Below are 94,664 nucleotides of genomic sequence, written 5' to 3' on the forward strand. Positions count from 1 at the left end.
GGGAATTATTATATTGACCATCATTATGGGATTTGCCAGTGATGGTGTGAGCATGATAGGTATATTTATGAGAATCGGTGGATTTTTTGTATTTGCCATAATTAGTGGTTTAGTCTTTAACAGAGTCTTTGCCTATATGACGGAAAAATATGGTCGTAAGCGGCGCGTACCCATATACAGCCTTATACTCTGTTTAATGTTTGCCTATATTGCAGAAGAATTCTTTGGTATTGCAGACATTACAGGCGCTTATTTGGCCGGTATCATCATCGCCAATCTGGGCAGTCATGATTACGTTAATGAAAAAGTTGAGATCACTTCTTATATGTTGTTTTCTCCAATTTTCTTTGCAAGTATCGGTATTAAGACGGCCATTGAGACTTTGAACTTTAGTATACTCATTTTTGCGCTGGTGTTACTAGCGATTGCTATATTGACGAAAGTGGTCGGTTGTGGTATCGGTGCCAGAATCATGGGTTATTCCAAAGAGGACGCTCTGAGGATTGGTGTTGGTATGGTTTCTAGGGGAGAAGTGGCTCTGATTGTGGCCAGTAAAGGTATGTCTGTGGGATTAATTACTGATCAGGCTTTTGCGCCTCTGATTATGGTAGTCCTAGTAACAACCTTGATTACGCCTATCATGTTAAAAATCGTGTACAAAGCGAAAGTGATTGTATAATTCATAATAGTGAAAAAACAGTGTTATCAACATAAGAACCCATAAAGGACAGATTAATATGTTCCTGTATGGGTTCTTATATTATTCTGAAAATATTGTCACACACGGCAGGATGTGAGATAATAGTACAAAGGTGGTGGAGTTATGAGAACAGCAATTCTTTCAGATATTCATGGTAATGATGTTGCTTTTGAAGCGGTTGTACAAGATATGAATCATCAAAATATCAACAACATAATCTTTTTAGGTGATTTAGTGGCAAAAGGCCCCCAGCCTAAAGAGGTTTTTGAGAGAATGATGGCACTGAAACCTCTAGTCTGGCTAAAAGGCAACACAGATGCGTGGTTGGATGATGCTATGATTGATATATTACCAACAACTAAAAAAGAAATTCTACTTTTAGCTTATTATGACTATATGGCACATCGGCTAGAAGGAAGTGAAATGGATGCGCTCATTGCTCAAAAGAAGATGAGCCACCTTCATATTGAGCACTATGATATTTTGTGTGTTCACGGCTCACCCCTTGGTATGGACGACGGAATGGACCCATTAGAAAAACCGGAAAAACTAGAACGCCAGCTTAAATACTCAGAAGAAGGCGTTGTTTTATTTGGACATACCCATAAGCAAATAAGTCATAGATATCATGTTCATCGATTGATTAATCCGGGCGCCGTGGGGGTTTGCAACCATAAAAATGATACACGGGCGGCTTATGCTATCATGGATACCAATACGGGTTTTAACGTTGAGCTTAGGCAAGTGGCTTATGATCTGGATTTGGTTTATAAAATTGCATCAGAACGTTCTTTTCCTAATATGGAAGACTATAGGAATCTATTAACGGTGAACGAGGGATAAACGGGTGTTGGTATGAATCGTAGTGATTGCTTAAAAAGGATTTTGAACATCCTACTGGTACTGTTTTTAGGTGTAATGATGAAACAAGAGATAAGTGGTGCTGAAATGACGTTCATAGAATTGGAAAAAGGTAGTGCATATACTTATGATCAACTTCATGAGATTGCTATAGAACTAAGTGAAGCATACCCACAGATTCTACAGTACGAATATCTTGTAGAATCTTTTGATCAGCGTTCTATTTTTGCTTTAATAATGACAGAAAATGAAACATACTTAGAACCCAATCTTATCTATGGAGAGCGTATGCATTATATGGTGGATGCAGGGTTACATGCAAGAGAGGATGTTAATCCGATATTGGTCCTTAAGATGATTGAAGATTATGCCAAAGCCTATATGAATCATGAGAAGATTCAAGGCATAGATCTTAGAGAGGTTCTTGGACGTTCAGTATTTCATTTTCTACCGGTAACAAATCCCGATGGTTTTGAATTGGCTAGGCGAGGACTAGAAGCTGTAAGGACTGAACAAGCAAGAATTGCTTTGAATCAGGTGTCAGGTGTTTTTGTAGATCAGTGGGACATATACAAGGATAATACTCTGTACAAAAGTCAACCGTCCAGTGCTTTCTACGCCGGTTCGAGAGCCGGTAGCGAACTGGAAACGGTTATCTTGATGGATTATATACTTCGGTATGATTTTAGGAATTTTATTACTATGCACTCAAGAGGTGAGGTCGTGTTTTGGGACAACCCTAATATGCCGGAGCGTTTTAGACTTAGAGCCAAGGCCTTGGCCAAGGAAATCGATACTTTTATAGGTTATGAGATGGGTCAACCAAAAACCGCTGTACAGATGACCGGTTATGCATCTGATTTTGCTGCAGCCATGACCTTAAAGCCTATGATAACTGTGGAGTCACTGCCGATAACAACTCAGTTACCGACGCCACAGGCATTATACAGTAATACTTATGAGAAAGTCAAGATTATACCCCTTCTGGCAGAACGGGTAGGAAGAAGAACCGGCTATCTGGAATACAGATTATATGTAGAAGATCATTATGTAAGAGATTTTGATGATCGGGCCTATGCCATTGCTCATAGCATCAAATCAGAAGGTATCATCGTTAAAGATGAAGGTAAACCAATCCTATATATTGGTGACCATGCTATTAGAAAAGAAGGGAATCTATATCTGTTAAGCACACATTATCCGGTTCAGACATCCGAGGCAACTTCAGAAGAAACAGACGATAAGAGACCGGAAGAACTGAGTCCGGATACTGAAGACATAAATGAAGAAGCAACTTTTGAGCGTATCTATTATGAGGGTTATCCGGTTATTCATATCAAGGTGGAAGAGGAAAGGGTTGTAGGCGACGTACCAGCCATATTGCTTAACAATCGAACCATGGTACCCCTTAGAGTCATAGGGGAAGCCCTTGGTGTTGATATTACTTGGGATCAATCGACCTATACGGTAAGTCTTACAAAATAGGATGTAAAGTGAGTAGATGTTAATAATATAAAGGCAGTTATTAGGGATGTATTAAGATGAGGAGGGTATAATATGGATAACAATCTAAACGGACTAATAACAAAATGGAGCAATCAATCATGTCGCGCAAATAAGGTGAATAAGGAATTATATGCAAGGTATGAAGTAAAACGAGGCCTTAGAGATATAGATGGTAAAGGGGTTTTGGCTGGGTTGACTCGGATTGGAGAGGTTCACTCTTATATTATATCCGATGGTAAATCGATACCGGTCCCAGGTCGATTAAGCTATAGAGGTGTTAATGTAGAAGACTTGGTCAATGGATTTTTGAAAGACGAACGATTTGGTTTTGAAGAAACCTGTTTTCTACTTCTTGTAGGACACCTTCCGGATGCTATTGAGCTTCGGGATTTTCGGGGTTTAATTGCCAACAATTATGACCTACCGGATGACTTTGTTCGTGACATCATCATGAAAGCACCAAGTAAAGACTTAATGAATACCATTGCAAGGAGTGTATTGACACTTTTTTGTTTTGATGATCAGGCCGATGACCTAAGTGAGAGAAATGTGTTTAGGCAAAGCATACAGTTGATTGCGCATTTTCCCCTCTTGGCGATTTATGGTTATCAAGCTTACGCCCATTATCATGAAAAGAAAAGCTTTGTCATCCACTCACCAAGAAAGGATTTAAGTATTGCGGAAAATATTTTGTTCATGTTAAGGCATGACAATCAACATACGGATCTAGAAGCCAAGTTATTGGATTTGGCTTTGGTACTCCATGCAGAACATGGTGGTGGTAACAATTCCACCTTTACAACCCATGTTGTATCATCCGCTTATACAGATATATATTCAGTGGTGGCGGCAGCCATGGGTTCTTTAAAAGGACTTCGACATGGTGGGGCCAATATTAAAGTGGTGGAAATGTTTGAAGAGATCAAAGCCAACGTAGACGATTGGCAAGATCCTGACGAGGTCAGCAACTATGTGGAAAAACTTGTAACCAAACAGGCCTATGACAGAACCGGTTTGGTTTATGGAATCGGTCATGCGGTATATTCTATATCGGATCCTAGGGCCATTATTTTTAAGAGCTATGTTAGGGAACTGGCTAAGGAAAAGGGATTGGACAAAGAATTTGAGCTTTATAATCTAGTAGAAAAACTGGCACCTGAAGTCATAGGTAAGCACCGGAAAATCTATAAAGGCATATCTGCCAATGTGGATTTTTATTCAGGGTTTGTATACAGGATGTTGGACATACCACAGCAACTTTTTACACCACTTTTTGCAATAGCAAGGATTAGTGGTTGGTGTGCCCATATCCTTGAAGAATTAGCTAACGACGGTAAAATTATTCGTCCGGCTTATAACTGTGTAGAACCTAAACGAATATATTTACCCCTGGAAAAAAGATAAGTCACTCATTCTCATATTTCATCGTTGACTTGCGAAATTCTAAAGGGGTCATATGGGTAACACGCCTAAAAGTTCTTGAAAAATAGTTATGGCTTGAAAAGTCCAATAATGTTGCGATTTCAGTTACGGTCATTTGAGAGTATGTTAAGAAATTCTTTGCAAGCTCAGTTTTTTTGTCTTGTATAAATCGGGTTAAGGTTATGCCAACCTCTTTTTTGAATAATTTGGACAAATAATCAGGATGAAGGCCAAAGATAGCGGCCAGCCTGTTGACAGTAAGTTTTTCATTGGCGTGGGCATGGATATATTTTATGATTTTGGATACAGGGTAGTGGTAGGCTTCCTGATGAAAATCGTGAATGAGGTCAATAAACTCATTGATCATATGGTACTCAAAAGCCATGAGTTTTTCCATGTTTTGAGTATCATCAATATCATTAATGAGGATGTCGCTGAGGGCAAAGGCATCCTCATAGTTAACGCCGGCTTCAATAGCACTTCTCGCAAACAAGGAACACCAGATAATTAAGGAGTTACGCTTGGAGCGTATCTTATTTTTGGAGAGGGTTGCTCTTTCTAGGGTGTTGATGGTATCCATTGTACGAATGGCTTGCGTACGTAAACCTAGTCTCATTTCATTTAATAATTTCACTTCAAATGTATAAGAAGGATGTGTATACTCTCTTGTGAGGTTACGTAAACGTTCTTTTTTTATTGACTTTTTCACAAAACCCGCTCCTTTGCCTTATGTGTTGTTAAATACGTTCATATCAGTTTTGTGCATATTATATCAGAAAAATGACAGAAAGGACAGATATATGGTCATATAATTAAAATGTATCAAGAAAAAATATAAATAAGGAATTGGGAGGATTTTATGAAAAAGCAATTACAACAATTATTAGCATTGGTATTGGTACTTGCACTAGTAGTAGGTTGTGGCGCAGGCCAAGAGAAAGTCGAAGGAGATGTAACAAGCTCTCAAGAATCCGGAACAACAGAGAGTGGAAATGAAGAAGTCAAAGATGATGTAGAAGTGATTATGTATCAGAATAAGGTAGAGATTGGTGAACAACTGGTGGCATTTGCAACGCTATATGAAGGGTTAACAGGTGTTAAAGTTACCGTTAAGACATCAGGCGGTGATGCACCCTATCAAGAAAACCTAAAAGCTGAGTTTCAGTCCGATAAACAACCGGATATCTTTATTATTGAAGGCATGGGCGGGTACAATACATGGAATAGTAAAATGGCAACCTTTGAAGGTGATGAATGGATTGATTTGACAGCCCTTGAATTTGTTGTGGATGATCAAGTCTATGGATTTCCCGTTGCGGTTGAAGCTTGGGGTATGGGTTATAACAAAGCAATACTTGAAGAAGCAGGTGTTGATCCTACAACATTAACTTCCCAAGAAGCCTTTAAAGCAGCTTTTGAGAAAATAGATGCACAAAAAGACAGCTTAGGTCTTGATAGTGTTGTCGCAATGGCGGTTGGTCCAGAGCTTCGTTGGGTAACAGGTCTTCATAATTTCAATGGCTACCTATCAGCGGGTCTTGAATATGGAGATCGTTCCGTATTAGATAAGCTACTAAAAGGTGAAGCGGATAGAGAACGTTTAGAAGAATATGCAGATTGGGTAGAAATATTATTTGACTATGCAGAGAAACGCATTCTTCTTACGGGTAATTATGATGCACAAGTTGGTGCTTTTGCAACAGGTAAAACAGCTTTCATTCATCAAGGTAACTGGATTGACCCATGGTTAGCTGAAAATGGTGTTGATTTTGAGATGGGCTATGTACCTCATGCATCCGTTGCCGGTGAACATAATGCCATCTTTATTGGTGCACCTTCATACTATGTTCTTAATAAGGATAGTGAACATCTTGATGAGGCAAAAGCATTCCTAAACTTTATAGCAACATCAGAAGAAGGTCATAATTATATGGTCAATGAAGCCAAAATGATACCTGCATTTACAAATGTGACAATGACGCCAGATGCGCCCTTGTCAGCAGATGTAGCAAAATGGCTCGTCAAAGAGAAGGGGGCTTATACTTGGCTTCAAAATGATATGCCTGACGGCTTTGGTATGGGTACCATAGGACCAATATATGAGTCTTTTGCAAAAGGTGATATTACAAAAGCAGAATTTGCGAATCAATTGGCTGGGAAAATTGAAGAATTGGCGAATTAGTTGAACCACTACCTACAACATACAGTAGTGAATGCTTGATATGCTATTTATATGTTGTAGGTAGATTTATTCAAAGGAATAGGTTCAATTAAGAGGAGGTGTTGGATGGAGTCCGGTAAAAAAATTCGATTAAATGAAATGAAAACAATTGAATATATACAACAGATACAGCAAGTGTTGGATAAGAGTGACCACTATGAGGCGGTTAAGACGGTAACAAAAGACCATATGGGTGTAAAAATAATAAACGCTCATGAGACTTTATTTGGGTTTTGGGTTCCGGGAATGGGTCGTGGATACATCCATCAATTTGCCTCATCCCTCTATCTTGAGATTCTAAAACCAAAAGTCAGAAAAGTTGAAGAGGCTTTGAATACCCAGGAAGTTACTATGGACATTGTTCATCTGCCTCTTATGGTGGTTGAAGATTATTTGATAGGTGTAGTAGAAGGCTTAACACGGGGTAACAAAGAGCAACTGGGTGACTTGTATTGGTTAGTGGTGGATATGGATGACCGTAAAAAGTACATTCGAGATCCTTTAAGCTGCTCAGTACCTTTTGGTATCTATGGGCCATCAGAAGTATTTGATATGGAAACGATGTTTCATAATAGAAAGGACATGGATTATTTTCATCAAAACCATTTGGCTATTTACCCAGATGGCTCTTACCAGGCCAATCATATCGGTTCCTGTTTGGAGATTCATACCCAAACAGCAACGGAGGAAGGTACTTTGGAAATGCTGGCAAAACGTTTTCAGACTATCGGTGAGAAGATTCAAAGAAGTATAGATCAAGATTCTGAAGATCTATATGATCAATTAAGTAATAAAGACCTTAACTATATAGGTTTTGATACCATAGAATTAATGCCGGAAGTACCAACATCAGAAAGAGAACATATTAAAGCAGAAACGGGAGAGTTTTTTACAATTGTAAATAAAAATACAGAGCGTATGACGGTTCGACTTAAAAAGCCGAATATATCCAACTGGGGTTATGATACGCCTATTTATGGATCCGTTGCAGTGAGCCCATCACTTCTTGGGACCTTAAGACCGAATGAATTATTAGGGTTGATTGAAACTTTACATAATATGCCGGGTCGACCCATTCAGATCTGTATTGATTCGGTTCTTGGTCATTGTGATTTTCAAGGCGCTTTTCTTTTGGAAAGCTTTGATGAAGTGCCACAAGATACACTTAATCCCAAATACATACACAGCAGTTTTTTAACAGGTCCTAATATGTATGGCAGAGATATTGATTTTTCCAGCCCAAACGTTAAAGCCATGTTATTAGAGATGCTCAGGAGAAAAGTGGATTATGGCTTTGACTGTATTCGGATTGATGGGGCACAGGATTTCATTAAGGCCAGAGACAACCGTACCGGTTTCCGGATTCAGGATGATGCGTTTCTAAAGGAACTGGTGAGTATAGAGCAGAATATTAATGGTTTAATAAGGCATCCGGATATTAATCTTGAAGATGGGCGACCATGGCCGGATGATCTAAACTGGCTTTATAATTCGAAATATCTAGATCACACCATAGAAATGAACCTACCCCATGATGTAATACCTAAGCAATGGAGTCCGATTATTTTTGCCCATAATGTTCATGGTAAGTACAAGTGGTTCATGGATAAATGGGATCGCTTTGTTGAGGTTTTTAGATACGGAGAACACTGGATCACCGGTCAGTCCAATCATGATAATGCAAGGTATTTCTATAAGATGGTATCGTCTCAATCATCGCTTGAGTATAAACCTGGAGATGCTTTTTCCAATTACTATAACCAATACCTTGGGGATACAAAAAAACAAGTGGTCCATCATGCCATGGACCATGAGGCACTTTCGGCTTTGATGCTAGGATTTTTACCGGGGCATCCTATGTTTTTACTTAATGCCTTGGTACATACGCCTTGGATGTTTCTTAGGGATATAGACGCCACCTATAGTGTTGAGATTCTGGCTTCAGAAGGTGCAAAATTTTTCGAGTGGTATGTAGATGAAGCCACCTTTATGAGGAAAGACAATTTTACCTTGCTAAAAAGACAAGGCTTAGATGACTATAACCTACTAATCAAAGTACTTCAGTACTTATATGATCTACAGTCAAAAGTTAAAACAGATGCCCTAACAGCACGTGTGCTTTTTGAAGATCCAGGGGAAGAAGGATGTTATGAAGATGTTGAAGCAATCAAAAGTCAACTTAGCCGCTTAGTCCAACCAGAAACCAAAGAAGATAAAACATACGTCGATTTGTTGGTAAAACAAATGCAAAAAGATGCTCACGATTCAGAACAAAGAAGGATCAATGCAAGACAACTCTTTGAGAAAAATCTAAGCTTTTTAAAGAGGGCTTTACTAGATGTGACCAAGGATACAGAAGATAATAATCATATAGGAAATGAAAAAAGGATAAGATCATTGAATCAGCAACTGGATAAACTGGCGTATTTAAGTGGTTTAAATGAAATGCAGCTGATGATGCTCCTTGAACATAGCAGAAAACAAAATGCTTATGATGTACAAGCTTGGTCTACAGATTCAAAATTAGTTGAACTTATGCCTAAGAAGGCCCGGTTCTATACTGATTCCGGTAGTATCGACCTTAGAAAAATGGCAAGTGTTTTTATGAAGGACGCTATCTTGGCTTGTAAAGTTCATCGCTATGAGGATCGTATAAATCCGGCTCATACCAGATTCAACTTTAATCTACGACAGTTTAGAATACGTCATCCATGGCTGATGTACAATTCGGTCAATCATGTGCGAAAAGACTATTTTGCCAGAAAATTATATATAAACGGTGCCAAAGAAACCGGAGAATGGGGTGACAAAGGTGATACAGTCCTATGTAACACAATCTATTATGGCTGGCGCACATCGCCGGATGAGACCACTCAGATATTCTTCATTGCCAATATGGAAGGTGCGACGATTGATCTTTGTCCTTTAAATATTTTTCTGAATTTTGAAGGGGAATGGAAAGTGGGCCTCCATTCACCAACATTAGCATTAGAGAAAAAAGCCATGAACAAAGAAGATCAAATAAAAGACTTTAAAAATGGTGAAGCACTCATATTGGAAAGAAAATTAATAGTCTAACACGTTCCCCCTTAAATATACAAAAGGCGCAATCGGATGTAGTATAACCGATTGCGCCTTTTGGTATTCATACTGGGTAAAGCCATATACCATAAAAAACTATAATATTCAAAAATTTCACAAATCCATCACATGTTTTTTGTATAATAAGATGACCAATCTACAATAGCCAATGAAAAAGGCTATGGTTATAGGGATAAGATAGAGAATCTAAGACGAGTTTGTTACATAAAATAGAATAAAGTGAGGTATTCATGTGAAAAAAAAACATTTATTTATGGTTATTTCTTTGTTTTTATTAGGTGGGATCATTTGGTATATGGTGCCAAAAAATACTGTAGAGGGTGCACCAGTTGAAGTGCTTGAAGAGGTAAAAGTGAAGTCCGGTGATGTTGTCATTGATTTTATTGCGGATGGGAATGTGCGTGTCTTATCAAAAGAGCAATACTTTAATACAAGCGGGGTCCTTGAGGCACTTCACTTTGAAGTTGGGGATGTGGTGGTCAAAGGGGATCTTTTGGCAAAATTAAATACAGATGATCTAGAATTAAAAATCAAACAAACCGAGATTGCCATTAACACAGAGATTGAAAGACAAAAAGAAAACATAACGAATCATACATATGACATACAAAAGCAAGAGGCTATCATTGAAAGTCTCACAAAAGAACTTCAGCGTGAAATAAGTTTACTAGAGACCATGGCTGCATATCCTAGTATTTACACGCCTAATGCTTATGATGATCAATTGTATAAAAAAGAACAACTGGAAACCACCTTAGGTTCTGAAAAAAATGAACTTCAGAAGCTTAAGAATGAAAGTCAAGCACTGAATAATTTGGTTATTGATGACAAGAAGGTGAGTTTAGAGTTGCTGAAGTTAGATTTAGAAAAAGCATATTTATATGCGGATACAGAGGGCGTTATTGGCGCAATTCATGGTGTGGTTAATAACAACGTAGGAACGACAAACGCTTTTCTAACCATACTTGATCAGGAACGACCTATGATTTTCTCTATGGTATCCGAGCTTGATATCGGCCAAGTGACATTGGGTCAAAAAGTATTGGTTGAGCTTGAAAGTGATTATGGTATGACCTATGAGGGTCTTATCTCGTGGATAAGTATGACACCCACCATTGATAACAACGGGATTGTTTCTTATGAAGTTGAAATTACCTTAGAAAAATATCCGGACACCATTCGATCAGGCTTGTCGGCGTTACTACGTATTGTACTAAAGGAACGCTTGGAGGTATTGGTTATTCCAAACACAGCCGTAAAGATTGTTAACAACCAACAAGTTGTTGAAGTAAAAGAAAACGACCAAATTCTAGAAAGAATGGTGGTTACAGGGTTAACCGATGGCGTAAATGTTGAAGTTATACAGGGACTAGAAGAAGGCGAAACCCTCATAGTCCGCAGCTTGAAATAAGAAGAAGGTGAATGATGAAGATAACAGAAATATTTAGAGCTATTTTTACCAATATATTGGCCAATAAGTTTAGGGTTTTCTTGACCATGCTTGGTATTGTTGTTGGTGCAGCTACCATCATCATGGTGGTCGGCATAGGGAAAGCATCAGAAAAGGCCGTTGAGGAACAGTTTGCTATGCTCAATGTAGGAACGCTTTATGTTCAAACGGGTCCGGGTAGCAAATATACCCTATCAAAAGAAGACGTGAACCTCATAACTGAAAATGCAGAAAATGTACAAGGGGCGACCATCTTAATGACCATTCGAGGCGATATCAGTTCAAATTATGAGACTTATAATGGTTCAATCGCAGGTGTGACGAGCATCTTTGATGAAATGAGTAATTTGTCTATGTATCAAGGGACCTTTATTGAAGAAACACAGGATGAACGGCGTGAAAGGGTTGTTGTTTTAGGGTATACCTTAGCAGAGACACTTTTTCCGGAAGATATAGAAGGCGCGATTGGTGAGAGCATTACCATAAGTGGTAAACGCTATACTGTGGTGGGTATTATTGAGCGTGTTGGTGATGCCATTCAAGGTTTATTGATTGATGAAGCGGCTTTATTACCCTACTTAACAGCAGAAAGTTATGTTGTGGGAACGTCAGGAAAACCTAGAATCATTGCAGTGGCAAAAGACATCAATGCCGTTGGAAACGCGATTATTGAGCTTGAACAGATTTTTCGGGAAGCGTACCGGCCTATAGGAGGCGTTGATTTAGTGATCAAAGATGCCGGAAGTAAATTAGTCGCAGCACAAGACAGTGCCAAAACCATGTCGGTTTTGCTGATATCTGTTGCGACCATTGTTTTGATTGTTGGCGGTATAGGCATTATGAATGTTCTTTTTGTATCGGTTAGAGAACGAACAAAAGAGATTGGCATCTTAAAAGCACTGGGCGCTAGAAGAGCGGATATTTTATTACAGTTTTTACTGGAATCTATTATTATTAGTTTTTTAGGCGGCATGCTTGGTATTGTTCTAAGTTTTGTTACGCTGCCATTGATGAAATATTTACAAGTGGATGTGAACCCATCCTTAAACGGTTATGTATTGGCACTTGTTTTTTCAGTTGTTACCGGTACTTTTTTTGGTTATTATCCTGCAACCCGTGCAGCAGCACTTAGACCCATAGATGCCTTAAGGTATGAATAGGAGACAAATAGAATGAATAAAATAACTATAACCATGATTGTATTGCTGATGATAATCAACATATCAGGCTGTTCTTTTGAAACGACGGAGGTAGAATCAAAAACGTCGGAGGCGTCAACCATTGAAGCGACAACAACACCCGTACCAGAAAGAAAAGCTGAGGTCATGGGCATTATTAAAAATGTTATAGGTAATGAAGTCAGTGTTTCATTGTTGCTTAAGAATACAGAGAGTGAAGAAAATATGGAACAAGAAGCGTTGCTAACAGATGAAGAGAAAGCGGCCAAGCAGGCAGAAAAAAAAGCAGCGAATCAAGCTGCAAATGCCAGGAATATTGAAAAAGACCCAATGGAAAAGGTGGAACTGTCTGGTGAAATGAGAGACGTTGTCATACCGGTTGGTACAAAAGTGGTTCAAAGCACTGGTACGGGTGAATTCATCGACCTTAACATTGGGGATATACTAAAAGGAACCAGCGTTAAGATATGGCTCATAGAAGATGGAGAAGGAGAAGTAGCTGTCGCAGAATTTGTTCAGTTACAAATACGATAATTGATGAAGACAATCATAGAGATGACCAACATAAAAAAATCTTATAAGATGGGAGAAAATATCCTTGAAGTCCTAAAGGGCATTGATTTATCCATAACTGAAGGGGAATTTGTTGCCATTTTGGGCCCATCAGGTTCCGGAAAATCAACGATCATGAACATCATAGGCTGTATCGATGCAAAAAGCCAAGGGAAGTACTTATTGGACGGGAAAGATATTGAAAATTTCTCTGAAGATGAGTTGGCCAAAGTGAGAAACGACAAAATTGGCTTTGTTTTTCAAAAGTTCAACCTATTACCCAGGTTATCCACACTAAATAATGTAGAAATGCCTATTCTATTAAGAGGCGGATCCTCAAAAGAGGCTAAGATAAAGGCAAAAGTCTATCTGGACATGGTAGGGCTAGGAGATCGGATGCACCACAAGCCAATTGAACTTAGTGGTGGTCAACAACAAAGAGTTGCCATTGCTCGGGCACTTGTGGGTGAACCGGAATTAATACTGGCAGATGAGCCAACAGGTAATCTGGATCAAAAATCAGGCAAAGAAATCATGGCACTGTTTAAGACCTTAAACGATGAAGGCAATACCATTGTTATGATTACCCATGATGAAAACATCGCCAGTCAGGCAAAACGTGTTATTAGAATTGTGGATGGCTTAATTAAGCCAAGTTTAATGGTTCAATAGTAGGGGCTGGGATAGGAATAAGATTTTGGTGATAATCACAAAAAAAGATTGACATTAGTAAATAAAGTTGTATAATTATACTTAGTTAAACGTTTACTTAGATGGGGCGGACATTATATGAAAGTGACAATCAAGCATATTGCAGAATTGACAGGCGTATCCATAGCGACAGTGTCTAAGGTCATCAACCATAAAGATGAGAAAATATCCCATCAGACAAGGGACCGTGTGCTTGAGGTGATTAAGGAACAAGGTTATATACCCAACCGTGTTGCCAGCTCGATGGTAACGAAGCGAACCAAAACGTTGGGTCTTATGATTCCGGATATTACCAACCCATTTTTTCCTGAACTGGCGCGTGGTGTTGAAGATGGTGCCAATGAGATGGGCTATACTCTGATTCTATGTAATTCGGACAACGACCTTCAAAAAGAAGAAAGTTATCTGGAGATGTTACAGGAGAAAATGGTGGATGGCATCATCTTTACGGCATCCAGTCGGCGTACAACCATGAGTCCTGCTTTTTTGAGATTGAACATACCGGTCGTATCTGTGGACAGAGAGATTGAAGGTCTAAAACTTGAAGGTAAGATTACAGTCGATAATGAAAAAGGTGCTTTCGAAGCGGTTTGTTATTTGTTGGATCAAGGTTATAGAAAAATATACCATATATCAGGTCCTTTACTATCTAAAACCGCAAAGGACCGTTATGCCGGGTTTTTAAGGGCACACAAAGAAAAAGGTATTTTGCCTATAGAAGATCATCTTATTGAAGGGAACTATACCAGTATCTTAGGTTATGAGCATACCATTGGACTTATAGAAAATCACGTAGATTTTGACAGTCTTTTTTGTGGCAATGACCTGATAGCCCTTGGGGCCTATAAAGCTTTACATGAAAAAAACATAAGAATCCCGGAAGACATCGGTATTATTGGGTTTGACGATATTTATATGGCTGAAATTGTCTCCCCAGGACTGACAACAGTTAGACAACCTTCCTATATAATGGGTTACAAAGCGGCAGAGATGATATTAGATCTCATTAAGCATAAAGATGGGATACAAAAGGAATGGGTACTTGAAACCAAGTTAATGGTACGAGGTAGTACGAAGTAAAAATTTATGGGGTTAAACGTTTACCCTAGAGAGGTGAAGTAAATGAAAAAAATATTGGTACTAGGTAGTTTGAACATGGACTTGGTGACGCGGGTAAAGATCACACCAAAAATTGGCGAGACCTTACTTGGAGAAGGCTTAGAGCAGATTCCCGGCGGGAAAGGTGCCAATCAAGCGGTTGCTATTGGTAAATTAGGCGGTGAGGTGGCGATGCTTGGCCGTGTGGGTATGGATGGATTTGGCGACGTGCTGATGAAAAACCTAGCTACAAATGGTGTAGAAGCTCAACTCACTAAGGCGGTCCAAGGACCACCAACTGGGGTTGCTTTGATCATGGTTAACGATAGTGGGGACAATTCAATTGTGGTAATCCCCGGTGCGAACTTTGCACTTAAGAAAGAAGATCTAACTCAGGAGATGTTTGAAGGATGTGACTATCTATTAGCACAACTTGAGACACCTATAGAAACCATTGAGGCAGCTTTTTCCATGGCAAAGGAACAAGGACTCTATACCATTCTAAACCCTGCACCAGCGAGAACCTTATCGAAGCAATTGATTGGATTGACCGATTTATTAGTACCGAATGAAACAGAATTTGAAACCTTAACCGGTATACATCCTGATTCAGAGGCGCATATTAAAGAAGGTGCACAAGTACTTTTTGATAGGGGTGTTAAGGCAATTATTATCACGCTTGGAGAAGATGGGGCATGCCATGTGGATGCCACAGGTGATTTACACTATGAAAAAGGTCATAAGGTAAAAGCAGTTGATACAACGGCTGCTGGAGATAGCTTTATAGGCGGACTGCTGTATGGTATGGCTCAGGGTGAAGGTATAAAAGAAGCCATGAAAAGAGCTGTGATTGTTGGTGCCTTAACCGTTACCAAATTAGGTGCTCAATCCTCATTGCCAACTTTAAAAGAAGTAGAAGATTATGTAGGAGGCTTTAGATGAAAAAGGGTATCGTATTAAATGCGGACATCGTTGAAGTGATAGCAAAAATGGGGCATATGGACGAGATTGTAATTGGAGATGCTGGCCTTCCAATTCCGGAAGGTGTTAGACGGATTGATATAGCACTAAAAGCAGGAACACCTAGTTTTGTGGAGACTTTAGAAACCTTAATGAGTGAGTTTATTTGTGAAGGCGCTATTCTAGCCAAAGAGATTCAGACCATCAATCCGACGACTGAGCTGGCAATTAAGGCTCTTCTAAAAGATATACCAATTACCTATGTGAACCATGAAGATTTCAAAAAACAAACAAAATCAGCAAAGGCCATCATTCGAACTGGGGAGTGCAGCCCTTATGCGAATATAATCTTAAGATCCGGTGTATTTTTTTAAAGGAGTTAAAATGAATAATCCTATACTAAAAATGGAAAATATCAGTAAAACTTTCCCAGGCGTTAAAGCCTTAGACGGTGTTCATTTAAATGTTTATGAAGGAAGAGTCATGGCACTCCTTGGAGAAAATGGCGCCGGTAAGTCCACGCTTATGAAGATACTTTCTGGTGTCTATGAACGGAGTGAAGGTGATGTCTATTATATGGGCCAGCCTGTGATCTTCAAAAATGTTAAGGAATCCCAAGATGCTGGTATTGCCATCATACATCAGGAGTTGAATTTGGTGGATGAGCTAAGCATAGCAGAAAATATATTTCTTGGAAGAGAACCTAAGAAAAGTCTTGGTGCGATAGATCGTAAAAAAATGGTGGCCGATGCTAAGGCTTTACTAGAACGCCTTAATCTGGTTGAAGACCCTAATAAATCCATGAAGAAATTACCAATAGGTCGGAAGCAAATGGTGGAGATTGCCAAGGCTTTGTCTCTCGATGCTAAGTTGATTATCATGGATGAGCCGACAGATGCACTCACGGATAAAGAAACAGAAAGTCTTTTTAAGGTCATTCGAACATTAAGAGACCAAGGCAAGAGCATTGTTTACATATCCCATAGATTAAAGGAAATCTTTGAAATCTGTGATGATGTCACCATATTAAGAGACGGTCGATTCGTTGCCGAAAAGCAGGTCTTGGACATCGATGAAAATGGATTGATTGAGATGATGGTAGGTAGAAAATTAGAAGAACAATATCCATATATAAAGGATAACCAAGGAGAATGCCTTCTTGAAGTGGAAGGTCTAGGCAATGACCATGTACATGACATCGCTTTTGAGCTTTATGCAGGTGAGATACTGGGTGTGTCCGGCCTGATGGGTGCCGGTCGTACAGAATTAGCGAAAACTCTATATGGCGCCTATCCAATAAAAAATGGAACAATGAAATTGGCAGGCAAAAAGATCCTGCCCAAAACAGAAGCGGCTGTGATCAAAGCAGGATTAACCTATGTCTCCGAAGATCGTAAAAAAAATGGCTTGGTCTTAAGCATGTCTGTTAAAGAAAACATATCATTATCAGCTATGGATCGTATTACCAAACATCACGTTATAAGAAAAAAAGAGGAGCTTAGACTAACTCGGGATTTTATTCGTCAGCTGTCCATCAAGACCCCCTCAGAAGTTCAAAAGGTTAAGAATCTAAGCGGTGGCAATCAGCAAAAAGTGAGCATCGCCAAAAGCTTGATGACAAGACCGAAAGTATTGGTCTTAGATGAACCAACAAGGGGCGTGGATGTTGGTGCAAAAAAAGAAATCTATGACCTGATGAACCAGTTTAAGAAAGAGGGTATGGGCATCTTGATGATATCCTCGGAAATACCTGAACTTCTTGGTATGTGTGATCGGATTCTTGTCATGCATGAAGGTACTATTCAAGGAGAATTGACACGAGCTGAAGCCACACAAGAGAACATCATGCGTTATGCTGTCGGATTAGAAGGAGGCAAGTCATGAAACAAGAATATAAAGAAAACCTAAGACGCTTTCAATCTGTTTTTGGATTGCTGCTTTTCACCATTGTTATTTCATTATTAAGTGACCGTTTCCTTACTGGATCCAACATATTTAACGTGCTTAGACAAACCTCGATTAATGCGATCATAGCAGCAGGGATGACCTTTGTCATCTTAACCGGTGGGATTGACCTATCGGTAGGCTCCACCTTTGCTTTCTCAGGTGCCATCGGTGCTTATTTAATTGGTTCAGGGCAACCAGTCATGGTAGCGGTGGCAGGGGCTTTGACCATCGGTCTCTTGATTGGGATGGCTAATGGTTTTATCATTGCCCATTGGAACCTTCAGCCATTTATTGTAACCCTGGCCACCATGACCATCTTTAGAGGTGCCACCTTGGTTTTTACGGACGGGAAGCCCATTGGAACCGGTTATGAAGGCAGTGCGTTAGTCTTTGCTAAGATTGGTGGCGGTTATACGCTAGGTATACCCAACCCGATTCTAATTATGATTGTACTTTTTGGCTTAGCATATTACATCTTAAAACACATGAGTATGGGACGATATATTTATGCAACAGGGGGCAACCAGGAAGCGACCAAACTCTCCGGTGTCAGCATAAAAAAGGTCAAGGTATTCGTATATGGTATCAGTGGTTTGTTTGCCGCCATATCGGGTATGATTATTACTTCGAGACTCTCCTCGGCACAGCCGACGGCAGGTACAGGTTATGAGCTGGATGCCATAGCGGCCGTTGTACTTGGCGGTACGTCCTTGGCTGGCGGGGTTGGATCTATATTAGGAACTGTAATAGGTGCACTCATCATTGGGATCTTAAACAACGCACTGAATCTGTTGAACGTGTCATCATATTATCAACAGCTTGCAAAAGGCCTGGTCATACTGATTGCTGTGTTGTTAGATCGAAAAGAAAAATAATAGGGAGGAAACAAAATGAAAAAGGTATTGGTAGTATTATTAACAATGGTTATGGTAGTGAGTTTGTTGGCGGCATGTGGGAAGAAAGAAGAAGATACCAGCGGAAGCGGTGAAAAATTAGGCTTAATCGTATCGACTCTTAATAATCCATTCTTTGTTACATTAAAAGAAGGTGCCGAGGCAAAGGCAACAGAGTTAGGAATGGAATTGGTGGTTTTGGATTCACAAAACGATCCGGCAAAAGAATTGGCTAATATGGAAGATTTACTGACGCAAGGGGTTAGTGTGATACTCATCAACCCAACGGACTCAGATGCCGTGGTAGGCGCCATAGCTATGGCCAATGAAAAAGAAGTTCCGGTTATTACCTTAGACCGTGGTGCCAATGGTGGAGAAGTTGTAACCCATATTGCATCGGACAACGTAGCCGGTGGTCTTATGGCAGGTGAATACATTGCAGAATTACTTGGCGGTAGTGGTAAAGTGGTAGAACTTGAAGGTATTGCTGGTACCAGTGCGGCAAGAGACAGAGGTCAAGGCTTTAATGAAGCTATAGGCATAACAGATATTGAAGTGGTGGCCAAGCAAGTGGCGGACTTTGATCGTACAAAAGGCTTGTCTGTTATGGAAAACATCCTTCAAGCCCAACCAGAAATCGACGCTGTCTTTGCACATAATGATGAAATGGCCCTAGGTGCCCTAACAGCGGTAGAAGCATCTGGAAGAGACATTCTGATTGTTGGTTTTGACGCTACAGATGATGCGGTCAAAGCGGTAGAAGAAGGTAAGCTTGCTGCGACTGTGGCACAACAACCAAGTATGATTGGTAGCCTAGGTGTTGAAGCGGCTTCTGATGTATTAAAAGGCGTGACCTTAGAAGCCTTTGTTCCAGTACCCCTTAAGCTGGTTACAGGTGAGGGTTCTGTTCCAACGGATACCATAGTCGGAAAAGGCGAAAAAATAGGCTTAATCGTATCGACTCTTAACAATCCCTTCTTTGTTACATTAAAAGAAGGTGCTGAAGCTGCAGCAGAAGCAATGAATCTTGAGTTAATTGTGTTGGACTCCCAAAACGACCCGTCCAAAGAGTTGGCGAATATGGAAGACTTATTAACTCAGGGGGTTAGTGTGATACTCATTAACCCAACGGATTCAGATGCGGTAGTTGGTGCGATTGGCTTGGCCAATGGAAGCGGAATACCAGTAATCACCTTAGACCGTGGTGCCAATGGTGGAGAAGTGGTAACCCACATTGCATCCGACAACGTAGCAGGTGGCCTTATGGCAGGTGAATACATTGCAGAACTTCTCGGCGGAAGTGGTAAAGTCGTAGAACTTGAAGGCATAGCCGGCACCAGTGCGGCCAGAGACAGAGGACAAGGCTTTAATGATGCTATAGGCACAACGAACATTGAAGTGGTGGCCAAGCAAGTGGCGGACTTTGATCGTACAAAAGGCTTGTCTGTTATGGAAAACATCCTTCAAGCCCAACCAGAAATCGACGCTGTCTTTGCACATAATGATGAAATGGCCCTAGGAGCCCTAACAGCGGTAGAAGCATCTGGAAGAGACATTCTGATTGTTGGTTTTGATGCCACAGATGACGCGGTCAAAGCGGTAGAAGAAGGTAAGCTGGCAGCAACGGTGGCACAACAACCGGCAATGATTGGTAGCTTAGGTGTAGAAGCGGCTCTAAAAACCATTTTAGGTGAAAGTCTAGAGGCTTATGTACCTGTTGATCTAATGTTGGTAAAATAGCCTTTTAGAATAGTTAGCTATGGCTTTAACCATAATAATATTAAATAAAAAGGAAGAGAGTCTTAAATCGGGACTTCTTCCTTCTTTTTTTGCGGACCTTGTGCTATCAGTTGGCATATTTACAAAAATGTCATAATTTAGCCATATAACTATGTTAATATGATAGAGGATTTTAGCATTATTTAACAAAAAAGTCCTAATAAAGTCCTAGTTAAACTCAATTAAGTCCTACGAATTTCTTTACAAAGACTAGGTTCTGTGCTATTATAAAATAAGTTATTACAGAAATGTTACAAAACTATGGAGGCTAACCATGAATGGGGTTCTTAAATATAAAGAGAATTTCTTTCTTAGGTATAAGAAGGAAATCGCACTGACTTTAGGTGCAGTGCTGACTTTTTCTGCTGTGGTCAGATATGCACCAAGTGATGTTACACAAAGTGGGACGATACAAGCACGAAATTCAAACAATCAATCAGTTGAAGAACAACTTGTAGCAAAGGGCTACAATGTCTTAATAGATGGGGTTGGACTTGGCGTTGTCAGAAACAAAGACGAAGGTCAAGCGGCCACCAATCAAGCACTTGAAATGGTCATTGCCGATCTAGGGTACAATCCCGAAGTAGAGCCGGTATTGACCTTTGAGAACGATTACTCTGAAGAAGAAAACTACATTGCGCCTGAAGAACTGGCAGCATTAATCGCAAGTCAGGTGATTCACAACCTAGAACGACACAAAGTTATGGCCTATGTCATGAAGATAGGCGATGATTTTACAGTTGCGGTCAAAAATGAAGAAGACATCAAGAAAGTGTTGCTAAATGCTCAAAGCATTTATGTGAACACAGATATGGCATTGGATATTAGCCTAGCAAAAGATGAGCACAATGGCCTAATCATTAAGCCCCAAGTGATCATGTTAAAAGAAGACGAAGGCGCCTCAAATAGAACGTTTACAACAACCATAACAGCGAATGCAGAAACAATAGATGAGGCTTCTTTGGATACACCTAAAGATGTATCCAAAGAAGGTGTTACTGTGGAGGTGGATTTTGCAGAGTCGGTTATGGCTGTAGAGGCTTATGTTTTTGAGGATGAAGTGTTATCTGTAGATGAAGCAACAGCATTGATCACAAAGGAAAATGAGGAAGCAAAGCTATACACGGTTGTTTCCGGTGATGCACCGTCGACCATCGCAGCTAATAATAGTATGCCGTTAGCTCAGCTTTATGAATTAAACCCTGGGCTTGAACAAAACACTTTAAAAATGAAAATTGGTGACGAATTGGTGGTTATGGTACCTGAGCCGGAGTTATCCATTGCAACCAAAGAAGAAGTGGTTTATACTGAATCGATTATTAAGGGTGTGTCTTATGTGGACAATCCTAATGTATATAAGGGGTCAGACAGCGTGGTTGACGCCGGTTATGATGGTGTGTTAGAATTAACAGCTGTTGTGTCAAAAGTCAATGGTAAAGAAATCGGCCGAGAAATAACGAAGCAAACCGTTTTACAAGAAGCAAAAGATAAGGTTATATCCAGAGGTATAAAGCCATTACCTAAAAAAGGTGCAACCGGCAATTATAAATTCCCTTTAACCAGCTTTAAAGTAACTTCGCCTTTTGGTAGAAGATGGGGTGCTTTTCATGCAGGTGTTGATCTGTCAGCGCCCTCAGGCACCACAGTGAGAGCATCTGACGGTGGTACGGTGACAATCGCCGGCTGGCGTGGTAACTATGGTTATTTGGTTGAGATTGATCATGGCAATGGTATAAGAACACGATATGGGCATAACAGTAAGATTGAAGTAAAAGTAGGTCAAAAAGTAGCTCAATATGAAACCATAGCAAAAGTAGGTAGTACAGGAAGAAGCACAGGACCACATGTTCATTTTGAAATACGTTTTGACGGCGTTGCAGCAAACCCGATGAATTATTTAGAATACTAATCATGGTTAAAGAGTTAAAACTATATAGTTGAATAGATATAGGGCGGTGCCAAGAGGCATGCGCCCAAAGCAAAAGCGGTTTACGTAAGTGTTGTACTTACATCCAGCATTTACGTAAATCGTTTGTTGTGTCATATTGAAGCCTACGAATGAGTTGAAATTCGTAAAGAGACTGGGAGGTCCCAATGGATAAATCAAAAATTGGCAGTTTGAAGAAAAATATAAAAAACCTAGTAATAAAAGCATCTGAGTTGAATAAGGTTATATTCAATAAGCTAGATGTTCTTAAATCATATATTAAAAAGTTAAGTCCTAAAGATTTTAGTGTGAATAAGTTAAGTTTCAAGCATATGTCTCTAAAGAGCTTTAAGATATCGAACTGGAAAAAAGTAGATTGGAAAAGTGTAAAAGTAACCATAGCAATTATCGTAAAAGAACCTAAAAGGGTCATAGCTATGGGATTTGTAGGTCTTATGCTCATGTCAGGCATAGGTGTTGCTCAGAGTCTTATGATGTCAATGGGTTCACAAGTATCCGTGGCTTCAGAGGATGAAGATGTCAGCTATGTTGAGCTGATATTCAACGATCAATTGGTTGGCTATGTGCCAAGTTTAGTTGTCGGAAAAATGATGGTAGAAGTTGCAAAGTCGAATCTTATTGAACGTATCGGTTATGATCCTGAATTGACTCAAAATATAAGATATAACCCAAGACATGGGGAAAAAATGATTTTCACAGATGAAAAAGAGCTTCTAGTGACCTTAGAAAACACCATGTACGCGTCAATTGAAAATCATAAAATCAAAGGTTATGTCATGAAGATAGGGGATGATTTTACAGTTGCCCTTGAAAATGAGGAAGCCTTAAAAGCCGTTCTGGAAGGTGCACAAAAAGTATATCTAGAAGAAGAAAGCACGGTGAGTGTGGAAATGAAAAGAGATCCACACAACACCTTAGTCATGAAGCCGGTCATTAAAGTATTACAAAAAGAATTAAACATTGATCGGAACTTCTTAACCTCTGCGACTCTAAACGATACAGCTGAAAATGAAGAAACAGGTAAGGTCTTTCAATCGGTGGTCAAAGAAATTAGCTTAGAACAACAAATTGTCATTATTGAAGCTTTTGTAAATGAAGATGAAATCGTGGATGTTGAAACAGCAACGATGATGATTACCAAAGAAAATGAAAAAGTGAAAACATATACTGTACAGTCCGGCGATTCACCGTCTACGATTGCAGTATCTAATGGTATGACAACGAGAGCCCTATATGATCTAAATGCCGGTCTAGAGGAAAGAGCAAGTAAGATACAAATAGGTGAAGAGTTAATTGTTATGGTACCGGAACCTGAGTTATTTGTTTCATCAGTTGAAGAAGTGGTTTACACAGAAATCATAGATAAACATAAGGTTTATGTGGATAATCCTAATGCATATATAGGTACAGACGAGGTCCTTGAACCGGGTGTAGAAGGTGTACTAGAAGTTCACGCACTTATTAAAAAACTAAATGGTAAAGAGTTTGATAGAGTGATTCTTGAAGAAACTGTAATATCCAAGCCAACAACGGAAAAAATCTTAAGAGGCTCTAAAGCATTGCCAATTACAAATGCAACTGGTACTTTCCAAGTACCTATGATAAAATATAGGTTGACCTCCAAATTCGGTCCTAGGTGGGGAAGAATGCACACCGGTATTGATTTGGCTGCACCAAGAGGAACGGAAATCAAGGCCGCAGATGGCGGACGTGTCATAGCAGCTGGCTGGGACGGTGGCTATGGTTATAGAGTGGTTATCGACCATGGTAATGGTATGACTTCCCTATATGCCCATTGTAGTTCGATTTACGTTAAAGTTGGTCAAGACGTGGGAAAATATGAAAGAATCGCAGCCGTTGGCAATACAGGTAATAGTACAGGACCTCATTTGCATTTTGAGATTCATGTTAACGGTGTTAGAAAAGACCCAATGAAGTATTTAAAATTCTAATGTAGGGTTAAGGCTTAAAAACTATATAGTGTTGACCCTTTAACCAATGTGTGTTGGACTAAATAGAGTCCAAGAAATGTAGAGGTAAAAATATGGCAAAAGTATTGGTCGTGGATGATGAGAAAGCAATTGTCGACATACTCATGTTCAATCTTGAAAGAGAAGGCTTTACTGTGGTGACAGCGGCAGATGGTGAAGAAGGTATACGAATGTTTCATAAGGAACAGCCGGATTTGATTTTGCTGGATATTATGATGCCTAAAATAGATGGCTTACAGGCCTGTAAGACAATACGAACGGAATCAAATGTACCGATCATCATGTTAACAGCCAGAGCAGAAGAAGTTGATAAGGTCTTGGGTTTAGAGTTTGGCGCCGATGACTATGTAACGAAACCTTTTGGTGTACGTGAGTTGATTGCTAGAGTTAAGTCTAACATACGACGAACATCTATGGATTATGATCATACAAAGAACGCACAAATCATTCATGTAAGCAATATGACCATTAATGTAGATAAGTATGAAGTAAGCAAGGACGAAGTCGTCATTGATTTAACCGTTCGAGAGTATGAGTTGCTCAAGTTCTTAGCAACTCAGAAGAACCAGATTTTCACTAGAGAACAGCTTCTAGAAAAAGTTTGGGGCTATGAGTACTATGGTGATGTAAGAACTGTGGATGTTACCATTCGTAGACTGAGAGAAAAAGTAGAAGACGATGCAAGCAAACCTGGGTTCATTCTAACCAAAAGAGGTATTGGCTACTATTTTAAAGGCTAGAAAGCAATAATAGGTACAAAGTCTAGTGAAAGTTGGAAATGCAATGAGTATAAGCATACGATGGCGTTTGGTACTTATGTATGTACTTATGGTTGTTATTGTCATGATGGTAAGTGGGACGATGATCGTACTCTTGGTTCGAAGCAATGAAATGGAGTCGGTTCAAGAAAGCATCCAGTTAGCCGTTGAGGCAATTAAAACAACAGCCTTTGAAGATGTGAATATCGATGATATTGAAGATGTCAAATTGAAGTTATCAGATGTCTATGAAAAATATGCAGCACTCTACAAAGGGAAACGGGTTTTTTTGCTGGATCGAACTTCTAGAGTGGTACTGCCCCTTAGTGATGCTGAAAAAGGGCTAAGCTTTCCCACCCATCAGGTCATGGGAGCTATTGAAGATGGACAACCCTATGAGATGTATGACAAGAACCGGAGATTACCGGGGGATGACAGGAAATACATAGGTTATGCAGAGAACATAAAAGACAGTAACGGCCGAGTGGTTTATGTGGTCTATGTCTTAGGTGAAACAACATCTGTCACCAACAGCATTGAGAAAACCATCATGGTGATTATCTCGGCAGCTGCGGTGGCTATTTTGATTGCGGTTGTACTGGGTTTTATCTTTTCAGACTTTTTGACCAAACCAATTACAGCCTTGACGGTTAAAGCTAGGGATATGGCAAGAGGTCATTTAGATAAACCGATCAAAGTCTATGCCAACGATGAGATTGGTCAATTAACAAAGAATTTTAACAGAATGGCAAAATCATTGAATGAAACTCTAAATGAGATTACCAGTGAGAAAAATAAATTAGAAATTGTTTTTAAACATATGACAGATGGTATACTGGTATTTGACAAAGTAGGGGTTATGATTCATTCCAATCCGGCGTCAATTGATATGCTTAAACTAGATAAGCAGATTAGTTTCCAAGAAGTATTTAACCCCTATTTGGAGGTTAGTTATAATGAATTAAAAAATATGGTGCAGGAAGAAACCATTCTTCATGTTGTCATTGTAGAACATAGGTATTATAGTGTTTATTTTGCCAAATTTTTAGATCAACATAACGAAGCCGTTGGTCTTATTTGTGTTATTCAGGATATAACAGAGCATAAAAAGTTGGAAGAGATGCAAAAAGAATTTGTTGCCAATGTATCTCATGAGCTTAGAACCCCGCTGACGACAATAAAAAGTTATACAGAGACTTTGCTTGAAGGTACATTAGAAGACACAGAAATCGCCACAAGGTTTTTAAATGTTATTAATCATGAAAGTGACAGAATGACCGCATTGGTTCAGGACCTTCTCGAATTATCCAAGCTGGATAATAAGCAAATCAAGTTCGCTATGAATGATATTAACCTAGAGAGCATATTAGAAGATAGTATTAATAAATACCGTATTCATTCTGAGAAAAAAAATCAAAGCCTCATATACCATAAACCGAATAATGGGTATAGGACGATTGGAGATGTCAATCGTATTGAACAAGTCATCAAAAATATTATTTCAAATGCAGTTAAATATAGTCCGGAAGGTGCTATTATTGAGATTGATATGGAAGATCAGAACAAATATATCAAAGTCTCTGTAGCGGACAATGGTTTGGGCATAAGTAAGGATGACTTGAAAAGGATTTTTGAGAGATTTTATCGCGTAGATAAAGCCAGATCCAGAGAAATGGGAGGAACTGGACTTGGGTTGGCGATTGCCAAAGAGATAATGGAGTATCATGGTGGGAAAATACTGGTCGATTCTGAAGTGGGCGTTGGCACAACCTTCGAGTTATATTTTCTTAAAAAACAAGCATAGTTCATTTTAATTTTACAGGAGCCTTATTCGACGTAGTGTATCCTATAGTCACCTTAACTGTTAGCCAAACGTTATGTATTTGTAATCATAGTGTAATCTAAGACTTGTATAATCATAGTGTGGATGTTTATGTTCATTCTTTTTAGAAAATAAAAGTAAGGTGGTGAAGCATATGCTTAAGCAATTTATTAAAATTTGTATTCTGTTTACCGTGGTTATGGCCTTAAGTTCATTTGCAGCCTATGCGGAACCTATAGAAGCCGATCAAGCTGCATTTAATACATATCTAAGTACATTCAATTTAACAGAACAAAATATAGAGTATGGGAATAATAGATTAGACACAGGTATGACAACACAAGCGTTGAGTACAGTAGGAACTCTAAAAATAAGCAATGGATTTAGTAGACAAGCGTTCTCTACTTTTGCAAGTGACAAGAGTATTGTTGGACAAGGCCAGTCGGGTTCTGTAGTAGGACTAATGGTATATACAGTAAACAGCAATCAACAAAAAGTGATTGAAAGCTATGCGATTAAGACATTAGGTGCATCCGGTATGTTCAGTGAAACCATTACCTATGCTCCTAGTCGTACTCAGTATCTTGTGATTGCTGTAAAAGATCATCAAGGTATAACTAGGAGGATTTTTGAAATCACGACAAAAGCCATGGAAACAAAAGTAAAACTTGAAAACATTCAGATAAGATTTGTTAGTGAAGACAAGCAAGTTAATACATCAGTGGAATCAATGTATGATTGGCTTAAGTCGAAGAGCAATGTAGAGTTTTAATAAAAGCACTGTAAGGATACTTTCGAGGTTATAATGATGAAAGCAGCCGTAAGCACCATCAAAATTGTAATACTAATAACACTAATTGTCATCAGTGTTTATCAGACAAGTAGGTTATGGTTTGACGATCAATCAGACCCTAACCTTTTTTATCGCGTTTTCTCATCCTCCACTATAGAAAATCTGGAGGCTGTGAGAGATGCCGGTAATATGATAACACCCAAGCAATTAGGTGTCTATCTAGGTCAACCCAATCTTGAATATACGATTGTAAAAAAAGGGATCCCCCATTATGAAACCCTTAGAAGTGAGTCTATCAAGATCTTAATAATGGGCCTTGATAAAGATTATTATGTTGGTGTTGTAGAAAACAAAGAGTTGCTTTGGAGTAATCAGCATACCAGCATACATATGGATTTTCCTTTGGAACAGGCAATTTTTGCCAGAAACTTAGGGATCTCCCAAAAAGCTCTTGAAGGGATTGGGTCCGTGGACACAATCTTGATTATGCCGGCTTTTAGAAATGAAATATGGCTAAATATTTTCTTGGAAGACCCTTCAACAGGTCTGTATCATCACTATCAAGTCCCCAAATCGGAGGTTGTAATCGCCAATGATTCCTTGGCATATCAGTTGTCTAATGTCGTAGCAAATGGCAGTAGGACATCTTTTATTTCCACACTTAAGAACAATATACCTTATTATAGTAAACATCTTTTATTACCCTTGCCATCAGAAGATAACCGCTACCATGATCCGATTTTCACGAGGATTCCTTTTGTGTCGGATGCTGCGGTTAATGTCTCAGAGTTAGATGGTTACGTAAGTCTATTTTTTGATAACCCGGATATTATGAAAGCAATCCCACTTGAGAATGAGGTTCGCTATGTAGATGGGAATGTCGTGGTTCGTTATAACACAGAAGGTTTAGTTGAGTATAATCGTATAGTCAAGGAAAATGCCGGATCAACCAGTTTGACCCTTGCCCTAACGGTAGCCAACCAATTTATTGAGCAAGATATTCAAAGAATGCCTACAGAATATTTTTTGAAAACCTATTTGCAAGAGGCTCAAAGAACGGTTTTCTACTATGATATTGGTTTTAATGATTATCCTTTTGTTTTAACAGAAGAAGTCAAACAGAAATATGGCATGTCACATGCCATTGAAGTTACTGTTAGCGGCGATAAAGTCATTAAATACAGAAGAATATTAAGGAAAATTGATGATATGAATCCTCAAAACAAGACCCTTCAAGCGAAGTACGAAAATGTTCTTGACAAAGTCATCCTTGAAGCAGGCACCTTGGATGTTGAGATTGAAGAAATGTATCTTGGGTACAGTTGGAATAGGGATATGATGGAAATGTCACTTAATTGGGTTGTTCAATATGACGGTAGCCCTCACTTTTATCCTGTGGAATGAGGTGTTTCTATGAATATGCAAAAAATGTTGAATGGCTTTATCATCATTTTCTTGGTGATCAATGTCGGTTTGTTTTTATTTATCTATCAAAGAGAAAACACCAGATATACGCTTTCAAGCGAACGTGTCATTCAACTTGAGAACATTCTTGAGAAAAACAATATATATTTGTTAGACCATTTACCGAATTTTTACCCTAAAAGTAGACTGAGAGTGTCGATGCCTATAGACATGGAGAAAGAGTTGGTGGAAGGCTTTTTTCTAGATGAAGCGGTCCGGTTTATAATCTCAGCGAATGCACACACCCATGAGACATCAAGAGAGCGCCTTACCTTTGATCAAGTGAATGAGAAGGGTAGAGTTTTTTATGGAAGTAGTGAACCCACTTTTGTACCTAAAAATTTATTGGACCATGAAAAAATCAAAACGGCTTCTCAGTTTGTGAAAGAAATGACTCAAAGCAAGGGGAAGTTCGAGTTGACAGATCAACGAGATGGAGATGATTTTTCCATCTATTACTATAATGAACGATTTTTAGGAGAGCTTATTTTTTCTAATGAAACGGTTGTACGTATTGAAAAAGAAGGTATTACAGAAGCCAGAGCTATTAGGTATGTGCCTCAAGGTTTTGTTGGTAGTCCTCTTGAAATATTCCCGGCAGACGAGGCTTTATATAAGTTTATGAATTATATTAGAGCATTTGAAGAAACAAGCATTATGATTACAGACTTGGATCTTGGCTATGCAATTGGTCAGAGCACTTTAGAGAATGTTATATGGATAGAAATTGAACCTTATTATAGAATTAAGCTGAGTACGGGCCAAACCTATTTTATCAATGCTTACACGAATGAAATATATAGGCCTTAAGTAATACCTGAAGAGGTGGTTTTGATATGTATGTACTTGCTATAGATTGTGGCACACAAAGTTTGAAGGCGGTAGTTTTTGACAAAACAGGCAAAACCATAGCGGTTCAACGCGTTGGATTTGAGCCTTACTATGCCAATATGCCTGGTTATGCAGAACAAGATCCAAAAATATATTATAAAAGCCTTTGTAAAGCAACAAGAAATTTGATAGAAGCTCATCCTATTTTATTCGATGCAATTGGAGCAGTTACTGTGACCACACAACGAGATATGGCTATTTGTGTGGATAAGCAGGGGGTTGCTCTAAGATCGGCTATTATTTGGGCAGACCAACGGATGATCAAGGTGCCAAGAAAGATGGCACTTCATCATCGTTTAGCATTTTCTGTTATAGGCATGAAACCTACGACAGAAATTCTAAGTCGAAGTTGTAAGGCACATTGGATACAAGATCATGAGCCCAAGATATGGGAAAAAACTTATAAATACCTCCAGTTGTCAGGGTACTTAAACCATAAATTGACGGGCCTTTTTTTAGACTCAGTAGCCAGTCAAATAGGTCATATTCCCTTCAGTTACAAGCATTTTCGTTGGGAGAAAAAGAAGAGTCTTAAGCATGACATTTTTCATATTGAAGATGATAAACTATGCACCTTAGTTCAGTCATCAGAGACGATAGGCAGATTAACGGATAAGGCAGCTGAGGAAACAGGACTGAGACCTAATCTTATAGTTATTGCTGCCGGTTCGGATAAGGGGTGTGAAACCCTTGGCGTAGGTTGTATGGATAACGAAAGCATATCCATATCCTTGGGCTCTCAAGCGAGTGTCCAAACGACAACAAGTAAGTATTATGAGGCACTTACTTTTATACCGCCTTTTCAAGCGGTTATACCCGGCTATTACAATCCTGAAGTACAGATCTATAGAGGTTATTGGATGATTTCATGGTTTAAGAAAGAGTTTGCAGCAAAAGAAGTGAAGTTAGCCGAGAAACTAGGAATCTCGCCGGAAGCGTTATTAGAGAAGGCTTTAGTAAAGATTCCACCTGGTTCAGATGGGTTGATTTTACAACCTTATTGGGGCGCAGGCGTGAAGATGCATGATGCCAAGGGGGCGATTTTGGGATTTTCAGATGACCATACCCGTTTACATATCTATCGTGCTATAATTGAAGGGATTGGTTTTGCTCTTTTTGAAGGTATGCAACGTATTGAGAAAAAATCGAGAATCAAGGTTAGAAAAATCATGGTCTCAGGTGGCGGTTCACAAAGTGATGCCATATGCCAGATTACTGCCAATATCTTTAATCTTCCGGTTAATAGAGTCCAGACATATGAAACTTCAGCCCTTGGAGCTGCCATAGCCGGTTTTGTAGGATTGAAGGTTTACGCTGATTATGAGGAAGCAATACTACATATGGTCCATAATCAAGATGCCTTTCTACCTCAAAAAGATCAAGTTGACCTATACGAAAGAATTTATCATAGAATCTATAAAAAAATCTACAAAAGGGTCAAACCAATTTATAAAAGTTTTGATCAATTGTGACAAGTTCATATTCTGAACAATTTACTGCAAAACAAGAGAAATCCCTTGAAATATAGGCCTTTTACACGTTTTTTTTTACAAATGAAATAAGCTATGTTATACTATATGAGATTATAATTGAAATATTTTGAGAGCATTAATAGATAAGAGGTGTATTATGAATCAATTTTTAATAAAAGGCGGTAAGCCTCTAAGTGGGGAAGTCGCGGTAAGTGGTGCCAAAAATGCCGCTCTTGGTATATTGCCTGCAGCGTTATTATCTCGTGATATATGTAGGATTGAGAATGTACCATGTGTGAATGATATTACAGTATTACTTGAGGCCATGGAAGACCTAGGTGTTAAGATTAAGTTTGAAGACAATAACCATACAGTGATCATGGACTGTCGACATATCAAAAAGCTCACTGTGGATTATGAACATATTAAAAAAATACGGGCTTCCTATTATTTGTTAGGCGCCCTTCTAGGCGCTTATAATAAGTCAGAGGTGGCATTGCCTGGTGGTTGCAATATAGGGAGTCGTCCTATTGATCAACATATTAAAGGCTTTGAAGCCCTTGGTGCTATTGTAGATATTGAACACGGTATGATTAAGGTCAAAGCCCATAGTCTTGTAGGGGTAACTATCTATTTGGATATGGCCAGTGTAGGTGCTACCATCAACATCATGATGGCAGCGGTAATGGCAGAAGGTGTTACGCAGATTGAAAACCCTGCTAAAGAGCCACATATCGTTGATGTTGCTAACTTTTTAAACAGTATGGGTGCGAATATAAAAGGTGCCGGTACAGATGTTATTAAGATTACCGGTGTTAAAAGAATGCACGGTACGGAGTACATGATTATCCCGGATCAGATTGAAGCAGGTACCTATATGGTTGCAAGTGCCATAACAGGTGGGGATGTCACGGTTACCAACTTGATTCCAAAACATATGGAAGCGGTTGTAGCTAAGCTTCATGAAATGGGCGTCGGTGTAGAAGAGTACGATGACGCTATTCGGGTCTACAAGAAAGAAAAGTTGAAAAACATACAAGTCAAGACTTTACCTTATCCAGGGTTTCCGACAGATATGCAACCCCAATTTACTGCTTTGCTATCGATTGCAGAAGGTACAAGTATTATGACGGAAAGCATATTCGAAAACAGATTCACTTATACCAGTGATTTGTCTAGAATGGGTGCATCCATTAAGGTAGAGGGAAACACAGCCATTGTGACAGGTGCAGCCGAGTTGACTGGAGCGGAAGTCAATGCGCCGGACCTTAGAGCGGGCGCTGCTTTGGTCTTAGCCGGCCTTGCTGCAAAAGGTGAAACATTGATCAATAACATTCAGTATATTGATAGGGGTTACGAGCATTTTGAAGATAAGCTTAGAGGCCTCGGTGGTGAGATTTATCGAATCACTGAAAAAACCAGTAAAGAAGCTTTTAAAGTAATTTAAGATAAAAAGTCTCCTTTTCATCTGCGGTAGATTAGGCTGGTTTACTAGACAAGAACTTAGAAATCATCTGGGAAAGTGTAGTTTGACACTTAACCCAATATATAAAAAAAGAACAAGTTGACTGACAATCAACTTGTTCTTTTTGCAGTTTTTGATTAGAAAACCGTGTGACTTATAGCGGTTTTGGAGAATCTACCGGACAAACGTCAGCACAAGCGCCACAGTCGATACATTCGTCAGCGTCGATAACATAAATGCCATCGCCTTCAGTAATGCAGTTTACTGGACACTCAGATTCACAAGCGCCACATGAGATACAATCATCATTAATAAAATATGCCATTTCAAGCACCTCCATATTAGTTGTGAGTATATGCAAATATTACATGGTTACTCATTCTAGACTTACCACCTTATTGTAAACCAAATGCTTCTTTGTGTAAAGACTTTTATGTTAAGCTGTGACTACATTTAGGTTATGTTTCTTTAATATTGCCATGGCCTCAATCATTTGTATTTTGGTGGGTTCATCAAAATCATGGAGTCGGTAAGTTTCGCCAAGTGCCTCCCATTTGTATTCGCCCATTTTGTGAAAAGGTAATATTTCTATTTTTTCAATATTATCATATTGACTTAAGTGCAGGGCCAAAGCTTCTATGGCTTCAGGTTGATCCGTAAGGCCCGGTACCAACACATAGCGAATCCAGACAGGTTTGTCTAAATCGCCAAGATAGTGTAAAAAATCCAAAGTAGGTTGTAGTTTGGCCCCGGTAATAAATTCATATTGCTTAGGGTCAGAATGCTTGACATCCAGTAAAACCAGATCCACCGCATCGATGACTTTTTTGGCAGAATCATTAAATACATAACCGGAAGTGTCAATGGCGGTATGGATACCCTCATCTTTACAGGCCATAATCAGTTCATATACAAATTCAACCTGAAGCAAAGGTTCACCTCCGGTTATGGTAACACCACCATTTGAAAAACGCATAAAAGATTTGTATTTAACAATCTCCTTCATGAGACTTTCTACTATCATATCTGTTCCGGCACCAATCTTCCAGGTATCAGGGTTGTGGCAGTATTGGCAGCGCAGGGGGCATCCTTGAAGAAACAGAACAAATCGGATGCCGGGGCCGTCAACCGTGCCACAGCTTTCTATAGAGTGTATTTTACCGTGTTTCAATGTGATCGACCTCCTAGTTTCATTATTTATGCTCGCTCGTGGAAGGTTCTGTGAATAACATCAAGTTGTTGTTCGCGTGTAAGCTTGACAAAATTAACGGCATAACCGGAAACGCGTATGGTTAATTGAGGATAGGCTTCAGGATGCTCCATAGCATCAATAAGCGTTTCTTTGTCAAATACATTTACATTAATATGATGTCCACCGTCATAGAAATAACCGTCTAGCATACCCACCAGATTATTGACCTGTTGCGTCTTGTCTTTACCAAGAGCCCTTGGTACGATGGAGAAAGTGTAGCTAATGCCATCTTCTGCTTGATCGTATGGTAACTTAGCCACAGAAGACATGGAAGCTATGGCGCCATGGTGATCGCGCCCATGCATAGGGTTGGCTCCGGGGGCAAAGGGCTCACCGGCTTTTCGACCATCTGGGGTTGAGCCGGTCATCTTACCATAAACCACATTGGAGGTAATGGTAAGAATGGACATGGTCGGCGTGGAATCTCTATATGTTTTGTGCCGTCTTAACTTAGTCATAAACTGCTCAACCACATCTTTGGCGATTTGATCAACAGCATCATCATTGTTTCCAAAAGCCGGATAGCTGTCGGGCTTAACTTCATAATCGATTGCAAGGCCATCGGCATTACGTATGATTTTTACTTTAGAATGCTTAATTGCTGAAAGGGAATCGGCGACAACAGATAAGCCTGCAATACCACAAGCAGACGTACGATGGACATCACGGTCATGTAGAGCCAGTTGAAGCTTTTCATAAGCATATTTATCATGCATATAATGGATAATGTTCAAAGTGTTAATATAGAGTTGAGACAGCCAGTCCATTACCATATCAAACCTGGGCATGACTTCTTCATAGGTCAGTTCATCGCCAGTGATGGGTGCAAAAATAGGTGCAATCTGTAAGCCTGTTTTCTCATCTTTACCACCATTAATAGCATAAAGCAAAGCCTTCGCCAAGTTGGCACGTGCACCAAAAAATTGCATTTGTTTGCCAAGACGCATAGCGGATACACAGCAAGCAATACCGTAATCATCCCCATATTTTGGTCGCATGAGATCATCGTTTTCATATTGGATGGAACTGGTATCTATGGATACTTTGCTGACATACTTCTTAAAGGCTTCTGGAAGTCGATTGGACCACAAGATGGTCAAATTAGGTTCCGGTGCAGCGCCTAAGGTATATAGGGTGTTAAGCATGCGGTAAGAGGTCTTAGAAACCAAGGTGCGACCATCTACACCAACACCGCCAATGACTTCCGTCACCCATGTGGGATCCCCGGAAAAAAGTTCGTTATAGGCAGGTGTTCTAAGAAAACGAACCATTCTAAGTTTCATAACAAAATGGTCGATAAGTTCTTGGGCATCTTTTTCATTGAGAAGGCCATTCTTAAGATCTTGCTCAATATAGATATCAAAGAAGGTTGAAACCCTTCCAAGACTCATAGCAGCACCATCTTGCTCTTTTATTGCCGCTAAATAAGCAAAGTATGTCCATTGTATCGCTTCCTTAGATGTCGTTGCAGGTTGGCTGATGTCAAAGCCATAGGTCTTTGCCATTTCCCTTACAGCGCTAAGAGCACGTATTTGTTCAGAGAGTTCTTCTCGAAGTTTGATAACAGAAGCATCCATGTAATCCATTTCAAGTTCTTTTTTCTCTTTGTGTTTTATTTGAATGAGAAAATCAATGCCATAGAGGGCAACACGACGATAGTCACCAATAATTCGACCTCTGCCATAGGCATCAGGAAGTCCGGTGATAATACCAGAACGTCTGGCATCCCGCATTGCTTCTGTGTAAGCATCAAATACCCCTGCATTATGGGTTTTCCTATATTCTGTAAAGATTTTTTCAGTTTCAGGGTCCAGCTCATAGCCATAGGCGGTCAAAGCATCCTTGACAACTTTAACCCCGCCATAAGGCATGATGCCTCTTTTTAAGGGATGATCAGTTTGGAAACCGACAATGGTTTCTAGAGACGGATCAATGTAGCCGGGGCCGTGTGATGTGATGGAAGAGGGTATTTTACTCTCAGCATCCAGAATACCTTTACTGGATTCTTCTGCAAAGAGTACCATGACTTTTTGCCAAAGTTGGTTGGTGGTGTCTGTAGGACCGACCAAAAACTTCTCATCACCTTCATAAGGTATGTGGTTATGCTGTATAAAATCACGAACATCCACGGATGTTTGCCATGTTCCTTTTTTAAAATTTTTCCAAGCTTGATTCATATTATACCTCCTGAGGGTCAGTTGGAATTATTATGGTTGATTAAAGTGTACCATAAAATGTTATATATTTATAGGAATAGAAAATGAGTCCCATAATCATTATATATGTATACTGTATACACGTCAAGTATTTTTACTCTTTTACTGAAGGTTGTGTTACTACCTTTAGAAATTATTTGTAAACAAGTGTTTTTTTTGATAGTATAACCATTATACACTTATTAACGATGGGAGAATGAGGAAATGGCAATCTACCAAGATGTGAAAAAAGAATTAATCCATAGAATTCATGAAGGTGATTATAAAGCAGGGGAGAAGATACCTTCTGAAAGAGATTTGAGTCTTGTATTCAAAGTGAGTCGGATGACCATTAGACAGGCTTTATCAGAGCTTGTAGCGGAAGGTGTTTTGTACAAATCCATGGGACGTGGCACATTTGTGTCTTCACCCAGTCTATATCAGGAGAATTTGAAAAGTTTCACTCAGACACTGATTGGTCAAGGGATGGTTCCTTCAACAAAAGTGATTGAGATTGCCACAATCTCACAAGTAAAAAAAATCAGCCAATGGCTGAATGTGGATCCAATGGATTCTTATTATAAGGTTAAACGGTTAAGACTAGGGGATGGTGTACCCATCGCCCTAGAAACCATATACATACCAAAAAAATATGCAGAAGGCATTCATAAACATGATTTGACGTCTTCATTATATAAGATACTTGAAAAAAAATATGGATATGACTTGACCCATATTACTTGCGATATTGAAGCCAATATCTCAAGTAGAATTATTATGGAGGCCATGGGATTAAATAAGCAAACAGCGCTCTTGAAAATAACAGGTATTACTTACGCCCAAAATGACCTAAAATTATTCTATGAAGAATCGTATTATAGATCACAACTTTATAAGTATCATGTGGATATATTAAATAGACCTTAGAGAAAGTCAATGTATTTTCGGTCAGTCTTTTGTATATGATGAATGAGCCAATCACTTAGAAAAAGGAATATTTCTTCATTGAGTTCCGAAGTTTGCTCGGATATAGCGTCTTTGAATTTGGTCACATCTTCTACGAATTTTTTGTGTTCTTTTACATGTTCTTCATAGTTTGGATAATTGGCTGCTCTCATTAGCTTTTCTTCTTCTGTAAAATGAAAAATAGAATAGACCTTTAGTTCACTAATGAGTTTGATGGTATTTTCCACAGGTGCTTGGGAAATAATCAAGTCGTAAGCATCATTAAAGAGTTTTAATAGATTTTTGTGGTGGTCGTCCAAAACAGGGTTCTGAACACTATAATCCATTGACCAAGTATAATTTAGCATAATATCATCCTTTCAAGTTGTATGATTGTTGAGCTCTTATATTATATCATTTTTTTAGTGTTTTGTACCTACTATTTCCTATGTTATAATGATTCTTCAAGATGATTGAACGAAGCTTCAGCACATTGAAGAATCACTATAACACATAATCAAGAAGGGTGATACGATGAAAAAAGAACAGATTATTGAGGTACTTAGCGGGGTCAACCTCTTTAGGACCATGACACCGGATTGTATTTTGCTTAATATGAACAAAATGAATTATCAAGTAAAAAACTATGACAAGAACGAAGTCATTGCCAGGGAAGGGGAGGATTGTAACCAAATTGGGATTGTTCTTTCAGGAAATCTAGAACTGAGAAAAGAGTTTCCGGCTGGACATTACATGACGTTGACTTACTTGGAAAGCGGTCATATTTTCGGAGAAGTCATTGTTTTTTCAAATGTATCTAAGTATCCTGCCACGATTATCACGACCATTAAAACAGAAGTTTTGTATATTAATAGGCAAGATGTTTTGCAACTAATGGAGGGGTGTGAATCCATTCTCAAAAATTTTGTATCTGTCATTTCAAATAAAGTTGTTATGCTAAATAAGAAGACATCTATATTGTCTTTTAAAACCATAGAGGAAAAAGTGGCCAGTTATATCTTGGAAGAGTATAAGGCTAGGCGACAGATGACTTTTAATATACCTCTTAGTAGGAAGGAGTTGGCAGGCTACTTGAATGTGCCAAGACCATCCTTGTCTAGGACCATGGGGAAAATGAAGACGGAAGGGATTATAGACTTTTATCAGAATACAGTTAAGATACTGGATCTTCAAGCTTTGGAAGATTGTCTTTTCAAAATCTAAAATCTTAGAAGAAAAGGTCTCTCTCACCTTTTTCAATGGCTTTTAGACGCAAAAGGGTTGTTTGCTTCATCTTTTCACTGGGAATTCGATCGATGTGGATTTTAATTGTAGCTTCACCAAGTGTCTTTAGATCCTCATCTGCATAATCTTCTAGGTACTCTTTTAAAGTAAGCAAGGCATTGGGTTGACATAGATTATGAATCTGGCCGCTTTTTGCAACTTGCATGAATCGATCACCGGTCCTACCGGCACGGTAGCAAGCCGTACAGTAACTTGGCAAGAAGCCTTTTTCCAGTAAGGACTTTATAATCTCATGTTGCGGACGCTCATCGGCAAGTTGAAACTGACTTGCCATTTTTTCTTCATCCGTATAACCACCCACATCGGTTTTGGAACCGGCACTGATTTGAGAAACGCCGATATGAATGACTTCTTCTCTAAAGCTAGCCTCTTCTCTTGTTGAGAGTATGATGCCGGTGTAGGGAACGGCCAGTCTGATTATAGCCACCAAACGTTTAAATGCTTCATCATCAACAGCGTGTGGGTAAGCTTCAACCGCTACATCCATGGCTTTTTTGATGCGTGGTACAGACATGGTATGGGGTCCAACACCGAAGACTTCTTCCAGGTGTTCTTTGTGCATCATCATCCCTAGTAGTTCATATTTGTAATCATAGAGTCCGAAAAGAGCACCAATACCCACATCATCAATACCACCTTCCATAGCACGATCCATAGCGGTCAGATGGTATTCGTAATTGGATTTTGGTCCTTTTGGATGGTATTTTTTATAAGTGGGTCGATGATACGTTTCTTGAAATAGGATGTAAGTACCGATATCGGCTGCTTTGAGTCGCTTGTAATTTTCTACGGTTGTTGCAGCCACATTAACGTTGATACGTCTTATGGCCCCATTGTCACTTTTGGTCTTATAGATGACATCCATAGCGTGAAGCACGTAGTCCAAATCACAGTTGATGGGATCTTCCCCAGCTTCTAGTGCGATACGTTTGTGGCCCATAGCTTCGATTTTCAGGGCTTCCCTTGCAATTTCCTGATCGGTCAACTTACGTCTTGCTATGGTGTTGCTTTGTTTATAACCACAATAAGTGCAGCCATTGACGCAATAGTTAGAGATATACAAAGGTGCAAACATAACGATGCGATCACCGTAGATGGTGTTTTTTATGTGGTTGGCACAAGCGAACATCTCATTTAACAGTTCTTGGTCTTCAAACTGTAAGAGGGCAGCGACATCCTCTAGGCTCAAACCGACACAGGTTTTGGCTTTTTCTATGATGGCACGTATGTCTTCTTTACTATGTTTGTAACCCGCTTCTAATAATGTCCTTATTTTTTGGTCATCTATAAAATTCTGCATTTGTAATCCTCCATTTTATGTTATTTATTGTCTTTCTTTGATAGTGCGCTTTTGACGTTGACGCCTTTTAGGGCGCCGAGTTGGCCGGTTAGGCTTCCAATTTGATCGGTTGTCCCATCGACGACAACAGAAATAATACTGATCTTACGCCCATTGATATTGGGTAGTCCCATTCGACCGACGATGATCTGATTGTGGTCATGTAAGACTTGATTAATGCGATGTACATCACCGTCTTTTTCTATTACGATACCTACAACGCCAATTCGATTTTCTATCATGCTAATTCACCTCATCCCATATCATTTTTGCAAGTGGAAAGGGTTCCAGTGCTCTGTCAAGAATGCCGTGTACATAGGCAATCATAACGCCGTAATTGACAATTGGGACTTGAAGGGTTTCTACTGTTTCAAGCCGATGGGCCATGGCTTTTTTGTTGAGCATGCAGGCACCACAGTGGATAATCAAGGCATAATCTTTAGCAGAATCTGTAAAACTTACACCGGATACATAATCAAAATGCAATTGTTTACCGGTGAGTTGTTTGAGCCATCTCGGGATTTTGACACTACCGATATCGTCGGACTGTCTATGATGGGTACAGCCTTCTGAGATGAGCACTTTATCACCATCTTTTAGGGCTTCTATGGCTTTTGCACCTTTAACAAGTTGTAGGAGGTCACCCTTGTGTCTGGCAAAAAGAATGGAAAAAGAAGTCATGAGAATATCCTTTGGGGTATCGGCTGCAACCTTTAAAAAGGCCTGTGAGTCAGTGATGACCAGTTGGGGTTTGGTACCCAGTCGATCTAAAGTCTCTCTAAGTTCATGCTCTTTACAGACAATGGCTATGGCATCACTTTCTAGTATATCTCTTATGGTTTGTTGTTGGGGTAAGATGAGGCGTCCTTTGGGCGCGGCTTTATCTATAGGGGTGACCAAGACAACAAAGTCACCTGGATGAACCAAATCACCGACAATTCTGAAAGCATCTTCGTCAAGAGGCAGTGCTTGACTCATAGCTATTTTTAGTTCTTTGATCCCTTCTTTAGTTACGCTTGATACAGGATAGATAGGGATGCCTAAGTCTTTTGACAAGGCTTCTTGCCTAGAAACATCCAAGGCAGTAAGGTCCATTTTGTTAATCACACCGATTAAGGGAACTTTTTTATTATGAATGGTTTCAATAAGTTTTTTTTCAAATTCAAAAGAAGATTGGAGGCCGTCGATCACGAGAACGGCCAGGTCGGTTTTATTGAGCACCTCCAATGTTTTTTGTTTTCTCAAAGTACCAAGCCCAGTAGTGTCGTTAAGTCCGGCGGTATCAATGAGCATGACCGGTCCTAAGGGAAGAAGTTCCATTGCTTTATAAACAGGATCCGTTGTTGTACCCCTTACCTCGGAGACCAAAGCGATGTCTTGCTGGGTAACGGCATTGATTAGACTGGACTTGCCGGCATTGGTTTGCCCGAAAAAAGCAATATGTATGCGGTTGGATTGGGGTGTTTGATTAAGGCTCATACGATTCTCCTTATGACTTGCCGGGAATACCCGGTTTGGTCACTTGTCTAGGGTTTAGAATAAGATCTACTGTAGCTTCAGGCAATACTTGGTGTTTTATTAGATAATTTCTAAGGGTTATGTCTTCATCTTTTGCTGCTTGTGTTATGGTTGCGGTTTGTTCGTACCCAAGGTGATGGATTAAGGCGGCACTAAGAGCGGTAGATTTTTCCAAGTGATGCCTGCAGTTATCCTCATTAGCGGTTAAGGTCTGAATGCATAATTGGTCAAAGGCATCCACACTTCGTATAAGTAAGTCCAGTGATTCAATAAGAGCATCGGCAATTAAGGGTGTAAAGGCGTTAAGCTCTAATTGTCCCAAATAAGAAGCTTGTGTTATTACGGCATCGTTACCGATGACCTTTAGGCTTGCTTGGAGAACAGATTCACAGATGACGGGATTGACCTTGCCGGGCATAATAGATGAACCGGCTTGTAAGGGTTTCATGCTTATTTCGTCTAGTCCGCCGGTAGGACCGGAAGCCATTAATCTTAAGTCACTGCTTATTTTTATCAAATTTGTAGCACAGGCTTTTAGAAAACCGGAAACCTCTACAAAAACATCCATATTCTGGTAGGTGTCCATGAGAAGGTCACTGCGTGCAATGCCAAGACCGGTTAAGTCTCTAAGTAGGTCGGTTACCATATAAATATAAGGCATGGTTGCGTTAAGTCCGGTGCCAACCGCTGTACCACCGATGCCGACTTCACGAAGCCTTTCTTCAACTTTATATATGCGCCATCGGTCTCTTGAGATGGCTTTGGCATAGGCAGCAAATTCTTGGCCAAGGGTGATGGGTAAAGCATCCATGAGCTGAGTGCGTCCCAGTTTTAATACATAAGAAAATTCCTGTTCTTTTACTTGTAGATTTTCCTGTAAAGTCGCCAAATGGCCAGCAAGGATTCTGACTTTATAGATGGCAGTTATTCTTAAAGCGGTCGGGTATACATCATTGGTAGATTGGGATAGATTTACGTGGTCAATGGGGTGAATGATGTTGTAATCGCCCTTAGGATGACCCATCTGTTCTAGAGCAACATTTGCAATGACTTCATTCACATTCATGTTTGTGGAGGTGCCAGCACCGCCTTGTAAGGCGTCCGTCACAAGATGATCATCATAATCACCGGACATAATCTGGTCACAAGCAGCTATGATACTATTTGCAATCTTGGAATTAAGTGCCCCGGTTTGTTTGTTGGCCATGGCACAGGCTTTTTTTACAAGCACCAGATTACGCACTAAATCCATATGAACCGGGCGACCTGCCAGTGAAAAATTATGAAGAGCCCGTTTGGTATGTATGCCATAGTAGGCATCTGAATGAATAAACATGGAGCCTAACTGGTCTTTTTCTGTTCGAAAATCCATAATGACCTACTTTCAAAAAAATTAAGATTATAGAGTAAAAAAAGGTATAAGAAAACCCAACCCTGCTGTGTCATGGATACCCACTTCACATAGTGACTGGAAATACTTGAATTCCTTGCTCTTAGACGCATCCTTGAGTTTAGAAAATGAATTTACTATCATTGTAAAAGATTTCTAAGAGTTTGTCAATATTTTATCAATTCTTCAGGCGGATTTGTTTTTCTCATTTTTATAAAGCTTTTATAAGTTTTTATGAACTTATATAGAAGTACGTGTTAAAATAATAAAAAATAGGCTTAATTTTTAAGGAGGTGGCTTTGTGGCCAACAAAGAAAAAGATGGAGCAGAGCAACCGGTGAGAAAAAAACCAGAGATGCCTGTAACCAATCAGATTTTTATCAAAACGTTTATTAGAACCAATGGAAACAATACCAATACCACCGAGGAACAGCGCTTGAGGCTTAAAAAATATCTGTTATTTTTAAGACTGTTTCCATTTATTTTCTTACTTGTGACCACAGGGTTTTTCTATCTACTTTTTTTTCTATCAAGATATAATTTTCCTAGATTGATTCTGTCGGGGATTTTCATGGTTATTTTCATCCGAGAAGTCAGCACCTTAATTTTCTCTTTTAGGATGCGTAACAACATCTTACGTCCTTTAGAACACCTTCAACAGGCTGTAGATGAGGTGGCGGGTGGCAATTATGGCTATACAGTGGATGATACAGTTCCTACCATGATCAGTGGGCTTTTTCATTCTTTTAATAAAATGAGCGTACAATTAAAAGAAGGCCAAGCGGTCAAAGAAAAATATGAACAAAACCGTAAAGAGCTTATAGCCGGCATATCACATGACCTAAAAACACCCATCACATCTATTCTAGGTTATGTAGAAGGTATTAATGAAGGAGTTGCCAATACGGAAGAAAAAATGCAGACTTATATGGATATTATTTATAAAAATGCGCAGTATACCAACCAGCTTATTGATGACCTTTTTCTTTTTTCAAAGCTGGATATTAATCAAATGGAATATCATTTTGAACCTATTTCTGTTAAGGACTATTTTTTGGATATATGTGTTGAAAAGAAAATCGACTTGGAAGAACAAGGTGCAAAAGTGGTTTATGATATAGATATTGATGATGCATTTATTATGGCCATAGATTCAAAGTTGGTTCATAGAATTGTAACCAACTTAATAGGAAACGCAGTTAAGTATAATGACAAGCAAAATCTGAAATTACACATAGAAGTGAAGGCTTTAGAAGGTGAGAAGCATGGCATTATGGTACGTGTATCAGACAATGGGATTGGTATTGATGAAGCCCATATTCATCAGATTTTCGAGGTGTTTTACAGAGGTGATGATTCAAGAAGCAAGGATGTAGGTGGTACAGGACTGGGTCTTTCTATATCCAGACAATTAGTTGAAGCTCATGGCGGCAACATATGGGCAGAGAGCACACCCGGTAAGGGGACGACCATTCACTTCACACTGTTAGATCAACAAAAGGAGGTAAAGCATGGCTAAGATATTAATTATTGAAGATGATAAAAACATTGCAGGTCTTGAAAAGGATTATTTAGAAATGAACGGTTACGAGACAAAAATCGTGGCAGACGGATTAGAGGGTGTAAAGGAAGCCAGAACCAAAATGTATGACCTTATTATTATTGATGTGATGTTGCCTACAATCAATGGGTTTGATATATGTGCGATGATTCGTGATGAGTTAAGCATCCCAATGATTATTGTATCAGCACGAAATGATGATATTGATAAGATTAAAGGCTTGGGACTAGGTGCAGATGATTATATAACGAAGCCATTTAGCCCAAGTGAGCTTATAGCCAGAGTCAAAAATCAGTTGGCACGTTATGAAAGGTTCCTAAAAAGCAATGAAGATGGGGCTACCTTGGAGTATCACAACATCGTTCTTAATAAGGAAGCAAGAAAGGTGATTATTGGTGGAAAAGAGGTAGCGTTTACGGCAACAGAGTTTGATATGCTTCAGTTTTTTATGAAAAATCCGGATATCGTGCACAGCAAAACCATTCTATTTGACCGTATATGGGGTGAAGATGAGTATGGTGATATTGCAACTGTGGCGGTATATATACAGAAAATACGCAAGAAAATAGAGAAAAATCCATCCACACCAAAAATTATAGAGACAGTTTGGGGTGCTGGCTATAGGTTTAATAAGTTCTAATGCCTGTTGACAATCCATAATCATAATGTTATTTTTAATAAGGATGTTGAATTTTTATTCGACATCCTTATTCTTAGAATATGAGGTGTATTATGCAAATAGAGATGATAAAAGAGGCGGCTGACTTACTCGCAGATGTGATTAAGAAGACGCCTTTAATTTATAGCCAGGTATTTAGTGCTGAAAGCGGTAATGAAGTGTATTTAAAACCGGAAAACCTACAAATAACAGGTGCTTTCAAGATTCGCGGTGCCTATAATAAAGTTAGTCATCTGACAGAAGTGGAACGCTCATGTGGTATTGTAGCCGCATCGGCCGGTAATCATGCACAAGGTGTCGCTTTTGCAGCAAATAAACTAGGGGTGAAGGCAACCATCGTCATGCCCAGTCAGACGCCATTAATAAAAATAGAAGCAACCAGGGAATATGGTGCTGAAGTGGTGCTTTTTGGAGATTGTTATGACGATGCCCATGGGATGGCTATGGAAATTCATAATGATAAAGGCGCCACCATTGTACATCCTTTTGATGATCCTTATGTTATTGCAGGACAAGGGACGATAGGGCTTGAGATTATGAAAGACCTTGAAGATGTTGATATCGTTATCGTTCCGATTGGTGGCGGCGGTCTCATCAGTGGTATAGCCTGTGCCATTAAAGAAATCAATCCAAAGATACGCGTAATAGGGGTTGAACCCAAGGGCGCACAGACTTTGAATTATTCGATGCAAAACAACTGTGTTAGTGAACTGACTGCCGTATCTACCATAGCAGAAGGTGTAGCGGTTAAACGTCCGGGAGAATTAACATTTTCCATGGTTAAGAATTATGTGGATGAGATTGTTGTTGTTTCTGATGTTGATGTATTGGAAGCTTTTCTACTCATGGTGGAGAAAGAAAAGTTGATTGTAGAAAATGCAGGGGTTCTTTCTTTAGCGGCTTTAAAAAAGCTACCTTATAAAAATAAAAAAATAGTAAGTGTTATTAGTGGCGGTAATATTGATGTGGTAACCATTTCTGAAATGATTAACCGAGGATTAATCTCTAGAGGACGTTTGTTTTGTTTTTCGGTGGAGTTACATGACACCCCAGGTGAGTTGTTAAAGATTGCAAAAATACTGGCAGATCATAAAGCCAATGTTATTAAGCTTGAGCATAATCAGTTTAAGACCATTGACCGGTTTATGCATGTTCAATTGGAAATAACGCTAGAAACCAATGGCCATAAGCACGTTAAAGAAATCAAAAAAGCCCTTCGTGATGAAAACTATCATGTTACAGTAGTATATTAATCTGCGATCTTTTCTTCATAAAGGGATCAAGCTTGTGATAGAAATATACTCGAAAAGCCATCATATGCCTTAAAACTTATGGTCTTAACGTAAGATGGCTCTATTATTTTGGACATTATGGTTGTGACTCGATAAAAATGAATAATAGAATCATTAATCCTTCACAATATATTTTTTACATATTAAGGTAATTAAAAGAAAACTAAAAAAAATAACTATGTATTTTTAAGTAACACTCGAAAATAAGTCCAAAAATCAAGGTTTGAGCTTAAATTATACGTTGACGTTGTATAAATTCACCATTATAGCAAGATAAAGTGCAAAACCGCTTGAAAATGAAAGAAAAAGCGTGTATAATTTCATTATTGTGAAGTCATGGATTCTTTTTTAAGTGACCATGATAAAAATAGCTCAGAAGAGCAAAATAGAAAAGGGTGGAAAATTATATGAAAAAACTTTTATCATTAGCATTGGTTTTAGTCATCGTTCTTTCAACGTTCTTAACAGGATGTGCAGGCAATGATGCTGAACCAACAACACCAGATGCAACAGAAACTGAGACTGAGACAGAAGCTTCAGGTGAAGCTGTAAGACTTGGTCTTCTTGCACCAACAAGTGGCGCACTTGCACCATATGGACAAGCGGTTAAGAACTCAGTGGAACTTGCCATTCAAGAGATTAACGCAGCTGGCGGCGTAAATGGCGCTGATGTGGAATTGTTCTTCTATGACAACGAAGGTGACTCAACTAAGACCGTTAACCTATTTAACAAGTTGGTAGATGTTGATAAGATTGACGCTTTAATCGGCCCTGTTATCTCTACAACAACGCTTGCAGTGGCACCGATTGCCAATGAGCTAGGCATTCCTATGATCTCACCAACAGCAACTAACAAAGATGTAACACCAGGTCTTGATTACGTGTTTAGAGCATGCTATATTGACCCATACCAAGGTAGTGTAGTTGCAAAATTTGCAATGGAAAATCTTGAAGCAAAAACAGCAGCGGTATTTACCAATGTTGGTAGTGACTATTCAGATGGTTTAGCAAAAGCCTTTACTGAGACTTTTGAAGCAGGTGGTGGCACCATTACGGATGCAGAAGGTTATACAGATGCAGATAATGATTTCAGTGCAATCCTTACTAAAGTTAAGGCCAATGCACCGGATGTAATCTTTGTACCCGACTATTTTAATATGGTTGGTGTTGTAGCTTCTCAAGTACGTGAGCTAGGTATTGAATCAGTATTACTTGGTGGTGACGGTTGGGATGGTATCCAAAACGATTTCGCAGCCGAAGTAGAAGGTTATTTCTTTGCAAATCACTATTCAACAACAGATCCAGATCCAATTGTACAAGACTTTATCGCATCTTATGAAGCACAATTTGGTGAAACACCAAACGCACTAGGCGCACTTGCTTATGACGCAACCAATGTTATGTTAGCAGCTATTATAGCAGCGGGTAGTACAGATGCAGAAGCAGTATTAGTAGCATTAAAAGCAACAGATATGCCGGCGGTATGTGGTTATATTACATTTGATGAAAATGGTGACCCAATCAAAGACATATCCATTATAACTGTAAAAGATGGTAAGTTAGAGCTTGAGGCAAAAGTATCAGGCAACTAAGTTTTAAGTTGAATATTCAATAAACCAGTAAGATAATAAGGGGGTTATCCCCTTATTATTTTGCGTTACGGATGAATTCAACGGTTTAATGTACGAAACTGTTGGGTGCGTCCGCAAAAGCACTAATAAATAGGTTAAGGCGCCAAAACTATATAGTTGAACTTTCACATACAATATATAGTTATGAACGTATCAACGTAATCTATAGATTGTATGTGAACTAGAGAAACTTAGTTTTTTTATTAGCGACTTTGCGGCAGTACTCAAATCAACCTAGGAGGTGTGCTCATGGCACAATTTATACAACAAGTTATTAACGGTCTTAATGTGGGAAGTATATATGCCTTGATTGCTTTAGGCTATACCATGGTCTATGGTATTGTAAAGCTAATTAACTTTGCCCATGGCGACATATTAATGATCGGTGCTTACTTTGGTTTTTTCGCATTAGCAACGTTCAACGTACCTTTTGGTCTGGCCTTGGTCGTCTCTATGATTCTATGTGCCTTGGTTGGTATGACTATAGACAGATTGGCTTATAAGCCTCTTAGAAATGCCCCAAGAATATCGGCTCTTATTACCGCCCTTGGTATGAGTATGCTTTTGCAAAATCTATTCAGACTTCTTTTTGGTGCACAACCTAGAAGAATGCCGGCGGTCATTGCTTTAAAAAGAATTGAGATTGCACCGGGCATTGCTATTTCCAATCTTGCAATCATAACCATTCTATTATCTGTAGGACTTATGTTACTTTTGGAATTTATTGTCAAAAAAACAAAAACAGGAAAAGCCATGCGTGCTGTATCAGAAGACAAATCAGCAGCTAAGTTAATGGGTGTTAACGTAGATAAAACCATTTCTATAACCTTTGCAATCGGTTCCGCACTTGGCGCCGTTGGTGGCTTATTATATGCAATCAACTACTATCAAGTAGAGCCCTATATGGGTATGATGCCGGGCCTTAAGGCTTTTGTTGCAGCTGTATTAGGTGGCATCGGCGTTATACCGGGTGCGATGCTGGGTGGTTTTGTTATTGGGTTGATTGAGACCTTGACGAAGGGTTATGTATCGACCACATGGGCAGATGCTTTTGTGTTTGGTATCCTAATCATTGTGTTAATTTTTAAACCTGCAGGCATCCTTGGAAAAAATACGAGAGAGAAAGTGTAGGTAATCATCATGGATAAAAAAGTCGTTTCAGGTTATTTGAAGAATATAACAGCCATTATGGTTGTTTACGCTATTGTTTTTTACTTGATTCAAATAAAGGTTATTAATAATTATTATAACGGTATCCTTATTCTAGCCGGTATTTATATTATTGTTGCAGCCAGCTTAAATCTGGCAACAGGCTATTTGGGTCAGCTAGCCCTTGGTCATGCCGGCTTTATGGCTATTGGTGCATATACAGCAGCGCTATTTGCCATTGCGGTCGATTTACCAAAATATGTAGAATTGGTAGCCGGATTAATATTGGGTGGTCTGATGGCCGGAATTTTTGGTTTAATCATAGGTATTCCGGCTCTTAGGCTTCGCGGTGATTATCTAGGTATCGTCACCTTAGGGTTTGGTGAAATTATTCGTATCGCCTTGCTTAATCTGCCATTTACAGGTGGTGCTGCAGGCCTTAAAGGTATTCCAAGATACGTTAATTTCACGGAAATTTATTTTTTGGTGGTGGTGGTCATAGCGTTTTTATTCGCGTTTATACGTTCTAGACATGGTAGAGCCATCTTGTCCATCAAAGAGGATGAGATTGCAGCTGAGTCAGTAGGTATTCCCACCACATTCTATAAAGTGTATGGTTTTGTTGTTTCTGCATTTATTGCCGGTGTTGGTGGTGGTGCTTTAGGTTTTTATCAAAGAATACTGGATCCCAAAAAATTCAATTTTATGTTTTCTGTAGAATTTTTCATCATTGTTGTTTTAGGTGGTATGGGTAGTATAACCGGTACCATTATAGCGGCATTGGCCCTTGCATTCATTAATGAATTCTTATATTCTATCGATGAGCTTAGGTTGGTCTTTTACGCATTGACTTTAATCATACTTATGATTTTCAAACCAGATGGCCTACTTGGAAGAAAAGAATTTTCACTTATTAAGTTACTCAATCGATTCAGCAAAAAAACTAAAATAGAAAATGCGGACTAGGAGGTAATACCATGAGTTTATTAAAGACGGAACATATAGGTATGACTTTTGGAGGACTTAAAGCCGTATCTGATTTTAGTATAGAAATAAAGGAAAATGAACTGGTGGGCCTTATTGGACCCAATGGTGCCGGAAAAACAACTATTTTTAATATGTTGACCGGTGTTTACGCGCCTACAGAAGGTAAAGTATTACTTGGAGAAACAGTTGTTAACGGAAAAAAACCTTATCAGATTGTTAATCTAGGGCTTGGTAGAACCTTTCAGAATATTCGCTTATTTAAAGGATTGACAGTTCTTGATAATATTAAGATTGCTTTTCATAAGGATATGAGTTATACCACTTTATCAGCTGTTTTTAGAGGAAAAAAATTCTGGAAAGAAGAAAAAGAGATTGAAATAAAGGCAAGAGAACTCCTTGGACTTTTCAATATGGAAGCGGATGCGGGGGCATTATCAAGTAATCTGCCTTATGGTAAGCAAAGAAAGCTTGAGATTTGTCGAGCGCTTGCTACCAACCCAAAACTATTGTTATTGGATGAGCCGGCTGCGGGTATGAACCCACAAGAAACCAAGGAGCTGATGGAAACCATTGCCTTTATTCGAGAAAAGTTTAAAGTATCCATTCTTCTTATTGAACATGATATGAGCTTAGTTATGGGTATATGTGAGAGAATTGTCGTCATAGATTATGGCAGGATGATTGCTGCCGGTACACCGGCTGAGATTAAATCCAATGAGAAAGTTATTGGTGCTTATCTAGGTCAATAAAAGGAAGGTGACAAAATGTTAAAAGTAGAAAATCTGAATGTATACTATGGTGCGATTCACGCTCTTAAGGGTTTGTCCTTTGAAGTTAACAAAGGTGAGATTGTTACATTAATTGGTGCCAATGGAGCCGGAAAAACAACGACGTTACATACAGTTTCGGGACTTCTAAAGCCTACTGAAGGTAGTATCAGTCTTATGGATAAGACGATTACCGGCGTTGAAGCCCATAAGATTCTAGGTATGGGTATGGCACAAGTGCCGGAAGGTCGACGTGTTTTTGCAAAAATGACCGTTCAGGAAAATCTTGAGATGGGTGCATTTTTAAGAACAGACAAAGCTGAGATTGAAGAAAGTTATGAGAACATCTATAGGAAATTCCCAAGACTTAAAGAACGTCGTAAACAGCTTGCAGGTACCATGTCAGGTGGCGAACAACAGATGTTGGCTATGGGACGTGCTTTAATGAGTAAGCCGGATATCTTACTTATGGATGAACCATCCATGGGGCTTGCGCCCATATTGGTGAAAGAGATTTTTGACACCATTGTAGAAGTTAATAAACAAGGTGTTACAGTTTTGTTGGTTGAGCAAAATGCTCATATGGCTTTGTCCATCGCAGATAGGGCTTATGTTCTTGAAACCGGTAAAATTGTTCTTGAAGGTAACGCAAAAGAACTGCTGGACCATGAGGATGTAAAAAAAGCATATCTTGGATAGTAGACAGATAGTATATTTTGAATTCTAATGGTTTTTTAATGGTAATACCTACCTAGTCAGCTATAATATAGATAGATGGTTAAAAGGTCAAAACCATATAGTTTTGATATCTTAATCATAGATAATTAACTCAACTTTCCCTGAGGCGATCCAAATTTCAGCTACCTAGTTGGCCGGAAGCCGCAAAGAGATCCTACAGTGGGAATTGAGCAATGTATGAGTTGATATTGGAGGAAATGCTATGAATAAGAGAACGGTAATTGGTATCCTGATTCTTTCCGTAGGTTTACTGGCTTTGGCAGGAAGCCTTGGCTATGTTAAAATAGATGGTCTTGTTAGGACATTTTGGCCTATTTTGCTTATTGCAATTGGATTGATTAATCTGGTAGAACAACCCAAAAACTTTGTATTTAGTGGTATTATGGCTATTGTAGGAACCATATTTTTACTTAGAAATCTTGGGTTTGAGTACTTTGAACATTTACGGTTTTGGGATTTGATATGGCCGCTTGTCATTATATTGTTGGGCCTATGGATTCTGACTTCAAAAGGACCTAGAGGTATGTTTGGAAGAAACCAAGTAAGTGAGGATATGGTGGAAAATGTTGTACTATTTTCCGGTGCGGAGACCATCAATCTATCCCAGAATTTTAAAGGCGGTAATATTTTTGCCATGTTCGGTGGTGTTGATCTCGACCTTCGAGGTGCTAAGATTATTGAAGTACCTGCAAAAATGGATATTTTCGTTGCTTTTGGTGGCGTGGATATTAAAGTCCCTGAAGAATGGAAAGTTATGGTTACAGGCATACCTTTATTTGGAGGGTGGGGAAATAAGACGAGACTGTCTAAGGATCCGAACAGAGAGATTGATTTGGTTATTAATGGTTTTGCCTTATTTGGTGGATTCGACATTAAGAATTAGAGGCCCGATGAAAACCCTTCCACAGCCCGTATGACTGCCTTAAATTAAAAACGAGCTTTACTGTTGACTAAAGTCTTACAGTAAAGCTCGTTTTTATATTTAATGCAAATAGTTACTCATTTAGGTTTTGGCGGACACTGAGTATCTCGTATCCGGATGCTTCGAGGGCTTTGATTAGTGTCTCGGTTTCTGTTGAAGCAAGACGGATAATGATTTCTCCAGCATCATCACTGCCGATGTGATCGTAATTGGCTACATGAGCGATATTAATGTTGAAGTCTTTTATTATACCGGTGATATCTGCTAATATACCGGTCTCATCTTTTGCTTTGATGGAGACCCGAGTGCCAATTTCACCGACGCCGGTTAACTCGAGATAGGATTTAAGTATATCGGTGCGGGTTATAATACCTACCAATTTTTTTCCTTCTGTAATAGGAAGGGAATCAACACCACTGTTTATTAAAAGTTGTGCCGCATCCTCCATGAGCATGTCCGGTGTGCCGGTAGGCATATCTTTAATCATGATGTCTTTGACTTTGGTTTTGCTGAGTAAATAATTAAGTTCATACATACTAAGTGTTGTGGCTTTTGAAGGACTTACTTCTGAAAGAAGCTGCTCGGTGACACAACCAACAAGTTGACCGTTATCAATAACCGGCAATTGTTTGCATCCTTTTTCAATCATCAGTTGAAAAGCTAAATCGATTGAAGCATCCTTGAAAACAGTTACAACATCAGTAGTCATTTGGTTTTTTACATACATAAAAACACCTCCAGTGAATGATTTATTACTTAGACTTATTATATCATATAATGGGCTTGAAAGCACCAGTTGCTCTGTAGAACCTATGTCTGGGGAATGCTCCAAAGCGGAAAAATCCTTGTCTCTTTGTAATAGTAGAACGTTTCTTGAGTAGTAAAAAAATACAAAAGAGTTATAAAATTATTGTCTTCATGGGGTTGAACTTGTTTTTTATGAAGAAATAGTTTATAATAGCTTATGTTATATGATAATAAAAATCATTAAAATAGATATAAAGGAGGTAAGTCATGGCTCAAATTACAAGAGATATGATTATTGGCGATATTATTCGTGTTGATCAAGGTGTCATTCCTATTCTTATGGAAGCAGGTATGCACTGTGTTGGATGCCCATCTTCACAAGGTGAATCCCTTGAAGAAGCATGTATGGTTCATGGTATGGATGTCGATATATTGACAGATAACATTAACACATACTTAAAAAGCCTATAATTAAAAAACATAGAAAAAGCTGTCATGTATATGACAGCTTTTTTGCGTAAAATATTATTTATAGATTGCTTAAGACGTTGATTGCTTGTGTTTTAATAACGATGTCATAATGCTCATCATAAAAATCCAGTTTTGATTTTCTACAATGTATGGCCTCACCATACTCTGATAAGATACCTCGGATAACTTTACAATCCGATTTATGTAGACCTTCTGACTGCATACTGAAGATATATTTTTGTGGTGAATCGGTTTTGTAAACGCGGCTTTGATCAAAAGGATACTTAAGTAAAAATCTGCTTGCAGTTGTTAAATCATCCAATGTGTCAAATCCATATACAAAAAATGCAGCTATTTTCTCATCTTCTATGGAAGGTTCTTTATGATGTTCTTCAGGATGTACCACTTCGTGGGCGGTTTGTTCAGTAGGTTCTTCTTTTTTCTTAAAGGTACGAGCGCTTGGAATGGACAATCCTGAATATTTATCGTCTAATTCATCTGGGTTATCGACTTTTGTAATAATCAACATAATGCCTTCGGATGATAGAGGGACCGCTTCGATCATCAGGGGTGTGGTACCTGACTCGAAGCCAAACTCAAAGGAAGCTTTTTGCATCATGTCTTTGAAGAGTTCCTGAGCTTTTTCCGAACCATATGCGAGTTCGTTGACATTAATGTGTCTGTTTAAGAGTTCTTCCTTATCGAGTACACATTTTATTTGATTGCTACTTATTTTTTCAATTCTCATATCATCACTTCCTTCTCGAAGGCAACAAATTCGGGTCAGTTACATTCACTACATAGAAAGCAATTCAGCATCTTATACTTATATTATACGATAAAAGTATAGAAAAAGCAAAGCCGAATGTTTTCTTCAAAAACTCAAAAAATGTTCGAAAACAGTTGATTTATGCCTATAAATCTGATACTATTTGTTAGGGTTGCTTTTGGCAGCTAACTTGCTGTGTAGTTGTGGTATAATTATTATCGGACATAAGGACTATGATGGCAAGAGAAATATTAAGGATTCATTGAAAATTAACACTTTAGTCATCTTATAGATATAAATACTAATATGGTTAAAGGGCTAAAACGAAGTTTTACTAAATTCACATACAATATATAGTTTTGACATCCTAACCATTAATATAAATGTATTAAGGATATATTGTTTGAACAAAATAAATGTGATTGAGGAACGAAAGGGGCTGTTGACATGTCTGCAAAAATAATTATCGGCGCTCAATGGGGCGACGAAGGTAAGGCCAAAATAATCGACATATTATCAGAAGAGGCTGAGGTGGTCGTACGTTCACAAGGTGGAAACAATGCCGGTCATACTGTCGTTGTTGGAGACGAAGTCTATAAGTTCCATCTCATACCTTCAGGAATACTATATAGTGGCACAAAATGTATTGTGGCCAATGGTGTGGTTATAGACCCGGAAGGTATTTTGGAAGAAATTGACCATATTCATGAAAAGGGCATCTCAACAGATCAATTAAGCATCAGCGATCGTGCACATCTGGTTATGCCTTATCATAAGATTTTAGATGGCATAAAAGAAGATCATAGAGGTGAAGGTGACATTGGTACAACCAAAAAAGGCATTGGACCATGTTATATGGATAAAGCGGAACGTTCAGGCATAAGAGTTTGTGATTTATATAATGAAGAGGTTTTTAAAAATAGAGTCCGAGAGAATGTTTTAATCAAGAATAAAATCATCAAATATGTCTACAATCAAGAAATTCAGCTGGATGCTGAAGAAATTATTGAGACATACTTGAATTATGCAAAAAAGTTGAAAAAATATGTAAAGGATACAACCGTTGAAGTATTTGAAGCGCTGAGTAAGCAACAGAAAGTCTTGTTTGAAGGTGCTCAAGGTACATTGTTAGACATTGATCTTGGCACTTACCCTTATGTTACATCGTCACATCCTGTAACGGGTGGTGTTTGTGTGGGGTCGGGTATTGGACCCACTGCTATTGATGAATGTATCGGGGTCATGAAAGGTTACATCACCCGAGTCGGGAAAGGCCCGTTTCCAACAGAATTATTTGATACTGTTGGAGATAAGATTAGGGATGTTGGCCATGAATATGGAACAACAACAGGTCGACCTAGAAGAGTGGGTTGGTTTGATGCGGTCATCGGAAAATTTGCTGTTAGAACGAGTGGTTTAACCAGCATAGCCCTTAACAAGATTGATGTTATGGCCAATATTGATACCGTAAAAATCTGTGTAGCATATAAAAAAGGTGATGAAGTTGTGAATGAGTTTCCAGCAAGCCTTGAAGATTTGGCTCTGTGTGAACCAATCTATGAAGAGCTACCCGGTTGGGGTTCAATCGATCACATTAGAAAGTATGAAGATTTGCCTAAAGAGGCAAAAACGTATATTCAAAGATGTGAAGAACTATGTGGTGCCAAAATCACCATGGTTGGCGTGGGTCCGGATCGTGAGCAAAACATATATATTAACTAGTGATGAGGCTGCCTATAGGCAGCCTTGTTTGTTATTGCACTCCAAACACAACTGACGTATAATGGAATCATGATTAAGGGGATAATTTTATATCCTTTGCCCCTCTAATCATAGCAGAATATGTAAGAATGAAAGAGGTATAAGATGCTGTTTATCATAGGTCTTGGTAACCCTGGAACAAAATTTAACGGAACCCGTCACAATATTGGGTTTGAAGTGATAGAAAGACTTGCTTATGACTACCATATCAAATTAGATCGAAAAAAACATAAGGCATTCGTAGGTCAAGGCGTCATCAAAGGTGAAAAAGTTATATTAATGAAACCCCAAACATATATGAACTTAAGTGGTGAAGCTATTGCCGATGTTCTTGGCTTTTATAAGGAAACACCGGATAAAATCATCGTCGTTTATGATGATACCAGTTTGGATGTGGGTAAGCTTAGAATCAGGGAAAGAGGTAGCGCCGGCGGTCATAATGGCATCAAAAATATCATAGCCCATATGAAAACTCAAGAGTTTATTAGGATTAAAGTGGGCGTAGGTGAAAAACCGCCTGGATGGGATTTGGCGGATTATGTCCTCTCTAGGTTTGATGACTTGGAAATCAAAACGATACAAGCTGCTATAAAGATGTCAGCAGATGCAGTTGCTATGATTTTGGATGTGGGTGTGGAGAAAGCCATGAACCATTTTAACAATAAGAAAGCAGGTGAAAGTCATTGAAAAAACATATTGGAACCTTACTGATTATTGTTGGTATTGTAATTATTACAGTACCACTTGTGGGACGATACATAGCAACCCAAAGACAAGAAGCCTTGTTGGCAGATTTTCTTGAGCAAAGCATAATGATAGAAGATACAGATAGTTATGATGACCTAAGTGCATCTTTAGAATGGGGCGTTCAAGAAGAAAATCAAGAGGATTTATCAGAGGCTCTTGAAGTCCCAGGTGTATCATCTATAGATGATGAAGGTTTGGTAGAGGATGATTTGGAAGGAAACCTTGAAGAAACGGTTATAATCAAACAGAGACCGAAAGCTGTTGCCATACTTGAAATTGATAAAATAGGTATTAAACTACCGGTTGCAGAAGGTGTGGATTTAGCCACCTTGAAATTCGCAGTAGGGCATATGCCGGAAACGGCTGCTCTTGGAAGTATTGGAAATGCTGTTGTGGCAGGGCATAGAAGTCACAGCTTCGGTACTTATTTTAACCGTTTGAATGAGGTGGAGATTGGCGATACCATAAAAGTGACAACAGGCGGTCAAACATATATCTATGAAGTATATGAAACACGCATTGTTGAGCCGGATGATCTTTCTGTATTAAGAGGCAGTAGTAATCACAAAGTTATTACGCTAATTACTTGCCACCCTCTGTACACTTCGACACATCGTTTGATTGTCCATGGTGTTATAAAATGACAAATAATAGAAGGCATAATAGGTCTAAAGGACTATAAGGATAGGCAATAAGTTACAAGTTAGAGACAAACATTGCATTCTATAGACCTATTATGCTATAATGTATACAAGATAATACAGCTTATAATTTTGGTGCTTTTCACCGATAATAGCAAACCATTCGAAAGGATGGGACGCAAAGCCAAGGGCCTTCTGCAGTGCAGGTGGTAGCCGGTTGCCGAAAGGGAAGTTTTTTTGTACCCTAAAGGATAAATATTTCTGGTGATACAACACTTCAAGATAAGCTTTCAACGATACCGCAAACCATTCGAAAGGGTGGGACGCAAAGCCAAGGACCTTCTGCAATGCAGGTGGTAGCCGGTTACCGAAAGGAGAGTTTCAAATGAAGAAGGTTGTATTTTTAATTTTTTCAGTGATCTTTCTCTTTCTCATATCTGAAACGACGACTTGGGCATCATCGACAATAGATGTAGATTCAAGTCAAGTTAATGAAGGTATAGTAAGGGTTAAATTTAATACAGGTACAACAAAAAAGGTGAAGTTGCTTATATCTAAAGGTGATCAAAGAGTTCAATACAATCTGTCAAACAGTGAGGCATATATCGGATTTCCTTTGCAACTTGGAGATGGCACTTATACTGTTGGTATTTATGAGAATACAACGGATAGCAAGTATAGAGCGGTTCATACAAAAAGTTTTAATGTGACCATAACAGACGTTAAAAAGGTCTATTTAAATAGTGTTCAAGAAATCAGTTGGCGTCAAGACAGTCAAGCTGTATTGCTTGCCCAAAGACTTCTGCAGGAAGCAACTTTTAGAAAGCAACAAAGTCATAAAAATATGGCGGTTCAATTAACGGAACGAGAAAAAGTAAACGTTCTATATAATTATGTCGTTAACAATATTTCTTATGACTATAATAAAATAAAAACCTTGAACTATGATTATTTACCCAATATTGATCAGACGATTCTTGACAAATCCGGTATATGTTATGATTATTCTGCTTTGCTTGGGGCTATGTTGAGAAGTCAAGGTATACCAACAAAAATGGCCAAAGGTTATACGACATGGACAAGCGTTTATCATGCTTGGAATGAAGTGTACTTGGCAAGTGAAAACCGTTGGGTTGTCGTTGACTCTACTTATGATGCTTATATGAAGAGAAACAATCAGCTCTACGCTTTTGAAAAAGATACCAATGTGTATCAAAAAGTGAAAGAACTCTAGAGCCAAAGTGATAAATGGCGGCAATAGATTCTGATAAAAATTTTTGGCCCTAGCCTCTTAGTCAATCCCTCATGAACTAAGAGGCAATTTTTTGTTCTTTTTTCGTCTACCAAGACCGACCACTTGCAAACTTGTCATAACTGTTTTTATCAAGTATAATAAAGTGGTTAAAGGGTCAAAACTAAGTTTCACTAAATTCACATACAATATATAGATTATGTTGCACATTCTTAACGATATATTGTATATGAAAGTTCAACTAAATATAGGAAAATTCATGATGTCTTAGCCGCCAGGTTAAGGCCTTTTGTGCGGTTTTTGGAAAGATAGGTTATGTATGAATATATTAAATCAGCCTTTGGAAAAGCTGGAAGCTTTTCATATAGCAAAAAATAAACTGAAATATAAAGAAACGCCCATGGCTATTTATGGCGCGATTGACTCTCAAAAGTGTCATTTGGTTTCAGCCTTGTCTGACCATCCTCAGAAGTTGATTATTACGTATAATGATGTTAGAGCAAGAGAAATCTATGAAGATATGATGTTCTTCCAGGAAAAAGTCTATATCTACCCATCCAAAGACATTATTTTTTATAGTGCAGATGTGCATAGTAATGATATCGTTAAAGAACGGATGCGTCTTTTTAGGCAATTAATAGAACATCAAGAAGCTGTAGTTATTATGTCGGTAGACGCATTGGTAGATCGCCTTATGCCATTGACGAGAATCGCAGAGAGTGTCATTTACTGTAAACAAGGGGAAGTCCTTGAGATGACTGGTCTTGGCAAGCGCTTAATATATATGGGTTATAAAAGGACGGATCAAGTAGAAAGTCGAGGGCAATTCACCATTCGTGGTGGTATTATTGATATTTTTCCATTAACGGAATCTGAAATGGTTCGTATAGAACTATGGGGTGACGAGATTGACTCTATAAGACAGGTCAATATGGAAACTCAAAGATCAACAGTTGCTTTAGAAGAAGTAGCCATTTATCCGGCTAGAGAAGTTGTGGTATCGGATGCTTCAATAAAAAAAGCTGAAAAAGCCGTTCAAAAAGATTATGAAAAGACTAAAAAGTTCTTTTTAAAAGGCGATCCCCAGTATTTAGAAAGATTGGAACGCTGTGTGGATGATTTGGTTCAAAAAATAAAGGGTGAAGGTAATTTCAATGGCATAGAAGGCAATTTACATTATTATGAAGATGAGGTAGCCTCTATTTTTGATTATTTTCAAGATCCTGTCATATATTTAGATGAGCCACAAAGGATTAAAGAAAGACTGACCAATCTTTTTTCGGAATTTAATGAAAGTATGCGTAGTCGTTATGAAAAAGGCTATTTATTAAAAGGGCAGGTGGATGTTCTATTTAAAGAAGGTCAAATTGTCAAAAAAATCGAAAAAAATGCTGTAATAAGTTTAAGTACATTAAATCATAAAGATGCCTTTGTGCATAATACTTCGAAAATAGAGATGTTGGTGCGTTCAGTCAATCCTTATCATGGAAGCTTTGAACTTATGATTAAAGATATTAGAGGCTGGGTAGAGAACCAATATGAGATTTTATTACTTTGTGCTTCAAAAACAAGAGCCGGCCATATGGTTGAGTTGCTGAATGACCAAGGCATTAGAGCTTATACTCTTTATAACGCCGAAATGGGTCTTACACGTGGTTCGGTTGCAGTGTCTTATGGTTCTATGCATAAAGGGTTTGAATACCCACATATTCAGCTTGTGGTACTTACAGAAACAGAGCTTGTAGGGAAAAAACAACATAAGCGTCAAAAAAAATTCAAGGACGGGAAGAAGCTAAGTCATTTTAATGAGTTAAAGCAAGGGGACTATGTGGTTCATGAGAATCATGGTGTGGGTGTTTTTAAAGGCATTGAAAAGATAGAAGTGGAGGGCATCGGAAAAGATTTTATTAAGATTTCTTATAAAGATGATGGCAATCTATATATTGCCACAACACAGTTGGATGCCATTCAGAAATACATAGGCGCAGAAGGTAAAAAACCTAAGTTGAACAAACTTGGAACCGGTGAATGGAAAGCGACAAAAGAACGGGTCAAAGGTGCTGTCGAAGAGATTGCAAAGGATCTTGTTGCTTTATATGCAAAAAGAGAAATGGCAAAAGGCTATCGGTATGAGAAGGATACGGTATGGCAAAATGAGTTTGAAGAGATGTTTCCATACGAAGAAACAGAAGACCAACTCACAGCCATTGAAGATACTAAAAGGGATATGGAGAGTTCAAGAATCATGGATCGTCTCATTTGTGGCGATGTAGGTTATGGAAAAACCGAGGTCGCTATTAGAGCTGCTTTTAAAGCCATTCAAGAAAACAAACAAGTTGCCTATTTGGTGCCCACCACTATTTTGGCACAGCAGCAGTATAATAATTTTGTTCAAAGAATGAAAGATTTTCCGGTAAAAGTTGAAATGCTATCTAGGTTCAGGACCGCTAAAGAACAGAAGAAGATTCTTGAGGGTTTGAGAAGAGGCTTAATCGATGTGGTTATTGGAACCCATCGCCTTGTATCCAAGGATGTTGTGTTCAAAGATCTAGGTTTATTAATTGTTGATGAGGAACAACGTTTTGGTGTTAAACACAAAGAAGCTATAAAATCAATGAAGGAAACTGTGGATGTATTAACCTTAACAGCTACACCAATACCTAGAACCCTCCACATGAGTTTGATCGGTATTAGGGATATGAGTGTACTTGAAGACCCACCAGAAGAACGTCATCCTATCCAGACATATGTTTTGGAACACAATGATGCACTTATTAAGGATGCGATATACAGAGAACTGGCAAGAGGTGGACAAGTGTACTATGTCTATAATCGGGTTAAAGAGATTGATGAAGTTGCTAATCAGATTGCCAAGGAAGTTCCAGAAGCCAGTGTGGCTTATGCCCATGGTCAAATGAGTGAAAGAGAACTTGAAAACATCATGTTTGATTTTATAAATGGCAATATTGATGTTTTGGTGGCCACGACCATCATTGAAACCGGACTTGATATATCAAATGTCAATACAATGATTATACATAATGCAGATCGCATGGGACTATCTCAGCTTTATCAGCTTAGGGGCAGGGTCGGTCGGTCTAATCGAGTTGCTTATGCCTATCTTATGTACAAACGAGACAAAGTGCTTAAGGAAATAGCGGAAAAAAGGTTGGAAGCAATACGGGAGTTTACTGAATTTGGTGCTGGATTTAAGATTGCCATGCGTGACTTGGAGATACGAGGCGCAGGCAATTTACTTGGTGCAAAGCAACATGGTCATATGGATGCTGTAGGTTATGACCTGTATTGTAAGCTCTTGGAGAAAGAAGTTCGAAAACTAAAAAATGATTTTGACACAGAAGAAAGCTTTGAAACGCTTATAGATATTAATGTGGACGCCTATATACCCATAACTTATATCAATGATGAAGTAAGAAAAATTGAGGCCTATAAGAAGATTGCTACCATAGAATCAGAAGCAGATTATCTAGATATTCAAGATGAACTACTAGACCGTTTTGGAGAATTACCTAAACCCGTTATAAATTTACTTGAGATTGGCTATATTAAGGGCTTGGCTCATGATATTGGAATTACAGCAATCTTAGAAAAAGAAGAAAAATATATATTTGAGATAAAAAAAGATGCAAAAATTGACCCATCAGGCATACCTGAATTGATTAAGTCTTATGGACATTCATTGAAATTTGCCATTGCCGATCAACCCTATTTTGCCCTTGAGATGCCTGGGAATGGTAAAAAGGAAGTTTTCAGACATATTAAGACTTTGTTACAGTCTCTAAAGGGTTTGAAGGTTTAAGTATTGTAGCATATAATGAGTATGAAGAACTATATAGGTAGGGCTAATGTGTTAATAATCTAGAACTGAACTTTTTGCTTAGCCCTTATAGGAATAATGAATTTTAGAAATGGAGCTGTTTGGCATTGGTTTTAGTTAAAAAAATAATACCGTCTTTGGTTTGTCTGTTAATTGCGATCACAGTTGTGATGGGTTGCAGCACGAGTAAAACGAATCCAGACACTTGGCTTAGGATAGGTAATGCGGAAGTTGAAGAGGCAGAAGTAATGGTCTATTTGTTTCAGACTTATAATGATTTTTTGGCTTTTGGCGGGGAAGATGTATGGGAAATCAAGGATTTTAGCGGTGGGAAATCAGCCAATGAAGTGGCTAAGCAAGGCGCTCTTGACAACCTTATTAAAGTGAAAGTCTTAAATCAAAAAGCAGATGAACAAGGGATCACGCTAACGGAAAGTGAAGTTGATATCTTGGAACAGGAAGCAAAAAGGTATTATGATAGTTTATCCGGAAGTTTTATAGAAAAATATGAGATTTCTTTGGAGACTGTCTATGATGTCATCGGTGATAATTATAGGGCCAGAAGCTTAGAAAATCAAACCATTGAGAGTTATGAACTAGATTCAGGACAAGTTGAGGACAAAGTCAGAGAAAACGTTGAATATGTTAAGCTAAAAGATGAAAGTGCGATAGATATTCTAACCTCTTATTATGTTCAGCATATTGTGGTCTATACTCATGAGAAGAATAGTGATGATGTATGGATGGCTTTAGATGTAGAGAAAGTGATACAAGCCCGTAGTAAGATTGAGGCCGCTTATGAAGCTGTTCATAGCGGTGTAGCTTTTGAAGAAGTCTTAAGAGAATATTCAGAAGACCCAATAAGTGCCGCCGATGATTTGGGTATTATGTTATCCAACTTTCAATTGCCGAAAGATTTTATAGTTCATCTTCAAGAGATTAATCCGGGCGAGATGACGCCTATTATAGAAGGTGAGTATGGTTTTCATATCTTCAAGTTGCTATTTGTGGAAACACCGGATAAAGAAACCGTTGGAGAGTATAATGCTCAGTTTGAGTTATGGGAAAAGTCACTTTATGAAGAAGCACGGGCGAAGTTATACAAAGAAGCTTTTGACAACATTTATAGCAGATGGCTTCAAGGTGTATCCATTGAACTGGGCCCTAAATGGTTGGAACTTGACCTTCTAAATGCCGTTGAGAATGAATAAGTGGGTTTATAACATGATTCAAGTATGTGTATGAGATAGGCTGGTGGAAGGGGAAAATATGACGAAGATTGAGAAAAATGGGGAGACATATACCTTTGAGGATTTGCTTCAAGTCATGTCTATATTAAGAAGTGAAGAAGGTTGTCCATGGGATAGAGAACAAGACCATGCATCCATAAAAAACGCTGTTATTGAAGAGGCCTATGAACTTGTAGAAGCCATTAATAAGAATGATCTCACCAACATAAAAGAAGAACTTGGAGACTTGCTATTACAAGTTGTTTTTCATAGTCAAATAGGTAAAGAGACAGCTACGTTTACTATTGAAGAAGTGGTAGATGGTATAGTTGAAAAACTGATACGACGGCATCCCCATGTTTTTGATACCATACAGGTTGCAAATAGCGAGGCAGTATTAGATCAGTGGGATCAGATTAAACTGGATGAAAAATCCATTACAACGATTACAGAAGACCTAAGGCAAGTACCAAAAGTATTACCGGCATTAATTAAGACAACAAAGATCCAAAAGAAAGTGGGCAAAATCGGGTTTGATTTTCCGGATATTTATGCTGCATTTGATAAACTGACTGAAGAGGCACAGGAATTGATGGAAGCGCATGAAAAGAAGGATTCGAAGGCAATTGAAGAGGAATTAGGGGATTTATTGTTCTCGGTGGTAAATATTTCAAGAATTTTGGGATTAAATCCTGAAAATGCCTTGACAAATGCCTTGGAAAAGTTTATAAATAGATTTGAGGGCATTGAGAACCTTGCTATATCAAGAGGACAGGACCTCAGCCAAATGGATTTATCACAAATGGATGCACTTTGGAGTGAAGTTAAAAAAGACGAATAGTCGCATAGCGATTATTATATAGCCAAATCATATGGCGCAAAGTAATTTAATAATTCATTAAAAATGTAGAGGAGGAGTTATTTATGAACAAATCTGAATTAGTAGCCGCAATGGCAGAAAAAACTGAGTTAAGCAAGAAAGATGCTGAAAAAGCATTAAAGGCATTGGTGGATGTAATCACTGAAGAGTTAGCAAAAGGTGAGAAAATTCAATTAGTTGGGTTTGGTACATTTGATATTGCAGAAAGAGCTGCAAGAGAAGGTAGAAATCCTCAAACTGGCGATGCAATGAAGATTCCAGCATCAAAAGCACCAAGATTCAAAGCTGGAAAAGCACTAAAAGACGCAGTAAACGTATAATATCATCTAAATAGTAAAATGCTGAAAATCTACACGATCGGTGTAGATTTTTTGTAATATAGGATTAAAGTTCACCATGTTCCTAATATTACAAAATCCCTTGAGTATCAAGATGTATATGGATATAATGAGGAGTGAAGATAAGTCATGAGATTGGATAAATACTTAAAAGTATCAAGAATTATTAAAAGAAGAACAGTTGCCAATGAAGCCTGTGACGCAGGTCGAGTTATGATTAATGATAAAGTTGCCAAAGCTTCTACTCAAGTCAATGAAGGTGACGTTATCAAAATCACCTTTGGTAACAAGATTGTTAAGGCAAAGATTCTAGATGTTAAAGAGACCAGTAAGAAAGATGAAGCCAAAGAAATGTTCGAATACCTGAGTGATTAGCCATGTGCCTAGAAGGGTGATTGCATGAAGCGAAAAAAAGAAAGCAAAAAAAAGGCGATGATTTTTATCATTTTTGTACTGATGCTTCTTGTTGGTGTTGGAATTGTCCAAATATCAAGAGCTTATACAGACAATAAGGAAAGAGAAGCCGAAGTGGTTGTTCTGACAGAAATGATCAAAGAGGAAAAACTCAAACAACTGGAGCTGCTTAAGATTAAAGAAGAAATGAAAACCAGAGCCTTTATAGAAAAAACAGCAAGAAGCAAGTTTGGGTTAATTTATCCTGATGAGACATTAATTGATATAGCAGAAAAAGAATGATAGATAAAGGTTGTCCTTTGGATGACCTTTTCTATCATTCTGTAGGTGAAAGTGATGAAATTTAGCTTGACACTTTAGCCACCCTTTAATAATTAAAAAAAGTGAGCGATGACATGGAAAAATTTATAAAATTTATAGAAGCATATGATTTAATAGGTAAAGCAAGGAAGATTTATGTTGCTTTATCAGGTGGTGCGGACTCCATGGCGTTACTTGATTTGTTTATAACATATCAAAATACCTTAAGTTTAGAAGTTGAAGCAATCCATATACATCATGGCTTAAGAAAGGCGTCAGACATGGAAGCTGAACATGTTATGGCTCATTGTGAGCGTTTAGGCATACCTTGTCGGACCTTTTATGTAGATGTTATGGCTTTGGCAGCTTGTGGCAAATCCGTTGAAGAAGCAGCCAGAGATTTAAGGTATGAGATTTTTGATAAGATTATTAAAGAAGAAGGTGGGCAAGTAGCCTTAGCCCACCACCTGGATGACCAGGCAGAAACGGTATTGATGAATCTTTTTAGAGGTAGTGCCCTTAAAGGACTAGGTGGTATGCAACCTATGAGAGATCAATACATAAGACCATTGCTGGATGTGACCAAAGAAGAAATCATGACATATTGTCGACTAAAATCCATACCTTTTGAAGTAGACGAAAGTAACAATGATACCAAGTACACACGTAACAAATTACGTTTACAGATTATGCCGATGTTAATGAAAGAGATACAACCAAAGTTAGTCGAACATATATGTGCAACAGCTTCATTAGTAAGAGATGATGATCGGTATCTAGAGGGTTTGGCTGAGGCGGCTTATGATAAGGCAGTGATTCATCAGTCAAAAGAGAGAATAAAATGGCAAAGAACGGTTCTTTGTGAGTTGGATTTGGTGCTCTTAAGACGGGTAATGCGTCAAGGCCTGGCTTACCTTGAGGGTGGTCTTAGGAATGTGAGTATGCAACATACTGAGGAAATGATTGCCCTAGTAAGATCAGGGAAAACAGGTAAAGCCATTGATTTGCCTATGAACAGACGACTTAGGTGTGACTATGATGTCGTAACTCTAGATAAGGATAACCATGAGGAAATATTAAAGAAACAATCTATAGAAGTAGACTGGCGGGCTATGAGACTCCATGAAACCTATCTATACGGGGACTTCTGTATGAGACTTTTCCCATTTGAAAAACAAAAGGAATTTTCCAAAAAGTCATGTACGAAATGGTTTGACTATGATAAAATAAGAGGTAATTTACGCATACGGACCAGAGAAAATGGCGATTTTATAAGGTTTTCGCCAGCTTTACACAAGAAAAAGATCAAAGATTACTTCATAGACCAAAAGGTGAATCGTTCGATTAGAAACCAGGTACCATTACTGGTATCGGGTAATGAAGTCATATGGATTGTAGGTTATAGAATCAACGAAGCCTACAAAGTGACGGATGCAACGAAGACCATTATTGAAGTGGTATATTCTAAGGAGGAACGATTATGACAGGTGAGATTCAAGTGCTCATATCACAAGAAGAATTGACACAGCGGATTAAAGAACTAGGTGAAAAAATATCGGCTGATTATGCAGGTAAGGAAGTACATTTAATATGCGTTCTAAAGGGTGGCGTAATGTTCATGTCGGATTTGTCCAAATATATATCGGTGCCCGTGACCATGGATTTCATGGCGGTGTCCAGTTATGGCAATGAAACAAGTTCAAGTGGTATAGTAAAGATTGTTAAAGACCTTGATGAAAGTATTGAAAATGCAGATGTACTTATTGTAGAGGATATCATTGATTCTGGGCGAACACTTAGTTATTTGCTACAGATTCTTAAAGATAGAAAACCGGAAAGCATAAAAATCTGTACCTTGCTTGACAAACCGGATCGTCGAATTGTTGATGTGGAAGTTGATTATGTTGGATTTGAAATTCCGGATTATTATGTCCTAGGCTTTGGACTTGATTTTGAGCAAAAATACCGAAACCTACCATATATTGGTAAGTTGGTAGGGATTGAGTAGGAATAAAGAATTCATTATTATAATTTGCAGTTCTAAAAAGTGCCTTAGGCATTAGAGTTAAAGGAGGAAAAGTTATGAAGAATTTTAAAAGTTATAGTTTCTATCTATTGCTTATTCTAGTTCTTATGTTTGCCCTATTTTTTTCAACGCAAAATACACCAACAAATGAAAATCAATATGGGTATACGGAGTTCCTCGCCGAAATTGATAGGGTTGAACGTGTTGAAATTAAACCAAACATTGAGATTCCAACGGGTCAGATTACAGTTTGGACCGATGATGTAGAGAGCAAGAGTTTCTTTATGTCAGATGTTAATTTGATACACGAAGATGTGAAGATGAATGGCATTCCGGTTTATACACAAGATGTACCAAGAGCTAATTGGTTCGTCAGTTTATTGCCATCCATAATTATTATGGTGGCGGTTGTGTTCTTGTTTATGTTCATCATGAATCAAGCCCAAGGTGGCGGCGGTGGAAGTAGAGTCATGTCTTTTGGAAAAAGTAAGGCAAAGATGATGTTGGACGAGGATAAGAATGTTACTTTCGATAAGGTCGCAGGTCTTGAGGAAGAAAAGGATGAACTTGAAGAAGTTGTCGAATTCTTAAAGAGTCCGAAGAAGTTTGTTGAGGTTGGTGCAAGGATACCAAAAGGTGTTTTACTTGTAGGACCTCCGGGAACAGGTAAAACATTACTAGCAAAAGCTGTAGCCGGTGAAGCGGGCGTTCCTTTCTTTAGCATATCAGGATCTGATTTTGTTGAGATGTTCGTCGGTGTGGGTGCTTCTAGGGTTCGGGATTTATTTGAAAATGCAAAAAAGAATGCACCATGTATTGTTTTCATAGATGAGATTGATGCAGTTGGGCGAAAAAGAGGTGCCGGACTCGGTGGCGGTCATGATGAACGTGAACAAACACTCAATCAGCTCCTTGTTGAAATGGACGGTTTTGGTATTAATGAAGGTGTTATTGTTATAGCAGCGACCAACCGTGTGGATATATTGGACCCAGCCCTATTAAGACCCGGTCGGTTTGACCGTAAGGTGTTTGTCGGACGTCCTGATGTGAAAGGTCGAGAAGAGATTCTTAAAGTTCATGCAAAAGGAAAACCATTATCTGACGATGTCAGTCTTAAAGAGATTGCTGCAACAACAGCAGGATTTACCGGAGCAGACCTTGAGAACCTTTTAAATGAAGCGGCCATATATGCAGCCAGATCCGATCAAAAAGTAATTAATCAATCGGACCTTAGACATGCTTTTGTACGTGTGGGTATTGGAACGGAAAAACGTAGCCGTGTTATATCTGAGAAAGAAAAACGGATAACGGCTTATCATGAAGCCGGCCATGCTATATTGTTTGAAGAACTTGAAGAATTAGACCCTGTACATAGTATTTCCATTATCCCGACGGGAATGGCGGGTGGTTATACCATGCCATTGCCAAGCAAAGATCCAATGTACATGACCAAAAAGAAAATGGAACAAGAAATTGTATCCTTACTGGGTGGTCGTGCTGCAGAGAAGTTGGTGCTGGATGATATAACAACAGGCGCTTCTAATGACATTGAGCGGGCAAGTGCTATAGCTAGGAATATGGTGGTTAAATTTGGTATGTCAGACGTTATAGGGCCGATACAGTTTGGGTCAGATAATGAAGAAGTATTCATAGGTCGTGACTGGGGTCACACCCGTAACTATGGTGAGAATATTGCCGGATTAATCGACAGTGAAATAAAACGAATGGTTGATTCTGGGTATGAAGAGGCAAAATCAATACTTGAAAATCATATTGATATTCTTCACAAGACAGCAGCCTTGTTGATTGAAAAAGAAAAAATAACAGGTGCCCAGTTTAGAGCACTATTTGAAGCAAAAAAAGAAGGTATTTTGGATGAAGTTGAATTAGATGAAGCCTCTGTAGAACGCTTACTGTTTGGTATTAAAAGGGAAGAAGAAAGTGACTTAGAGACAGAATCATAATATGAAGAGCTAGAACAAGTTTGTTGTTTTGGCTCTTCTTTTTGTTGGATTTAAAAGACGTATAGGGTGATGTAGTCACTTTTTGTACTACTTTGGGTATGGAACTATAAAAACATAAGTACATAGAACTATAAATATTTAAAAAAAGTATTGACAATAGAAAAATCTTTTGTTAAAATAATTGATTACACAATTGACATTTCGCCGCCTATATGTTATAATCTAATGAATTAGGGGATATAGAGAGATAACATCATGAACCCAATACGTTGTAAAGATGAGGTGTATGAATGATCGCGAAAGAGGATTTATTTGCAGTTAGGGAACAGGTTAAAGCTCATGTAGGCAGCAAGGTTCTAATACGGGCCAATAAAGGACGAAAGAGAATTGTGGTGAAGGAAGGTGTGTTGGAAAACACATACCCTAGTATCTTTGTAGTCAAGGTTAAGAATTTAGAACAAAATTCATTTAGGAGCGTTTCCTATAGTTATACAGACTTATTAACACATAATGTTGAATTATCCATTTGTGGCGAATAAATAAAAACATCAAGTTAACCCTTGATGTTTTTTTTGTGCTAAGTTTCACTAAGTTCACATACAATATATAGATTACGTTGATACATTCATAACTATATATTATATGTGAAAGTTCAACTATATAGTTTTGACACTTTAACCATTATTGTATATAATATTAAGTATACAAAATACAAATGGACAATAAGCAGGTGCGTATGAAAGAAGTGAAGAAAAAAGCGAGAGCCAAAATCAACCTTGCTTTAGATGTGATTGGTAAAAGAGAAAACGGTTATCATGATGTTCGCATGGTTATGCAGACCATAGAATTACATGATAAAATAAGGCTTAAAAAAATCAGATCCAATAAAATACTAATGAAGACAAATCTACCATATTTACCAAGAGATAACAGAAATCTGGTTTACCAAGTGGTTGAATATATGAAAACGTCTTATGGCATTAAAAGTGGGATTTATATTGATCTTTACAAGATTATTCCTGTAGGCGCCGGTTTGGCCGGTGGTAGTACGGATGCTGCTCAAAGCATTCTTGCTATGAACGAACTATTTGATCTTGGTCTGAACATGGAAAAAATGGAAGAAATAGGCGCTAAATTCGGCGCCGATATACCTTACTGCATACGAGGTGGCACAATGATTGCAGAAGGCATTGGTGAAGTGCTAACACCAATAAAACCGATTATGAAGCTTTATCTGTTAATCGTTAAACCAAAGCAAAGTGTATCAACAGTCTATGTTTATGAGAACCTTGATTTGAGGGCCATAAGTCATCATCCCAGTATAGATGATATGGTTAAGGCTATTGAAGCTAATCATCTGGAGGAAATAGTGCAAAACTTGGGAAATGTACTTGAGGAGGTTACTTTTAAGGGTTATCCAGAGGTCGAAAAGATAAAAGAACTCATTTTAAATACTGGAGCACTTGGGGCCTTGATGAGTGGAAGTGGTTCAGCCGTTTTTGGAATCTATTTAAAACAAGATATGGCCTATCAAGCGGCCAAAAAGTTAAAGCGTCATGAAGCGGTAAAGCAAGTTTTTGTTACAACAACGTTTAATGTACAAGAAGGCTAATAAAAGGCTATTGTTAGCTATACTGTAAGAATGAAGATTGAAAGTGGGGATATGAATCATGAATACTAGTTTTAAGGTTACAGTCAACGAATATTTACCTCTTAGAGATATTGTTTTTAGCACACTTAGGAAAGCAATACTTAAGGGAGAATTAGCGCCTGGTGAACGTTTGATGGAGAAACAACTGGCTGAAAAAATGGGTGTGAGTCGTACACCAATAAGGGAAGCTATTAGGAAACTTGAGTTGGAAGGTTTGGTCATTATGATACCTAGAAAAGGTGCTGAAGTGGCTAAAATCACAGAGCAAGATATTAAAAACGTCCTTGAAGTGAGGGCAGCACTTGAGAGTTTGGCGGTCAAGTTGGCATGTCAGAAAATGACTGAAGAGGAGATGAAAACACTCCTAAATATTAATGAGGCATTCACTGAAGCGGCACGTGTTATGGATGTGGAAATGGTTATTAAAAAGGACGTTGAATTTCATGATGTAATCTACCATTCAACAAATAATGAAAAGTTGGTTCAGATGATTAATAATCTGAGAGAACAGATTTATAGATTTAGAGTAGAGTATATTCGCCAAATGAGTGATTTTAAGACTCTGATTGATGAGCACGAAGAAATTGTCAAATCAATCATGGAAAAAAATGGTATAGAAGCTCAAGAAATTGCTGCTAGACATATTGAAAATCAAGAAAAAGCGGTGATCAGTAGAATTCAATAATATATGGAATGAAAACAAGAGATAACTTTTGTGTCAGATACTGAGGGGTGATGCTATGGTTAGTAAAAAAATGAACTTAGATGTTGCATTAACACATTTAGGAGGTTCTATGTCTCTATTTGAGACATTAATCAGTGGCTTTTACAATCAGTACAGCCATGTAGATGAAGACATAAAGAAACTTTTAGATGCGGGCAAGCAAGAAGAAGCACGTCTTTTAGCCCATAGTATTAAAGGACTCAGTGGTAACTTAGGTGCATCGGAACTGGTAGGAAAAGCCAAAGCATTAGAAATATCTATTGAAGCGGATTTGGATACGAGGACAAGGGATTTAAAAGATTTTTCCATTGCATTAAAAGAAGTCTTAGAGGAAATCTTGAGTTTATTAGAAGTGGTGGATACCACCTCTAGTTAATGGACATAAAGTTGAGAGGAAGCATAAAAAGTATGAAAGACTATATTGTACTAGACATAGAGACGACAGGTATGCATCCTGATTTTGCAAGAATAACAGAGATTGGTGCGGCCAAAGTCATAGATGATCAGATTACAGCCACTTTTAATATGTTGATTAATCCGGAAGTGTCCATACCTGAAAACATTACCAATCTGACCGGTATCACCAATGAGATGGTTGTTGAGGCACCACGAATCAACCAAGTTATGCCAATGTTTTTATCTTTTTGTGAAGATTTGCCAATTGTAGGACACAATATTCCCTTTGATTTTTCATTTCTCAAAACAAACGCTATGCGGCTTAACCTGCATTTTGAAAAAAAAGCATTGGATACTTTGGTATTGGCAAGACAGTATATGGACCATCAACACAGTTATTGTTTAAGCCATCTTCTAAAGATTTGTTCGATTAATAGAAAAAAAGCCCATAGGGCTTTGGATGATGCACTTGCGACCCATGAGCTGTTTCAAATCATTAAGTATAAATATATGGATAAGAGTAGTAGAATTGAACTCAAGCCGAACCCTCTACTATGGAAGCCGAAAAAACAATCACCGATGACAGAAAAACAAAAAAAATTCTTGTTAAGCTTGATGCGTCAACATAAATTGGTTTTAGATTTTGACTTGGATGCTTTGACAAAAAGTGAAGCCAGTCAAAAAATTGATGGTTTAATCGGTCAATATGGTAAAGGGTTTTGATTTATATCTTTTCCAAGTCTGATTTGATCCAATTCTTTTATAAGTTGATTTTTAGTCAAAGTGTTAAGATTCATGGCGCGTTCATAAAGATTTGTTAAGGCCTTTTCTTGTTGATGCTGCTTATAGATGGTGGCAAGTAGTGTATAATTGCCTCTGATATCTGTATCTACAGCAATACCTTCTTCAAGGTAGTGTTTTGCCAAGTCTTCTTGGCCTACTGCAATGAGTCCTTTAGCCAGTAAGAATAGAGTTTTAATATATTGAACGTAGTTGTTTTCATAAGCTTCAACGGCAGTAATTGTAGCGGTGCCGAATTGAAGTCTCACATCTGCGTTATCTAGATTTTGAAAATTGACCATTGGTTTTTGGGACAGATCAAAAAGATACATTTGTTGACGATAGAGATCCGGGGCTTGTATGCCATCAAAAAAAGTTTGATCTTTCATATATTTTTCTGACAAGGAAGTTTGTATATAGTCATTAGGCTCTAAATCGCGTTTTCTTACTACGAGGGAAGAAGCTTCTTTTTTCCAGAATGCATCATGGGCAGCATCTTCGATTTTTGAGTTCTTTCGAAGGTGATGTCTGAAGATGAAAATGCCAATAAGAAACCAAACAAATAGAATGGGAAAAGCCATATCATCGTATCCTTTCTTGTATCTTTCTTGCCGTGAACAATTTGCAAGTACAACGAGGCAAGGCTATTTTGTTTTACTTGAGATTATTTGTTATTTCCATTATAATATAGTTATTGATTAAAGTGAACAGTCAAAGTCCGTTATTTATAAACGCATTAGAATTGGAGTGAATAGAATGTTTTTTCAGAACCGAAAATTAGTTAAAAAAGTGAGTATTGTGGTGTCCTTAGTTATCGTATTAAGCATGGTGCTTTCGGCCGTTGCATCTTACTTGTAAATCATCTTGGGAAGTTAAGTCATGATGATAGGACTATGAATGAATACATCTAGCCATGGATAGATATCCAAGGTGGGGATGTATTTTTTTTCTTGCAATATCTTGGATCCTATGATAATATACCAATATGACAATACATAGTAAACGATACTACATAGGAGGTATGATAATATGAAAGTCAAAGATCCAATAAGTGCATTAACCCACTTAATAGGTGCTGTGTTGGCTTGTATAGCCGCAGCCACTTTAATCATAAAAGCAATTGAAGTCGGATCCATGACATATTTAATTACATTTACCATATTTGGATTAAGCCTTATACTGCTTTATACAGCCAGTACGGTCTACCATATTATTGATCAACCGGAAAGCTTAAGAAGAAAGTACAAACGTATAGACCACATGATGATTTTTGTTTTAATTGCAGGTACATATACACCGATTTGCTTAATTTCACTTAAAGGAACACTGGGTGTCACTTTGCTAGTGATTATATGGGGTATTGCCATAGCCGGTATTATTATGAAAGCATTCTGGTTAGATGCACCAAGATGGTTAACCACAGGTATGTACCTCCTAATGGGTTGGCTCGTAATTGTTGCCATCTATCCGGTATTTAAAGCTATGCCCCAAGAAGGATTCAGATGGTTGGTTGCCGGTGGCATCACATATACCATAGGTGGCATCATCTACGGTCTTAAATGGCCACTAAAGCATCGTAAATGGTTTGGATTTCATGAGTTGTTTCATCTTTTCGTCATGGGTGGCAGTGCATGCCACTATGTACTGATGATGGGATATGTTTAAAATGGTATTTTGATTTATGTTGAAGTAAGACGCATATTCAATGATTATGAAATCTCTAAGGAAGAAATGCCTTAGAGATTTTATTTTTACGTATTTTTGATAAAGAATACAAGAATCCTAAAAGGCCTTGAGTCAAGACGAACTGGTATTTACCAATGCTATATGGTAAAATTATCTGATGTCAGAAATAGAAAAATACTGGAAAATCAGAATGACTAAGAATGATAGAGGGGTTAGAGTATGGGAACAAGAGAGAATTTGAGGGATATAGTAACAAGACAAAAAGAAGTCTTGATTCAGCTTGAAGCAGAATGTCATGCGATTGAAAACAGTGATGTAGCTCGAGAAAATACTATACTAAGGTCTGAACTGAATCATCTCAAAATTGATTATGAAAAAACAAGGATGAAGGCATCCGCACTTGAAGAGGAGAATGCAGGACTGAAAAATGCATTATATGAGCAAATTTACAATGAAAAGATTAAAATTGTAAATACCACAGTTCAAAAACTGGATGTATATTTCAAAGCCAATATAAAGGGAGAACAAAATAGGCTCACAAGTCTAGAAAAAGGTGTCCAATCAAGAATAAATGATATCACAAAAACCTTGCATCGATATAATATCGATGCAAAAGATGAAATCTATATACGACTTGGTGAATTAACGGCCCTGCTTAATGAAAAAGTGACAATGGCCCGGGCGAAGTTGGCTCATACCCACACGGCTTTTTCTGAAGCTGAGAGGATGGAGATTGAGGCGCTTAAGCGTGAACAAATTACAGACGAACAAGTGCGTGTCATGGCTAAGAAGAATAATATTGAAAGATTTGTTGGACTGAATTTACTCAACGCAGTTGGTATATTTCTCATTATCATAGGGGTGATTACTGCCGCACGTTTCACATACGTTCAATTGCCCGATTTGTTAAAAGGCATAATGATGTTTGTACTAGGTGCCTCTATGTTGACGGTTGGGGAGTTCTTGAATAGAAAAAAACCAAATATTTTTTCTCTGGGTATAACGGCTGGAGGTGTTGGTGTATTATATGTGGCACTGGCAACAAGCTATTTTGGATTATCAATCCTTGATATGTACCCTGCTATAGCCGTCTGCATATTGATCACGGCAGTGGCGTTTGTTCTTTCCAATCGTTATAATTCACAAACAATCATGGTATTTGCACTAATCGGTGGGTACCTACCAATGTTCTCTATCGGTTCGGAGATAGCCATTATTTATGGAGCTATGATATATTTTGTGGCTCTTAACTTACTGGCCCTTATGGTGGCATTTGGTAAAAAGTGGCGTATACCTTCATTTATTGGATTGGCTTTAAATATAATCGGCACCGTATACATTTGTTTTAATTTTGCATACGGCTCGACGCGTATAGAAAAAACCATAGTCATACTCTATGTACTCTTTGCCTTCCTAATTTACACATTCATACCAATCATCAGCACATACCGTACAAATGGTAAATTTAGAAAATCGGATGTGGTGCTCCTTGGGGTAAACACATTTTTCAGTAGTATGATTATGTATGGCGTATTTTACATGTTTGACTTAGTCGATTATAATGGCGCACTCGCGATTGCTTTTGCCACCATTTATTTGCTTCTAGGCAGACTGATTGAGAAAAAATTTACTGGCGAAGAAAGAAATACAAAAGCCTTGTTTTACTTAACGGGACTTGCCTTCGTTGTGCTAATCATACCCCTTCAATTTGGGCGAGCTTGGTTATCCCTAGGATGGCTTGCAGAAGGTGTTGCACTCTCAGTGTATGGCATTTTACACAATGAGAAAATCTTTAAGCGCTCAGGACTTATTATAAGTGGCTTATGTTTATTTGCTTTTTTGTGGTTTGACTATGTTTGGAGAATAGATCATTTGTTTGCTTATAAATACCTAGCAATGACCCTTGGCAGTTTGATGATATTAGGCTCATACATGTACAAAAAAATGATGTCAAGTGGTTTTGTAACCATTTACAAGTACTTTGTACTTGCAAATATTTGGTTTTATACGCTCTATATCATTGAGGAATTGAAGAATATGCTACTTAACATTTATGGGAATGCAGGTACCTATAATATAGATTATTTAATGGGTGCATTGGCAATCGTCAGCACATTTTTGATTGCTTATGCCTTGCCGAGAATAAAGATGTTGTCTGATCTAGGTACGAAAATAATCTCTATGATTCTATATATTGTTGGCGTTCTTTGGTTATTTGCACTTAATGCTGTTTATAATCTAATCCTTCCATCTGAATCCGGTTCTCTTGGCATGACTTTTATCGGAACCTTGGTACTTGTTGTTGTCGGAACAATCTCTGTGCTTGCTATACGGGATTTGATGAAACTTATAGTAATGGGGAGAAAATTAGGCATCGAGTGGTACCCATTAATGATTTCAGGGTATTTTGTTCTCATCCTGACTCAAAATTTGATCACACAATATAACTTGTCCTTTTCAAGTGCAGCCATCAGTATTATCTACGTTTTGACAGCCCTTGCTTGGATTGTCTTTGGATTTATGAAGCGGTATTCCTTTATACGGAAGTTCGGCCTTGGACTAGCTATTTTTACAGTGATTAAATTATTCTTATTGGATTTATCGAGCCTAACACAAGGCTATAAAATTCTATCTTACTTTGCACTTGGGGTTACGCTTGTCGCAATATCATTTGTGTATCAGTATTTCAGTAAGCGATTAGAACTAAAAGAGGAGGTATCTGCGGATGTATAGGCGAATCATGAGTGTAATTGTATTGCTACTTTTTTTTAGTACAAGTACTGTATTAGCCCATGTAGCAACGATTCAGATTAAGGGTGAAAACAAATATAAGGCGGTTAGACTCACACCGGAGATTTATAACAAGGCAAACAAGGATTTGTCGGATCTCTTAATTAAAAACAGTTCTGGTGAAGCTGTGCCTTATTTTCTTAATACCGGATTTCAAACGCAAAATACTGACAGAGAAACTTACCCAATGACGCTGATTCATTCATATACAAAGAATAACAGCTTTTATTTTGATTATAAGCTCGCAACAGAAAGAGAATGGGACACCCTTGCAACATCCATTGAGGTTTCAACCGGAAACACGAACTTTGCAAAGATTGTAGATGTCTATGGCAGCCATGATAACATTCATTGGGCCTTTGTAACCAATGACAAGTTCTATGCCATTGATGGTATATCAAAGTTAAGTATAGAATTTAGTGAACCGAATAAGTATACGCACTATCGATTTAAACTTGCGAACAATCTGGAAGAAATTTCTTTTGATACAGTAGATCTGGTTTACAGTATGAATGCCAGGGAGAATAACTACTTTATAGAAAGTATGACGCCTGTATTTCATATTGAAGAGAAAGATCAAAGGACATATATAAAAATAGAAGGATTAAGGAATCTAAGACTGTGCGATGTTACAATTGAGACAGACAGCATGTTTAAGCGAAGGGTGAGTTTACCTCTTTCGTCCGGCAAGGAGATATACAATCTATCGGTATACGACACTTCTTATTCAGATACAACCCTACCCCTTGATGGACAGATTTCACAAGAAGACATGTTTACTATGATTATTATCAATAATGATGATAAGCCCATTCATATTAAAGGTATTACTGTAAGGTATTACGCTGACGAAGTGGTATTTGAGGGGATTTCAAATGAAAGTTACACCCTTGATTTTGGATTGGATGCTACAAAGACCTCGCCTGTATATGATATTGCAAGCTATAAAGAAGAAATATTAAAAGGCACCATTGACCAAGTCTCCATTAGCAATATAGCCTATGATGGGATAGAAGAAACACCGGTAAAGTGGGATTATAAGTTTATTTTCAATATTGTGGTCATCGTAACGACTGTATTATTAGGCGGTTTAATAGTGGCTCGCTTAAAACATAAATAAGAACATTCGTTATACGCCTTTTTGGGCAGGTGCAAAGCTTGACAAATCATATACACTATATTATAAAGGTAGTAGCAAACTCGCAAAATAAAGGTGGAACAGATATGAATATATATGATGTAGCCAAGTTGTCAAATGTCTCAATAGCGACTGTTTCAAGGGTCATAAATAACAAACCGGGCGTTAGTACCGCTGCTAGGGATAGGGTACTTAAAGCGATTGAAGAAACCGGTTTTAGACCTAACCAGATTGCTAAAAGTCTGACAAACAATAAAACCAATATTCTAGGTATTGTTATGCCTGGGATGAATAACTACTATAGTGATCGAATAGATGCCATTAATAAGGTTTGCAAACAACGTGGCTACGGATTGATGATTACGGCCAACTATAAGGACAGCAATTCAACGGAGGAAGATATTGCCAATTTTAATCTTTTGCACGAAAAAAGAGTAGATGGCATTATTTATTTTCCGACCAATGTTATGCAGGAACATATTGATGCTATTAAACGTATTCGTAAAAAGATGCCTGTGGTCATAACAGATAAAGAAATAAGAGATCTTAGATTGCCTTGTGTAATCCAAGATTTTGTATCACCCACTCAAGAGATTGTTGATTATTTTATTCAAAAAAAGCACAAAAGGATTGCTTTTATAAAAGGTTCATCCTATGACAGGTCAAATGCAACACGTCATGAAGCCTATAAGACGGCTTTGACAGAAGCGGGTCTAACCTATGATGAGGCGCTTGTTGCCGAAGGCGCTTACTCCGTTGATTCAGGCTATGCGGCGATGATGGAAATCATATTGCGCTGTGAAGTTATGCCAACAGCAGTTTTTGCCGCCAATGACCATATGGCGATAGGCGCTATGAAGGCACTTAAGGAAAAAGGCGTTAGAATACCGATGGAAATAGAAGTTATCGGCTATGATGATATAGAATTTGCCAAGTATGTGACCCCAAGCTTATCGACAGTTAGAGTCGATCAATATGTTATGGGGAAGCTTGCGGCAACGATGCTCATTGATCTGATTGAAGGGGATTTAAAAGACCATCATGAGATGACCATGGGCTATGAACTCATACATAGAGAAAGTACAAGAAAAGTAACAAGTTAGGTTCATTATTGTGTATAATAGTCTTATAGAATCGAAATAGATATTTATATGACATTTAGAAAGTAAGGTAACCCATGAAACATTTATTGATTGGCATTAATGCAAAGTTTATACATTCCAACCTTGCCATACGTTATATACAAGCTTTTGGTAAGAAAAAGGGATTAACCATAGATTATTCTGAATATACAATCAACCAATCTATAGACTATATTTTGGATGAAATCATGAAGCAGGAACCGCATCTGATTGGGTTTTCCTGCTATTTGTGGAATATAGAGATTATTGTAAAATTAGTTCAGATGATACGTCAGATACATCCGAAGATGATCATTGTCTTAGGGGGGCCGGAAGTATCTTATAACCCGGCCACATGGATGACGGCTCACTCGGAAATAGATTATATAATCTCAGGGGAAGGTGAGATACCCACGTTCAACTTGCTTACTTGCCTTGAAAAAGGCTGGGATGATGGGTTGAAGCAGATAGGTAGTCTAACCTATAGAAGCAAAGGTTTTATTAAGCAGAATCATCAAGAACCACCTATGTCTATGGCGGAGGTTCTGTTTCCCTACAAAGAAGACCTTCTAGGTCTTGAACATAGAATTATCTATTATGAAACCTCAAGAGGATGTCCTTTTAACTGCGAGTATTGTCTATCATCGATTGAAAAAGGTGTACGATTTAGGCCTCTTAACATGGTCTATAAGGAACTCCAGTTCTTCTTAAATCAAGAGGTTAGACAGGTGAAATTTGTAGATCGTACTTTTAATGCAAAAAGAAGCCACAGCATGGCCATATGGACCTATTTAAGGGACCATGATAATGGAAAAACGAACTTTCACTTCGAAATCACCGCAGACTTACTGGATGAAGAGGAAATTCTCTTTCTGAAAACCATTCGAGTGGGCTTGTTTCAGTTTGAGATTGGTGTTCAGTCTACCAACTTAGAAACCATAGTGGATATTAATCGACAAACTGATTTTGAAGTCTTAAGAAAGCGGGTACTGGCCTTAAAAGCAAATGGTAACATCCATCTTCATTTGGATTTAATTGCCGGGCTTCCTAAAGAAACCTACCAAGCTTTTGGGAAATCCTTTAATGATGTTATGGCCATTAGCCCGGAGCAATTGCAACTAGGGTTTCTTAAAGTGTTGAAAGGCTCTAAAATAGATGAACAACAAGAAACATATGGTATCATCAGTAGAAAACATCCACCTTATGAAGTTCTTAAGACACGCGAAATGGGTTATGAAGACCTTAGAAGGCTTAAAGATATAGAAGTGCTGCTTGAGTACTATTACAACAGCGGTCAGTTTTCTAACAGTATTACCTATCTTATGAAAGGATATGACCATCCTTTTGATTTCTTTGAGGTATTGCGTGAATTCTGGGTAGCAGAAGGGCTATATCATATCAAACATCATAAGATCAAATTTTACGATCTCTTATATCAATTTGGTCAACAGGAATCAAGTGTAAATGAATATTTGCTAGCACAGTGGCTCATTCATGATCTGTGCATGCAAGAGAAGCCTAAGAAATGGCCAAACTTTGCCAATGTAAGAGAAGGATTATCAATGGAAGTAAAGACTTTTTATCAAAGTGAGCATCATCCGGATCATTTATTTAAGGGTTATGAGGATTTTAACACGAAGCAAATCATGCGCATGAGCCATGTAGAACAATATGATTTCAATCCCTTATCAGGATCAAATGACAATGGTATTTACCATATTTTTTATAACTATCGATTAAGAGACAAGATGACAGGAAAGGCATTAGCCACTAGAATTAGGTTATAATGCCATATAGGTGACTTATGATTAACAAGAGGAGAATGGAAAGAATATTGGATCAGTTGGATGCGGTTTATGGTAAAGAACATGTCTGCTATTTGAATAATGAAAGTGATTGGCAACTTTTAATCGCAACCCAATTAAGTGCCCAGTGTACAGACGAGCGCGTCAATATGGTCACACCAGCTTTGTTCGAAGAATTTAACTCCATCAAAGCTTTTGCAGAAGCCGATATTTATAATATTGAAAAAGCGATACATTCAACCGGTTTTTATAGAAATAAGGCAAAAAACATCAAAGCCTGTTGCCAGCTGCTTCTCACAGAGCATAATGGTAAGGTTCCAGTTGACATCGATGCCTTAACTCAGTTGCCGGGGGTTGGTAGGAAAACAGCTAATGTTGTACTGGGACATAAATACAATGTACCGGCAATTGTTGTGGATACTCATGTGAAAAGGATATCCAATAAACTAGGATTTACAGAGTTAGCCGACCCCGTTAAAATAGAGTTTGATTTAATGGAAAAAATACCAAAAGAACATTGGCTCAGATACAATACACAGATTATTGCCCATGGTCGTACCTTGTGTACAGCCCGTTCACCAAAATGTGACCAATGTTTTTTACTCAAAGATTGCCCAGGTGGACTTTATGAGATGTACAATAGAATCATAAAGAACGAAGGATTAAAGGAGAAAGAATGATGAAGCAACCCATCGTGATTGGAATAGCAGGTGGCACAGGGTCGGGGAAAACGACATTGGTCAACAGACTTAAGGAAGTGGTGGGTAATGAGGTGGTTACTCTTACTCATGATTATTATTACAAGGCGAACAAGGATAAATCTTTTGAAGTACGCAGTAAAATGAACTATGACCATCCACATGCTTTTGATACAGATATGTTGGTGACAGACATTATTGCCTTAAAAGAAGGACATGCTATTGAGCATCCCGTTTATGACTTTATGAATCATACAAGAGCCGTGGAAACAGTTCATGTAGAGCCAAAGAGAGTGATTATCGTTGAAGGCATTTTAATTTTTGAGCATAAATCTCTAAGGGAACTTCTAGATATGAAGATATTTGTAGACACAGATGCAGATGTAAGGATTATTAGGCGTCTGGTAAGAGATGTCAAAGAACGGGGTAGAAGCATGGATTCTGTCATCGAGCAGTATCTTACGACCGTCAAGATAATGCATGAAGAATTTGTAGAACCTTCAAAGAAGCACGCAGATATTATCGTGCCAGAAGGTGGTTACAACAAAGTGGCCCTGTCTATGATTAGAGATCGTATCAGAACCTTATTGGTTGAACAATAGTGGGTTAAAAGGAAAGGTGACTTATGAAAATTCAAAGAAATAAAGTGGTTATTATTGGTGCCGGTCAAGTGGGCTCTGCCGTCATGTCAACATTGCTCTCATCAGGCTCCTTAGCGGAGATTGTCATAATTGATAAAAATGAAAAGAAAGCCTACGGGGAAGCTTTAGATGGTTCTCATTCCACGGCTTTTGCCTATAGTCCCAATATTAGAGTAAAACAAGGAACCTATGTGGATTGTGAAGATGCCAGTATCATTGTTATAACGGCTGGACCAAGTGCCAAGCCGGGTGATGTGGTTGACCGAATTGCTTTGGCACAAAAGAATATTGAAGTGGTAAAAGAAGTTATGGAACAGATTATATCTTACACTATGGATGCCATCATTATCATGGTTTCAAACCCTGTGGACATACTAACCTATTATGCACAAAATTATTTTGGGTATCCAGTTGAGAAAATATTCGGAACAGGCACCACTTTAGATACGGCCAGGTTTAGGCGAATTCTTGGACAAAAATACTTAATAGATACAAAAAATGTCCATGGGTATATTCTTGGTGAACATGGGGAAACAGCCTTTGCAACGTGGAGTAGCTCGAACATTGCTGGTGTACCTATTGATGATTTTGACATTACTTATGATGATGTACCACTTAATAAAGAAGCCATAGTTGAAGAAGTGAAACAAGTCGGCTATGAGATTCTAATGAATAAGGGTTATACAAATATTGGTATTGCCAAGAGTGTGGATCGAATTATTCAAGCCATATTGATTAACGAATTAAGCGTACTCCCTTTATCAACCACTCTAACTGGTGAATATGGTATTGAAGATGTAGCCCTTAGTCTTCCTTGTATTGTCACCAAAGATGGTATTGGTAGACGACTGGAAGTACCCCTTAGTGTCGACGAGACGTCAAAACTGAGGGCTTCAGCTGAGTTCTTAAGAGAAACGTTTAGCAAAACATACAAAGGTCCCGGACCAAAATAGTTAATACGATGTTGAGCTTATAACGGTTTAGGTAAAGATATATTAGGAAGAGTTGATAAATAGACCGCTTTCATATACAATATAGTAGCGGTTAAAATGAGGAACTTAGTTTTGACATTTTAATTTGCAACCTAATATGTAAAATAGAGACAGGATATAAAACCGAAAGGAGGCTGGATGACATTTATTGTCAGTTAATCTTATGAATATGCATATACCTTATGAACATTTAACAAGAGCACAAAAGTTGTTCTTGTATGTAGAGACTAGACAGCCTATATTAGATGAAAAAGCGATTTTCTCTGATGGCACATCCTTCTACCGAATGCCACAAGAACCTACAAGTAAGGATACTATCAAAATACGTATACGAACAGCAAAGAACAATGTAGAGCAAGTATGGCTTTGTAGTGAAGAGACGAAGATTTCTATGACGGTAGAGTATTCGGATGAGCTTTTTGATTACTACTGTGCCCAGATGCCCCCTATTACCAAACTGGTAAAGTACTATTTTGAAATACATGCAGGTAATTTGAAATGTTACTATAACAAAAGAGGTGTAACAAGAGAACCGGATGCTTATTATCATTTTATGATGGTACCAAACTTTAAAACGCCGGACTGGGCAAAAGGTGCGGTGATGTACCAGATTTTTGTGGATCGTTTTAATAATGGGGATCCATCGAATGATGTGGTGGATAACGAATACCTGTATGTTGGCAAGCTTGCGAAAAAGGTCAATAATTGGATGAAATATCCAAATCCCGACGGTATAAGGGAATTTTATGGGGGTGACTTACAAGGGGTAATAGATAAGTTAGACTATCTTAAGGAATTAGGTGTGGATGTGGTCTATATGAATCCTATTTTTGTATCCCCTTCTAATCATAAGTACGACACTCAAGACTATGATAGTGTAGATCCTCATTTTGGTACCATTGTACTGGATGGAGGTAAGGTTCTGGATGAAAACAAACCGGATAATAATAAGGCCACAAAATATATCACCAGAACAACCGAACCGGCGAATATTGAAGCAAGTAATGCTTTATTCATAAAACTGGTTGAAAAAGCCCATGGTCTTGGTATAAAAGTTATATTAGATGGTGTGTTTAATCACTGCGGTTCTTTTAATAAATGGATGGATCGTGAAAAGTTTTATGCTCATGCAAGAAACTATGAAGCAGGTGCCTATACATCGAATGCAAGTCCATATGTGACCTTTTTTCACTTTCACAATCGACAATCATGGCCGGATAACCCACATTATGACGGTTGGTGGGGTTATGATACTCTACCGAAATTGAACTTTGAAGGTTCGCCAAAGTTGTATCGCTATGTACTGGAAGTTGCAAAAAAATGGGTGTCACCACCTTATAATGCAGATGGATGGCGTCTAGATGTAGCCGCTGACCTTGGCTATACGAAAGAATTTAACCATCAGTTTTGGCGTGACTTTAGGAACGCAGTTAAGGGTGCTAATCCAGAAGCCCTTATTTTGGCAGAGCATTATGGTGATCCTAGTGATTGGATTAAAAATGGTGACCAGTGGGATACTGTGATGAACTATGACGCCTTTATGGAACCGATCACTTGGTTTTTAACGGGAATGGAAAAACATAGTGATGAGTTCCGTGGAGATTTGTTGGGTAATCATAGAGCATTTTTTGATGCTATGACCCATAATATGTCAAGATTTCAAGAACAGTCTCTTCAGGTAGCTATGAATGAGTTGTCAAACCATGATCACAGTCGATTTTTAACAAGAACAAATCATAAGGTGGGTAGAACCCATACCCATGGACCGGAGTCGGCTTCAGAAGGTATCAACTTAGGCATTATGAAAGAAGCCATTGTGATTCAGATGACTTGGCCAGGTGCGCCTACCATTTATTATGGAGATGAGGCAGGACTTTGCGGATGGACTGACCCGGATAATCGAAGAGCCTATCCTTGGGGAAGAGAAAATAAAGAGCTACTTAATCTTCATAAGTGCCTAATCAGCATGAGAAAAGCTTGCTCAGCCATTAAAACGGGCTCTATCAAATTCCTATATGGTGAGCATATGGTTATTAGTTACGGACGGTTTGATGAACAGGATAAGATTGTGGTGGTTTGTAACAATGGTAGTGAAGAAAAAGTTGTTAGGATTCCGGTATGGGAGATTGGTATCAGAAATATGGATATATGCCAACAGACTTTAGAAACGACTAAAGATGATTTCTATACAAATGAAGTCAATTATTCTGTTATAAAAGGCCATATTGAGGTGCAACTACTACCTCATAGTGCTAAAATTATCAAACGTAAGAAAATGGAAAGCCAGTAGTTAGAAAATAAAGATCAGAGCCCCAAGTCATTGATTGATTTATCAAACGTTGACTTGGGGTTTTTTTGTATGGTAGAAGCTCAACTAAAGCTTTGATGTTTTAACACTTATTGACTGAATATTTTAATAATGGTAATATGATTATAAGATATGTAAAATTGTGGTTAAGTATTTATTTTGACTTGAAGGATTATGACGTGGTGAGGTGTACTTATGAAGACTTATCTGGAACTGTTTCTAGCTTTTCTGAAAATCGGCGCGTTCACTTTTGGTGGGGGCTATGCTATGATTCCTTTGATTGAAAAAGAAGTTGTGATTCATAAAAAATGGGTGCATAAAGATGAGATTATGAATCTTTTTTCAATAGCACAGTCTATTCCCGGAGCGATAGCTATTAATACATCTACCTTGATTGGCTATAAAGTTGCCGGACGTCGTGGTGCCATTGCCGCTACGTCAGGTGTGATCTTACCCTCTTTTATTATTATTATTTCGATAGCTACTTTTTTTGGAATGATTGCGGATGCGCCTGCGGTGAAAGCTGTGTTTATAGGAATAAACGGTGCTGTGGTTGCCTTGATTCTAGTGGCTGCTAAGAAAATGATAAAAGGTGCGGTGGTAGATGGCGTGACTTTGATGATTTTTATTGTGACAGTGCTGTGTGTCACCTTTACAAATCTTAGCCCTATATGGTTTATTATTTTGGGTGGTATTTTAGGCTTTATTTCTTATCGACAAATCCGAGAGAGGAAAAAAAGTTTATGATTTACTGGGATTTGTTTGTTACGTTTTTTAAAGTTGGGCTCTTTAGTTTTGGTGGCGGTTATGCCATGATACCCCTTATATCCAGTGAAATCCAAAGACATGGATGGTTGCTTGAAAGTGAGTTTGTTCAGATTATCGGTATTGCAGAGATGACACCTGGTCCGATTGCGGTTAATGCAGCTACCTTTGTCGGTTATAAGGTGGGCGGTGTCGGAGGATCTGCATTGGCGACTTTTGGTGTAGCCCTTCCTTCTTTGCTAATTGTATTGTTCATATCCTCTTTTTTCTTCAAACATAGTCAAAATATTATTATGAAAAAAGTATTTTACGGTATAAGACCGGTTATCGCAGGCTTAATATTTGCAGCGGCTCTATCTGTAGGAAAAAGTGCTTTGTTTATAAATCATACCCCTGATTTGAATCAGATTAACTTAAAAACCTTACTTATTGGCATCCTTGTATTGATTACGGAACTAAAAACGAAAATTCATCCCATCTTGCTGATTATAGGTTCAGGTATTTTAGGATTTATGACGATATTCTTATAGAGTTAACCAACAGACCATTATAAATCAACAACACCCATGACCCTAGGAGGTTGTTTATGAGCAAAATCATATTTGAAGATGATTTTATACAGTTGGAAGAAGAAGACAAGAAAGTATGGATGCGACAAAAGAAAATAGGCATGACCATTATGACATTTAATAATGATGTTGCCACCACTTTGCCAAGACTTAGAATAACGAAATTCTCGGCACTTAGTGCCGCACTAAGAGATAGTTTGGCAGGTAGGATTGAGGTGGGTGAGTGGTTACCCCTTGTGGACATTCGTATAGCAGGGGATGGCCTTTTTGCTGAGGGCATTATTCTGATGACCCCTTTAGAATATGAAACCTACGATAAGGAACAACTAAAGGGACAAGTCCTCATGGCCTGTAAAGAAGCAAATATTATTTATGGACTTAATATGGCCTTGGATTATAAAAATATAGTGCCTCTAGAAAAAATAAAAATAGCAGAGGGGCGACAACCCATAAATGGAGAAGATGCCAAGATTAGAATGTACACTATTGGCGAAGTTGTTCCCAAAATCGTTGAAACAGGCGGTGTGGATCACTATGAGTTAAGTGTCATCAACCGTGTGAATGAGGGTGACTGGTTAGGTGAAAGATTAGAACCTACCCTTGGGATACCCGGTATGACAGTGACAGGTCAAGAGATACCCCCAGTTGCAGGTCATCAAGAAGCTTTGGTGTTTGATACCAATTCTGTCATAAGTGTTTTGAATGAAGAAGAAGATATCACCACCTTATATGCCAAAAGAACAGGCGCTGTTGTCTATACAGATAACATGATCAGTGTACAAAACGCCATTCGAATCGAGGGTGATGTCGGCTTTGCTACCGGTAATGTGGATTTTGAGGGCTTTGTAGAAGTTGTACAAACAGTGGATGATAACTTTACAGTCATTGCTAATGAAAACATACAGATTCTAGGAAAAATGGGTATTGGCGCAGTATCGATGATTGAAAGCAGAATGGGTGATATATACGTTAAGGGTGGTATTGCAGGCAAACATAAAGCGATTATTAAAGCTAAGAAGAACATCTATACAAAGTTTGCTTCTGATTGTACGATTATCTGTGAAGGTACCGTTCATATAGGATTCTATGCCATGAACTGTGAAATCACAGCTAAAGAAATCATCTTAGAATCCCCATCCAGTAAGATCATCGGCGGTCAGATCCGGGCATCAGTCAAAGTTGAAGCCAGTGAAATAGGAGGACGAGCCGGTATTCATACAAAGATTATGGTAAGTGGTTTTGACCGAGAAAAAATTACAGAAGACTACAATATGCTAAGTACGGCGGTAGATCTTACCAAAGAAAAGCTAGATAAATACAGAAAAGCTTATGAAGCTTTTGGGAAAAGAGAAATCAATCAAAAAGACTATCACGATTATGAGGAAGCTAGACATAAATATATCACCTATAAAAAAAGGCTTGAGAATCTGTATGAGACACAGAAGAATTATATCAGTTATTTACACACAAAAGGCTTGGGAGAAGTCGTTGCAAAAAAATGTATTTATCCCAATGTCCTCATTAAGCTTTTAGATCAACAGATTCTGGTGAATGAGAAGTCAAACCTGCCTGTGCGCTACTATTATGAAGATCATAAGATCAAAGTGATTTAACCAATCATTGACAATGATTATCATTTGTTAGATAATGGTTATTAATAATCAGGAAAGGAATGATGAATATGTCTACATATAAAGACTTAAGAATAAAAAGTATCGTTATAAGCGAAGGCAGTAACAGAACCCCTAACAGAGCGATGCTTCGTGCAGTGGGTTTTACAGATGAAGATTTTTTAAGACCTATGATTGGGATTGCAAGCACATGGAGTGAAGTAACCCCTTGCAATATGCATCTAGATCAGTTAGCAGTATCGGCTAAGAAAGGCGCAAGGGATGGCGGGGGTGCACCGCTGATTTTTAATACGATAACCGTTTCAGACGGTATTGCCATGGGGCATGAAGGCATGCGTTACTCCCTACCTAGTCGAGAAATCATTGCTGATTCTATAGAGACGGTTATGGGTGCTGAACGCTTTGATGGTATCGTTGCCATTGGGGGTTGTGATAAAAATATGCCGGGCTGTATGATTGCCATTGGAAGAATGAATTTACCAGCGGTTTTTGTATATGGTGGTAGCATTCAACCGGGTAAAAATAAAGGTAAAGATATTGATATTGTATCCGCCTTTGAGGCGGTCGGTCGGCATAATAAAAATGAGATTGATGATCAGGAACTGCATCAGATTGAATGTAAAGCTTGTCCAGGACCTGGTTCCTGTGGAGGTATGTATACAGCCAATACCATGTCATCAGCCATAGAAGCTATGGGCATGGCTTTGCCAGGTAATGCTTCTAATCCGGCCATTGGCCATTCAAAAGGAAAAGAATGTGAGGAAGCGGGCAAAGCCGTTATTAGACTTCTTGAACAAGATATTCGCCCCAAAGACATTATGACAAAAAAGGCTTTTGAAAATGCCATTACAGTGGTTATGGCACTAGGTGGTTCTACCAATGCTTTTTTACATCTTTTGGCGATGGCAAATGCTGTAGATGTGGAATTAAATTATGATGACTTTGAAAGAATTAGAAAAAGAGTCCCTCATTTGGCTGATTTAAAGCCGAGCGGTAGATTTGTTATGCAAGACTTAAGCAATGTTGGCGGAGTCCCAGGTGTTATGAAGTTACTTTCTCGCGCGGGACTGCTCCATGGAGACTGCATGACGGTAACCGGAAAAACCATAGAAGACAATCTAAAAGATCAACCGGATTTAATAGAAGGACAGGAAGTCATCAGAGCCATAGATCAGCCGCTGAAAAAAGAAGGGGCACTCTATGTATTAAAAGGTAATCTAGCGCCGGAAGGTGCGGTCTGCAAAATGTCCGGCGTAAGCATTAAGAAGATGCGTGGACCGGCTAAGGTATTTGATACAGAAGAGGCAGCCATAGAAGCGGTTATGTCAGACAGGATTACTGAAGGTGATGTGATTGTTATACGTTACCAAGGGCCCAAAGGAGGACCGGGTATGCCGGAAATGCTTTCCATCAGTGCCATTATTATTGGGAAAGGGTTAGGTGGTAAAGTGTCCTTACTCACAGATGGTCGTTATTCAGGTGGTAGTCACGGTTTTGTGGTAGGGCATATAGCACCGGAAGCGCAAGTAGGCGGACCGATTGCCTTAATTAGAAGTGAAGATACGATTATTATAGATTCAACAAAGGGTGAAATAGCCGTAGAACTAACAGAAGAAGACTTGGAAACACGGCGTCAGGCATGGACGGCGCCCCCACTTCGATATCAAAGAGGTGTTTTAGCAAAGTATGCTAAGTTGGTAGGTTCCTCAGCAAAAGGGGCTATAACAGATTAAAAGTTAGAACAATGCAAAAAATTAAGAAGACTTCTAATACATAAAATAAGACAGTGGTCAAAGATAGATATCTTTGGCCACTGCTTTTTAAATGAAAACCTTTTGTATCAGCATCATATAGACAAAGGTTCCGCTTATGATACTGAGTAGATTATTGCGTTTCCAAAGATGAAGCAAACTCGTTATGAGAATAGCAATAAAAACAGGAAGACTCTGAACATAGTCAATCGGATTAATATCCTTAAGGCTATAGATGATCAACATACTCATAACAGCAGGCGGCAGATATTTTCCTAGATAAGTAATCCATAAAGGGGTTTTTTGATGCTTTCCAAATAATATAAATGGAGATATGCGTATAAGATAAGTAACCAGTGCCATTACAAGAATCAGAATAAAGGTCATGGTTGCACCTCCTTAGATTCAATAAGAGATTTACTTCCCATCAGTCCCACTAATATCATAATCATAGCAGGTAAAATCATATTGCTTGGACCAAAGATCATGACGGCGAGGAGAGAAGATCCAAGACCAATCAAGGAGGGACGATGATCTTTGTAGCCTAACCATTGCTCAATGAAGATAACAACAAACAAAGCGGTCATGGCAAACTCAATACCGGTTGTATCAAAAACAAGCCAAGAACCGATGAGATAACCTATAAGTGTACCGCTAATCCAATAAAGTTGGTTAAGAAAGGAGACAGCAAAAAAAAGATTCTCTTGATCCATATCCTCTTTTAATGCAATGGCACAGAGTAAGGAGTAAGTTTCATCAGTTAACGCAAAAATCATATAGTGTTTTTTAATACCAAAAGTCTTGAAAAGATCGATAAAAGAAAGACCATAAAATAAATGACGTATATTAACAAACAATGTAATCATCGCCACCTGTATGATACTGATGGGATTGACCAAAAGTTGTATGGCCAAAAATTGCATGGCGCCTGCATAAACAAGAACGCTCATGAGTAGAGCCACCCAAAGATCTAGGTCTGACTTAACAACCAGTAGACCAAAAGCAATGCCCACAGAGATATAGCCAAGAAGCACCGGTATGGTCAATGGAAATGCAGATCTAAAAACACGTTTCATAATACACCCCCTAAAATTAATCCTCTCAAGATTACCATGGCGACTCATATATATCAATAGAAATCTATTTAAAAATCATCATTATCTTAGGTTTTAAATTTGCAAAAAAGCGCCAAAGTCGATGATTCCCACCGACTCCAACGCTAATCTATAAAACTATAATCATTATAACTTCAGTAAATTAACTTCAAATTGTATGCCTAAGTAACCAACATCGACCATGAAGTTCCTTTTACTCCACACTCTCCAATACTCCAAGCACAGTCTTTTCAATCAAATCAATATTGCTGATCGCACTGGCATCCGTATCACCTTTGGTATAAATATAAAGCTTAATCTTTGGCTCTGTACCGGAAGGCCTTACAGCATACCAACTGCCATCATCCAACATGTACTTCAATACATTAGAACTTGGAATATCCTTGTAACCACCTAAGTAGTCAATGGCTTCATCAGTTTTAAAAGCGCCAATTGACTTCGGATAATGAGCTCGATAATGGGTCATCATGCGTCCAATTCGACTTTGCCCTTCTACACCATCCAGCACTAAAGAGATTTGCTTTTCTTTGTAATAGCCATAGGTTTCATAGATTTCATTAAGTACATCCAATAAGGTCTTGCCTTTAGATTTGTAATAGCCGGCTGCTTCACAAAGCAGCATAGTAGCACTAACACCATCTTTATCGCGGACACTTGTGCCCACACTATAGCCAATACTTTCTTCATAGCCCATAATATATTGATACCCTTCATTTGCAAGATCCGGTATGCGGCCACAAATGTTTTTAAATCCGGTTAAAGATTCAAATGTGGTAAAGCCATAATCGGCCGCAATAACCTTACCTAAATCACCAGTAACAATAGATTTGACAATGGCCGGTTTATTAGGTAATGTGCCATTTTCTTTCATGCTTTCTGCAATATATTGTACAAGGATGGCGCCGGTTTGATTACCGTTAAAGGGAATATAATGACCACTTGAATCTAGCACTTCAATCGCTAATCGGTCAGCATCAGGATCGGTTGCAATAAGAAGCTCAGCACCAATAGACGAACCTAATTTTTCGGCATATTCAAAAGCCCGTGGATCTTCAGGATTTGGATAATCAACAGTTGTGAAATTTGGGTCAGGATGTTCCTGTTCAGGGACAATGGTAATATCAGTATAACCTTTTTCACGAAGTACGCGCATAACCGGTATACTACCGGTTCCGTTAAGTGGCGTAAAGACGACTTTGATATTCTTGTCCACATCTTGATCACGAAGGGACAGAGACTTAACCATTTTAATATAGGCATCGTCTTCTTTTTGGCCAAGCATAACCAATAGGCCTTGATGAATGGCTTCTTCTTCCGTAATAATTTTAGCACCGCCAAAGATAGGCACTTGGTTGATTTTTTCGGTCATACCATCTGCGATATCATCCAATACCTGTGCACCGTCTTCCCAGTAGACCTTATAGCCACTATACTCTTTAGGATTATGGCTGGCGGTCACATTAATGCCGGAGACAGCGTCTAATTGTCTGAGGGTATAAGATAACTCGGGGGTTGGTTTTAAACGATCAAAAAGATAAGCTTTTATACCATTAGCGGCAAAAACCAATGCTGTAAGTTTAGCGAACTCAGGTGCGAAATGTCGGTTATCATAGGCAATAACGACGCCACTGTCCATGTAAGATTTACCATAATCGGTGATATAATTGGCAATACCTTGTGTAACTTTGGCGATGATATATGTGTTCATTCGATTGGTTCCGGCTCCTAATTTACCTCTAAGTCCTGCTGTACCGAATTCAAGAGATTTGTAAAACCGGTCTTGGATTTGGGTGGTGTCATCTTTTATACTTAATAATTCTTTTTTGGTGTCTTCATCTACATAATCACTTTTTAGCCATGATTCGTACACATCCATATAATTCATATGATCACTCCTTTTCTCTATTCTGAAAACAAGGCTTGTTTTCTAATATATGACGCTTTAACTAACTTATATGAGTATAACATTAATGGACATGAAAAGAAATATGTCATTATGTCATTATGTATCTGGTTTTAAAAAAAGCTATACCAATAGATTTCATGCGCGCATAAATAAATTATTATGATAT

General features: G+C 38.4%; 83 protein-coding genes and 2 riboswitches. Of the genes, 68 read left to right on the forward strand and 15 right to left on the reverse strand.

Annotated elements, in window-relative coordinates; translation table 11 throughout:
- The 4 genes from P0N36_RS02995 to P0N36_RS03010 form a co-directional block, all read left to right on the forward strand.
- The coding region (locus P0N36_RS02995) for a cation:proton antiporter (protein ID WP_275841350.1) at window positions 1–679 on the forward strand (679 nt) is incomplete at its 5' end.
- A gap of 144 nt (window positions 680–823) precedes the next feature.
- Window positions 824–1,543 carry a metallophosphoesterase family protein gene (locus P0N36_RS03000; RefSeq protein WP_275841351.1) on the forward strand — a complete coding sequence of 240 codons (720 nt, stop codon included), beginning with the start codon at window positions 824–826 and terminating at the stop codon, window positions 1,541–1,543.
- Between the two features lie 12 nt (window positions 1,544–1,555).
- On the forward strand, window positions 1,556–3,046 hold the full coding sequence (locus P0N36_RS03005; RefSeq protein WP_275841352.1) for a M14 family zinc carboxypeptidase: 1,491 nt from the start codon (window positions 1,556–1,558) through the stop codon (window positions 3,044–3,046).
- Between the two features lie 72 nt (window positions 3,047–3,118).
- Complete coding sequence (locus P0N36_RS03010; protein WP_275841353.1) at window positions 3,119–4,471, forward strand: citrate/2-methylcitrate synthase; 1,353 nt, start codon at window positions 3,119–3,121, stop codon at window positions 4,469–4,471.
- Between the two features lies 1 nt (window position 4,472).
- On the opposite strand, the gene P0N36_RS03015 is transcribed toward P0N36_RS03010, so the two are convergent.
- Window positions 4,473–5,198, reverse strand: a complete 726-nt coding sequence (locus P0N36_RS03015) for a helix-turn-helix domain-containing protein (protein WP_275841354.1) — start codon at window positions 5,196–5,198, stop codon at window positions 4,473–4,475.
- 150 nt (window positions 5,199–5,348) lie between these two features.
- On the opposite strand from P0N36_RS03015, the gene P0N36_RS03020 reads away from it, so the two are divergent.
- The 21 genes from P0N36_RS03020 to P0N36_RS03125 all read left to right on the forward strand — a co-directional run bounded on the left by P0N36_RS03020 (window position 5,349) and on the right by P0N36_RS03125 (window position 32,966).
- On the forward strand, window positions 5,349–6,671 hold the full coding sequence (locus P0N36_RS03020) for an ABC transporter substrate-binding protein (RefSeq protein WP_275841355.1): 1,323 nt from the start codon (window positions 5,349–5,351) through the stop codon (window positions 6,669–6,671).
- A gap of 105 nt (window positions 6,672–6,776) precedes the next feature.
- The gene (gene gghA, locus P0N36_RS03025; RefSeq protein WP_275841356.1) at window positions 6,777–9,788 is read left to right on the forward strand and encodes a glucosylglycerol hydrolase; all 3,012 of its coding nucleotides are present in this window, start codon (window positions 6,777–6,779) and stop codon (window positions 9,786–9,788) included.
- Window positions 9,789–10,044: 256 nt separating this feature from the next.
- Complete coding sequence (locus P0N36_RS03030; protein ID WP_275841357.1) at window positions 10,045–11,223, forward strand: efflux RND transporter periplasmic adaptor subunit; 1,179 nt, start codon at window positions 10,045–10,047, stop codon at window positions 11,221–11,223.
- A gap of 11 nt (window positions 11,224–11,234) precedes the next feature.
- Window positions 11,235–12,422 carry an ABC transporter permease gene (locus P0N36_RS03035; protein ID WP_275841358.1) on the forward strand — a complete coding sequence of 396 codons (1,188 nt, stop codon included), beginning with the start codon at window positions 11,235–11,237 and terminating at the stop codon, window positions 12,420–12,422.
- Window positions 12,423–12,434: 12 nt separating this feature from the next.
- Complete coding sequence (locus tag P0N36_RS03040; RefSeq protein ID WP_275841359.1) at window positions 12,435–12,974, forward strand: hypothetical protein; 540 nt, start codon at window positions 12,435–12,437, stop codon at window positions 12,972–12,974.
- Window positions 12,975–12,977: 3 nt separating this feature from the next.
- On the forward strand, window positions 12,978–13,664 hold the full coding sequence (locus P0N36_RS03045) for an ABC transporter ATP-binding protein (RefSeq protein ID WP_275841360.1): 687 nt from the start codon (window positions 12,978–12,980) through the stop codon (window positions 13,662–13,664).
- Between the two features lie 117 nt (window positions 13,665–13,781).
- On the forward strand, window positions 13,782–14,783 hold the full coding sequence (locus tag P0N36_RS03050) for a LacI family DNA-binding transcriptional regulator (protein WP_275841361.1): 1,002 nt from the start codon (window positions 13,782–13,784) through the stop codon (window positions 14,781–14,783).
- 42 nt (window positions 14,784–14,825) lie between these two features.
- Window positions 14,826–15,743, forward strand: coding sequence for a ribokinase (gene rbsK / locus P0N36_RS03055; RefSeq protein ID WP_275841362.1), 918 nt, complete (start codon window positions 14,826–14,828; stop codon window positions 15,741–15,743).
- On the forward strand, window positions 15,740–16,135 hold the full coding sequence (gene rbsD, locus P0N36_RS03060) for a D-ribose pyranase (RefSeq protein WP_275841363.1): 396 nt from the start codon (window positions 15,740–15,742) through the stop codon (window positions 16,133–16,135). The genes rbsK and rbsD overlap by 4 nt, the downstream gene beginning before the upstream one ends.
- Before the next feature lie 10 nt (window positions 16,136–16,145).
- Window positions 16,146–17,645 carry a ribose ABC transporter ATP-binding protein RbsA gene (gene rbsA / locus P0N36_RS03065; protein WP_275841364.1) on the forward strand — a complete coding sequence of 500 codons (1,500 nt, stop codon included), beginning with the start codon at window positions 16,146–16,148 and terminating at the stop codon, window positions 17,643–17,645.
- The gene (gene rbsC, locus P0N36_RS03070) at window positions 17,642–18,583 is read left to right on the forward strand and encodes a ribose ABC transporter permease (RefSeq protein WP_275841365.1); all 942 of its coding nucleotides are present in this window, start codon (window positions 17,642–17,644) and stop codon (window positions 18,581–18,583) included. The genes rbsA and rbsC overlap by 4 nt, the downstream gene beginning before the upstream one ends.
- 15 nt (window positions 18,584–18,598) lie before the next feature.
- Complete coding sequence (rbsB, locus tag P0N36_RS15615; RefSeq protein ID WP_330683936.1) at window positions 18,599–20,341, forward strand: ribose ABC transporter substrate-binding protein RbsB; 1,743 nt, start codon at window positions 18,599–18,601, stop codon at window positions 20,339–20,341.
- 313 nt (window positions 20,342–20,654) lie between these two features.
- Window positions 20,655–22,289, forward strand: coding sequence for a M23 family metallopeptidase (locus P0N36_RS03085; protein ID WP_275841366.1), 1,635 nt, complete (start codon window positions 20,655–20,657; stop codon window positions 22,287–22,289).
- A gap of 185 nt (window positions 22,290–22,474) precedes the next feature.
- On the forward strand, window positions 22,475–24,280 hold the full coding sequence (locus tag P0N36_RS03090) for a M23 family metallopeptidase (RefSeq protein WP_275841367.1): 1,806 nt from the start codon (window positions 22,475–22,477) through the stop codon (window positions 24,278–24,280).
- A 92-nt stretch (window positions 24,281–24,372) separates the two neighbouring features.
- A complete protein-coding gene (locus P0N36_RS03095) occupies window positions 24,373–25,059 on the forward strand; it encodes a response regulator (protein WP_275841368.1) in 687 nt (228 codons plus the stop codon).
- Between the two features lie 43 nt (window positions 25,060–25,102).
- On the forward strand, window positions 25,103–26,881 hold the full coding sequence (locus P0N36_RS03100) for an ATP-binding protein (RefSeq protein ID WP_275841369.1): 1,779 nt from the start codon (window positions 25,103–25,105) through the stop codon (window positions 26,879–26,881).
- Window positions 26,882–27,053: 172 nt separating this feature from the next.
- Entirely contained in the window at window positions 27,054–27,671 is a 618-nt protein-coding gene (locus P0N36_RS03105; protein WP_275841370.1) for a hypothetical protein, read from the forward strand.
- Window positions 27,672–27,704: 33 nt separating this feature from the next.
- Entirely contained in the window at window positions 27,705–29,096 is a 1,392-nt protein-coding gene (locus P0N36_RS03110) for a hypothetical protein (RefSeq protein WP_275841371.1), read from the forward strand.
- 9 nt (window positions 29,097–29,105) lie between these two features.
- Window positions 29,106–29,966, forward strand: a complete 861-nt coding sequence (locus P0N36_RS03115; protein ID WP_275841372.1) for a hypothetical protein — start codon at window positions 29,106–29,108, stop codon at window positions 29,964–29,966.
- A gap of 26 nt (window positions 29,967–29,992) precedes the next feature.
- Complete coding sequence (locus tag P0N36_RS03120) at window positions 29,993–31,519, forward strand: FGGY-family carbohydrate kinase (protein WP_275841373.1); 1,527 nt, start codon at window positions 29,993–29,995, stop codon at window positions 31,517–31,519.
- A gap of 157 nt (window positions 31,520–31,676) precedes the next feature.
- On the forward strand, window positions 31,677–32,966 hold the full coding sequence (locus P0N36_RS03125) for a UDP-N-acetylglucosamine 1-carboxyvinyltransferase (RefSeq protein ID WP_275841374.1): 1,290 nt from the start codon (window positions 31,677–31,679) through the stop codon (window positions 32,964–32,966).
- A 172-nt stretch (window positions 32,967–33,138) separates the two neighbouring features.
- On the opposite strand, the gene P0N36_RS03130 is transcribed toward P0N36_RS03125, so the two are convergent.
- The 3 genes from P0N36_RS03130 to pflB form a co-directional block, all read right to left on the reverse strand.
- Window positions 33,139–33,309 (reverse strand): DUF362 domain-containing protein, encoded by a 171-nt coding sequence (locus tag P0N36_RS03130; protein WP_275841375.1) that lies wholly within the window; start codon window positions 33,307–33,309, stop codon window positions 33,139–33,141.
- A gap of 111 nt (window positions 33,310–33,420) precedes the next feature.
- Window positions 33,421–34,155 (reverse strand): pyruvate formate-lyase-activating protein, encoded by a 735-nt coding sequence (pflA, locus tag P0N36_RS03135; protein WP_275841376.1) that lies wholly within the window; start codon window positions 34,153–34,155, stop codon window positions 33,421–33,423.
- Between the two features lie 26 nt (window positions 34,156–34,181).
- Complete coding sequence (gene pflB / locus P0N36_RS03140) at window positions 34,182–36,413, reverse strand: formate C-acetyltransferase (RefSeq protein ID WP_275841377.1); 2,232 nt, start codon at window positions 36,411–36,413, stop codon at window positions 34,182–34,184.
- A gap of 243 nt (window positions 36,414–36,656) precedes the next feature.
- Here pflB and P0N36_RS03145 point away from each other — a divergent pair, with 243 nt between their 5' ends.
- Window positions 36,657–37,358, forward strand: a complete 702-nt coding sequence (locus P0N36_RS03145; protein ID WP_275841378.1) for a GntR family transcriptional regulator — start codon at window positions 36,657–36,659, stop codon at window positions 37,356–37,358.
- Here the strand turns inward: P0N36_RS03145 and P0N36_RS03150 are convergent.
- Complete coding sequence (locus P0N36_RS03150; RefSeq protein WP_275841379.1) at window positions 37,355–37,744, reverse strand: bacteriohemerythrin; 390 nt, start codon at window positions 37,742–37,744, stop codon at window positions 37,355–37,357. The genes P0N36_RS03145 and P0N36_RS03150 overlap by 4 nt on opposite strands.
- Window positions 37,745–37,910: 166 nt before the next feature.
- On the opposite strand from P0N36_RS03150, the gene P0N36_RS03155 reads away from it, so the two are divergent.
- Window positions 37,911–38,600 (forward strand): Crp/Fnr family transcriptional regulator, encoded by a 690-nt coding sequence (locus P0N36_RS03155; RefSeq protein ID WP_275841380.1) that lies wholly within the window; start codon window positions 37,911–37,913, stop codon window positions 38,598–38,600.
- Window positions 38,601–38,604: 4 nt separating this feature from the next.
- Here the strand turns inward: P0N36_RS03155 and hydG are convergent, their stop codons facing one another.
- From hydG to P0N36_RS03175, 4 genes are read right to left on the reverse strand one after another with little or no spacing between them, the layout of a single operon-like run.
- Window positions 38,605–39,981: a [FeFe] hydrogenase H-cluster radical SAM maturase HydG gene (gene hydG, locus P0N36_RS03160; RefSeq protein WP_275841381.1), complete on the reverse strand. Its 1,377-nt coding sequence runs from the start codon at window positions 39,979–39,981 to the stop codon at window positions 38,605–38,607.
- Between the two features lie 20 nt (window positions 39,982–40,001).
- Window positions 40,002–40,262: a TM1266 family iron-only hydrogenase system putative regulator gene (locus tag P0N36_RS03165; RefSeq protein WP_330683937.1), complete on the reverse strand. Its 261-nt coding sequence runs from the start codon at window positions 40,260–40,262 to the stop codon at window positions 40,002–40,004.
- Between the two features lies 1 nt (window position 40,263).
- Window positions 40,264–41,499, reverse strand: a complete 1,236-nt coding sequence (hydF, locus tag P0N36_RS03170; RefSeq protein ID WP_275841382.1) for a [FeFe] hydrogenase H-cluster maturation GTPase HydF — start codon at window positions 41,497–41,499, stop codon at window positions 40,264–40,266.
- A 10-nt stretch (window positions 41,500–41,509) separates the two neighbouring features.
- The gene (locus tag P0N36_RS03175) at window positions 41,510–42,910 is read right to left on the reverse strand and encodes an aspartate ammonia-lyase (protein ID WP_275841383.1); all 1,401 of its coding nucleotides are present in this window, start codon (window positions 42,908–42,910) and stop codon (window positions 41,510–41,512) included.
- Between the two features lie 319 nt (window positions 42,911–43,229).
- Here P0N36_RS03175 and P0N36_RS03180 point away from each other — a divergent pair, with 319 nt between their 5' ends.
- The 9 genes from P0N36_RS03180 to P0N36_RS03220 all read left to right on the forward strand — a co-directional run bounded on the left by P0N36_RS03180 (window position 43,230) and on the right by P0N36_RS03220 (window position 52,615).
- Window positions 43,230–44,447 carry a sensor histidine kinase gene (locus P0N36_RS03180; protein WP_275841384.1) on the forward strand — a complete coding sequence of 406 codons (1,218 nt, stop codon included), beginning with the start codon at window positions 43,230–43,232 and terminating at the stop codon, window positions 44,445–44,447.
- Entirely contained in the window at window positions 44,440–45,129 is a 690-nt protein-coding gene (locus P0N36_RS03185) for a response regulator transcription factor (protein WP_275841385.1), read from the forward strand. The genes P0N36_RS03180 and P0N36_RS03185 overlap by 8 nt, the downstream gene beginning before the upstream one ends.
- 92 nt (window positions 45,130–45,221) lie before the next feature.
- Window positions 45,222–46,421 carry a threonine ammonia-lyase gene (gene ilvA, locus P0N36_RS03190; protein WP_275841386.1) on the forward strand — a complete coding sequence of 400 codons (1,200 nt, stop codon included), beginning with the start codon at window positions 45,222–45,224 and terminating at the stop codon, window positions 46,419–46,421.
- A gap of 446 nt (window positions 46,422–46,867) precedes the next feature.
- Window positions 46,868–48,052, forward strand: a complete 1,185-nt coding sequence (locus tag P0N36_RS03195) for an ABC transporter substrate-binding protein (RefSeq protein WP_275841387.1) — start codon at window positions 46,868–46,870, stop codon at window positions 48,050–48,052.
- A 288-nt stretch (window positions 48,053–48,340) separates the two neighbouring features.
- A complete protein-coding gene (locus P0N36_RS03200) occupies window positions 48,341–49,222 on the forward strand; it encodes a branched-chain amino acid ABC transporter permease (RefSeq protein ID WP_275841388.1) in 882 nt (293 codons plus the stop codon).
- Between the two features lie 9 nt (window positions 49,223–49,231).
- The gene (locus P0N36_RS03205; protein ID WP_275841389.1) at window positions 49,232–50,206 is read left to right on the forward strand and encodes a branched-chain amino acid ABC transporter permease; all 975 of its coding nucleotides are present in this window, start codon (window positions 49,232–49,234) and stop codon (window positions 50,204–50,206) included.
- An 11-nt stretch (window positions 50,207–50,217) separates the two neighbouring features.
- Window positions 50,218–50,976, forward strand: coding sequence for an ABC transporter ATP-binding protein (locus P0N36_RS03210; RefSeq protein WP_275841390.1), 759 nt, complete (start codon window positions 50,218–50,220; stop codon window positions 50,974–50,976).
- 15 nt (window positions 50,977–50,991) lie between these two features.
- The gene (locus P0N36_RS03215; RefSeq protein WP_275841391.1) at window positions 50,992–51,693 is read left to right on the forward strand and encodes an ABC transporter ATP-binding protein; all 702 of its coding nucleotides are present in this window, start codon (window positions 50,992–50,994) and stop codon (window positions 51,691–51,693) included.
- 241 nt (window positions 51,694–51,934) lie between these two features.
- Entirely contained in the window at window positions 51,935–52,615 is a 681-nt protein-coding gene (locus tag P0N36_RS03220; protein WP_275841392.1) for a LiaF transmembrane domain-containing protein, read from the forward strand.
- Between the two features lie 112 nt (window positions 52,616–52,727).
- On the opposite strand, the gene P0N36_RS03225 is transcribed toward P0N36_RS03220, so the two are convergent.
- Window positions 52,728–53,381, reverse strand: a complete 654-nt coding sequence (locus tag P0N36_RS03225; RefSeq protein WP_275841393.1) for a CBS and ACT domain-containing protein — start codon at window positions 53,379–53,381, stop codon at window positions 52,728–52,730.
- Between the two features lie 287 nt (window positions 53,382–53,668).
- Between P0N36_RS03225 and P0N36_RS03230 the strand changes: the two genes are divergently transcribed.
- Window positions 53,669–53,872: a DUF1858 domain-containing protein gene (locus tag P0N36_RS03230; protein WP_275841394.1), complete on the forward strand. Its 204-nt coding sequence runs from the start codon at window positions 53,669–53,671 to the stop codon at window positions 53,870–53,872.
- A gap of 58 nt (window positions 53,873–53,930) precedes the next feature.
- Here the strand turns inward: P0N36_RS03230 and P0N36_RS03235 are convergent, their stop codons facing one another.
- Entirely contained in the window at window positions 53,931–54,620 is a 690-nt protein-coding gene (locus tag P0N36_RS03235) for an adaptor protein MecA (protein WP_275841395.1), read from the reverse strand.
- Between the two features lie 468 nt (window positions 54,621–55,088).
- Between P0N36_RS03235 and P0N36_RS03240 the strand changes: the two genes are divergently transcribed.
- The 18 genes from P0N36_RS03240 (at window position 55,089) to P0N36_RS03325 (ending at window position 73,525) form a co-directional block, all read left to right on the forward strand.
- The gene (locus P0N36_RS03240) at window positions 55,089–56,363 is read left to right on the forward strand and encodes an adenylosuccinate synthase (RefSeq protein WP_275841396.1); all 1,275 of its coding nucleotides are present in this window, start codon (window positions 55,089–55,091) and stop codon (window positions 56,361–56,363) included.
- Window positions 56,364–56,507: 144 nt separating this feature from the next.
- Window positions 56,508–57,089: an aminoacyl-tRNA hydrolase gene (pth, locus tag P0N36_RS03245; RefSeq protein WP_275841397.1), complete on the forward strand. Its 582-nt coding sequence runs from the start codon at window positions 56,508–56,510 to the stop codon at window positions 57,087–57,089.
- Window positions 57,086–57,793, forward strand: a complete 708-nt coding sequence (locus P0N36_RS03250; protein WP_275841398.1) for a class D sortase — start codon at window positions 57,086–57,088, stop codon at window positions 57,791–57,793. Before pth ends, P0N36_RS03250 begins: the two co-directional genes overlap by 4 nt.
- Window positions 57,794–57,933: 140 nt before the next feature.
- Window positions 57,934–58,015: riboswitch (cyclic di-GMP riboswitch) on the forward strand.
- Window positions 58,016–58,080: 65 nt separating this feature from the next.
- Window positions 58,081–58,162: riboswitch (cyclic di-GMP riboswitch) on the forward strand.
- A 13-nt stretch (window positions 58,163–58,175) separates the two neighbouring features.
- Window positions 58,176–59,024 carry a transglutaminase-like domain-containing protein gene (locus P0N36_RS03255; RefSeq protein ID WP_275841399.1) on the forward strand — a complete coding sequence of 283 codons (849 nt, stop codon included), beginning with the start codon at window positions 58,176–58,178 and terminating at the stop codon, window positions 59,022–59,024.
- 337 nt (window positions 59,025–59,361) lie between these two features.
- On the forward strand, window positions 59,362–62,862 hold the full coding sequence (gene mfd / locus P0N36_RS03260) for a transcription-repair coupling factor (protein WP_275841400.1): 3,501 nt from the start codon (window positions 59,362–59,364) through the stop codon (window positions 62,860–62,862).
- A gap of 125 nt (window positions 62,863–62,987) precedes the next feature.
- Window positions 62,988–64,091, forward strand: a complete 1,104-nt coding sequence (locus tag P0N36_RS03265) for a peptidylprolyl isomerase (RefSeq protein ID WP_275841401.1) — start codon at window positions 62,988–62,990, stop codon at window positions 64,089–64,091.
- Between the two features lie 58 nt (window positions 64,092–64,149).
- A complete protein-coding gene (gene mazG / locus P0N36_RS03270; RefSeq protein ID WP_275841402.1) occupies window positions 64,150–64,950 on the forward strand; it encodes a nucleoside triphosphate pyrophosphohydrolase in 801 nt (266 codons plus the stop codon).
- An 83-nt stretch (window positions 64,951–65,033) separates the two neighbouring features.
- A complete protein-coding gene (locus tag P0N36_RS03275; protein ID WP_125137285.1) occupies window positions 65,034–65,309 on the forward strand; it encodes an HU family DNA-binding protein in 276 nt (91 codons plus the stop codon).
- Between the two features lie 147 nt (window positions 65,310–65,456).
- Window positions 65,457–65,702 (forward strand): RNA-binding S4 domain-containing protein, encoded by a 246-nt coding sequence (locus P0N36_RS03280; RefSeq protein WP_275841403.1) that lies wholly within the window; start codon window positions 65,457–65,459, stop codon window positions 65,700–65,702.
- A gap of 24 nt (window positions 65,703–65,726) precedes the next feature.
- Window positions 65,727–66,023: a septum formation initiator family protein gene (locus tag P0N36_RS03285; protein WP_275841404.1), complete on the forward strand. Its 297-nt coding sequence runs from the start codon at window positions 65,727–65,729 to the stop codon at window positions 66,021–66,023.
- A 113-nt stretch (window positions 66,024–66,136) separates the two neighbouring features.
- The gene (gene tilS, locus P0N36_RS03290; protein ID WP_275841405.1) at window positions 66,137–67,525 is read left to right on the forward strand and encodes a tRNA lysidine(34) synthetase TilS; all 1,389 of its coding nucleotides are present in this window, start codon (window positions 66,137–66,139) and stop codon (window positions 67,523–67,525) included.
- Window positions 67,522–68,049 (forward strand): hypoxanthine phosphoribosyltransferase, encoded by a 528-nt coding sequence (gene hpt, locus P0N36_RS03295; protein ID WP_275841406.1) that lies wholly within the window; start codon window positions 67,522–67,524, stop codon window positions 68,047–68,049. Before tilS ends, hpt begins: the two co-directional genes overlap by 4 nt.
- 74 nt (window positions 68,050–68,123) lie before the next feature.
- Window positions 68,124–70,031: an ATP-dependent zinc metalloprotease FtsH gene (ftsH, locus tag P0N36_RS03300; protein WP_275841407.1), complete on the forward strand. Its 1,908-nt coding sequence runs from the start codon at window positions 68,124–68,126 to the stop codon at window positions 70,029–70,031.
- A 290-nt stretch (window positions 70,032–70,321) separates the two neighbouring features.
- Window positions 70,322–70,570, forward strand: a complete 249-nt coding sequence (locus P0N36_RS03305; protein ID WP_125137291.1) for a Veg family protein — start codon at window positions 70,322–70,324, stop codon at window positions 70,568–70,570.
- Window positions 70,571–70,767: 197 nt separating this feature from the next.
- Complete coding sequence (gene ispE / locus P0N36_RS03310) at window positions 70,768–71,643, forward strand: 4-(cytidine 5'-diphospho)-2-C-methyl-D-erythritol kinase (RefSeq protein WP_275841408.1); 876 nt, start codon at window positions 70,768–70,770, stop codon at window positions 71,641–71,643.
- 58 nt (window positions 71,644–71,701) lie between these two features.
- Window positions 71,702–72,367 carry a GntR family transcriptional regulator gene (locus P0N36_RS03315; RefSeq protein WP_275841409.1) on the forward strand — a complete coding sequence of 222 codons (666 nt, stop codon included), beginning with the start codon at window positions 71,702–71,704 and terminating at the stop codon, window positions 72,365–72,367.
- 55 nt (window positions 72,368–72,422) lie between these two features.
- Window positions 72,423–72,782 carry an Hpt domain-containing protein gene (locus tag P0N36_RS03320; protein WP_275841410.1) on the forward strand — a complete coding sequence of 120 codons (360 nt, stop codon included), beginning with the start codon at window positions 72,423–72,425 and terminating at the stop codon, window positions 72,780–72,782.
- A 32-nt stretch (window positions 72,783–72,814) separates the two neighbouring features.
- The gene (locus P0N36_RS03325) at window positions 72,815–73,525 is read left to right on the forward strand and encodes a 3'-5' exonuclease (protein ID WP_275841411.1); all 711 of its coding nucleotides are present in this window, start codon (window positions 72,815–72,817) and stop codon (window positions 73,523–73,525) included.
- On the opposite strand, the gene P0N36_RS03330 is transcribed toward P0N36_RS03325, so the two are convergent.
- On the reverse strand, window positions 73,504–74,163 hold the full coding sequence (locus P0N36_RS03330) for a hypothetical protein (protein WP_275841412.1): 660 nt from the start codon (window positions 74,161–74,163) through the stop codon (window positions 73,504–73,506). The genes P0N36_RS03325 and P0N36_RS03330 overlap by 22 nt on opposite strands.
- Window positions 74,164–74,611: 448 nt before the next feature.
- Here P0N36_RS03330 and trhA point away from each other — a divergent pair, with 448 nt between their 5' ends.
- The 13 genes from trhA (at window position 74,612) to ilvD (ending at window position 91,459) form a co-directional block, all read left to right on the forward strand.
- On the forward strand, window positions 74,612–75,247 hold the full coding sequence (gene trhA / locus P0N36_RS03335) for a PAQR family membrane homeostasis protein TrhA (RefSeq protein ID WP_275841413.1): 636 nt from the start codon (window positions 74,612–74,614) through the stop codon (window positions 75,245–75,247).
- Window positions 75,248–75,487: 240 nt separating this feature from the next.
- Window positions 75,488–78,001 (forward strand): DUF2339 domain-containing protein, encoded by a 2,514-nt coding sequence (locus P0N36_RS03340; RefSeq protein ID WP_275841414.1) that lies wholly within the window; start codon window positions 75,488–75,490, stop codon window positions 77,999–78,001.
- On the forward strand, window positions 77,994–79,178 hold the full coding sequence (locus tag P0N36_RS03345; RefSeq protein ID WP_275841415.1) for a hypothetical protein: 1,185 nt from the start codon (window positions 77,994–77,996) through the stop codon (window positions 79,176–79,178). The genes P0N36_RS03340 and P0N36_RS03345 overlap by 8 nt, the downstream gene beginning before the upstream one ends.
- Before the next feature lie 104 nt (window positions 79,179–79,282).
- Window positions 79,283–80,299, forward strand: coding sequence for a LacI family DNA-binding transcriptional regulator (locus P0N36_RS03350; protein ID WP_275841416.1), 1,017 nt, complete (start codon window positions 79,283–79,285; stop codon window positions 80,297–80,299).
- Window positions 80,300–80,373: 74 nt separating this feature from the next.
- On the forward strand, window positions 80,374–82,104 hold the full coding sequence (locus P0N36_RS03355) for a B12-binding domain-containing radical SAM protein (protein ID WP_275841417.1): 1,731 nt from the start codon (window positions 80,374–80,376) through the stop codon (window positions 82,102–82,104).
- 35 nt (window positions 82,105–82,139) lie between these two features.
- A complete protein-coding gene (nth, locus tag P0N36_RS03360) occupies window positions 82,140–82,802 on the forward strand; it encodes an endonuclease III (protein ID WP_275841418.1) in 663 nt (220 codons plus the stop codon).
- A complete protein-coding gene (gene udk, locus P0N36_RS03365) occupies window positions 82,799–83,422 on the forward strand; it encodes a uridine kinase (protein ID WP_330683938.1) in 624 nt (207 codons plus the stop codon). Before nth ends, udk begins: the two co-directional genes overlap by 4 nt.
- Before the next feature lie 23 nt (window positions 83,423–83,445).
- Window positions 83,446–84,414, forward strand: a complete 969-nt coding sequence (locus P0N36_RS03370) for an L-lactate dehydrogenase (RefSeq protein ID WP_275841419.1) — start codon at window positions 83,446–83,448, stop codon at window positions 84,412–84,414.
- A gap of 187 nt (window positions 84,415–84,601) precedes the next feature.
- Entirely contained in the window at window positions 84,602–86,743 is a 2,142-nt protein-coding gene (locus tag P0N36_RS03375; RefSeq protein WP_330683939.1) for a glycoside hydrolase family 13 protein, read from the forward strand.
- Window positions 86,744–86,956: 213 nt separating this feature from the next.
- Window positions 86,957–87,508 (forward strand): chromate transporter, encoded by a 552-nt coding sequence (locus P0N36_RS03380; protein ID WP_275841420.1) that lies wholly within the window; start codon window positions 86,957–86,959, stop codon window positions 87,506–87,508.
- A complete protein-coding gene (locus P0N36_RS03385) occupies window positions 87,505–88,056 on the forward strand; it encodes a chromate transporter (protein WP_275841421.1) in 552 nt (183 codons plus the stop codon). Before P0N36_RS03380 ends, P0N36_RS03385 begins: the two co-directional genes overlap by 4 nt.
- Before the next feature lie 56 nt (window positions 88,057–88,112).
- Entirely contained in the window at window positions 88,113–89,708 is a 1,596-nt protein-coding gene (locus P0N36_RS03390; RefSeq protein ID WP_275841422.1) for a DUF342 domain-containing protein, read from the forward strand.
- 68 nt (window positions 89,709–89,776) lie between these two features.
- Entirely contained in the window at window positions 89,777–91,459 is a 1,683-nt protein-coding gene (gene ilvD, locus P0N36_RS03395; RefSeq protein ID WP_275841423.1) for a dihydroxy-acid dehydratase, read from the forward strand.
- Window positions 91,460–91,546: 87 nt separating this feature from the next.
- Here the strand turns inward: ilvD and P0N36_RS03400 are convergent, their stop codons facing one another.
- The 3 genes from P0N36_RS03400 to P0N36_RS03410 all read right to left on the reverse strand — a co-directional run bounded on the left by P0N36_RS03400 (window position 91,547) and on the right by P0N36_RS03410 (window position 94,477).
- Entirely contained in the window at window positions 91,547–91,864 is a 318-nt protein-coding gene (locus P0N36_RS03400) for a branched-chain amino acid transporter permease (protein ID WP_275841424.1), read from the reverse strand.
- Window positions 91,861–92,553, reverse strand: a complete 693-nt coding sequence (locus P0N36_RS03405) for an AzlC family ABC transporter permease (RefSeq protein ID WP_275841425.1) — start codon at window positions 92,551–92,553, stop codon at window positions 91,861–91,863. Before P0N36_RS03405 ends, P0N36_RS03400 begins: the two co-directional genes overlap by 4 nt.
- A gap of 232 nt (window positions 92,554–92,785) precedes the next feature.
- Window positions 92,786–94,477, reverse strand: coding sequence for a phospho-sugar mutase (locus P0N36_RS03410; RefSeq protein WP_275841426.1), 1,692 nt, complete (start codon window positions 94,475–94,477; stop codon window positions 92,786–92,788).
- Window positions 94,478–94,664: the final 187 nt, after the last annotated feature.

Origin of the sequence: Petrocella sp. FN5 (assembly GCF_029210395.1) — a bacterium.
In the GTDB taxonomy this organism is placed as follows: Bacteria; Bacillota; Clostridia; order Lachnospirales; family Vallitaleaceae; genus Petrocella.

Excerpts from the sequence above, each read along its gene's own strand:
- P0N36_RS03000 (WP_275841351.1), top strand. The coding sequence starts at position 824 with ATGAGAACAGCAATTCTTTCAGATATTCATGGTAATGATGTTGCTTTT.
- P0N36_RS03005 (WP_275841352.1), top strand. The coding sequence starts at position 1,556 with ATGAATCGTAGTGATTGCTTAAAAAGGATTTTGAACATCCTACTGGTA.
- P0N36_RS03010 (WP_275841353.1), top strand. The coding sequence starts at position 3,119 with ATGGATAACAATCTAAACGGACTAATAACAAAATGGAGCAATCAATCA.
- P0N36_RS03020 (WP_275841355.1), top strand. The coding sequence starts at position 5,349 with ATGAAAAAGCAATTACAACAATTATTAGCATTGGTATTGGTACTTGCA.
- gghA (WP_275841356.1), top strand. The coding sequence starts at position 6,777 with ATGGAGTCCGGTAAAAAAATTCGATTAAATGAAATGAAAACAATTGAA.
- P0N36_RS03035 (WP_275841358.1), top strand. The coding sequence starts at position 11,235 with ATGATGAAGATAACAGAAATATTTAGAGCTATTTTTACCAATATATTG.
- P0N36_RS03040 (WP_275841359.1), top strand. The coding sequence starts at position 12,435 with ATGAATAAAATAACTATAACCATGATTGTATTGCTGATGATAATCAAC.
- P0N36_RS03045 (WP_275841360.1), top strand. The coding sequence starts at position 12,978 with ATGAAGACAATCATAGAGATGACCAACATAAAAAAATCTTATAAGATG.
- P0N36_RS03050 (WP_275841361.1), top strand. The coding sequence starts at position 13,782 with ATGAAAGTGACAATCAAGCATATTGCAGAATTGACAGGCGTATCCATA.
- rbsK (WP_275841362.1), top strand. The coding sequence starts at position 14,826 with ATGAAAAAAATATTGGTACTAGGTAGTTTGAACATGGACTTGGTGACG.
- rbsD (WP_275841363.1), top strand. The coding sequence starts at position 15,740 with ATGAAAAAGGGTATCGTATTAAATGCGGACATCGTTGAAGTGATAGCA.
- rbsA (WP_275841364.1), top strand. The coding sequence starts at position 16,146 with ATGAATAATCCTATACTAAAAATGGAAAATATCAGTAAAACTTTCCCA.
- rbsC (WP_275841365.1), top strand. The coding sequence starts at position 17,642 with ATGAAACAAGAATATAAAGAAAACCTAAGACGCTTTCAATCTGTTTTT.
- rbsB (WP_330683936.1), top strand. The coding sequence starts at position 18,599 with ATGAAAAAGGTATTGGTAGTATTATTAACAATGGTTATGGTAGTGAGT.
- P0N36_RS03085 (WP_275841366.1), top strand. The coding sequence starts at position 20,655 with ATGAATGGGGTTCTTAAATATAAAGAGAATTTCTTTCTTAGGTATAAG.
- P0N36_RS03090 (WP_275841367.1), top strand. The coding sequence starts at position 22,475 with ATGGATAAATCAAAAATTGGCAGTTTGAAGAAAAATATAAAAAACCTA.
- P0N36_RS03095 (WP_275841368.1), top strand. The coding sequence starts at position 24,373 with ATGGCAAAAGTATTGGTCGTGGATGATGAGAAAGCAATTGTCGACATA.
- P0N36_RS03100 (WP_275841369.1), top strand. The coding sequence starts at position 25,103 with ATGAGTATAAGCATACGATGGCGTTTGGTACTTATGTATGTACTTATG.
- P0N36_RS03105 (WP_275841370.1), top strand. The coding sequence starts at position 27,054 with ATGCTTAAGCAATTTATTAAAATTTGTATTCTGTTTACCGTGGTTATG.
- P0N36_RS03110 (WP_275841371.1), top strand. The coding sequence starts at position 27,705 with ATGATGAAAGCAGCCGTAAGCACCATCAAAATTGTAATACTAATAACA.
- P0N36_RS03115 (WP_275841372.1), top strand. The coding sequence starts at position 29,106 with ATGAATATGCAAAAAATGTTGAATGGCTTTATCATCATTTTCTTGGTG.
- P0N36_RS03120 (WP_275841373.1), top strand. The coding sequence starts at position 29,993 with ATGTATGTACTTGCTATAGATTGTGGCACACAAAGTTTGAAGGCGGTA.
- P0N36_RS03125 (WP_275841374.1), top strand. The coding sequence starts at position 31,677 with ATGAATCAATTTTTAATAAAAGGCGGTAAGCCTCTAAGTGGGGAAGTC.
- P0N36_RS03130 (WP_275841375.1), bottom strand. The coding sequence starts at position 33,309 with ATGGCATATTTTATTAATGATGATTGTATCTCATGTGGCGCTTGTGAA.
- pflB (WP_275841377.1), bottom strand. The coding sequence starts at position 36,413 with ATGAATCAAGCTTGGAAAAATTTTAAAAAAGGAACATGGCAAACATCC.
- P0N36_RS03145 (WP_275841378.1), top strand. The coding sequence starts at position 36,657 with ATGGCAATCTACCAAGATGTGAAAAAAGAATTAATCCATAGAATTCAT.
- P0N36_RS03150 (WP_275841379.1), bottom strand. The coding sequence starts at position 37,744 with ATGCTAAATTATACTTGGTCAATGGATTATAGTGTTCAGAACCCTGTT.
- P0N36_RS03155 (WP_275841380.1), top strand. The coding sequence starts at position 37,911 with ATGAAAAAAGAACAGATTATTGAGGTACTTAGCGGGGTCAACCTCTTT.
- hydG (WP_275841381.1), bottom strand. The coding sequence starts at position 39,981 with ATGCAGAATTTTATAGATGACCAAAAAATAAGGACATTATTAGAAGCG.
- P0N36_RS03165 (WP_330683937.1), bottom strand. The coding sequence starts at position 40,262 with ATGATAGAAAATCGAATTGGCGTTGTAGGTATCGTAATAGAAAAAGAC.
- hydF (WP_275841382.1), bottom strand. The coding sequence starts at position 41,499 with ATGAGCCTTAATCAAACACCCCAATCCAACCGCATACATATTGCTTTT.
- P0N36_RS03175 (WP_275841383.1), bottom strand. The coding sequence starts at position 42,910 with ATGGATTTTCGAACAGAAAAAGACCAGTTAGGCTCCATGTTTATTCAT.
- P0N36_RS03185 (WP_275841385.1), top strand. The coding sequence starts at position 44,440 with ATGGCTAAGATATTAATTATTGAAGATGATAAAAACATTGCAGGTCTT.
- ilvA (WP_275841386.1), top strand. The coding sequence starts at position 45,222 with ATGCAAATAGAGATGATAAAAGAGGCGGCTGACTTACTCGCAGATGTG.
- P0N36_RS03195 (WP_275841387.1), top strand. The coding sequence starts at position 46,868 with ATGAAAAAACTTTTATCATTAGCATTGGTTTTAGTCATCGTTCTTTCA.
- P0N36_RS03200 (WP_275841388.1), top strand. The coding sequence starts at position 48,341 with ATGGCACAATTTATACAACAAGTTATTAACGGTCTTAATGTGGGAAGT.
- P0N36_RS03205 (WP_275841389.1), top strand. The coding sequence starts at position 49,232 with ATGGATAAAAAAGTCGTTTCAGGTTATTTGAAGAATATAACAGCCATT.
- P0N36_RS03210 (WP_275841390.1), top strand. The coding sequence starts at position 50,218 with ATGAGTTTATTAAAGACGGAACATATAGGTATGACTTTTGGAGGACTT.
- P0N36_RS03215 (WP_275841391.1), top strand. The coding sequence starts at position 50,992 with ATGTTAAAAGTAGAAAATCTGAATGTATACTATGGTGCGATTCACGCT.
- P0N36_RS03220 (WP_275841392.1), top strand. The coding sequence starts at position 51,935 with ATGAATAAGAGAACGGTAATTGGTATCCTGATTCTTTCCGTAGGTTTA.
- P0N36_RS03225 (WP_275841393.1), bottom strand. The coding sequence starts at position 53,381 with ATGTATGTAAAAAACCAAATGACTACTGATGTTGTAACTGTTTTCAAG.
- P0N36_RS03230 (WP_275841394.1), top strand. The coding sequence starts at position 53,669 with ATGGCTCAAATTACAAGAGATATGATTATTGGCGATATTATTCGTGTT.
- P0N36_RS03235 (WP_275841395.1), bottom strand. The coding sequence starts at position 54,620 with ATGAGAATTGAAAAAATAAGTAGCAATCAAATAAAATGTGTACTCGAT.
- P0N36_RS03240 (WP_275841396.1), top strand. The coding sequence starts at position 55,089 with ATGTCTGCAAAAATAATTATCGGCGCTCAATGGGGCGACGAAGGTAAG.
- pth (WP_275841397.1), top strand. The coding sequence starts at position 56,508 with ATGCTGTTTATCATAGGTCTTGGTAACCCTGGAACAAAATTTAACGGA.
- P0N36_RS03255 (WP_275841399.1), top strand. The coding sequence starts at position 58,176 with ATGAAGAAGGTTGTATTTTTAATTTTTTCAGTGATCTTTCTCTTTCTC.
- mfd (WP_275841400.1), top strand. The coding sequence starts at position 59,362 with ATGAATATATTAAATCAGCCTTTGGAAAAGCTGGAAGCTTTTCATATA.
- mazG (WP_275841402.1), top strand. The coding sequence starts at position 64,150 with ATGACGAAGATTGAGAAAAATGGGGAGACATATACCTTTGAGGATTTG.
- P0N36_RS03275 (WP_125137285.1), top strand. The coding sequence starts at position 65,034 with ATGAACAAATCTGAATTAGTAGCCGCAATGGCAGAAAAAACTGAGTTA.
- P0N36_RS03280 (WP_275841403.1), top strand. The coding sequence starts at position 65,457 with ATGAGATTGGATAAATACTTAAAAGTATCAAGAATTATTAAAAGAAGA.
- P0N36_RS03285 (WP_275841404.1), top strand. The coding sequence starts at position 65,727 with ATGAAGCGAAAAAAAGAAAGCAAAAAAAAGGCGATGATTTTTATCATT.
- tilS (WP_275841405.1), top strand. The coding sequence starts at position 66,137 with ATGGAAAAATTTATAAAATTTATAGAAGCATATGATTTAATAGGTAAA.
- hpt (WP_275841406.1), top strand. The coding sequence starts at position 67,522 with ATGACAGGTGAGATTCAAGTGCTCATATCACAAGAAGAATTGACACAG.
- ftsH (WP_275841407.1), top strand. The coding sequence starts at position 68,124 with ATGAAGAATTTTAAAAGTTATAGTTTCTATCTATTGCTTATTCTAGTT.
- P0N36_RS03305 (WP_125137291.1), top strand. The coding sequence starts at position 70,322 with ATGATCGCGAAAGAGGATTTATTTGCAGTTAGGGAACAGGTTAAAGCT.
- ispE (WP_275841408.1), top strand. The coding sequence starts at position 70,768 with ATGAAAGAAGTGAAGAAAAAAGCGAGAGCCAAAATCAACCTTGCTTTA.
- P0N36_RS03315 (WP_275841409.1), top strand. The coding sequence starts at position 71,702 with ATGAATACTAGTTTTAAGGTTACAGTCAACGAATATTTACCTCTTAGA.
- P0N36_RS03320 (WP_275841410.1), top strand. The coding sequence starts at position 72,423 with ATGGTTAGTAAAAAAATGAACTTAGATGTTGCATTAACACATTTAGGA.
- P0N36_RS03325 (WP_275841411.1), top strand. The coding sequence starts at position 72,815 with ATGAAAGACTATATTGTACTAGACATAGAGACGACAGGTATGCATCCT.
- P0N36_RS03330 (WP_275841412.1), bottom strand. The coding sequence starts at position 74,163 with ATGGCTTTTCCCATTCTATTTGTTTGGTTTCTTATTGGCATTTTCATC.
- trhA (WP_275841413.1), top strand. The coding sequence starts at position 74,612 with ATGAAAGTCAAAGATCCAATAAGTGCATTAACCCACTTAATAGGTGCT.
- P0N36_RS03340 (WP_275841414.1), top strand. The coding sequence starts at position 75,488 with ATGGGAACAAGAGAGAATTTGAGGGATATAGTAACAAGACAAAAAGAA.
- P0N36_RS03345 (WP_275841415.1), top strand. The coding sequence starts at position 77,994 with ATGTATAGGCGAATCATGAGTGTAATTGTATTGCTACTTTTTTTTAGT.
- P0N36_RS03350 (WP_275841416.1), top strand. The coding sequence starts at position 79,283 with ATGAATATATATGATGTAGCCAAGTTGTCAAATGTCTCAATAGCGACT.
- P0N36_RS03355 (WP_275841417.1), top strand. The coding sequence starts at position 80,374 with ATGAAACATTTATTGATTGGCATTAATGCAAAGTTTATACATTCCAAC.
- nth (WP_275841418.1), top strand. The coding sequence starts at position 82,140 with ATGGAAAGAATATTGGATCAGTTGGATGCGGTTTATGGTAAAGAACAT.
- udk (WP_330683938.1), top strand. The coding sequence starts at position 82,799 with ATGATGAAGCAACCCATCGTGATTGGAATAGCAGGTGGCACAGGGTCG.
- P0N36_RS03370 (WP_275841419.1), top strand. The coding sequence starts at position 83,446 with ATGAAAATTCAAAGAAATAAAGTGGTTATTATTGGTGCCGGTCAAGTG.
- P0N36_RS03380 (WP_275841420.1), top strand. The coding sequence starts at position 86,957 with ATGAAGACTTATCTGGAACTGTTTCTAGCTTTTCTGAAAATCGGCGCG.
- P0N36_RS03385 (WP_275841421.1), top strand. The coding sequence starts at position 87,505 with ATGATTTACTGGGATTTGTTTGTTACGTTTTTTAAAGTTGGGCTCTTT.
- P0N36_RS03390 (WP_275841422.1), top strand. The coding sequence starts at position 88,113 with ATGAGCAAAATCATATTTGAAGATGATTTTATACAGTTGGAAGAAGAA.
- ilvD (WP_275841423.1), top strand. The coding sequence starts at position 89,777 with ATGTCTACATATAAAGACTTAAGAATAAAAAGTATCGTTATAAGCGAA.
- P0N36_RS03400 (WP_275841424.1), bottom strand. The coding sequence starts at position 91,864 with ATGACCTTTATTCTGATTCTTGTAATGGCACTGGTTACTTATCTTATA.
- P0N36_RS03405 (WP_275841425.1), bottom strand. The coding sequence starts at position 92,553 with ATGAAACGTGTTTTTAGATCTGCATTTCCATTGACCATACCGGTGCTT.
- P0N36_RS03410 (WP_275841426.1), bottom strand. The coding sequence starts at position 94,477 with ATGAATTATATGGATGTGTACGAATCATGGCTAAAAAGTGATTATGTA.